This is a genomic window from Nocardia sp. CA-119907, assembly GCF_050955995.1.
GTDB lineage: Bacteria > Actinomycetota > Actinomycetes > Mycobacteriales > Mycobacteriaceae > Nocardia.
Genome location: NZ_CP192091.1, coordinates 1 through 115343, shown reverse-complemented (window position 1 = coordinate 115343; position 115343 = coordinate 1). Strand labels below are relative to the sequence as shown.

The window sequence follows — 115343 nt, the reverse complement described above, 5'->3', positions numbered from 1 at the left end:
CACGATGCGATCGTCTGGGGCCCGGACGGCAAGGCCGAGGGACGGCCGCTGCTGGACAAGCCGATCACCAGCGAACTCGGCGGGGTATCGCCGACCATCGTGGTGCCGGGCGAATGGGACGACGCCGACCTGCGCTTCCAGGCCGAACACGTCGCGACCCAGCGGCTGCACAATGGCGGCTACAACTGCGTCGCCACCCAGGCGGTGGTGGTCAGTTCGGCTTGGCCGCAGAAGGACAGGTTCCTCGCGGAGTTGCGGGATGCACTCGAGCGGGCGCCGCAGCGCCGGGCCTACTACCCGGGCAGTGATGATCGGGTCGCCGCGGCGCTGGATTCGTATCCGGAGGCCGACCGGCTCGGGCCGGATCACGGACGCGTTCTCGTCGAGAATCTGCCGTCGACCGAAACGCCGCTGCTCCGCACCGAGTACTTCTCACCGGTCCTGGGTGTCGTCGAACTGCCGCACACCGGCGGCGAATTCCTACAGCATGCGGTCGATTTCGCGAATGACGAGGTGATCGGGACACTCGGCGTCAATGTGATCGCGCACCCGAGCACCATCAAACGGCTCGGCATCGCCTTCGACCGCGCCATCGAGCGGCTGCGCTACGGGGCCATCGCGGTCAATGCCTGGACCGCACTGGCCTTTTTGGCCCCGCGCGCGTCTTGGGGCGCCTATCCCGGCCACACGCTCGATGACGTGCAGAGCGGAATCGGCGTGGTGCACAACGCTTTTCTGCTCGACGATGTGGAGCGCACGGTGGTGCGCGGACCGTTCCGGCCGTCACCGCGGTCACTGCTGCGCGGGGAAATGGCGCTGTCGCCGAAGCCGCCGTGGTTCGTCACCAATGCCACCGCGGCCGCGACGGGCCGCAAGCTGACCGAGTTCTACGCGACCGCCAATCCGGCGCGGCTGCCGGGTCTGTTCCTGTCCGCATTCCGCGGATGACGCACCTCGCATAGGCCCTACCGGGGCGCTTCGGATCGATCCGACCAGGTCGTGGCACCGGAGATCAGACGCTGACATGATGGATCGCGATGTCTGCTGATGATGTGCCCCAGGACCCGCGTGAACTCGAGCCGCGCTCGGGCGAGTGGTCGCGCGCGGAATCGTTCCCGCAGTCGGTGATCATCGACCGCGACGCGGTCGCCGACGGCAAACTGCATCTGTCCGCGCCGAAGCTGCGCTGGGTGCTGCTCGCCGCGGCCGCGGGCGCCGTCCTCATCTCGCTGGTCGGCCTGTTCATCACCGGCTACGACAATAAAAAGGGCCTGGAGGCGCACACCCCGGGCTCGCCCGGCGAGACGGCGCTGGACCGGGAGTTCGGCACCGCGGCGAGGGGCGATTGCCTCAGCTGGAGCAAACAGGATCGCAGCGATCTGGTGAAGGTCGCCTGTTCGAACAAGCATCTGTTCGAGGTCGCGGCCGATGTCGATATGGCCAAATATCCCGGCGTGGAATTCGGTCCCGGCTCGCGCTTCCCGGACTCGCTGCGGCTGACCGAACTCAAGGAAGAGCACTGCATCCCGGCGGTGGCGCAATATCTGAGCGGCAGGCTCGATCCGCGCGGCCGCTATGTCGTCGGTCTGATGTACCCCAGCCCCGACGGCTGGAAGCACGGCGACCGGACGCTGCGCTGCGGGCTCCAGTTCTCCGGCAGCACCGGCACCCCGCTGCCGACCACCGGCAGCGCCGCCGAACACGACCAGTCGAAGGTCTTCGAGCCGGGTACCTGCCTGGGCATCAACCAGAACCTGCCCACCGATCCGGTGGACTGCGCGCAGGCGCATGCCGTCGAAATCGTCTCCACCGTCGACCTCGGCCAGCGCTTTCCCGGCGGCCCGCCCGCCAAGGACGACCAGGACAAGTTCATGGAGGACGAATGTGGGCGCGCGGCAAACGATTACCTCGGCTCCCCCGACGCGGTGCGCAATAAGACGCTGACACTGTTCTTCGATTACCTCGACGCCCGCAGCTGGCTGTCGGGCAGCCACAAGCTGGACTGCATGATCGGCAAGGGCACCGACCGGGAGGGCTTCGCACCGATCACCGGCTCGGCGAAGGGCGAGATTCTGATCAATGGCCAAGCGCCGGTCCCGCCGCCGAATTCCGGGCGCTCGACCCCGGCACCGCTGCCCGGCGCCGCGCCGCTGCCACCGCAGCCGCAGCCCCGCTGATGTCGGTCACCATGTCCGCGGACCGGTTCGAGGAGCTGGTCGGCGATGCGCTCGATCTCATCCCACCGGAGCTGACCCGTGCCATCGACAATGTGGTCGTGCTGATCGAACCGCGCAATCCGGAGGATCCACATCTGCTGGGCCTGTATCACGGGATCGCGCTGACCGAGCGGGACAGTCACTACGGCGGATCGCTACCGGACACCGTAACCATCTATCGCGAGGCGATTTTGGACATCTGCGGCGACGAGCGTGAGGTCGTCGAGGAGGTCGCGATCACTGTGATCCATGAGATTGCACACTATTTCGGCATTGACGAAGACCGGTTACATGAGCTGGGATGGGGCTAGTCTTTACCCAGCTGTTTGGGACCGGAAACAGCTGCGACAGACCGGGATAGAAATTTGGGGACTCGATGGAACCGATCGCGTGGCTGTCGCGTCCTATCACTCGTAGGGGGAATTCTCGTGGTTCCGCCCAGTAGTTGCCACTAGAAGGAGTCGAGTCATGGTTGGCCTTGTAAACATCTCACCCGAAGCCGTCCTCCTCGCAGCGGGCGAGCTGGATCTGCTCGCCGAACGGCTCGCCGCCGCGTCCGCGCTGAGCGCTCCGGCAACCCATGTGGTCCCCTCCGGTATCGATGAGGTGTCGCTGCTGGCGGCGCAGCACTTCAACAAGGCGGCGATCACCCACGACCAGTCGGTGAGCCAGCTCGTGCTCGAACTGCATCACGCCGCCGCGACGCTGCGCAGTCAGCTCGCCACCCACATCGGCGAAGACATCGTGAAGGCGGGCGTCATGAACGTCCAGGCCTCGACCATCATCTGATCTGCGATCACGGATTAAGGGGAGTTACTGACATGACCGCAGGTGTTACCGGGGTGTTCTGGCTGCCCCGCATGGCAGAAGCAAATTCCATCGCCCTCAACGCGGGTGCACACGGCATTCCGATCTCGGCCGCCGCTACCGCGTGGGGCGCGCTCACCGGTGCATGGGTGGACGCCACCGCGACCGTCGCACGGGTGATGGCCGAACTCGGCGTCGGCATGCAAGGTGTCACCGGTCTCGCCGTGCTGAGCCGGCTCGGCGGCATCACCGCATGGGCCGAACAGCAGAGCGTCATGGCAGCCACGATGGGTGCCAAGGCCGCAGCGAACGCGACTGCGTACACCGTCGCCTCGATCGCCATGCCGAGCCTGCCGGAGATCGCGGCCGTGGACGCCGCGCGGGTCGCCGCGCACTCCACCGGCGGCGTGCTCAACGGCACCTCAGAAGCCGCCGAGGCCGCCAAGGCGGCGCTCGATCTGCGGGCCGCGCTGACCATGGAGACCTACGAGGCCGCGACCAGCGCAATGGTCGTGACGCCCGGCGAGTTCATCAACCCGCCGCCGATCGCCAACGGTGCCGGTACCGCGGACGCGAGCCAATCGTCGGAAGCGGCTTTCGGAGGCGACCCGGTGCAGGGCGCGCTCGCCGCGGCGAGCGCATTCGTGCAGAACCCGGCCGTGGTCAGCGCAGCGACCCAGGCGGCGAATGTGGCGGGCGGTGTGCTCTCCGGCGGTGTCACCACGGCCGGAAATATTGGCGCAAGCGCGATCTCGGCCGTTACCAGTGCGGCGGCACCGTCCGCGGCCACCACGGTCGCGCCGATGGCTGCCATGGGTATCGGCGGTGTGGCCAACGCCGCCACCGCGACCCGTTCCGCATCGTCGGTGCCGGGCGCCACGCTCAACAACGGCTCGCTCAAGATCCCCGCGGGCTGGGGTGCGGGCGCGACCAGCGGCGGTACACCTGCCGCGGCGGCGGCGACCGAGAACGTCTCGGTTCGGCTCGATAGTGCTCCGGTGCGCAGCGCGTCGACGTCCGGCAGCCCGCTGATGGGTCACGGCACTCATTCGGATGAGGACGATGAGTCCGAGCACAAGACCCCGGATTACCTGGTGGCCGATCACTTCGCCGACGGCCGGTACGCCACTGACGGGGTCATCGGTGTCGACGCCTCCGGGACGGCTAAGTGACGGTGCTGGGTGCGGGCCGCGGCCCGTCGATGCTCGCGTCGGTCGTGCTGTCACTCGACGAGATGCAGTATGTCCTGGAGACACTGGAGATCGACGAGCTCCCCGTCGTGCTGCAAGCGATGGGGAGCTACGACAATGTGACCGATCACGATGCCGCGATGGCCGTGGCCGCCCAGTCGCTCACCGATCGAGAACTCCTGATCGATGGCGCCGTCCACCAGGAACTCGAAGACCGGCTGCGCGCGCTGTACCGCCCCCACTGGGTGATCGCGGTGCGGCTGATCGTCGAAGGTCAAGTGAGCCGCATGTGCCTGGCGAAGGGCGATGACCTGGTGACCGTCGCCCTTCGCGGGCCACACTCCTACGTGATCGACCAGATCGAAGAGGATCTGCCCGCGCCGATCCTCGCGGCACTCGGCCCCGCCGAAGCGCTCGAGCTGACCGGTATGAACGCCCCGACCGAACAGCTCGTCCCGATATTCGACGATGCGGGCGATGCCGCGGCAACCGCGGCCCGCCTGACCAAGGTCGGTAATCCGCCACGAGACGCACAGGTCCTGGCCTCGGCGATGGTGCAGATCCACTCGCACACCGAAATCGTCGGCGTCATCTACGGCGACGGCACCAAGGACTACGCCGACAACCACATCGCCGTATTCAATACGCGCGCAGGACGATTCATCGCGACCGCGAGTATGTCCGATGACGGGACCAAGTGGACGTCACTGAGCAGTGGGACAACCGCGCGGCTGCGGACGGCGCTGTTGGATTTGATCAATTCGCTGCCGGAGCGTGAGGAGTTTCCTCGGAGTCCGAAGTTGGCTTAGGTGGGGTTCCGTGAGGCCGGGTTGTCCGGGTGAGATCGGGTCGTCCGGGTGAGATCGGGTCGTCCGGGTGAGATCGGGTCGTCCGGGTGAGATCGGGTCGTCCGGGTGAGATCGGGTCGTCCGGGTGAGGCCGGGTCGTCCGGGTGAGGCCGGGTCGTCCCGGTGAGGCCGGGTCGTTCAGGCGCGATCGGGTCGTTCGAGTGAGTGTCGAGCCCCTGCCCCGCAGTCGCTCGACGATGCCGTCGAGATCGTCGATGACTTAGACGATGGGCCCGAAGCCCCAGTCGGTTCGTCGACCTTTATGCTGCTGCCGGATCGACTGGCCGGTGGTATTTGGTCAGTTCGAGTCGGCCGCTGCCGTCTGGCGCGTTGACGGTCACCATTCCGGCTCTACGCCATCGAGCCCTACGACCCCGTCCACCCACTCGCCCTCGAGTCGCATCGGGCTACTTCGTTCGAAGCCGAGGTCGACGAAGAATGCCGTCCCGAGCTCGAGATCATCGACGACGACGCCGACATGATCGAATCGCAGCACACCGCTCAAGCGACGCCTACTGTCTGCTGCTCGGGTTCGATGAGCGCAACCACGCGCTCATCGCCTCGCGAGTACGGCTGACCGATGTATTTGGTGGCCAGTTGGTCGACGATCGTCCAGGCGGCCTCGCCTTCGAGCCACTCGACAACGCGGCCGCGAATGATGACCGGCTGGAACGGGCTGTCGGCTGGTGTCAGGGAGAGCGCGACTCGAGGGTCGCGGCGCAGGTTGCGGGCTTTGCGCGAGTGCGGGCCGGTGATGATCGCGATGTAGTCGCCGTGCGTGCCGATCCAGACGGGGACGGTATGTGGGGCGCCGTCGGGCAAGATGCTGGCGAGGTGGGCGAGCGAAGTTCCGTCGAGCACGCGGCGCACAGTGGGGTCGAGCATGGTGGTCATCTCCTGGCGTGGGTTGTTGGTGGGCTCGTGGCGGTGGTTGTGGGCGAGCGAGGCAACCGTGCCGGTGTCGAGAGTCATCGCTCGACCTCGTAGCGGAGGTGGGTGACTCCGGGCGCCGGGACGGCTTCGACGAGGCGGAGGCGCACGTGCTCGGGCAGCGATTGGAAGAACGGCCGGCCCACACCGAGCAGGACCGGCACCTGGTGCAGGACCACCTCGTCGACGAGCCCCGCCCTCAGCGCCTCGGTCACGACAGCGCCGCCCATGAGGCCGACATCCTTGCCGCCCGCGCTCTCGCGGGCCGCCGCGACCGCGTCTTGGATGCCGGTGGTGATGAGGGTCTGCCGCTCGGTGATCTCCGGTGCCGGCCGGTGGCTGAGGACGAACAGTCGGGCCGTCGGGTGCGGGCTGCCGCCGCCGAAGTGGTCGGAGTCTTCGTAGGTGTTGCGTCCTGCGACGACGGCACCCACGCGTGCGGCGAGGGCGTCGAAGATCCGAGCGCTCGGCTCGCTCAGCCCGAACCCGTCGAACACCTGGCTGGGGGTGTCGCCGTTGAAATACCAGTCGAACAGCATCGTCGCGTCGCCGAGGCCGCGCCCGGCACCGGGATCGCGGCCGGTGATGTACCCGTCGACCGACACGGCATGGGCGCTGAAGACCTTGCTCATCTCTCTGATCCTCCCTTGGGTTCCTTCAAGAGACTCAACGACCATAACATTCAAAGTTCCCTTAGGGAACTCAAATTGCTATGCTGACCCCATGCAGCGCACGAACTTCAGTGAGATGGCGTGCTCGATCGCACGCACGCTCGACGTCATCGGCGAGCCGTGGTCGCCGCTGATCCTGCGTGACGTGTTCGCCGGATTCACCCGGTTCGAGCAGATCCAGGCAGACCTCGGCATCTCACGCAAGGTGCTGACCGAGCGGCTGAACCACCTCGTCGAGCACGGAGTGCTCGAGCGCCGCCCCTACGACCGGCGACCGCGCTACGAATACGTCCTGACCGAGAAGGGCGCTGAACTCGTCGACCTACTCATGGTCATGGTCGGCTGGGGCGACAAGTGGCTTGCGGGCGAAGCCGGCCCGCCAGTCCTCTACCGCCATCACGCATGCGATCAGATCAGCACCGCGGAACTACGCTGCGCCCGCTGCGGCGAGCCGATGCACGCAAACAACGTCGACCTCCTACCCGGCCCCGGCGCAGCCGCCTGACCGACACCTTCCCGGACAGCTTCGAGGACGGCCGCGACGGCAAGTCGAGCACCCGTCGAACAGTGCAGCACCCGTCGAACAGGCCAGCCGCGAACCGAAATGCGTTCGGAGGTCTATGAACTCGGGGTCGTCGGGTCGAACTACCCGCCCGGAACCGAACAACCGCAGAATCCTGGAGTTCCGGGTGAACGAGGGTTCCCGGAGGCGCTGAGTGGTGGGTGGTGGCGGATTCGGCTTGGTTGTTTGCGTTTTCGACTGAGTCCGTGCGGATCTCTTCAGGGCGGTCCCTGATCAGCGCACTCCCTGGGTCCGCCCCGATGGATCAAGGTCGTCGCCAACAGCACCGGAACCTACTCAGCGACAGGGTTCAGCCCATGGGGTCATCGGCGGTGGGGGCTACTTCGTAGCCGAAGGGTGGGGTGAAGCGGCCCCAGCGGGTGCATTCCCAGCCGCCTATGGCGCGGGGGATCAGTTCGATGGTTTCGGTGTTGTCGAGGTGGTTGTTGGTGGTGAAGGGGGGAGCTACGCCGCTGAGGGTGCGGGAGACGAGGCGCATGGCGGCGCCGTGGCTGACCAGCATGATGTCGCCATCGCTGCCGTTGGTCAGGTATGTGGTGCGGAGGTCTTCGATGATGGGGAGGAAGCGGGCGAGGACGTCGTATCCGGACTCGCCGCCGGGGACTCGTTCAGCCAGATCGCCCTCGTGCCAGGCACGATAGATCCGTTGGAATTGTGCGTGCGCTTGCTCGGTGTGCTGGCCTTCCAGCTCGCCGACCTGCACTTCGTGGACATTGTCGAGGACCTCGACGGGTACACCGGTCGCTGCCTCGATATATCCGGCGGTCTGTCTCGCGCGCAGTGCGGCCGAGCAGAACAGCGCCTTGGGCGGTCTCGGGAGGCTCGAACCGAATGTCTTCGCTTGGGCCGCACCACGTTCGGTCAGCGGCAGGCCGGGCACCCGGGTGTCCAGGATTTTCGCGACATTGCCTTCGGTTTCGCCATGGCGGACGAGAATCAGCTTGCCTGTCATAGGTCGGTCACCCCCTTGCGCAGCTGGGTGAGCCACTCCGCGGCGTGCTCGTCGGAGGGCGGCGGGGTTCCGGTCGCCGAGGTCGCGGGCCAGGAGCCCAGGAAACGGATCCGCGCGGTGCGATGCAGTGCCTTGAGCGCCTCGGCGACGGCCGTGTCGTCGATGTGCCCGACACAGTCCAGATAGAAGCGATAGGTGCCCAAACCCGTTCGGGTGGGCCGGGATTCGATTCTGGTCAGATCGATGCCTCGGGTGGCGAATTCGGCGAACGCGCGCATCAGTGAGCCCGGCTCGTTGGGTAGTTCGAGCACAATCGACGTGCGGTCCGCACCGGTCGCGGGCGGTGCCGCCCTGGGGCTGGTGACCAGTACGAAACGGGTGATCGCCTGTTCGTGGTCGGCGACGCCGGACACCAATGCCGTGAGACCGCGACGCTCACCGGCAAGCGCGGTGGAGACCGCGGCGTCGGCACGACCGTCCGCGACGTCCTCGGCCGCGGCCGCATTCGACGCCGAGGTGTACATCTCGACATTCGGCAGTGTGTGTGCCACCCACTCCCGCACCTGCGCCGCGGCCACCGGATAGGCGGCCAGGGTGCGGACGTCGGCGAGCGTGGTACCCGGCCTGGCCACGATCGTGAAACTCACCTCGAGTTCGGTTTCGGCGATGATCTGCAGCCGCGGGCCGATGGCGAGCGAATCCAGCGTCGCCGAGATGGAGCCCTCGACCGAACTCTCGATCGGCACGACGGCACCCTCGACATCGCCGGACCGGATCAGGTCGAGTGCCGCTCCTTGACTGGGCGCGGCAATCCGCTCGACCGGTCCGTCGAAGGCTTGCGAGGACTCGAGTTTGGCGAGGGCCATCTCGGTGAAGGTTCCGGACGGCCCGAAGTACGCGATACGCGGCACGGTTACGAGATTACTTGCGTGTGCTGAGGATGCTGAGAGTTCGAGTCAGATCGTCGGGCGCAGCGCTTTCGATCGCCAGCAATACGCCCCGCGCCGCCTCGACCGCGGGCGGTTTCAACGAGGTCAGAAAGGCGATATCCGGCTGGGCCAGTGCCGCCCGAATATCCTCACCGCAGAGGGCGGCAACGGTTCCCGCGACGATAGCCAGGGCGCGCTGCCCATCGGCGGTCCGCGCGATGAACCCGCCATCGGAGTGTGCGATCTCGGCTAGAAAATCGGCGACATCGGCATCGGGCACATCCGCGTCGAGAATTCGAACGCCGATCTCCCCGGCCCCGATCCCCCGCACCAACCCTTCGTCCAGACTGCGCCGCGCGGGCGTCGGCGCCGACAACGAAAGCAGCACCGGCTCCCCCGCCACTCCGTGCGCCGCCTGCACTCCATCCGCCATACCCCCACCGTAACCACGGCCGAGCACCGAGCTGCCGGCACGGGTCCGCCGGCACCGCGGTCAGCTCGACCCACCAGGTCCACCTCACCCCGAGAATTCACACCACACCCGGTCGCTGACCAATTGGCACGGATCCGCCCAACGACCGAACCACCGGCACGAATGCGCCCAGCACCTCAGTCAGCCTGACCCACCGATCACCCCGAGTAGTCACACCACCCCCGGCGGCCGGCGCCGATGCGGCCGAAAGGTGCGGGGATTCTCAGGATCCCGGCGACGGGAACGGTTGCGGAAAGATCGGTCGTGACTTAGCTTAGGATAACCTAATTGCGACGCTCGTCCTGGAGGTATGCATGCCGAACCCGACCGTTGCACCGTCCACCGCCGAGCGGGTTCGGAGTGCGTGCGCCCATGCGGAGCAGGCGGTGCTGGCGATGCCGGGCATCGATCCGACGCCGATCTCGGTGCATCATGTGCGGCAGTGCGGTGATGCCGTGATCGCGGTGCCGACCGCGTCCATGGCCGCGGTGCTGGCCGGGAATTCGGGCGAGAGCGGCGCGCCCGCGGTGCTCGAACTCACCGATCACGCACCGCTGCCGCTGCGCGAGCCGGTCCGGGCGCTGGTGTGGCTGCGCGGCTGGGTGCGGGCGGTGCCGACACAGGCGCAGCGGGCGCTGGCCACCGAGGTCGCCAAGGATCATCCGCATCCCGACCTGCTCGATGTCGGGTACACCTCGACCCTGCTGCGCGTGGTGATCAATTCCGCGGTGGTGGCCGACTCCACCGGTGCCGAATCCGTCTGCGTCGACGAACTCCGGCTGGCCCAACCGGATCCGTTCTGCGCCCTGGAATCGGCCTGGCTGCAACATATGGACGCCGACCACGCCGATATCGTCGCCCAACTCGCCCGCCACCTGCCGCCCCGCCTGCAGCGCGGCACCGTGCACCCACTGGCCATCGACCGCTACGGACTGACCCTGCGCGTCGAAGGCCACGACGGCGACCACGACTTCCGCCTCCCCTTCAGCACCCCCGCCGATGACATCGAATCCCTGAGCCGCGCCGTCCGCACCCTCGCAGGCTGCCCCTTCCTCAACGGCCTGCGCCGCATCTGATCCGCCACCCGCCGCCGCACCCGGACCGTTGAAATCGCCGAACAGCAGAGCGTCGGCTGCCCTTCCGCGCACTCACTCTGGGTGACTCGACCCCACTCGACCGGCACAACCAGCGACGCCATCGATAAGCATCAGCAGCACTCCGGCCGGACCAGCACAGCTCGCCACCATGACCGTCCGGTCGGCACGGCCGGCGGCGTGACGCGACACGTGCATCACCCGCGTAGGAGGTATGGGCAATAGATTCGGACGCATGCGTGGTGAGACCGGTCCCGATCGGGACGAGCCGGAGCTGAGCGATCGGGAGCGACTGGGGATACGGCTCGAGATCCTGGTGGTCCTGGTCGTGACCTTTGGGTTGAGTGGGCTCAATGCGGCGCTGTCGCTGCTCGACAGTGCGTTGTCGCCAGGTGGTGTCGGCGGGCGGACCGTTGCGCTGAATCCCACGCGGGCGGCGCAGTCGACCATCGATCTGCTGTTCCAGCTGCTCAGCGCGTTGCGTTTGGGCGGATGGGCCGCGTTGGGGCTGTATCTGCTGTGGCGCAGCGGGCTCGGGCCGCGAATGATCGGGTTGGCCCGCATGCATTGGCGTTCCGATGTGGTGCCGGGGCTGGTGTTGGCGGCCGTGATCGGGTTGCCGGGGCTCGGGTTGTATCTGACCGCGCATGCGCTGGGGTTCAGCGTGACGATCGTGCCGAGTTCGCTCGGTGACCACTGGTGGCGGTTGCCGGCGCTGATTCTGTCCGCGTGTGCGAATGCGGCGGCCGAGGAGATCGTGGTGGTGGCCTATCTCATCACCCAACTAGGCAGGCTGGGTTGGTCGGAGAACCGCTCACTGCTGGCGTCGGCGCTGTTGCGTGGCAGTTATCACCTGTATCAGGGCCTGGGCGGCGGGCTCGGGAACCTGGTGATGGGGTTGATCTTCGGTCGGTTCTGGCAGCGCACCAACCGGCTGTGGCCGCTGGTGCTGGCCCACGCCACCATTGATGCGGTCGCCTATATCGGCTATACATTGCTGCGCGGTCACGTTTCCTGGTTGCCGTAACATACGCGGGTCCGGGCGGCGAATTATCGACGAACGCTCATTCGAGCGAGCGAACCTGCGGCCGCTCGTCAAGCCCCCCGACGGCCCACGATCAGTAAAGTCAGAATGATGAACGGCGACGACCCCCACCGCTACGAGCGGACGCGGCGGGTGCCGCAACCCTTCGGAAACCCGGGTGCGCCGTCCAAGCCACCGCAGCGACGCGAACCGCACAACCCGGCTCCGGGCCGCGATCCGCACAACCAGCCCCCGGGTCGTCGCGAACCGCACCAGCCCGGATACGATCCCGGGCGCATCGAACGCACCAACGTGATCCGACGCGACGGCTCGAACCACGCCCCACCACTGGCATATTCCCAGGTGCCGCCGGAGCCCGCCGCGGCGCGGATGCCACCGCCGACCCGCAGGCCCAGGCCGACGCACGCGCCAACTCAGCAGCCGCAGCCGTATCGCGACCCCCAGCCCCGTGGTGTGCCCGGGTACGCACCGCCGCAGCAGCCGCAGCCGTATCAGGATCGGCAGCAGCTGCACCCGCGCCGCGAGGTACCACCGCCGCCCCCGCCCGCGTTGCCACCGTCGCGTCGGGAGCGCGAACCGCGTCCGCCGCGCCGCCGTCGCAAACGGCACCTGTTCCGCTGGTTCCTCGTGCTGTTGGTGGTGCTGGTGCTCGCGGTGGTCGGCGCGATCGTCAAACTCGACGGTTCGCTCACTCGGATCGACGCGCTGGCGAATTACACCGGCCGCGTCGGCGATACTCCCGGCACCAACTGGCTGCTCGTCGGCTCCGACGGCCGGGCCGGGCTGACCCCCGAAGAGGAACAGGCGCTCGCCACCGGCGGCGAGGTCGGGCCCGAGCGCACCGACACGATCATGCTGGTGCACATCCCGAAATCGGGTGCGACCACTATGGTCAGCCTGCCGCGCGACTCCTACGTCAGTATTCCGGGCCACGGCAAGGACAAGCTCAACGCCGCCTTCGCCTTCGGCGGCGCGCCTCTGCTGGTGCAGACCGTCGAGACCGCGACCGGAGTGCGGATTGATCACTACGCGCAGATCGGCTTCGGCGGATTCGCTGGCATCGTCGATACGCTCGGCGGCATCGATATCTGCGTGCCGAAGCCCATCGACGATCCGCTCGCCGGCATCAATCTGCAAGCCGGGTGCCAGACGCTGGACGGCCCGCAGGCACTGGGTTTCGTGCGCAGTCGCGCGACGGCCCTCGCCGATATCGACCGGATGAACCACCAGCGCCTGTTCATGGCCGCCCTGCTGAAGAAGGTGACCAGCGCTGGCACGCTGGCCAACCCGTTCACACTGTGGCCGCTGGCACGCGATACCGCGAAATCACTGAAGGTCGATAAGGGCGATCACATCTGGAATCTCGGCCAGCTCGGCTGGGCTATGCGCGGCGATACGGTGGCAACCACCGTTCCGATCGGCGGGTTCACCGACACCGACAGCGGAAACGTGCTGCTGTGGGATAAGCAGAAGGCGGGCCAATTCTTCGACGACATCGCCAAGGACCAACCGATTCCGGAAGATCTGCTGACGAGGTAGCGTCGGGTCCATGCCCGACATCGACACCGACGCAGACCAGCCCTTCCCCGCGCTGCTGCGCGACCAGATCCGTCGTGGCCTGACCGCCGCGCAGCAGTATCTGGCCGCGGCCGTCTACTTCGATTCGAATCGCCTGCCGCAGTTGGCAAAACACAGCTACGGCAAGTCCGACGAGCACCGCTCGCACGCGCTGCGCATGGTGCAGCACCTCTTGGACCGCGATCTGGAAGTGCAAGTGGGCGGTCTCGATAACGTGCAACCCAGCTTCGAATCGCCGCGTGGGGCCATCGTGTTCCTGTTGGAATCCGAACGCGCCCGCAACGCGCAGATCTCCGAATTGGCCCGGACCGCCCGCGCCGCGGGCGACTATCTCGGCGAGCAGTTCATCCAGTGGTTCCTCAGGGAGCAGGTGGAGGATGTCGCCGGGATGACCACGTTGCTGACGGTGATCGACCGTGCGGCCGGCGATCTGTTCGACGTCGAGGATTTCATCTCACGCGAGCTGCGCACCACACCGCGCGCCGACCTGACCGCACCCAAAATGGCGGGTGCGCGCCGAAATTAATTAGGCAACACTAGCCTCAATAAGGCTGCACTTGGATGACACGCGGCCTGACCAGCGCTAATGTCGCAACTATGTCCAGCCATCCGGAGTCCCCTCGCAGCAAATTCCACGGCCTGCTCCACGACCAGATCCGGCACGAATTCAATGCCGAACATCAATACATCGCGATCGCGGTGTGGTTCGACAATGCGGATCTGCCGCAGCTGGCCAAGCGTTTCTATGCGCAGGCGGTCGAAGAGCGCAATCACGCAATGATGATCGTGCAGTACTTCCTCGATCGGGATATCAGCGTCGAACTTTCCGGTATCGACTCCGCGAAATCCCATTTCGAGAACGCTCGCGAACCGATCGCGCTGGCCCTCGCACAGGAAAAGAACGTCACCGATCAGATCATCCAATTGGCGAGCACGGCCCGCGAAGAGGGCGATTACCTCGGTGAACAGTTCATGCAGTGGTTCCTGAAGGAGCAGGTGGAGGAGGTCGCCAATATGACGACTCTGCTGACCATTGCCGATCGCGCCGGGTCGAACCTGTTCGACCTGGAGGATTTCATTGCCCGCGAAATGAGCGGTCCGAGCGATACTTCCGGTGCTCCGTCCGCGGCGGGTGGCAGCATCTAGTCCGCGATTTCCGAAAGCGAAATCAGGGTCGGCTCGTCGCGACGAGCCGACCCTGTCGCTGTTATTAGAACGCGGGGCACGCAACCCCTGCAATCAGCAATACGTCTTACTTGGCACTCATGGTGCTGAGCAGCGTCTTGAGCAGCGTGAGAATGGCGTCCATGATGTTCCCTACTTTCCTCATCATTCGGTGAGGCTGTCCCTCACCACCACCAGCTTTCGGTGATGCAGTGAACCTAACCGAGCTTGATTAGAAATGAGGGTGTTTCACAAAATTCTCGGTGATTTTTTTCGAATCACCGAAGGGTGACCTGACGAGACCGCAGTCCGTCGCGGGAGCGACGCTCGTCCGCCGAGAGCGGAGCGGTATCGGCCAGCGCCGCCACCAGTCGCTCCCCGAACTCGATGGCCGGCTTGGTCCACTCGCTGGCATGCGATTCCGGGTCGAGATCGAAAACCGGTACCAGCAGGCCGTGCGTGCGGAACGACCCCGCGAAACGTGAACCTTCGCCGAGATGCAAACCGCCCGCGGCGTGCAGCCGGGCCAGCGCCAGCATCAGATCGTCCTCGTGCTCCGGACGAACCCAGCGCACATGCGCCTTCTCACCCGCATCGACCCACCAGGCGGCACCGATGGCATCCGGGCCGAGATCCAGTCGCGCCGAGGGCATGATCGCCTGTTTCGCCTGTTCGATGGTCGCGGCGACCTGTGGATCGGGCTGTACGCCCTCGGGCACCCACCAGTCGAAGTCCTGGTGCACGGTCAGCTCCAGTGTCGCGTCGGCGTCGATCACATCGGCCAATCGCGGTCCGCCCGCGACACTTTCGGCCGCGGTCAGCGATTCGCCCGGTTCGGCGGACTGCGTCCACAGGATGGCGGCCGCGAGATCGGCGGCCGGATCCGCACCTTGGAACTGCATCTGCGCGGCGACGTATCCGGTCGGCGGCTCACCCGCCCGCACCAGTCCGGCGACCGCGCCCGGCAGCACCGTGGCCAGTACGACGGAACGCTCCGCCGCGATATCGGCCGATAGCTTCAACGTCGCGGTCGCCGACGGCACGAACTCACGCAGCGCCACGAGATCGCATTCGGCGGCCAGCCCTTGGAACGGACGCGTGACGGCCTGCGCCGCCTGCTGTTCTTGGGCGGCCCGCCGCTCGGCGAGACGCTGGGCCCGGTTCCCTCCGGGCTTCGGACTATTGCGCTTGCTTTTACCCACGGCAGGTCAAACTACATGGTGCGGCTCGATATGTGCCGCGCGCCGCTCTGAGTCATTTGCAGTGCTACGCGCTGCGTGTTCGTGGCACGCGATGCCTCGACGACTCGGCTGCCATCGATGGCCGTGACTTCGGGCGACCGAATCGATGGCCGTACGTTCGCTCGGCCGCGAACGGTCGCTCGCAGCCGTCGCCCCGCGGTGGCCGGGTTGCGACGAAAGACTATGCGGCCGAAACAATTCGACTCAGGCGGCCGCCAGAAGCGCCTTGGTGCGGGCCGGGTGGTTGGTGGCGACCCAGCTGACGCCGAGATCGGCGCACAGGCGCACATCGTCGGGGTCGTCGACGGTCCAGCAATAGGTGGCGCGGCCCGCGGCGGCGGCCTTGTCGACCAGGTCCGGATGCTCGCGCAGGGTTTTCACCGAGGGGCCGACGGCGGTGGCGCCGACCGTGGTCGCGGCACCGCCGCCCAGGTAGCGCGATGATTCGCCGAGTAGCACCGTCGGCAGCAGCGGGGCGGAACGGCGGATCCGCCACACCGCGGTCGCCGCGAAGGACATGACGACCGCGCGGGAGTGATCGGCGGAGGCGGGAGTGGCGATGCCGAAGCGTTGGAGTTCGGCGAGCAGTTTGTTCTCCACCAACGCGCCATAGCGCACCGGATGTTTGGTCTCGATGAACAGCTTGGTCGGCCTACTGCGCCAATCGAGGACCAGCTCGATCAACTCGCTGAGGGTGAGCACCGAAGCCGGTTCGCCCGCCGCCCCGAAGTCGAGGTCCCTGAGTTCGTCGAGGGTCAACTCGCTGACCAGGCCGGTGCCCGATGAGGTCCGGTCGACAGTGCGGTCGTGCACGCAGACCAGGTACCCGTCCCTGGTCAACCGGACATCACACTCCACGCCATCGGCGCCCTCCTGAAGCGCCAGCTCGTAAGCGGCGAGCGTATGTTCCGGGCGCGCCGCCGAGGCTCCCCGGTGCGCGACGACGAACGGTGCGCGACTGCCCTGGCTCACTTGGCCAAAACCTCCTCATGCTCACGGTGCGGTGTAGTTGTCTCGGGCGTGTCCACCGGCTCGCTGGCTGGCTCTTTCACGGCGCCACCCGGCTGCACGGGTTCGATCACCGGCACCACGGGGTCGACCGCCATCACCCACCGGCGCGCGATCCTGGTGCGGCCGAACAGATCACGACCGGTGATCGACCGCTGCACCCAGAGGGTGAGCACCGCGACCCCCGCGGCGACGAGATCGGTGAACGCGGTGAACAGCACACCATCCGCCTTGGCCTGTAGGGAATCCGCGGTCCGCCACAGCAGCGCCGCCACCGTACACACCGCGCCGAGCAGCCATCCGAGCCACCAGATGCGCACGGCCCGCAGCGCCCGGGGATCGGCGCGCACGGTGACCAGCTCGGTGAGAAAAACGCCGGGCCACAACAGATTCACCACCGGAATCAGACAGCCGAGCGCGAGCATCCGGACCGACCGCGGGTCACGCCGTCCGGCCTCGGCAAACGCGGTTCGACGCGTCTCGATCAACCAGCCGAGCATGGCGAGCGCGCAGCCCAATCCGAGCACCAGGCCGACCAGCGCGGACAGCCACACCATCACATCGGAGAAGTGCAGCAGCAGCGACGGGATCAAGCGGGTGCGGTTGCGCAGCAGAATCAGGTAGCGCCCGAGTTCGGCGCAGGCGGCGATCGCGAATACCGCCGCGGTGGCGATGAGTAGCGCACCGGCCCGGTTCGTCAACCGGTCCAACGGCCGCTGGACCTCGGTGGCGGGTTCGACCGGCGGATCCAGCAGACCCCAGCGCGGAATCTGCTGATAGCGCGGGGTTTCCGGGGACGGCCGCGGCCGGGTCGAGCTCGACCTGCGGATGCGCTGATCGGGGCGGCGCGCTACCCACCGGTAATTGCGCCGCTCGGCGGGGGCATCGATGGGCGCCGGTGACAACAGCACGCCGCGGCAGCGCGGGCACCAGTGCATCGGGGTCGTCTGCACGGCCCAGCGCGCGCCACAGCGCGCACAAGGTTGTACCACCGTACTCATGGCGCCCCTTAACTCTCTCGCCTCAGTAAATTTTCGCCTGGTGATCGCCGTCCGCGACCAGGGGACGGCCCGCCCGCTGCCAGGCCACCATGCCACCGCTGACGTTGATCGCCTCATATCCGATGTACGTCAAGTACTTGACCACCTCGAAGGACCGGCCACCCTGGCGACAGACCACATACAGCTGGGCGTCGTAATCCAGCTCGTCCACCCGTGCGGGCACATCGACCATCGGGATATGGATCGCTCCCGGTGCGTGTCCGAGGTCCCATTCGTCGTCTTCGCGCACATCGAGCAGAATCACCCGCGGCGCGTCCGCGGCGACACGCTCGGTCTGATCGAATTCGCCCGGTACGGCTTCCACCGGCACCGACGACACTTCGGGGCTCGTCACGCTTCGATCCTGCCATGGGTGGCGCACCGCGGGGGAGTTCCGGGCCCGCTGCGCGGGGGACGGGCTGGTACTTCACGGCCTCGACATCGGCACGTTACCTCAGGTATGTTCTGTGCTTCCGGATCCGGTCCGCTGCCCCGCTCCGGGGTCCGCTTGTGCATATCTCGGTCGAAGTTATCCACATAATCCACAACTTGATCCACAGGGCTCAGCTATCGAGCAGCACACGACTCACAGGCTTTGGCTATCAAGGAAATGCCGGGATAATTCGCTCTACGAGGGCTGATGCGATCTGTCATCGGATCGATGCCGCCATCCATCCAGGTTGCTGCCGATCCGTCGACGAGCCTTCCGAGCGACCCGAAGGCGAGCGCCGGCGGTACGAACGACCGATCCGAGACTCCCCTCCTTGCCATCCCGGAGCGGTCATTCGCCGCAGCTTCGGGAACTGAGGCTGCGCAGGTCCCGATACCTACTTGGACGCCGCTCATCGCCGATCGGTTCCGTCGAAACGAGAACACCGGCGAAAAACTGAAATACCGGGTTCCCCTAGGTGGTGTCGGTAGCCTGGACACATGGACGTGAGCAGGGGGCTTCTCAACGGAATGGATACGACCGAACTCAACACCGCACTCTCCGAGGCGGCGTGCCTAGGCCTGCAGGTCGACACCGAAAACGCGCAGCTGAGTCTGGATCTGGAGGTTTTGACGCTGCCGGTCGAGGGACCCGCACCGCAGGACTATCGCGTGAAGCTGACGTTTACCGGGGTCAGCCGGGTCGCGGCCTCGCTGCGCACCCAGCATTGGGACGATCTGGCCCCCACGGTGCTGCCGCTGCAACTGGACGGCCTGGACAAGGCCATCCGCAGCTTCGGTGGCGGACGGCTGCACGGCTGGGAATTCATTGATCTGGACGACAGCGGCTGGGTGCACTGGAGTGAACTGCTCAGCTTCGACACCAAGATCGACTCGCACACCTCCGCGCACGTGCTGGAGTTCTCCCAGGAGGAAGGCATCGATCCGCGCGAACTCGACGTACGAGTCTGGTTCGACGGCATGACGATTCACGACGCGAACGGCACCGAGATTCCGCTGGCAAAATTCATCGCGGGTGGGTTGCGCTGGTGGCAGGCGCATGACGCGGGCGATCCGCGGACCATGCGCCCCGGAATCGTGCCGCAGATATAAGCATCGTCGAAATCGCCTACCGCACACCCGGTCACCGGGTGTGCGGTCTCTTTTCAGGCGCCCGAACCGACCGGACAGCTGACACCGGTGGCATGCACCGGGCAATAGCCGCCCGGATTCTTCGCGAGGTACTGCTGGTGGTAGCTCTCGGCGTAGTAGAAACCCGGCAGCGCATGCCGCGGATCCGTCGCGCCCTGTCCGGGCAAATCGGTGATCTCGGTGGTGATTTCGCCGTAGCCCACTGCCGCGAGCCGCTCGCCATAGACCTGCGCGGTGCTGTGTGCGAGCTGTGCCTGCGCCGGATCGACGGTGAAGATCGCCGAACGGTACTGGGTGCCGCGGTCATTGCCCTGTCGCATGCCCTGGGTCGGATCGTGGTTCTCCCAGAATTGCCGCAGCACGGCACCATAGTCGATGACGGCCGGATCGAAGACGATCAGCACCGATTCGGTGTGGCCGGTCCGTCCGCTGCACACCTCTTTATAGGTCGGGTTCGGCGTGTACCCGCCGACGTAGCCGACCGCGGTCGTGTACACCCCGTCGAGTTGCCAGAATTGCTGCTCCGCACCCCAGAAACAGCCCATCGCCAACACCGCGACCTGCAGGTCTTCCGGAAATGGCGGATGGATCGGGTGATGGTTCACATAATGGGTATCCGGCACCGAGATTGGGTCGGGGCGTCCTGGCAAGGCCTGCTCCGGCGTAACCATGACCGGCTCGGGCAGACGGAAGCGTCCTACCAGTTCGTCGTACCACGACATGGTTCGATGCTAGTCCGCCTTCCCGAATCTTTTGGCCGACGAGTTTGGTACCCCATCAGGTCGATACCGGACCGCCGGTGGGGTAGATGGCAGAGTTAGCCCATTCCCGACGAGTTACCCGGGTGCTCACGAAAATCGGTTGTTGCGAAGGCAACCGGAATGAGGGGGCACAGGGTGAGGTTGGAACCGTTCGGGTGTACGAATGATGGTTGGATGTGCTCGACGACGAGGGCGCACCCAGCCCGACATTAGGAAGGGACATCGTGGCTGAGTACACGTTGCCAGATCTGGATTACGACTACAGCGCCCTGGAGCCCCATATCTCCGGGCAGATCAACGAGATTCATCATTCCAAGCACCACGCTGCCTACGTCGCGGGCGTCAACGCGGCACTGGAGAAGCTCGAGGCCGCCCGCGAGGCGAGCGACCACGCCGCCATCTTCCTGAACGAGAAGAACCTGGCCTTCCACCTGGGCGGCCACATCAACCACTCGATCTGGTGGAAGAACCTCTCCCCCAACGGTGGCGATAAGCCGGTCGGCGAGCTGGCCGCCGCGATCGACGACCAGTTCGGTTCGTTCGACAAGTTCCGCGCGCAGTTCACCGCCGCGGCCAACGGCCTGCAGGGCTCCGGCTGGGCGGTGCTCGGCTATGACACCCTCGGCCAGAAGCTGCTGACCTTCCAGCTCTACGACCAGCAGGCCAATGTGCCGCTCGGCATCATCCCGCTGCTGCAGGTCGACATGTGGGAGCACGCCTTCTACCTGCAGTACAAGAACGTCAAGGCGGACTACGTCACCGCGTTCTGGAACGTCGTCAACTGGGAAGACGTGCAGGAGCGCTTCGCCCGCGCCATCGGCCAGGCCAAGGGCCTCATCTTCGGCTGAATCAGCTCGCCTTCGGGCCCGCGAACCCGCCTCCGAGGCGACCGGTTCGCGGGCCCGATTGTATTTTGTGGCTCGGCCTCGGCTCAACGCTGAGACGTTCGATGCCTCGTGATCCAGCCCATCGGCGTACCCCAGGTTTCGAGCGAAGCGAGATCGAGCATGCGCCGTTCGCGGCCCGGCTCGGACGCGAGCCACCAGGGGGCCGCGAACACGCAGCGCCGCAGGCGCTGCCGAAAGCTCTAGCACTCTTTGGTACTTGTGTGCCAGGTGAGTTCTGGCGCATTCTCGGGAATCCACAGTTCGAGGACGGGCAACGCCGCCCCCGGTTCCATGACGGGAGGCATCATGCATACAAATGGACCCATCGGCATCACGCCGTTCCATGCCCGCGGATCGCTGCGGGGGTTCGTCATATCCGGCCGGTGGCCCGATACCACGAAGGAATGGGCACAGGTTCTGGTGCTGGCCGTGCGGGTGGCGTCGTTTCCCGGATTGCTGACCACCTCGACCGTTTTCGGCGTGCGCGAGGAGCTACCGGATGATCCGGCGCCCGGCACCGTCGGCCTTGTCCTCGCCGAGGGACCGGTGCTCGGTGAGCAGGCGCTGGCACCCGGCCGTTTCGCCGACCATGTGCCAGCGGCCCTGCTGATGCTGCATCCGCCCTCGGAGACCAGGCCCTCACTGCCGGAATGCGTGGGCGTGGCATCGGGCTGTGTGCTGCTGCCCGGTGTTCCGCACCTGGGACTCGAGCATCGCGCCGCGTGGGCCGAGGCGGAATCCGACGGCACCGTCACCTCCCTGGTCAGCCGGGTCGGGTTGGACCCGATCAGCGATCCCGACACCGCAGTGCTGGCCATGCTGCTCGCCGCATAGGCGCCATTGGCTCCACACTTGTGGAGATCCTGTGGCGGATCTGTCGAGATGTGGTGGGCTGCCACGGATTACCGGTCCACGGCCAACCCCCCGTCGGCGCCGTGGCGGTCGTCTTCGTCGTCACCGCCATCGGACATTTCGTCACCGCGGCGATCGCCGAAGCGGCGGTGGCGCATGCGCGGGATCGGAATGCGCTGGATTCGCGGCGTCGCGGCGGGCGGGGCGTGATGAGGCCAACATCTCGCAATGCGATCCATTGAGCACAATGAACAGTGTGCAGAAAGTGAACGGGCCGGTGATCCGGGCCGCCCGTGCCGATGACTATGACGCTATCGCAACCGTCATCGATGACTGGTGGGGGCGCTCGGTGTTATCGCACCTACCGAGGTTGTTCCTCGACCATTTCCATCGAACCAGCCTGGTCGCGGAGATTCCGGTGACGCGGATGCGGGAACCGACCGATTGGCTGGCCGGATTCCTGATCGGCTTCCTCTCACCGTCCGAACCCGATGAGGCCTACATCCATTTCGTCGGCGTCGATCCGCAGTCGCGCAAGAGCGGCCTGGCGCGCGAACTGTACGAGCGGTTCTTCGCGATCGCCCGGGCGAATGACCGGCACATCGTGAAGGCGATCACCTCGCCCGGCAATGACGCGTCGATCGGCTTCCATCGACACCTCGGATTCACGGTCAGCGGCCCGGTGCGCGACTACAACGGGCCGGGCCATCACCTGATCACCTTCGAACGCAAGATCTGATCCGCCTCGCGCGCAGCGAAATCCGCCCGTGTCGGTGGGTCCGCGGGGTGCGGCACGGTTAGCCTTGGACGGTCGAAAGGATCGTCAGCAGATGTCTGGAAACCCGCTTGCCGCCGCTGAACCCTGGGATCTCGTCGCCGACGGATACGCCGACTTCGGCCCCGCCATCATGGCGCCCTTCTCCGCGCACGCACTCGAACTCGCGGCGCTGTCGGCGGATTCGCATGTGGTGGACGTCGCGGCCGGGCCGGGCACGCTGAGCCTGCCCGCCGCCGAACGGGTGGCGCGGGTGACTGCCATCGACTTCTCCGAGCCGATGCTCCAGCGACTCGCCGAGGACGCGCGGGCTGCGGGGCTGACCAATATCGAGGTGAGCGTCGGCGATGGACAGGCGCTGCCCTTCGACGATGACCGATTCGACGCGGGCTTCTCGATGTTCGGGCTGATGTTCTTCCCGGATCGGGCCAAGGGTTTCGCCGAATTGTTCCGAGTGCTGCGCCCCGGTGCCACCGCCGTGGTATCGAGTTGGGCGCCGGTGGCCGAGTCGCCGCTCATGCGACTGATGTTCAGGGCATTCGCCGCCGCCGACCCATCCATCCAGGAACCCCAGCCCAACTTCCTCAACCTGGAGAATCCAGAGGTCTTCGCCACCGAGATGCAGAGCGCGGGCTTCGCCGGGGTGAGCATCCAACGGCACACCAGCGCACTCGCTTTCGCCAGCTCCGACGAGATGTGGGAAACCATGATGCGCAGCAGCGCGCCGCTGGTGCTGATGCGGCGCACCGTCGGGGAGCGGGTGTGGGCCGAACGAGCCGAGCTGATGCGCGCATACCTCGCCGAGAACTACCGCCCGAATGTGCCCCTGTCCACCACGGCATTCCTGGGCATCGGCCACAAACCCATGCCGTGACATGACAAACGCCCCGTCATCCAGTGGCTGACGGGGCGGGTTGTCTTGCGGCGCAGGCGAATTAGCGGGGGGCCATGCGGAGGGCGCCGTCCATGCGGATGGTCTCGCCGTTCAGGTAGTCGTGCTCGACGATGTACTGCGACAGCTGGGCGTACTCGTCGGGACGGCCGAGGCGGGACGGGAAGGGCACACCGGCCTCGAGGCCCTTGCGGTACTCCTCGGTGACACCGGCGAGCATCGGGGTGTCGATGATGCCGGGGGCGATGGTGTTCACGCGGATGCCGAACTGCGCCAGGTCCCGCGCGGCCGGGACGGTCATGCCGTGGACGCCGCCCTTGGAGGCCGAGTACGCGATCTGGCCGATCTGGCCCTCGAACGCGGCGACCGAGGCGGTGTTGATGATGACGCCACGCTGGCCGTATTCGTCGACGGTGTCGGTCTTGGCGATCGCGTCGGCGGCCAGGCGCATGACATTGAAGGTGCCGAGCAGGTTGACGGTGATGACGGTGCGGAACAGCTCCAGATCGTGCGGGCCGTTCTTGGACAGGATGCGCCCGGCCCAGCCGACACCGGCGCAGTTCACCACGATGCGCAGCGGCACACCGGATTCCACGACCTTCGCGATCGCGGCGGAAACCTCGTCGTTGCTGGTGACGTCGGCCGGGATCAGGGTGACGCCGTCGGGCACATTGTCCCCGGCGCGCTCGATGGATTGCGGTACGTCGAGTCCGAAGACGGTTGCGCCGAGATCGGCGAAACGCTTGGCAGTGGCGGCGCCGAGGCCGGATGCGCCTCCGGTGATGATGGCGGCGGAACCCGAAATCTCCACGATGGTCCTCTCGTTCGTGACAGCCAGTTGGCCCTTCGTCAATTGCACCCTAACGGGTCCTGGGCGAGAGCCCGATCACGACTCCCGGACACCCGGAGCCCACCGCGCACAACGTGGTCGATTGAACAGAAAATTATTTGCGAACATATATGTTCACAGGTGGTATCGTCGCTGGTATGAAGCTGTTTTCCGCCGCGTCCGTGGCCGGGCGCCGGATCCTGATCACCGGAGCGGCGCGCGGTATCGGTGCCGCATTGGCACGCCAGTTGCACGCGAAAGGGGCCAAGGTCGCCCTACTCGGCCTGGAGGCCGACCTGCTCGCCGAGGTGGCGCGCGAATGTGGGGACGCGCCCTGGCGGTATTGCGATATCGCCGATCACCTGCAGGTCGAACGCGTGGTGAGCACACTGGTCAGCGAGCTCGGCGGACTGGATGTGGTGGTGGCCAATGCCGGGGTGGCCAAGCAATTGGCGCTGCTCGGCGGGGATCCGGAGGTCATGGAGGAGACGCTTGCGGTCAATGTGCTCGGCGTCTACTACACGTTGCGCGCGGCGGGACCGCACATCTGCCATCCGAATGGATACGCCCTGGTCGTCTCGTCGCTGGCGGCCGCGGTGAATCTGCCGCTGGTCGGGGCGTACAGCGCGTCGAAGGCCGGGGTGGAGGCGCTCGGCAATACGTTGCGCCATGAGATCAGGCATACCGGCGCCAAGGTCGGGGTCGCGTATTTCGCTGAGCTCGATACCGATATGACCTCGCGCGGTTTCGGCACCGCAGCCGCGCGGGCCATCCTCGGCCGGTCGACGGTCTCGGGGGTGGCGCCGCTCGGTCCCGCGATCGATGCGGTCGAGCGCGCCATCGCGCGACGCAAACGTCAGGTCGTTTCGCCGTGGTGGGTGGCGGTGGCGCTGCCGTTCCGGCCGATCGCCCAGCGCGTCATCGATATCGCGCTGCGCCGCGGGGTCGCACGGGCATTGGAGATCGCGCTGACCGAGGAGGCGCCCTTCACCACCGACCAACCGGCCCGCCCCCGCAAAATGGACCGACCGGCGTAGCCGGACACCGTACAACCGACTATCGGAGCCACCGCATGACCCAGTCCGCCAGCAGCGCCCGCCAACTCCCCCGGGGCAGACACGGCCTGCCGAGGGAGGAAGTGATCGCCTCACAGCGCGAGCGGATCCTGAGCGCGATGGCCGAGGCCATGGTTGAGAACGGATACGTCGGGACCTCGGTCGCGGCCATCCTGAAGCGGGCCGGGGTGTCGCGGGAGACCTTCTACGAGCAGTTCCGTTCCAAGGAGGATTGTTTCGAGGCCGCCTACGAGCGGGCCGTCGAGCTGCTGATCGCCAATATCGCCGATGCCATCGGCGGGCCGGAAGCCGATGCGGAGACCGCGGACCCGGCCGATCCAGATCGGTTGGGCCGGATCATGCAGGCGTATTTCGACGGGTTGATCGCCGAACCCGCGTACGCCCGGCTCTATCTCGTCGAGGTGTACGCGGTGGGTTCGAAGGCCGTCGCCCGGCGCGCTCAACTGCAGGAATCCTTCGTCGCGATGATCGCCGATGTCCTCGGTGCCCGCACCGAACAGCAGCGCTTCGCCTGCCAGACCCTGGCCGCGGCGGTCAGCGCGATGGTCACCGCACGCATCGCCGTCGACGATCTGGCCGGACTCAGAGCTCTCCGGGAGCCACTGTTGGATCTGGTGCGCCGCAGCGGTGATCTGTACGGCGAGGCGATGTTGCGGCACTCCGAGGTGCGCGCCTGAGTGCTCTGCGCGCAGCAGAACTGGCGCCCCGCGATCCAGTGCGGCATGGTCGGAGGCCGCCCAGGGCGCATCGCGGTCAGGTGCGCGCCTGAGCGCTCGGTGCGCACCGCCGTCGATGATCTCTCAGAGCTCGCCGGAAGCCACTGTTGGACCTGGTACGCCGCAGCGGTGATCTGTACGGGCGAGGCGATGTTGCGGCACTCCGAGGTGCGCCTCAGCGCTGTGCGCAAAGCAGAGCTGGCGCCCCGCGATCCAGTGCGGCATGGTCGGAAGCCGCCCGGGGCGCATCGCGGTCAGTGGGTTGCTGGGATAGCGGTCGTTGTACGCATTTGGGCGTGCATCGTCAAGGCGGGCACCTCCGATCGCGCTGTTCGGTGCCCCCGCGCTGACCCAGCGATGCGCTGCGCACGCAATCCGCCCTGACGCATCGCCCAGTCCGCCCGGGCCACCGAACAGCGCTCAGTACATCGGCACTTGCGACTCGACGGCTAGCGGTGGAGCAAATACGGGTGCGGCACCGGGTGGCCGGGCGGCAGCAGACGGGGACGGCCGGTCAGTGCATCTCCTCCGCGGGCTCGGCCGCTGGCCGGTCCGGGACGAGTTCGGTGCGGCGCGCGAGCCGTGCTCGGATCAGCAGGGCCGCGCCCGAGGCGGCCGGGGTGAGGATGGCGAAGGCGCCACCGGTGAGCACGCCGATGCCGGGGATGGCCGCGGCGAGCAGGCTCGCGGTGCCGAAGTAGAGGAACAGCAGGCCGGAGCCGATGCCGATGACATGTTCCGGAAGATGTTTGCCGACCAGGATGCCGACGGCGATGGCGAGGGCGTCGGCGGCGACCATGCCGATGGTCGAGCCGATCCAGACACCGATCCAGCTGTTGTCGGTGGCCAGTGCGGCGGTGGCGAACATGGTTCGGTCGCCGAGTTCGGCGAGCAGGAATGCGGAGAGCACCACGAAGTACGGGGCGGTGTTCGTGCGCGGCGGCTTCGGATCCGCGTCCGGAGCGTCGTCGCCGCCGAAATGCTCGCGCAGGGTCCACAGGCCGACGGCCAGGAAGGTGATGGCGGCCACCAGTGCGATGGCCCGAGTCGGCAATGCGGCACCGAGGAAATATCCGACGCCGACCGAGATCAGATGCACCGCCGCGGTCGCGGTCGCGATACCGCCGAGCACCACCCACCAGCGGTAGCGCAGCGCGAACGTCAATGCCATGAGCTGGGACTTATCACCCAACTCGGCGAGAAAGACGATTCCGACGCTCAGCAGGATGGTGGTGATCATGTGGTGCGCACTCCCGGGTCTCCGGCCTGTCGGCCAGGAGATCGGGTACGCCTCCGGCCGACAACGAAATGGTTGTCTCGGCCGAAGGTCTCGCCCACCGGATCTACGCCGGTTCACGCTGCCGGATCCGCACCCTCATGAGGTGACGGACCAGTATGTCGACAGCGCAATTGCGGGCTACTCCCCTTCGCTGTCACCGACTGTACCCCCGCGGCCGCACCCGCGGCAAACCGTTGTAATCGAAATCGCAATGCGCACAATAAGTTTGGCGCTCCAACCGTTGAGTTTCGGGTGCCCTTATTGATCCGGCAGGAGGTGCTGATCCGAAAATGAGCTAGCCCTTGGCAATCGCATCGGCACTGCAGCACCAGTACGCAAATGGCCGCCTCACACAGGGTGTGAGGCGGCCAGAGTTGAAATCGCTCAGAGCGTGCGGGTGAGCCGCTCGGTGAGGATCTGCGCGAACCGGGCCGGATCCTTCAGCTCCCCGCCCTCAGCGAGAACCGCTGTGCCGTAGAGCAATTCGGCGGTTTCGGTGAGCTCGGGGACCTTACCCGCGTCGGCGTCCTCCTTGCGCGTGTCGTAGGCGTCGCGCAGACCGGTGACCAGCGGATGCGTCGGGTTGAGCTCGAGGATCCGCTTGGTCTCGGGCACCAGCTGCCCGGACGCGCGGTACATGCGCTCCAGCATCGGGGTGAAGTCGAAGACATCACCGACGAGGCAGGCGGGCGAGGTGGTGAGCCGGTTGGTCAGGCGCACCTCCTTGACGCTGTCCAGCGTCTTTCCGAGCCAGGTCAGCACCTCGGCGAAATCCTTGTCCTGCTGTTCGCGCAGCGACTCGGTGGCCTTCTTCTCCTCCTCGGTCTCCAGGTCGACCTCGCCCTTGGCAATGGACTGGAAGGGCTTGCCGTCGAATTCGGTGACCGAGCCGACCCACATCTCGTCGACCGGATCGGTCAGGATCAGCACCTCGCGGCCCTTGGCCTTGAAAGCCTCCATATGCGGGGAGCTTTCGATCTGCTGACGGGTCTCGCCGGTCATGTAGTAGATGGCGTCCTGGCCGTCCTTCATGCGCTCGACGTACTGTGCCAGCGTCGTCAGCTCCTCGTCGGAATCGGTCGAGGCGAACGACGAAACCTGCAGCAGCGTCTCGCGATTGTCGAAGTCCGAGAGCAGCCCCTCCTTGAGGACGCGGCCGAACTCCTTCCAGAACGTCTGGTACTTCTCCTGATCCTCGGCACCCTGCAGATCCTTGACCGTGGACAGCACCTTCTTCACCAGGCGCTTGCGGATCATCTGGATCTGCCGGTCCTGCTGCAGGATCTCCCGCGACACGTTGAGCGACAGGTCCTGCGCATCCACCACCCCCTTGACGAAGCGCAGGTACTCCGGCATCAGCTCCTCGCAGTTGTCCATGATGAACACCCGCTTGACGTAGAGCTGCACACCGCGCTTGTGCTCGCGGGTGAACAGATCGAACGGTGCGTGCGACGGAATGAACAGCAGCGCCTGATATTCGAAGGTGCCCTCGGCCTTCATCGGGATGATCTCCAGCGGATCGTCCCAGCCGTGGCTGACGTGCTTGTAGAACTCCTTGTACTCCTCGTCGCTGACCTCGCTCTTGGGGCGGGTCCACAGCGCCTTCATAGAGTTGAGTGTCTGCTCCTCGAGAATCGTCTTCTCGGTCTTCTCCTCGCCCTCACCCTCGGTGACGGTCCGCTCCACCTGCATGCGGATCGGCCAGGCGATGAAGTCGGAGTACTTCTTGACGATTTCGCGGAGCTTCCACTCCAGCGTGTAGTCGAAGAGGTGATCGTCCTCATCGGCGGGCTTGAGGTGCAGCGATACCGAGGTGCCCTGCGGACCGTCGTCGACGGTTTCGATGGTGTAGGTCGACTGGCCCTCGGACTCCCAGCGGGTGCCCTCGGTCTCCCCCGCCTTGCGGGTGATCAAGGTGACCTTGTCGGCGACCATGAAGGTCGAGTAGAAGCCGATGCCGAACTGGCCGATCAGTTCCTCGGCGGCCGCCTCGGACTTGGCCTCGTTCAACTTCTTGCGCAGCTCGGCGGTACCGGATTTGGCCAGTGTGCCGATCAGATCGACCACCTCGGCGCGGGACATGCCGATGCCGTTATCCCGGACCGTCAGGATCCGGTTGTCCTTGTCGACCTCCAGCTCGATGTGCAGATCGGAGGTGTCGACGTGCAGATCCTTATCGCGGAAGGACTCCAGCCGCAGCTTGTCCAGCGCGTCGGAGGAGTTCGAGATGAGCTCCCGCAGGAACGTGTCTTTATTGGAGTAGACCGAATGGATCATCAGCTCGAGCAGCTGATGGGTTTCTGCCTGAAACTCGAGTTGTTCGACGTGCTCAGTCACGTCGCGATAGTACGACTCTTGAAATCGGCTAGGCCAGGAACCTCGCGATCGGCGCAGTGCGGCCCCGGCTGGCGCGGCCTCATCCATTCACGGAGCACCATGGTGGCGCGGACATCGTCCTCGTTGTATTCGAGCAGCCGGGTGCGCTGGCTCAGGTCGGGTTCGCCCTCGTAGCCGACGGCCAGCCGATACCAACTCATCGACGCCTCGCCACCCGCCTCGGGATCGCGCCAGGAGAATCCGGCCACCGGCGCGATCTTCTTGAGCCCCTTGCCGTTCGGGCAGATGAACTGGTCGGTGACGGCCTGGAACATATCCACCCACTGTGGACCGTCGACGAACGCGCGCACCTGATCGACCGTCGGCACCCCCGGCCGACCCGCGAACCGGCGCGCCGATTCGTAGAGCCATTTGTCCTCGGCGGTGCGCGAATAGCAGTAGGCGGCAAAGGTTTTCCCGGCCGCGATGGCCTCGGCGCGCACGGTCATCAGCCAGGTCCAGAATTCGCCGAAGGACCGGCCCTCGTCCTCGGTCGGCAATGGATCCCAGGTGACGAACGGGCGGTACACGCCGTCGAGCAGCGTGCCCCACAGGTAGGCGCCGTATTCCTGGAAGCTCTCCAGATCGACGTCCACCTCGACATCGGCCCGGCGCACCCAGACCCGCTCGGCCCGGCGCACCAGCGGCGCACCCGCGAGCCAGGCCCGCGCGGTGACGACCGCCTCATCGAACGGGCCGTGCTGCCAGTCGTCCGGATCGTCGCCGACCCAGGCGGCCAGATCGTCGATGGTTTCGACCCCGTGCCCGCGCAGCACATCCGCGCGCGAACCGGGTGCGACCAGGCTGACGTCCCGATGTTCGGTCAGCCAACCCTCGCAGCTCTGCCCGGCGACCTGCGCCTCATCGGCAGGCGCCTGGCGCGTCCACCACGGGCATTGGCGGCATTCGGGCACCTTGGAGGGAACGGTCGGCAATTCGCCGCGCACCACCGCGATGCGATCGGCGTAGCGCCGGTCGTAATCGTCGAGCAGCGCGCCGAGATCGTGCACCAGGATGCGGTCGAAGTGGTAGCCGATCACCCCGCCGACCAGCGCGGGGCTGGCCAGACCGTGCCGCTGCAGCATGCGGTACAGATGCGCGAGGCGCTGTTGGTCGCGCGGCTGCTGGCGCAGTTTGCGATACGGATCCGGTTGCGGATCCCAGTGATACGGGTCCGAGGTGGTCGGGTGGAAGTCGGCCGGTTCGGGCTGGCGCGGGTCGGTCACCTTGTGGTTGACCACGATGACCGGGATATAGCCGCCACGATCGAGATCGCGCAGCAGGATCTCCGAACCGCCCCGGCGCCCGGTATCGGCTTCCTGCGGCAGCAATCCACCCCAGATGTGTTGTGCGCCTTCGGCACACGCGCGCATCGTGGCGGCGGCCCGCTCTCCCGCACGCAGTGTCGGATCGATCACCACCCAGTTGTCCGGATCAGCGGCGATCAGCGCCTCGCGGACCCGCGTGCGGTGCGCCGTCGCGGCCTCGCGGCGCTGGCGGACCCCGGCATCCTCGCTCACCCCGGTCAGCAATTCGGGGTGGTCCGCGTTCAAATGCAATCGGTGACGGCAGCCGATCAACGCCCTGGCATCGACGAATGCGGTCGGCACCGCGGGTGTCGGCACCGCATTCACCTCGGCCTGCCGCTCGTCGGCTCCGCCTTCGTGATTGCGACCGTCGCGGTCACCGATGCCCGAATACACATACGCAGTATGGTCCAGACCCCTGACAACTCCGCGAACCGCATGACATGAGGGTGCGTAGCGGCCTTCTCTGGTAGACAAGCATCGACCGACAAACGATTCGACGCCGACTCGATCACGCTCGGAGCCAGTCCTGCGAGCGAGGAGTTCGCGGCCCGTCTCGGGTCCGAGTCGTCGAAGCGCATGCGACGTAGTCGCGGGTCTCGACGGCCCGGACGCGGGACAAGTGGGGGCCGCGAACACGCCGTGCCGTAGGCCCGGCAAAATGACACAGTGAACCAGCATGACGGAGGGCCTTCGATGGGTTTGTTCACGAAGCGCAAGCGGCGGCCGAGCCGCAGGGCAGAGGCGAAAGCCCTCAAGCACAAGGCCGCCATAGAGGCAAGACTCGGCGCCAGGAACGACCGCAAGGCCCGGCGCGCGGAGGCACGCACCCAGAGCAAGGTCGCCAAGGCGCAGATCGCCACCCTGCAGGCGGAGGAGAAGGCCGCACTCAAGGTGGCGGCCAAGGCCGAGCGGGATCCGTTCAGTGCGAGCCAGGTCCGCAAATACCTCGGAGTCGCCCGGGTGCTCGTACCCGTACTCGCGCCGCTGGCCTACCGCGCCGCGACCTTCATCCGCGGCCAGATCGATACCCGGCGGGCGCATCAGCTCGGCGTCGGCGTCGAGCAGCTCGGTGATTTCAGCGGCCACGGCGGTCGCCTGCAGGCCAGGATCACCAATACCGAAGCCGCCCTTGACAAGATCGGCGCACAGTCCGGCGATAAGACGAGCAAGGGCGAGACCCAGAAGTTCGTCGCAGTCACCCAGGACCGGCTCGGCAATCTGACCGCCGCGATTCGGACCGCCGAGCAGATGCCCGCGCCGCGCCGCCGCGCCGTGCACGCGTCGATCTCGAACGAGCTGTCGGGTATCGAAGCCGACGTGCTGGCGCGCCTCGGCGTCAGCTGAGCCAGCGATGCGTCCCGGTCCGTCCACGGGCAGCCTGCGCGGCTGCCTGGTCGGCGGCACGGTCGGGGCGCTCGCCATCGCGGCACACGGTGTGGCGGGTGGCGGATTTCCGGATTCGGCCGAGTCGGCACTGCTGCTGGTTGTTTCGGCGCTGACCGGCCGGGCCGCGGCCTACAGTGCGGGTGTATTGCGCGGTAGTCGCGCACCTTCGGCCCCGGACGCGGTGGCCGTGCTCGGTCCGCTCGCGATCGGGCAGCTTGCCGGGCATGCGGTGCTGACCGGGCTGATCGACCACTCCCATACCCACGATCCGAGCTCGACCGATCTGCCTCGGTCGTATCTGCCCACCGGCTGGATGCTGGTGGCGCACCTGATCGCGACACTCGGCTGTGTCGCGCTGATCCTGCTCGCCGAGCGGCTGTACGCCTTGGCATCCAGCGTCATTCGCACGGTGTCGACCGCCGGATCACCGCCCGAGATCACCGGCCCGATCCGCTGGCCGAATCCCGGTCTCGGGCACTACAGCTTTCCGCCGAAGGGCGCGATCGGTCCGCGCGCGCCGCCGGTGCCGGCTTGACCCGCCGCACCCAAACCCCTTCGGACAGAAAGCACTTCACGCACATGCGCACGCAGATCTCGCGCGCCTGCACGGCCGCAACCGCCGCGGGCCTGGTCCTCCTCGCGGGCGGTACCGCCTCCGCACACGTCACCGCCGACGCACCGGGCGCCACCCAGGGCCAGTATTCGGTGGTCACCTTCAAGGTCCCGACGGAATCGGAGACCGCGAACACCACCGCACTGACCGTCACCCTGCCCAACCTCAAGAGCGCACGCACCGAACCCATCCCAGGCTGGACCTCCAAGGTCAGCCGCAATGACAAGGCCGAGGCCACCTCGGTCACCTGGACCGCCGATCCCGGCGCACCCGGTGTCGGCCCCGGTCAGTTCCAGCGCTTCGTGCTCTCGGTCGGCCCGCTGCCGACCCAGGACACGCTCAGCTTCCCGGCCACCCAGACCTACAGCGACGGCAAGGTCGTCAAATGGGATCAGCCGATGGGCGCCGATGGCTCCGAACCCGAGCATCCGGCGCCGACGCTCACCCTCGCCGCATCCAAGGGCGGCGAGGGACATGATGGCCACCACGTCGACAGCGAAGCCACCGAGAAGTCGAACGACACCGACGGCACCGCGCGCTGGCTGGGCGGCATCGGCCTCGCCCTCGGCCTGCTCGGCGTCGCGCTCGGTCTCGGCAATGTGATTCGCGGACGACGGGCATGAGCGGCATCGCGACCAGGACCACGCGCCGTCTGATCGCCGGATTCGTCGCCGGTCTGCTCCTGGTGGGCGCTGGCGTGCTCGCCGCCGGAACCGCCGCGGCGCATTCGTCTCCGGTCAGCAGCGTGCCCGCCGATGGGGCGAGTGTCGAAACCGGTCCGGAGCGGGTGAGCATCACCTTCAACGAACCGTTGCAGACGAGCTTTCCAGCGCTGACGGTGGTCGGACCCGACGGCAATTTGTGGTCGAAGGGCGACCCAACGGTGGACGGCCCCACCGTCAGCGTCGCGGTCGGCGAACTCGGCCCCACCGGCGTCTACAAGATCGGGTACCGGGTCACCTCCGCCGATGGACATCCGGTCAAGGGCGAGCTGACCTTCACCCTCACCAAGGCGGGCAATGGCACGCCGGGCCCGAAGGCCAACAGCCAGAACAGTTCCGGCGATAAGGGCGATTCCGACGGAATTCCGTTGTGGGTCTTCATTGTCGGCGCCGTCGTCCTGTTCGGCGGTGGTCTGGCGTTCGCCCTGTTCGGCGGTAGGGGCCGGAAACCGCAGCGGTGAGAAGAGCACACGGGTGAACAAGGCGCAGGGCACGACCGGCGGGCACGCGCAGGCGTTGCTGCTGGTCGTCCCGGCCGGGGTGCTCGGGGTGGCGCTCGCCCTGATCCTGGCCACTCCGGCTCCCGCCCAAAGCGCGAGCATCGTCCGGGTACTCGCGGACTGTGCCGGGGCGACCGTGCTCGGACTGGCCGCGCTGCCCCGGCTGCACGATCGGCTGCGGCCGCCATGGCGGATGCTCGCGATACTGGCCGGGATCTGGTGTGTCACCGAATTCGCGGTGCTGGTCTTCGAGGCGGCCGCGGTCGTCGGCGTGCCGGTCGGCAAGCTCACCGGCGCGCAGTTCGGCAACTTCCTGGTCGAGATCAGCGGCGGTCAGGTCGGCATCGCGGTGCTGATCGGCAGCGGTGCGGTCGCCTGCTACGCGGCGCTGGCGTTTCGGCGACCCGAGACCGCGTCGGCCGATCTGGTGCTGGTCTTCGCCGCGGTAGCGCTGGCGCTGCGGCCGATCACCGGGCATATGTCGCAGCAGCCCTTCGGTTCGGTGCTCGCGGCGGTGCACGCGCTGGCAGCGGCGGCCTGGTTCGGGCTGCTGGTCGCGCTCACGCTGGTGGTGCGCACCCGCGGTGAGTGGGCGGTGACGCTGCCTCGGTATTCGGCGGTGGCATTGCCGCTGGTCGGCATTGTCGCGGTGACCGGCATCGTGAACGGACTGGTGCGCGTCGGCGGGATCACCCCGTTCGTGACGACCGGCTACGGCCGCATTCTGCTCGCGAAAACTCTTGTACTGGTTGGCTTGCTCGCGCTGGGCTGGTGGTGGCGGCGCACCTGGGTGCCGCTCGCGACCAACCATCGGATGCGGGCCGATTCCTCGCTGCGGCGGGCGGTCATCGAGGTCGTGGTGATGTCGGTGGCATTCGGTCTGGCGGCGACACTGGCGGTCACCGCCTGACGCTTGCAAATGCAAGCACGTGCTGCCGCACAGATAGCAACCCGTTACAGTTGGGCCATGACCGAAGTGAAGATCGTCGAGGACTGTGCGGCGTCGGCCGAAACCGCATTCGCGTATGTCAACGACTACCGGAATCTGTCGCGTTTCATCACCGAGGTCCAGGACTTCACCCCGCGCACCGAACAGGTCGAGGGCGTCGGCGCGACCTTCGACGGCGTCATCAAACTCGGTCCAGCCTCGCTGCATTCGCGGCTCGAGGTGGTGCGCTGGGAGGAGAATTTCGCGATCGCGGTGAAGTCGATCAAGGGCTTCGAGATCGAGTCGACCTTCCTGTTCCACGACAAGGGCCCCGATCTGTGCACCGTCGACGCGATCGTCGACTATCGGGTACCCGGCGGCATTGCCGGAAAGGTGCTCGGCAAGACCATCGAGCCGTTCGTGAAGATCGCGGTCAAGCACTCCACGCACAACCTGACCACCCAGATCGCCGAATTCCACACCAGCAGGCAGGGCTGACCGACCGTTTCGAGCCTGCGGAGCATTTGCCAGGGGTCCGGCGGCGGGGTGGGCGAACTTGTCCGCTCGACCCCGGGCGGAGGATGCTGAGCACCATGGCGCAACGCACGACACCAACGCTGCCGCAGCGTATCGGCTATATCTGCGGGCGCACCCTGCCGGAGTCGATGTCGGCGTGGGTGCTCGAGGATCTGACCGGACCGGGGGCGGCACGGCGCTATCTGATGCGGTTCCTCATTCCGATGATTCCGATACTGAGCCTGTTCCTGCTGGTACCGGGTCCGAAATGGATGGGCTTGGCGATGATGGCGCTGCTGTATCTGCCGCTGATCTACTTCACCGCGGCATTGATGTACGTCTACCGCAGGGCACGTCTGGTCAAGCACGGCCTCGATCCGGCGCTGGCCGATGCCACCTCGCGCAGGCGCGCGGAGTCCGAGCGTCTGGCCTACGAGCGCCGTCACGGCCGCGCCTGACTCCCGCTGCGGAATATTTGCCGAAGCTGTCCGTGGCGCGCACCACAGGCATAGCCTGAACATATGAAACGCCCCACGATAGGCCAGCGGATCGCTTACGATCTCGGCCGCCCGCTCCCCGAGGAGCTGCATGAGTGGGTTATCCACGACCTCGTCGGGCACGGGGCCATGGAACGCTATCTCGTCCGCTTCCTCGTACCGTTCATCCCGTTCTTCGCGCTGTGGATGCTGTTCCCCGGCCCGATGGGGTTGAAGATCGGCATGATCGTCATGATGATCGTGCCGCTGATCGTGTTCACGGTATCGCTCAGTTACGTCTGGCGTCGGTTCCGATTGAGCCAGCACGGCATCGACCAGGAGTGGATCAACCACAACAAGATGCGCGAAACCGAGCGGATCAAGTACCAGATGCATTACGGGCACCGCTAGCAACTGCTAGCAGGTCGCTCGGCAGGGTCGGCTGGCAGCAGGACGGGCAGACCGAATGGTCCGTTCGGAGTCGACTGCGGCCCGAACTCTAAGCTGACACCCGTGACCGAATCGCAGAACACCATTGCCACCGCGGATCTCGCCGATGAGATCGGCCCGGGGATCCGCAGCTGTGACACGCAGTTCATTCAGTTCGGCGGGCGCGCCGCGTTCTCCGGGCGCATCACCACCATCCGCTGCTTCCAGGACAACCTGCTGGTCAAGCAAACGCTGAGTGAACCGGGCAATGGCGGCGTGCTAGTGGTGGACGGAGGCGCGAGCGTGCACACCGCACTGGTCGGCGACATCATCGCCGGACGCGGGGTCGCCAACGGCTGGTCCGGCGTCATCGTCAACGGTGCGGTGCGGGATTCGGCGATTCTGCGCACGCTCGATATCGGCGTCAAGGCACTGGGCACCAATCCGCGCAAGAGCACCCAGACCGGCTCCGGCGACCGCGATATCCCGATCGAATTCGGCGGAGTCACCTTCGTCCCCGGCGATATGCTCTACAGCGACCACGATGGCATCGTGGTCCGCGCCGAGGACTGACCTAGATTGCCGCGACCCTGGCCTTGTGACCGGCGATGGCCACAATATCGCCGACGTGCAGTTGGCGTCCGCGACGTAGTTCCACCTCCTCGTTCACTCGGACCAGCCCCGCGGCTATCACGGTCTTGGCCTCCGACCCGGAATCGATCAGATTGGCCAGCTTGAGGAACTGACCGAGTCGAATGACGTCGTCATCGATCGGCACATCGACTGCTTCGGACATGGAATACATCCTTACTCCGTGCGGGAGCGCGGCGAAACGCCAACCCCCGCCCCGACGAAGGACACGCATGAATGAAACGCCGATAACCGACATGCCCGGGTCTTCGAGCGCCACTACCGCGGCACCGTACACACTGGTCCTGTGACAATCACGCACGCCGGGCAACGCACCGACATCGAACCGCCCTCGGGCAGACCGGCACCGCCGGTTCCGCATCGCGGACACGGACGGCTGCGCGAGGTCCCGCACATCGCGGGTCTGATGCTCGGTGTCTTCGCCGTGCTCTGCTTCCTGTGGAGCCTCTCGCCCGGCCTGCGGTACCTGACGCATGTGCCGCGGCGCTACATCGACCTGTACTACTTCGACGCACCGGACACCAGCCTCGTGTGGGCGCTGGTGGTCGGCCTGCTCGCGGGGGCGACGGCCAGCCGCAAGCGGATCGCCTGGTGGTTGCTGCTCGGCTATATCGCGCTCTACGCGCTGGCCAACGTGCTGGAGTTCGCCGACGAGCGCAATATGAACTCGCTGGTGGCCGCGGTGGTGCAGATCGTCGTGATCGGCGTGCTCCTCGCGTCCTGGCGCGAGTTCTATACCAAGGTGCGCCGCGGTGCGGGCTGGAAGGCGCTCGGCGTGCTGGCCGGTGGCCTCGCGGTCGGCTGTCTGCTCGGCTGGGGGTTGGTCGAGCTGTTCCCCGGCTCGCTGCCGCGGGGCGTGCAGCGGCCGCTGTGGTCGGTCTATCGGGTGACCGCCGCGGTACTGGTGGACAACGAACACTTCGACGGCCATCCGCGCCCGATCGTCAACTTCCTGCTCGGACTCTTCGGCGCCATCGCCCTATTGGCCGCGGTGGTCATACTTCTGCGCTCGCAACGGGCGGGCAATGCGATGACCGGCACCGACGAATCGGCGATCCGCGGTCTGCTGGAACGCTCCGATGTCGAGGACTCACTGGGCTACTTCGCGACTCGCCGCGATAAGGCGGTGGTCTTCGCACCGAGCGGTAAGGCGGCGCTGACATATCGCGTCGAATTGGGTGTCTGCCTTGCCAGCGGTGATCCGATCGGCATCCGCGAGGCCTGGCCGCAGGCGATCGATGCCTGGTTGCAACTGGCCGACCAATTCGGCTGGGCACCGGCGGTCATGGGGGCGAGCGAACTCGGTGCGACCGCGTACCGGCGGGCCGGACTCTCGGCCCTGCGCCTCGGTGATGAGGCCATTCTCGACACCAGGACCTTCTCAATGGCCGGTCCGGAAATGAAGCAGGTCCGTCAGGCGGCGAACCGATTGCGCAAGCACGGGATCCACGTTCGGATCCGCCGCCATCGCGATATCCCGGCCGAGGAATTCCGGCAGGTTATCGCCCGCGCGGATGCCTGGCGCGATACCGAAGCCGAACGCGGTTTCTCGATGGCGCTGGGGCGGTTGGGCGATTCGCTGGACGGCGACTGCCTGTTGGTGGAGGCGGTCAACCCGCACGACCGCGTCCTCGGCATGTTGTCGCTGGTCCCGTGGGGTCGCACGGGTGCCTCACTCGAGCTGATGCGCCGCGACCCGCACGGCCCCAATGGCGTGATGGAGCTGATGATCTCCCAGCTCGCGCTGAACTCCGAACAGCACGGCATCACCAAGGTTTCGCTGAACTTCGCGGTATTCCGCTCGGTCTTCGAGGAGGGCGGGCGCATCGGCGCGGGTCCGGTGCTGCGCCTGTGGCGCGGTGTGCTGCTGTTCTTTTCGCGCTGGTGGCAGCTGGAGGCGCTGTACCGGTCGAATGTGAAGTATCAGCCGCACTGGGTGCCCCGGTTCTTCCTGTTCGAGGAGCGCAGGCAACTACCCCGGGTCGCCATGGCCAGTGCGCTCGCCGAGGGCTTCCTGCCGCGCTTCGGCGAGGAACCCGAAACCATCACGCACACCGGTCTGCACAGCGCGGTGCCCGCCAGCATTACCGGACTGCACGCCGACGGCAGCCCGCCGGATCTGCCCGATACCGTTGGTGTGGAACAGCTGCCGCGCCGCCCGGAGCAGGTGCGGGTGCGCATGGACAAGCTGGAACGGCTCGCGACCGCGGGTATCGACGCCTACCCGGTCGCCTATCCCCCGACGCATACCGTTGCGGCGGCGCGCCGTTCACCGCGCGGCACCACGGTCCGGGTCTGCGGTCGGCTCTTGCGCATCCGCGACTACGGCGGCGTGATCTTCGCGGTGCTGCGGGACTGGACCGACGATATCCAGCTGGTCATCGATCGCGATCGGGTCGGCGCCGAGCGCAGCGCCGAATTCGGCGAATTCTTCGATCTCGGTGACCTCATCGAGGTCAGCGGCCAGATCGGCCACAGTCGCCGCGGCGAACTCTCGCTGCTCGCCGCGGACTGGCGGATGATCGGCAAATGCCTGCACCCATTGCCGGACAAGTGGAAGGGCCTGTCCGATCCCGAGGCCAGGGTGCGCCAGCGCTACGTCGATATGGCGATCAATCCCGAGGTCCGCGAGGTGCTGACCAAGCGCACCGCGGTGGTGCGCTCGCTGCGAGATTCGTTGAATACCTGGGGATATCTCGAGGTGGAGACCCCGATCCTGCAGAAGGTGCACGGCGGCGCCAACGCGACCCCGTTCCAGACCCATATCAATGCCTACGACCTGGATCTGTATCTGCGCATCGCACCCGAGCTGTACCTCAAGCGACTGTGTGTCGGCGGCATGGAGAAGGTCTTCGAGATCGGCCGCAACTTCCGCAACGAGGGTGTGGACTTCAGCCACAATCCGGAGTTCACCAGCCTCGAAGCCTACGAGGCGCATGCCGATTACGAGCGGATGATGCACCTGGCCCGCCAGCTCATTCAGAACGCCGCGCTGGCGGCCAATGGTGCGATGGTGGCACTGCGCCCCAATTCGGACGGATCCTTCGAGCAGGTGGACATCTCCGGTGAGTGGCCGGTGAAGACCGTGCACGGCGCGGTATCCGAAGTACTCGGCACCGATATCACGGCGCAGACCACGCTCGAGGAGTTGCGCGAACTCTGCGATAAGGCACATGTGTCCTATCAGCACGGTTGGGACTCCGGACAGGTCGTGCTGGAGATGTACGAGCATCTGGTCGAATCCCAAACGCAGGAGCCGACTTTCTACATCGACTTCCCCACCTCGGTCTCCCCGCTGACCCGCGCGCATCGCAGCATCTCGGGCGTGACCGAGCGCTGGGATCTGGTGGCCTGGGGCGTCGAATTGGGTACGGCCTATAGCGAACTCACCGATCCGATCGAACAGCGGCGCCGGCTCACCGAACAATCGATGCTGGCGGCCAATGGCGATCCGGAGGCGATGGAGCTCGACGAGGACTTCCTGCAGGCGCTCGAACATGCGATGCCACCGACCGGCGGAATGGGCATGGGCGTGGACCGCATCGTCATGCTGATCACCGGCCGCAGCATTCGCGAGACGCTGCCGTTCCCATTGGTGAAGCCGCGCTGAGGATTTCATCGGTGCGGATCGTCAGCGCCGAGGATCTCACTATGAAAGATTGCACGCCGGAAAAGTTTCCTTTGCCGTAATCGCCCGCTAACCTTGGTGATTCGGCCCCGGGAGGAGGCCGATACCTTCAACCATGGGGATGGATATGTACGTTGACCTGCTGACCAATACCGCTCTGCTGGACCCGCAGGTGTGGGCGAGCGCGGACACCTGGACCAACTCGGACACCATGGCCTCGGCGATGGAGTTCGCCGCCAAGAAAAAGAAGAAGAGCAGCAGCGGCCTGATCATCGGCGGCATCTGCTGCCTGGTCGTCATCGGCCTGATCGTCGGCGGCATCTACCTGCTGACCCAGCGCAAGAAGCAGCAGTAGGCGAAACCAGACGAAACGGCCCGGCTCGCATTCGCGAACCGGGCCGTTTCGGTATCTGCGGCCGACGCTAGATGGCGGTGCGTTCGGACGCGACTTCGGCCTCGAGCAGCAATTCGTCGTCGAAGCCGTCCTGCGGCCCGTGCGGCTGCGCCGGTACCGACTTCAGCACCACCAGCGCCGCCACCAATGCGGCCACCACCAATGCGGCACCGATCCAGAACGCCAGGTGGAATCCGCTGGTGAGCGACTCATTCGGCGCCACACCGTCCTTCAGCAGATGTTCGGTCCTGCTCGCCGACAGCGTGGCGAGCACGGCGAGGCCGAGAGCACCGCCGACCTGCATGGTGGTATTTGCCAGACCCGAGGCCAGACCGGCCTCCTGCGGCTCGACACCCGACATCGCCAGGTTCATCAGGGACGGGAACGCCAGCCCGGCGCCGGTGCCGAACAGCACCATCGGTCCGAAGATGTTGAGCCAGTAGTTGCCGTCCACCGGCGCCTGGGTCAGCCAGAGCAGCGCGATGAGGATCAGCGTCAGACCCGGGATCAGCACCTTGCGGGCGCCGAAGCGCATCACCAGATGTTCGGAGTAGCGCACCGAGAGCAGACCCATGATCGCCGCGACCGGGAAGAAGGCCGTGCCGAGCTGGATCGGCGAGTAGCCGAGGACCTGCTTCAGATACAGCGAACCCATGAAGAACATGCCGAACATGCCCGCCACGGTCAGCACCTGGATCACGTTGGCACCGGACAGATTCCGCGAGCGGAAGATCTTCAGCGGCATCAGCGGTGTGGTCGCCGTCGCCTCCCTGGCGATGAATCCGGCCAGCAATACCAGCGCGGCCGCACCGAGTGCCAGCGTGACCGGATCGGTCCAGCCGAATTCGGCCGCCGGCTTGACGATCGTGTAGACGCCGAGCATCAGCGCCGCCGTGATCAGCACGGCACCGGGCACATCCGCGCCGTTCTTCAGTCCGGCGCCCTTGTCCTTGTCCAGGATCTTCAGCGCGCCGAGGCCGACCGTAATGCCGATCGGCACATTGACCAGGAAGATCAGCCGCCAGTCCAGCGCGGTCAGAAATCCGCCGAGCAGCAGGCCGATGGCGCCACCGGCCGAGGCCACGAACGCGTAGCGGCCGATCGCCTTGGCCTGCTCCCGCGGATCCGGGAACATCGCGAAGATCATGCCGAGGATGACCGCCGAGGTCATGGCGCCGCCGATGCCCTGCAGGAATCGGGCCGCGATGAGGGTCACCTCGTTGACGGCCGCACCGCACAGTGCCGAGGCCAGGGTGAACACCACCAGGCCGGACAGGAACATGGTGCGGCGGCCGATGAGGTCACCGAGTCGACCGGCCAGCATGAGCAGGCCGCCGAAGGAGATCAGGTATCCGTTCACCACCCAGGCCAGCCCCGAGGCGGTGAAGCCGAGGTCGGTCTGGATATCCGCGAGCGCGACATTCACGATCGTCGCGTCGAGCACGATCATCAGCATGCCGCCGCACAGCACGTAGAGGGCGAGCCAGCGCTTGCTGTCCGGACCGGCCGCGTCGTCCCCCGCCTGTCTATGTCGTTCTTTTGCTTCCGTCACCACATACGCCTTCCAGCCGAAGATCGTTACCGTGGCACGCTATCAGCGGTTAGTCCTAAAATACAACTAATTAATTCAGTTGAAGTATCGACTGATATGATGTAGTTCATGACTGTTGCCCCGGAGCATCGCGCGAAGCGCAGCTACCACGACGCCTGCGGTGCCGCCCGCGCACTGGACCTGGTCGGCGAGCGATGGACGCTGCTAGTGGTGCGCGAACTACTTCTGGGCCCCAAGCGCTTCACCGATCTGCGCGCCGGGCTGCCCGGCATCAGCCCGAATGTGCTCTCGCAGCGCCTCGAAGAACTCGTCCAGATCGGTGTCGTACACAAGCGCAAGCTGCCGCCACCGGTCAGCGCCGCCGTCTACGACCTCACCGATTGGGGTCGCGAACTCGATGAGGTGATCGTCGCGCTCAATCGCTGGGGCGCCCGCACCCCCAACATCTACAGCTGCTCCGATATGTCGACCGATTCGCTGGTGGTCACCCTGCGCACCTTCTTCCAACCCGAGCGGGCCGCGGGCGTGCACGCCGACTACGACCTGTACTTCACCGGATCCGATTCCGGCACCGATGAATTCCACGCCGTGGTCTCCGACGGCGCTTTCACCATCAGCCGTGGCGCCTCCGGCACCGGCACCACCGCCATCCACACCACCGTCCCGGCCTTTATCGCCGTCACCTTCCACGGCCGCCCTCTCGCCGATACTTTGACATCCGGCGAAACCAAGATCAGCGGCCCGCAGGATGCCCTCGTCCGATTCGTGAGCTTCTTCGAACTCCCCCCTGAATGCAAGGGGACCGCCTGACCACGCGGTGCCGAGTCAGAAAGGGTGGTTACAGTTGATCGATGTCGGTGAGATCGATGTCGATGTCAAACGGCACGCTCAACTTCAGTCGCTCATGATGAATTCCGGTGAGCGCGTATGCCTTTGTGGCGGGGTCGAGCTCGTAGACGTAGACGACCGGTCGGTCGTCGACATTCTCGACACGCCAGAAGTGCGTGATGCCTGCCTGGGCATATAGTTGCGGCTTGCGCTCCCGATCGCGGGTGCGCGATTCGGCTGACACAACCTCCACCGCTAATACGACATCCTCCGCACGATAAGTCGTAGTAGCCCGGCCCTTGATCGCGGCCGCCCGGAGCACGAGAACGTCGGGCTCGGGGCGTTGGTCACGACCGAGCGTCACCGTCATTTCGCGACGCACCCGCATATCAGCGGGCAGTAGCTGCCGCAGCCTACTCTCGAGCAGCGAGATGACGAGCATGTGAAACTCCGCCTGCGGGCTCACGAAGACAAGGCTCCCGTCGATGAGTTCGGTATGCGGGGGCAGGTCGGGCAGGCGGTCCAGATCCTCGGCGACAAAACCGCCCGGCGGCGGGCGCAGCCACTGCGGAAACGGTTCGACAGTCATGACTTCGAGTATGGCACCCATACGTCGCTGATTCCCCCTAGTGCGAATGAACACCGTTGATACGGCAGAGTGGGCGGGGTGCAGTTGATTCTGGTTCGTCATGCTCAGCCGGTGCGGTTGTCGAATACGGTCGGGCCCGCCGATCCCGGGTTGGCGCCGGTGGGCGTCGAGCAGGCCGAACGGGTGCCAGCGGCCTTGAGTCAGCATCGGATCAGTCGGATCGTGAGCAGTCCGCAGCGGCGGGCGCGGGAGACGGCCGAGCCGACGGCGGCCAAACTCGGGCTCGCGGTGGACGTGCTCGACGACCTGGCGGAATACGATCGGGACCTGCCCGCCTACATTCCGATCGAGGACGCCAAGGTCGAATTCCAGGCCGTCTACGAACGGATCAAGTCCGGGCATCTGCCCGAGCAGATCGACGGGCCGGCCTTCATCACCCGGGTGCGCGAAGCGGTCACCTCGATCGCCGCGCATACCGATCCCGCCGATACCGTGGTCGTCTTCGCACACGGCGGGGTGATCAATGTGATCCTGCAGGATGTGCTCGGTCTGGCACGGCCGCTGACCTTCCCGATCGACTACTGCTCGATCACCCGAATCCTGTTCTCTCGCAGCGGCCGCCGCACCGCGGCCACGGTCAATGAGAACGGTCACGTCTGGGATCTGTTGCCGCGCAATATCTCACAGCAACTCTGACGATTGTTCACAGACTCGGGTGTTCACAGCCGACTGCCAGGCACGTCGCATCCCAATCCCAGTCACGCGGCCTTGTATGGGACCGGTGAGCCGACGCAGCGACCATGCCAGGTCGCTCGGAACAACCAGCGACTCACAGTCCGAGGAAAGGAACCCGCTTTGCTCCCCAAGACATCGACCTCCTTCAGGCGTGGCTTCGCTCGCGTTGCGATCGCAGGCGCCCTGGCGGCGGTTCCGCTCAGTGCGCTCGCGGTGACCGCATCCGCGGCCACGGCCGATTCGTCCGTGCCAGTGGTTCAGGACGTATCGGACCAGATTCCGTTGCAAGGCACCGATATCGACGGTCCGCATCGGGGTGACTGGGACGGGCCGCGCGGCGATTGGGACGGCCGCGCTCACCACCATCACCGTGGCCCCGACGATCAGCACGATGGCCCGTGGCAGCCCTGGCAGCCACCGGCCCTGCCGCCGACCGGCTCGGCTGGCTGACCAGTCGAGGTCGTTCGACAAAAGCGCAGGCCACCCCCTCCGTTCGGAAGGGGTGGCCTGCGCTTTTGCTTGGGGACTACCGCCTCGGAATCAGGCCATGCCCGCAATCCAGTTGTGCATCCAGGAGATTGCGGTCTGCCCGCCGCCGACCGGGTAGCTGCCGTAGAGCGTATGCGCCTGCGACTTGTAGAACCGCTCCAGATCCTTGGCCCGCTGCTGGTTCGCCGAATCGGTCAGCTGCGACTGCAGGGTCGGGATGCCACCGCGCGACATCAGGTCGTTCATGATGGCGCCCGCCTCGAGCTGGTAGCGCCAGATGTTCGCCGGGTTCGCCTCCGAGGACTGCGCGAGGAATCCGGCGAACCGGGTGACGAAATCGTCGGTGGCGGTGGCGCAGTAGAGATCGTCGACCGCGCAGATGGTGCGGGTGCGATCGCTGAGCCAGCCGAAGCCGCCGACCCGAGGGCCACCGGCGCCCGCGCCCTGCGCGATCGGACCGACCTGAATGTCGGTGGGGGAACGGCGCGGATCGGAGATCAGACCGACGCCCGCGATCCGGTCCGCCGGAATCGGACTCAGGCCGGTGCCGATCTCGGCGGCGAGATCACCCGCGGCGTCCGCACCCTGGCTGTAGCCGACCAGCGCGATCTTGGTGCCGCCGCAGCGCTGCGCCATCCCGGCCGCCAGATCGCGGGCCCGGTCGGTCGCTTCCTTCTTCGACGCGCCGTAGACATCACCCTCCCAGGGGAATGCGGTCGCGGCGTAGGTCACGTAGTCGACATCCACCGACCCGGGCAGGCCGTTGGTGACGCCGGCCAACATGCCGGGCTGCGGCGTCTTGTCCTTTCCGGTCTCCCAGGTGCCGGGCACCGCCACTACATAGAGGCTCGGGCAGCCCGGGTCGGCCGTTACCGAACCGCTACCAAGGACCAAGCCGGATGCAACAGCCGCGCACGCACCGAGTGCGGCGGCAACTTTCTTCAACTGCATATTGCTCCAGTTCAAAACGATTGCCCCGCACGGAGCAAGCCTCGACGATTGTTCGCCAACATGCTGACCTCGGCGGATGTCGGTCCAGTGCACGTCGGGTGAACGCGAGTCACCGACTGTTATGACGTGCACGGTGCGACCACATCCCAAGATCACGCACCACGCCGAAGATCACAATAAGGCAACACCCCACCCGACGCCATTCAGACCCGTGGCCGTGTCCGATTCCCGTCACCGGCAACAAGACTCGGCGCATACGGAAGGGCGCCTGTGGACTCGAGTCCACAGGCGCCCTTATCCGCTCCGGTAAGAGAGGTTCTAGCGCTGGGCAGCTGCCGTCGGGGCGATCGGCGCAGGGAGCGCGGTCTCGCCTTCCAGGAACTTGTCGACCGCGGAGGCCGCGGCGCGGCCCTCGGCGATGGCCCAGACGATCAGTGACTGGCCGCGGCCCATATCACCCGCGACGAAGACGCCGGGAACGTTGGTCGCCCAGTTCTTATCGCGCTGGACATTGCCGCGCTGGTCGTAGCCGACACCCAAACCTTCGAGCAGGCCCGGCTTTTCGGGGCCGGTGAAGCCCATGGCGAGCAGCACCAGATCGGCCTCGAGGGTGAAGTCGGTGCCTTCGACCTTCTCGAAACGGCCGTTGACCATCTTGACCTCGTGCGCCTCCAGCGCGGTGACCTTGCCGTCCGCGCCGACGAAACGCTCGGTGTTCACGGAGAATACGCGCTCGCCGCCCTCCTCGTGCGCCGAGGAGACCCGGTACATGAGCGGGTAGGTCGGCCACGGGGTGGAGGAGGCACGCTCCTCCGGGGGCCGCGGCATGATCTCGAACTGGTGGATGCTGGCCGCACCCTGCCGGTGCGAGGTGCCCAGGCAGTCGGCGCCGGTGTCACCGCCACCGATGATGACGACCTTCTTGTCTTTCGCGTGGATCGGCGGCAGGCCGTTCTCATCGGTGACATCGTCGCCGAGCTGCACCCGGTTGGCCCAGGGCAGGAACTCCATCGCCTGGTGGATGCCGTCCAGATCACGGCCGGGGATCGGCAGGTCACGGGCCAGCGTGGCGCCACCGGCGAGCACGACCGCGTCGAACCGCGCGCGCAGTTCATCGGCGGTGATGTCGACACCGACGTTCACACCGGTCTTGAAGATGGTGCCCTCGGCCTCCATCTGCGCCAGCCGGCGGTCGATGAAGCGCTTCTCCATCTTGAATTCCGGGATGCCGTAGCGCAGCAGACCGCCGATGCGGTCGGCGCGCTCGAAGACGGTCACGGTGTGACCGGCGCGGGTCAGCTGCTGCGCGGCAGCCAGACCGGCCGGACCGGAACCGACGACGGCGACCTTCTTGCCGGTGAGGCGGGTCGGGTAGACCGGGGTCACCCAGCCCTCGTCGAAGGCGTTCTCGATGAGTTCGACCTCGACCTGCTTGATCGTCACCGGATCCTGGTTGATGCCAAGGACACAGGACGCCTCGCACGGCGCCGGGCACAGCCGCCCGGTGAACTCCGGGAAGTTGTTGGTCGCGTGCAGCCGGTCGATGCCCTCACGCCACTGGCCCTTGAAGACCAGGTCGTTCCACTCGGGGATGAGATTGCCCAGCGGACAGCCGTTGTGACAGAACGGAATACCGCAGTCCATGCACCGGCTGGCCTGGGTCTGCAGGGTCTTGTGCGAGAAATCCTGCTCGTAGACCTCTTTCCAGTCCATCAGGCGCAGCGGAACCGGACGACGCGTCGGCAGTTCCCGTTTGGTGTGCTTCAGAAATCCTTGCGGGTCAGCCACGTGCCGCCTCCATGATCGCCTCGTCTACATCCGTGCCGTTCTTCTCGGCTTCGGAGATCGCGAGCAAAACTTTCTTGTATTCGCGCGGCATAACCTTCACGAAGTGGTTCACCTGCTGGGACCAGTCGCTCAGAATGCGTTCGGCGACAGCCGAACCCGTCTGGTCGCGGTGCTGGGTGACGATGTCGTGCAGCCAGGTGAAGTCGTCACCGGCGAGCTGCTCGACGGCATCGGCCTGCTCCGGGTTGAGCTTGGCCTCGAAGGTGCCGTTCGGGTCGTAGACGAATGCGACACCACCGGACATACCGGCGCCGAAGTTGCGGCCGGTCTCACCGAGGATGACCACCCGGCCACCGGTCATGTACTCGCAGCCATGGTCACCGACGCCCTCGACCACCGCGGTGGCACCCGAGTTGCGCACGGCGAACCGCTCGCCGACCACACCGTTGATGAACGCCTGACCGTTGGTGGCGCCGAACAGGATCACGTTGCCCGCGATGATGTTCTGCTCCGCGACGAAGTCGGCCGGCGCGTTCAGCGACGGACGCACGATCAGGTGGCCGCCGGAAAGGCCCTTGCCCACATAGTCGTTCGCGTCACCCTGCACCCGCAGCGTGATACCGGCGGGCACGAAGGCGCCGAAGCTGTTGCCCGCGGAACCGGTGAAGGTGATGTCGATGGTGTCATCGGGCAGGCCCGCGCCACCGTAGAGCTTGGTCACCTCGTGGCCGAGCATGGTGCCGACGGTGCGGTTCACGTTCGTGATCTTGGTTTCGAACTTCACCGCCTGGCCACGCTCGAGCGCATCGGCGCTCTGCGCGATCAGCTGCACGTCCAGCGCCCTGTCCAGGCCGTGGTCCTGGGTCTTGGTGCAGTACCGGTCCTGGCGCATGAAGGCCGTCTCGACATCGTCGAGGATCGGCGACAGGTCCAGCTTGCTGGCCTTCCAATGTTCCTTGGCCTTGGAGGTATCGAGCATATCGACCCGGCCGATGGCCTCGTCCAGGGTGCGGAAGCCCATTTCCGCCAGCAGTTCCCGAACCTCTTCGGCGACGAACAGCATGAAGTTCTCGACGAATTCCGGCTTACCGGTGAAGCGTTCACGCAGTACCGGATTCTGCGTCGCGACACCGACGGGGCAGGTGTCGAGGTGGCAGACCCGCATCATGATGCAGCCCGAGACCACCAGCGGCGCGGTGGCGAAACCGAATTCCTCGGCGCCGAGCAGCGCGGCGATCATCACGTCGCGACCGGTCTTCATCTGGCCGTCGACCTGCACGACGATGCGGTCGCGAAGTCCATTGAGCAGCAATGTCTGCTGGGTCTCGGCCAGGCCGAGTTCCCACGGACCACCCGCGTGCTTCAGCGAGGTCAGCGGCGAGGCGCCGGTGCCACCGTCGTGGCCGGAGATCAGCACCACGTCCGCATGTGCCTTCGACACACCGGCCGCGACGGTGCCGACGCCGGGCTCCGCGACAAGTTTCACGTGAATCCGCGCCTGCGGGTTCGCATTCTTCAGATCGTGGATCAGCTGCGCCAGATCCTCGATCGAGTAGATGTCGTGGTGCGGCGGCGGCGAGATCAGGCCGACGCCGGGCGTCGAGTGCCGCACCTCGGCGACCCACGGGTACACCTTGTGCGCCGGAAGCTGGCCGCCCTCACCGGGCTTGGCGCCCTGCGCCATCTTGATCTGGATGTCGGTGCAGTTGGTCAGGTAGTGCGCGGTGACACCGAAGCGACCCGAGGCGACCTGCTTGATCGCCGAACGCCGCCAGTCGCCGTTCTCCTCGATCTCGAAGCGCGCCGGATGTTCGCCGCCCTCACCGGAGTTCGAACGACCACCGAGCCGGTTCATCGCGATCGCCAGGGTCTCGTGCGCCTCGGCGGAGATGGAGCCGTAGCTCATCGCACCGGTGGAGAACCGCTTGACGATCGCGCTGGCGGGTTCGACCTCATCGATCGAAATCGGCTTGCGCTCGCCGGTCTTGAACTTGAACAGACCGCGCAGCGAGGCCAGCCGCTCGGACTGGTCGTCGACCAGCTTGGTGTACTCCTTGAAGATCGAGTACTGACCGCTGCGGGTGGCGTGCTGCAGCTTGAAGACGGTGTCCGGGTTGAACAGGTGGTATTCGCCCTCGCGCCGCCACTGGTATTCGCCGCCCACCTCGAGCTCGCGGTGCGCGCGCTCGTTGCGGTTCTCCAGGAATGCCACGGTGTGCCGGGCCGCCACATCGGCGGCGATCTCGTCGAGGCCGATGCCGTCCAGATGCGAACGCAGGCCGGTGAAGTACTCGTTCACCAGTTCCTGCGATAGGCCGATGACCTGGAACAGCTGCGCGCCGGTGTAGGAGGCGATGGTGGAGATGCCCATCTTGGACATCACCTTCAGCACGCCCTTGCTCGCGGCCTTGTTGTAGTTCGCGACGGCCTTGCGGTAGTCGGCGGCCAGATCGCCGGTGCTGCCCGGCATCTGGAGCCCACCGCGCTCGAGCAGATCCTCGATGGTCTCGAAGGCCATGTACGGGTTGATCGCGGCCGCGCCGAAGCCGACCAGCATGGCCATGTGGTGCACCTCGCGGGCGTCACCGGCCTCAACGACCAAGCCGACCATGGTGCGGGTGCGCTCACGCACCAGGTGGTGGTGCACCGACGAGGTCAGCAGCAGCGATGGGATCGGCGCCAGCTTCTCGTTGGACTCGCGGTCGGACAGCACGATGATCCGCGCGCCGCCCTCGATCGCCGCGGAGACCTGGGTGTTGATGGCCTCGAGCGCCTTGCGCAGGCCCTTGCCACCCTTCTTCACCGGGTACAGACCGTGCACGACCACCGAGCGCAGCTCGGGATGCGAACCGTCGTCGTTGATGTGGATGAGCTTGGCCAGCTCGTCGTTGTCCAGGATCGGCTGCGGGATGGTGATCTGGTGGCAGGACTCCGGTCCCGGATGCAGCAGATCGGCCTCCGGGCCGAGGGCCCGGCGCAGGCTGGTGACCACTTCCTCGCGGATCGCGTCCAGCGGCGGGTTGGTCACCTGCGCGAACAGCTGGGAGAAGTAGTCGAAGAGCAGGCGCGGGCGCGCGGAAAGGACCGCGATCGGGGTATCGGTGCCCATCGAGCCGAGTGCCTCGCCGCCGGTCTTGGCCATCGGCGAGATCAGCAGGTTCAGCTCTTCATTGGTGTATCCGAAGATCTGCTGACGGATCAGCACGCGATCGTGCGACATGTGCACGTGCGGGCGATCGGGCAGATCGGCCAGCTTGGTGACACCGGCGTCGAGCCACTCCTGGTACGGGTGCTCGGCGGCGAGCTGGCTCTTGAGCTCCTCGTCGCCGACGATGCGGCCCTGTGAGGTGTCGACCAGGAACATGCGGCCCGGTTGTAGTCGGACCTTCTTGACCACCTTGGCCGGGTCGATATCGAGGACACCGACCTCGGAGGCCATGACGACCAGACCGTCATCGGTGACCCAGATGCGGCTGGGCCGCAGGCCGTTGCGGTCGAGTACGGCGCCGACCACGGTGCCGTCGGTGAAGCACACCGATGCCGGGCCGTCCCACGGCTCCATCAGCATCGAGTGATAGCGGTAGAAGGCCCGCCGCTGCGGGTCCATGTTCTCGTTGCGTTCCCATGCCTCGGGAATCATCATCAGCACCGCGTGGGGCAAGCTGCGGCCGCCGAGATGCAGCAGTTCCAGCACCTCGTCGAAGCGCGCGGTATCGCTCGCCCCCGGGGTACAGACGGGGAAGACCTTCTGCAGACGGTTATTGCCCGCCTCGTCGATGCCGAAGACATCCGAGCGCAGTAGCGCCTCGCGGGCCCGCATCCAGTTCTCGTTACCGGTGACGGTATTGATCTCACCGTTGTGCGCGACCCGGCGGAACGGATGGGCCAGCGGCCACGACGGGAAGGTGTTGGTGGAGAAGCGCGAGTGCACGATGCCGAGTGCGGACTCCACCCGGTCGTCCTGCAGGTCCAGGTAGAACGCGCGCAGCTGCGGCGTGGTGAACATGCCCTTGTAGACGAAGGTCTGACCGGACAGGCTCGGGAAGTACACCGACTCCTTGCCGACCGCGCCCTCACCCGCGCCCGCCTTGCCGAGCTCGTGCTCGACCCGCTTGCGCACGACGTAGGCGCGGCGCTCCAGGTCCATGCCCGACAGCTGTTCGGCCGAACCCTTCGGCGAGCCGATGAAGATCTGCCGGAAGGTCGGCATGGCGTCCCGGGCCAGCGCACCGAGGGTGGACTCGTCGGTGGGCACGTCACGCCAGCCGAGGACGGCGAGGCCCTCGGATTCGACAATGCGCTCCAGGCCGTAGGCGGCCTTGGTCGCCTCGCGACGGGCCTGCGGCAGGAAGGCGATACCGGTGGCGTACGAGCCCTCCGGCGGCAACTCGAAATCGACCACGGCGCGGAAGAACCGGTCCGGGACCTGGATCAGGATGCCCGCGCCGTCACCACTATTGGGTTCAGCGCCCGCGGCACCGCGGTGCTCCAGATTCAACAGAGCCGTAATAGCCTTGTCGACGATGTCGCGGCTGCGGCGGCCGTACATGTCGACGACGAATGCGACACCGCAGGCGTCGTGCTCGTTCGCCGGGTCATAGAGCCCGATGGGTCCGGGGGACCTGTGGCCAGGAAGTTGCGTCATGCCTCTGCCTTCAAGAAAGTCGGCGTCGATGAAATCGGCCTATGGGAAAGGGGCCCTTTCGTCGATTGCCTCCGTCAAGACTGCGCCTGTACGTTGCGAAACCAGCCGCGCTGATGGTTTTCTTCGTGCAGTCACGTCTCCAGTTGTCCACCCGCTGCTGTGACGTAGGGGTGCTCGTCGGTAACGGAACGCTTACGTGTTCCTTACCTCCGCGCGGGTGCTCGCCCGCTACGCTTGGGCACCGGATTCACCGGGCCCGAGCAGGCGATAGTGCCGAACGTTCTGTGTTCGGCGTAAGAGCAAACGATAAGTCAGGTCCGGGACCCAACCAACTTAGGTTGTGCTAATAACCGGGTTTAGCTGGGCTTCTTCAATCGGTCCTCCACGTGTGCGCGTTGTCCAGTGTAAAGCAGCGAACACGCTGGTATCGATCCCCTTGACACCCGGTGCCAACCAGCGACAACGGGCGCACAGGAACCGCGGCGTGGCGCACAGCGCACCCGAGAACCCGCGCTCACCTGCACCGAAGTGGATTTCCCCTGCTTCACACGGCGCAAACCCGATCCGCGGTGGCTAACTGGTCAGCAGGCTGGATGAGAGATTTCCGACAGGGGTGTGACGAGCACACAACCCGATCCGACCGTCCGGACTCTTTTGCATTCTGTGGAATTCAGCACATTTCCAGCAATCGAATTCGAGTGGGATACAACACATTTCCGAACTCCGACACATCGGTACCGGAAAAACATGTGGCCTTCGACACATCGGCCTAAGGGCCGCACAGTGCGGCGGCCGCCCGGACGAGCGCGGCCTGATGCAATGCGTCGGCATGTCCCGAGGTCAGCGCACCGAAAACCGACGGTGCCAGCCGCTCGGCACAGTTCGGTCCGGTGAGCTCGGCGCGGCGCAGGGCGAGTTGGTCGACGATTTCCACGTTGACCCGGTCGATCACCGGGCGCACTGCGGCCAGATCGGGCGGCGTGCTCGGCACCTCGGCGGGATCGAAGCGCCAGCGGGTGATCAGGCCGCGCTGGACGATCTTATTGGCCTCGATCTGTCCGAAGAACACCTGGCGGATCCAGGTTTCCGGCAGTCCGCGCTCGGCTCCCAGGCGCGCCATCGCGTCATATACCTGCGCTTCGCGTACCGGATCGTCGATCGAGGGCTCGCCGCCGTTCTGCGCGGCCGTGGCCCATTTGGCCGCGGCGACGGCGTCGGCGGTATCGAGGCGTTCGGTCACCAGCGCGACTATGCGGTCCAGGGACGGGTCGTCGTCGAGTGGTTGCCCGAGGCTATCGGGGACAGCCACCAGCAGGACCGCCGCCACACAAACCAAAACCCTTGCCGAGCCTCGGAAAAACATGCACAACCCCTCGTCCGCTGGCCCGGTCCGATCCGGTCACCTACGTCAGATTAAGGGTGAGCGCGCGCACAAGTCCGGGTGGCGGACCAATTTCTGTGAGCCTGACCACATCCCCGGTGCCTCATTCGGTGTGTCGCCGCCGCGCCTGTCACGCTGTGACAACGAATCTGTGACAGTTTCGCTGATCGTTTCGAGCGACCTGCAAACAGTCGCTAGCTGTGCAGCCACCATGACTGGGATGTAGAGGATGTGGGATCCCATGACAGTCACCGGCTTGTTCACCTGGCTCGGCGGAGGTCTCGGGCGCGAACAGGATGGGACACAACTCGACTACCCGCATGAGCGGGCCGGATATGCCGTAACCGGGGCGGTCGTACTGCTGTTCGCGACGGTGGCCGGGGTGGTCACCACACTCGCGCTGGCCGCGGCCGATGCCATGCCGCTCTTCGCGATCGTCCTCGGCGCCCTCGTCGTCGCGCTGCTGGCCGGTGCGCTGGCCCGTGCGCTGGCGACCGCACGCCCCGCCAGCGGGCCGGACCGTCGCGGTCTGGCCGGACGGATCGCGGTCGCGGTCCTGGCCGGTGTGCTGATCGCCGAACTCGCCGCCACGGTGCTCTTCGGCGGCAGCATCGACCGGTTGCTGGATGAAAAGGCCCAGCGTGCGGTCGATTCCGTCCCCGCGGTGGTCGCAGCGCGCACCGAACTCGGGCGCAGTACGGCCGATCGCGCCGCGCTGGACCAGACGATCGGCAAGGCGCAGGCCGATATCGACCACGCACTGGTGATCGCCCGCTGCGAATACAACCCGACACCGGAATGCCCGCGGACCAGGATCACCGGTGTGCCGGGCCGCGGACCCGAATCGCAGACCGCCAATGACATGCTCGACGACGCGCGCAAGCAGCTGGCGGCGGCGCAGGGCCGGGTCGCCGGGTTGGATCAGCGGGTCGCCGATGACCAGAAGGCCGTCACCGCGGCGGGTTCCGCCGCCTTCGCACAGGCCGATCGCGGCCTCGGCGCGCGCTGGCTGGCAATGAACGACTACACGACCGGCGCGGCGGGTGCCTTCCTGCTGCGGGTGCTGACCATCATCACCTTCGTCCTGCTCGCGCTGCTGCCGCTGATCCTGCGGTGGTGGCGCGGCGAGACCTCGTTCGATCGGCGACTGGCCTTCCACACCGTGCAGGACCGTGCCGAACGCAGCGCCGACGCCGCCATCGCGGTCAAGCGCGCCGAGGTGCGGGTCGAGGCCGAGAATCTGCGTGCCGAACAGCAATTGACCGCCGCCCGACTCGCCGTCGAGGCCGATGCCGCCATCGACCGGGAGCACCAGCGCACCCGGATCATCGCCGCCATCGGCGGACTGGAGATCGGCATCACCGAGCCCGGGCATCGTGGCGAACTACCAGCCGCAACGGCTGGCGACCGAGAGGAAAGCCCCGTGTCTCAGGAGGGCATCGTGACACCGAACCTACCGGCCACCGTCAGCGCGGGGGCGCCGGCGCCGACCAGCGGAGCCGGCGCGGTGGTGCCGCATGTCGCGTCGACCGCACCCGCCGCGCCCAAGGGCGGCGGACTGGAGCTCCCGCTGATCGGCACCGTGCCGTTCACCGATACCGCGGCGCGCTGGATCCGACCGCTGGTCCCCGCGTTCGTGGCGAACGCGATCGACACCGCCACCCACCCGCTGCGCACCGCCCGGCAGGCCTTCGAGGAGGTCGAGGAAATCACCTTCACCCTGCGCCGCACCCGCAAGGTGACCGTGGACAGCCAGGATTCGCATGCGCCGGCCGTGGGCCACACCGCTGCGGCGGGCTACCAGTTGCCGCCGGGCACACCCGATTCCTGGCATGCCCAGCGCGTGGCCGCCACCGTCGTCGACGCGGACTACCCGCAGTACGCGCACGATCCGCGCTACTCGGCCCTGCCCCCAGCCGCCGCACCCCAGGGCTACGGCCTCCCCCCAACCGACCGCCGCGACGAACTCCCGGCCCGCGAACACAATGAACTCCCGGGCCGCCGGGGCCCGCGAGAACTCCCGCCCGCCAACTGACCAGCCACCGAGACAGTCCGTCGGGGACTCATCTGTCCGGGTGGTCGTCGATCCGCTCCGGCAGACCGACGAACCGCGGGCTGGTTCGATGCCTGCGCACGAGAGCCAAGGTGGGCGGCAGATATAGAGCCGCGCTGCTCATGCGCCTGGCCGGACTGTGTGAGGACGGCGGTTGACGCACCACGCGGTCCAAGGCAGGAGATGACTTCGGATCGGCCAGGCTGCGAACAGTTCCGATGAGCGCTGGTCGGCATCAGCGAGGTTGTGGTACCCGTCCGGCCGGAGCCTCGCGCGAACGCTGGCATCGCGGGCAGCGCTCGGTCGGCACGCCTGGCCGAGACGTGCGGACCGATGCCGGACGCGGCACCACCAACGCCACCCGGTGACAAGACATGATCGCGGTGAGCGTCGACGGCGGGGCGCTTAGTCTGCACGCATGCCCGACAGTGATGTGTGTGTGCCGGATGCGGCGGCGGCCCCGTGGGGGTCGCGGCTGCTCGGATCTGCGGCGGAATCGGCTGGTATGCGGCGGGTCCGGGTGCAGTTGCTGTTGACGGTGCCGTCGCTGATCGCGAATATCACCGGGATCTTCGTTTCGATCGCATTGGTCGGGTTCGTACTGCCGGGTCCGACGGTTTTCACCAGGCGGCTGGTCCTGCTCAATTTCGTGGCCACGCCGCTCTATGGGGCGCTGGCGCTGCTGTTCGGGCTCTGGTGGGCCACGGCGCGCGGGCTCCGGGTGCTGCGCTGGGCCATCGACCCGGATCAGGTGCCGACCGAGGCGGAACAGGTCGCGGCTACGCGGGTGCCGATGCTGCTGATGCTGTGCCAGGCGGTGCTGTGGCTCGGCGGTATGGCGATATTGACCACGCTGTACGGCCTTTCCGATCCGGCGCTCATTCCGAAATTCATCTTCGGCATCGCCTTCAGCGCGATCGTGGTGTGCGCCAATAACTATCTGATCATCGAGTTCGCACTGCGACCGGTGACCGCGCGGGTGCTGGAGGCCGCGGCCTCGCGACGGCGGCGCGGCATCGGTGTATTCGGTCGGTCGATTCTGGCCTGGACGCTCGGCTCGGCGGTACCGGTGGCCGCCTCCATGGTCGTCGCCATCCTGGCGCTGACCATGGACGACGTGAGCAAGGCGCGGCTGGCGGTCTGCGTATTGGCATTCGGCGGCGCCGGACTCTGCTTCGGTCTGCTGCTGATGACGCAGACACTGACGGCAACCGTCGCGCCGATCCGCGGCGTGCGACGCGCACTGCGTCGGGTGGAGGACGGCGATCTCGACGCGGCGGTCACCGTCTACGACGGCACCGAATTGGGCGAGCTGCAAAGCGGATTCAACCGCATGGTCGCGGGTCTGCGCGAGCGCGAACAGATCAGGGACCTGTTCGGCAGACACGTCGGCCACGATGTCGCCGAGGCGGCGCTGGAGGGTGAGCCGAATCTCGGCGGCGTGGAATGCGAAGCGGCCGTGCTGTTCATCGACATCATCGGCTCGACGACCATGACCGCCACCCGCCCCGCCACCGAAATCGTCGCCATCCTGAACAGCTTCTTCGACATCGTGGTCGATGAGGTCGAACGGTGCGGCGGCCTGCTCAACAAGTTCGAGGGCGATGCCGCGCTCGCCGTTTTCGGCACACCGGCACCACTGGCAGACGCACCCGGCGCGGCGCTGTCCTGCGCCCGTGCGATCCGAAACCGCCTGACCGCGCGGGCGCACGACTTCACCGCCGCCATCGGCGTGGCCGCGGGCCGCGTCGTCGCGGGCAATGTCGGCGCGCACCAGCGCTACGAATTCACCGTCATCGGCGACGCGGTCAATGAGGCCGCCCGCCTCTGCGAACTCGCGAAGAACGATCCGCAGCGGCTGCTCACTTCCGAAACCACCATCGCCACCGCCGATCCGGCGGAAGCACGACATTGGCAACTCGGCGAGTCCGTCATGCTGCGCGGCCGCGTCACATCGACCCGATTGGGACGGCCGGAGCCGGATCAGCTGGTCGGTACTGCATAACCGGATCCGCACCTGTTATCCGATACTGGACACACGCATGGAACAGGACGGCTGTTCCGAACCGGACAGCAATACCGGAGAACTGCGTAGCCGCAGGTCAGGCACTATTGTTCAGGAAGGAGACGACACCTTGTCGCACTGGCGTCGAGGCGGAAATTCAGACCAGTCGGCTTGCTATATGACTTCGCCCCCGCTCCCGAATACGGAACGGGGGCGAAATCTCCACCGCGGTAGGCCGATACGCACGAGACGTCCGTCGCCGGAACGCGACCACCGCGACGATCAGGTTCATCACGGCCCTACCAATGGCGGCGATATCGACGCCCACGAACGAAGGCCCATGCGCCGATTCAGTTGGCCCGAACTACACACGAGCCGTGCGCAGCCGAAACGCGACCACCGCGACGATCAGCAACACCACCGCCATACCGATCACAGCGACAAGGACACTCACGAACGAAAGATCCGTGCACCGATTCAGCTGGCCCGACTACGCGCGTGCCGTGCGCAGCCGGAAGGCGACCACGGCGGCGATGAGCAGCACCACGGCCATGCCGATCGCAGCGACATGGACACCCGAGACGAAGGCCTCGTGTGCCGAGGCCAGGAATCCATCCGTCACCGATTCCGGTAGCTGACGAGCGAATTCCGCGGCGCCGCCGAGGGATTCCGAGGCCGCGCCGATCTGGTCGCTCGGTACCTGGGACACGTCGAGTCCGCCGCGGAACACCGCCATTGTCACGCTGCCGAGCACCGCGACACCGAGCGCGATTCCGGTCTCGTAGGCGGTCTCCGATACCGCGGCGGCCGCACCGGCCCGCGCCGCTGGAGCCGAGCTGACGACCAGATCCGACGAAACCGTCAGCGCCACACCGACCCCCGCACCGATGCACAGGAACCCGAGGACGAACGGCACCGTACTGGTCGCCGACTCCGGGCTCAGCCACAGCAACAGCACCGAACCGATCGCGGCGAGCACCAGCGCGCCGCCGAGCACCGCGCCGGGACACAGCACCCGAACCAACCACGCCGCCGCCAGTGAGGTGAACACGCTGGCCGTGAGTCCGGGCAGCAGGAGCAGTCCGGCCCGCATGGGTGAATGGCCGAGTACCAATTGCAGGTACTGCGAGCCGGAGAAGAGCACACCGGCCAGTGCGAATACCGCGAGCAGGTTGGTGAGGACCGCGGTGCGGAACCCGGCCAGTGCGAACAGCTTCAGATCGATCATCGGATGTGCGAGGCCGCGCTGCCTGCGCACGAACAGTGCACCGGCGAGCACACCGACCGCACCGATCACCAATAGCCGCACACTGATTCCGTGCGCTGCGGCTTCCTTGCCCGCGTACACCACCGGCACCAGCGCCAGCATGGACAGCGCCGCGCTCGGCAGATCGAAGCGGCCCGGCCGCGGGTCGCGGGATTCCGGAATGAGCACCGGACCGACCGCGAGCAGCACCAGCATGACCGGCAGGTTCACCAGGAATACCGAACCCCACCAGTAGTGCTCGAGCAGCCAGCCGCCGAGCAGCGGACCCGCCGCCGCGCCACCACCGGCCATCGCGGCCCAGACCGAAATGGCGACGGTGCGCTGCCGCGGATCCAGGAACATCGACCGGATCAGACCCAGTGTCGCCGGCATCAGGGTCGCACCCGCGACACCTTGGAGCACGCGTGCGGCGATGAGCATTTCCGGATTCACCGACCAGGCGGCCAGCGCCGAGGCGAGTCCGAATCCGACCGCACCGACCAGCAGCAGTCTGCGCCGTCCGATCCGGTCGCCCAGATTGCCCATGACGACCAGCAGTCCGGCCAGGACGAAGGAGTACACGTCGATGATCCACAGCAGCTGCGGTGTGGTCGGCGCCAAGTCCGCGCTGATGGCGGGCACCGCGAGGTCGAGCACGGTCGCGTCGACGGCGAGCAGCAGCAGAGCGAGCGCGAGTACGACCAGGCCCGCCCAATCACGCACGGTGGCGCGCGGCGGGACGAGCCCGGCGTCGGTGTCCTTCTCGATCTGTGTGGTCATCGCTTTCTCGATTTCCGTCGCAGGTTTCTTACCGTCCAGACGGTACAGTGAATCGCCCTTACCGTCCAGCCGGTATAGTCACGGACGTGACGGCAAACACTCGCGACCGGATCCTGGACGCGCTCGAAACCCTGCTGCTGGAGAAGGGAATGTCCCAGGTGACCCTGGAGAATGTCGCCGCGTCCGCCGGGGTCTCCAAGGGCGGGCTGCTGTACCACTTCAAGAACAAGGACGCCCTGCTCGCGGGCCTGGTGCGCCGACTGAGCGAACGCGCGGAACACCAACTCGACGCCGCCGTCGCCAAGGGCACGCCGGTCGCCGAGTGGTATCTCCAGACCCCGAATCCGGGCAATGCTGCGGACGCGCTGGAACTGGCGCTCTTCCGATCGATGGTCGCGGCCATGCGCACCGTCGATGCCAAATCCGGGCCGGAGACCGATGAGGTGCAGCAGGCGCTGTCCGACATGATGGACAGCTGGTCGGAGGGGCTGGATAAGGACATCGATGATCCGGTACGGGCCGACATCATCCGGTTGGTCGGCGACGGCGTCTACTTGCGGGCTCTGCTCGGCCTGCCGCAGGTCGCCCCGGCACGCTATCGGAAAGTTGTGGACCGATTGCTCGAGCGTTGACCCGACGCACGATCGGTATGTTGTGGCCCGCCTGGCCGGGCGCCGACGGCTAGACTCGGCCGCGTGTTACCAGCCGCCGAGTCGGCCGGTGCCGTCGGGGCGGGGAACGATCCGGTGCCAGGGTCCCCTGGAACGACGGTGCCGATCCGCCCATTGAGCTTCCGCGAACTCCTCGACGAGCCGTTCGCGCTGATCCAGGCGAATATCGTCGTACTGGCCTCTTCCACCGCGATCGGCCTGGTCCTCGCCGAACTCGTGGTCGTCGGAATCACCGGGGGGATTTCCCACCTGACCGAAGGCTCCGACGCGGGCACCGCATGGGCGGCGATCCTGGCCACGGCGGCATGTGCCTGGGTACTGCGGTTCCTGCTGCGCGGCATGACGGTCGCCGTCGGGCTGGCGACGGTCGCCAAGTCCCCGATCGGCTGGCGCACCGCGCTCGACCGGGTTGGCGCGGTCGCGGGTCCGCTGCTGGCGTTCCAGGTGGTGTACACCCTGGTCGGCGTGGGTGTGCTGGTCGGCGGCAGCATTCTGATCATCACCTATCCGCTCGCGCTGATCTGGCTCGGCTACCTGCGGGCCGGACGGTTCGTCGCGGTGCCGGTCATCTTCGTCGAACGGACCACCCACGCCGGGGCGGTCACACGCTCGAAACTGCTCGTCGAGGGCGCGCAGTCATCGATTACCGGGCTGTGGCTCGCGTGCCGCGCGCTGCTGGTCCTGATTGCCGTGCCGCTGTTGGGCATTCCGTGGTATCTCGCAGATTTCACCGGCACCCATCGTTGGCAGGTCATCGTGCTGGTCACCGCCGCGGCGCTGCTGATCATCGCCTCTGGTGAGGTCGTCGAGTCGGCGATGCGGGTGGTCTCGTATGTGGATCGCCGGTGCCGTCGCGAGGGACTGGATATCCGGGTTCCCGGGACGGAAAAGCGATGAACGAAATATCGCGAGGCGATTCCGTGCGCGGTGGCGGCCGGGCGCCCGACCTCACCGAACGCACGTCGGGCGAAGCCATGGCACCGCCACCGCCACGGCTCGGGCCCGCCGACGACCACCGCGACGCCGCCGAGAACGCCGCACTGCACCGCGATTTCGACACCGCGCTGCGCGAACGTTTCCGTGCGGTGCTGCGTGGACTCGAACAGCGCGGCATGCTCGAGGTGCGCCGCTCGCGGACGGCACGGGAAACCGCCGACGATGCGACAACCGCGCTGCCGCTCGAGGCCGCGAGCGAATTACATCCGGCCGCACACAGTTTCGACGAGGTCGTCTACGGCGGCCGCCGCGCGACCGAGGACGAATACCGCCGACTCGAATACGCCGACCGGTACTCCCGCAGCGCACCACCACCAGCCCCGGAACCGGCCGAGGCGACGATCACCGAAAAGACCAAGACCCGCCGACAACTTCCGCCGCTGCCCGATCTGCTGCGCAATCCGAAATTCTGGGCCGCGCTCCTTGCCGCCATCGCGCTGGTCGTCCTGCTGTACGCCGTGTTGAATTCGTGCGCCGCACCCGCCCCGCACAAGCCGACGCCGCCGGATCTGCCGCCGCCGCCCAAACATCCCGACCACTACCCGGACGACAACCGCGACGATTCGGGCTTCGGCGCTGGCAAGGACTCCATATTCGGCAGGCTGCCCGCACCGGTGGCCTTCGGCGGACTCCAATTCCTCATCGCCGCCGCACTCGTGGTGTGGTGGCGGGCCCGCCGCCGCGGTGCGCTGGTCGGTGAACCGCGGCCGGTCGAGGTGGCGGCGAATGAACTGCTCGGCGGCCAGGCCGCGCTGTATCGCCGGTCGAAGGACCATGACCATGTCGCCGCCCGGCTGCGCGCCGCTACGCTGCGCCGCATCCGCCCGATGCTCGGCGTCGGCACCGATGTCACACCGGATCGACTGATCGCGACCATCGCCGCGCGCACCGGATCCGATCCGGCCATGGTCGGCGCCGCACTGTATGGACCGGTGCCCGATGCGAGCACCCTGCAACTCGTTGCCACACAACTCGAATGGATAGAGGCGGAGGTCGGATGACCAGCACGGACACCAACCACATCCCCACCGCTGAGGAGGCGGGCGCCGCATTCTCCGCGCTGCGTGCCGAAATCGGTAAAGCGGTGATCGGCAACGACAACGCGATCATGTACCTGGTGCTCGCACTGCTCTGCCGCGGCCATGTGCTGCTGGAAGGTGTACCGGGCGTGGCGAAGACGCTGCTGGTGCGGGCACTGGCGACGGCCCTCGATCTGGCACACGCCAGGGTCCAGTTCACCCCCGACCTGATGCCGGGTGATGTGACCGGTTCGCAGATCTACGACCCGCATACCACCGAATTCACCTTCCGACAGGGCCCGGTCTTCACCAATCTGCTGCTCGCCGACGAGATCAACCGCACGCCGCCGAAAACCCAATCGGCGCTGCTGGAATCCATGGAGGAGCGCCAGGTTTCGGTGGACGGCAAGCCGCGGCCACTGCCGGATCCATTTGTGGTGGTGGCGACCCAGAACCCGATCGAACAGGAGGGCACCTACCCACTGCCGGAGGCGCAGCTGGACCGGTTCCTGTTCAAGGTCGATATCCAATTGCCCGGTCGCGATGACGAATTCCGCATTCTGCAGCGACATGCGGGTGGTTTCGATCCGCGTGATCTGGCCGCCGCCGGTCTGCGCCCGGTGGCGGGTCCGTCGCATATCGCGGCGGCGCGTGCGGCGATCACCCGGGTCACCATCAGCCCCGAGGTGCTCGCCTACACCGTGGATATCTGCCGAGCCACCCGCAATTCCCCCGCGGTACAGCACGGTGCGTCCACCCGAGGGGCGACCGCGTTGATGGCGGCCGCGCGCGCCTTCGCCTGGCTGAACGGTCGCGGCTATGTCACCCCGGATGACGTGAAATCGGTCGCGGTGGCGGTTCTTCGGCACCGCCTGCACCTGCGGCCCGAGGCGGAATTGGACGGTGTGACGACCGAGGGCGTCATGTCGTCGCTGCTGCTGTCGGTTCCGGTTCCGGTGTAGCCCGTGGTCGTCACCGGTCGGCTCGCCGCGACGGCGGCGGTGCTCGCACTGTTCGTCGGCTTCGTCATGCCATCCTGGCTCGGCGTTGTCCTCATGACGAGCCTGCTTGCCGCCCTTGTCCTTTCCGATCTGGGCACGGTGGCCCGAGCGGGTGATCTCACGCTGACGAGGGAGCCGCTGACGGTGATCCGGCTCGGCCGCACCGCCGAGGTGGAACTCGCCGTGGTGAACAACGGCACCCGCACCGTGCGCGGGCGGCTGTGGGACGACTGGCCGGGCAGCGCCCGCGCCGAAACCCGCTCGCACCGACTGGATCTGGCGCCGAATACCCGCCTGCGCGTGCGCACCACGCTGACGCCGACCTACCGCGGTGACCGGGTGGCCGGTCCGGTGACGGTGCGGTTGTTCGGCCTGCTGGGCATGGCTGGATGGCAGAGCCGCCACACCGTCCCCGCTCGGGTGCGCGCGCTGCCCGAATTCCGCAGTGAACGCCTGCTGCGCTCGAAAGTGAAGCGGCTGCAACATCTCGAGGGCCGCAATGTCGCGAATCTGCGGGGCCAGGGCACCGAATTCGATTCGTTCCGTGAGTATGTCGCCGGTGATGACGTCCGGGCCATCGACTGGCGCGCCACCGCCCGCGCCGCCGACGTGTTGGTGCGCACCTGGCGTCCGGAGCGCAACCGGCACATGTTGATGGTGCTCGACACCGGTCGTATCAGTGCGGGCCGTGTCGGGGCGGGTACCCGCCTGGACGCGAGCATCGAGGCGGCCCTGCTACTGGGCGGACTCGCCGCCGCCGCTGGCGATTCGGTGGATCTGCTCGCCTTCGACCGCCGGGCCCGCGCCGAGGTGCGCGGTGTCGGCGGTCGCCGCCTGCAACTGAAACTCCTGCATGCCATGGCGGGCGTGACCCCCGCCCTCGTCGACACCGACAGCGCTGGCCTGGTCCGCGCGGCCATCCAGCGCACCCGCCGCCGCAGCCTGGTGGTCTGGTTCACCAGTCTCGACGGCGCCGCGGTGGAAGAGAATCTGCTCCCGGTCCTGCCGACCCTGGCCCAGCGCCACCGTGTCCTGATCGTCTCGGTCACCGACCCTGATGTCGCCGCGGCCGCCGCCAACCGCGCCACCCTCGCCGACCTGTACTCCGCGGCCGCCGCGGAATCCCTGCTCGCCGAACGCGCCCTCGTCCAGGAATCCCTGCGCCGCATGGGTATCGCCGTCGTAGCGGCATCCCCGGAACGCCTGCCCGAGGCCCTGGCCGACGAATACCTCGAACTCAAGCAGTCCGGCACTATGTGACCGCGCCATCGTCGGGTGGTCGGCGCGCCATCACGATCAGCATCACCACGAGCCACGGTGCGGCGCCGAATAGGAAAGCCACGAAGTACGCTCCTGGACCGCCAGCGAGTCGACGTCACCCCCAGCGCGGCGGTCCTGCGCCGACACCGGCCTAACTCGAGTCACGGCCGAATGACCGTGTCGCAGTGGTGAACTCGACGATGCCTAGCTCGCGCGGGCGATCGGCATCGGGCGCGGGCCCGCCATCACCATCGGGGTGATGATGGGGGCGAGGGTGCGGCGCTGGCGTTCGGCGATGACCGCGCCCAGGATCTGGACCGGTGGATAACCGGTGGGTACCGGAATCTGCAGGCGGTCGCAGACCGCGACGAGCAGGGTGTGGCCGAGGTTCGCCTGTGCGGCGGGGGTGAGGGTGTTGACGCGAGACAGGTACTGGCGCACCGCGAGTGCGAGGTCTTCCTGTATACCGGACAGGTCCAGCTGACCGGACCAGGCGACCAGCCAGGGCGGCGCGACGGCCAGCAGCGGGAAGGGCACGCGGCGCTGGCTGTGCACGACAACGGTGTCCGCGAGCACATCGCCGACCCGGCGCGCATTCGGTGAGCACATCGAGGTGACCACCCCGACCGCCCCGAACGCGCCCAACATCCAGAAGTCGACGATCACGCCGGCCAGACCGCGGGTCAGGGCATGGCGGAAATCGATCGGGCCGCCGTCGCCGCGCACCACCCGCAGTCCGAGCGCCAGCTTCCCGATGGTTCGTCCGTCCATGAGGGTTTCGCAGATCACCGGATAGCCGACCAGCGTCGCGACGATCGTGGTGATCATCGCCGCACTGAACCACGCGGTGTCGGCGCTGGTGAAGGCGAGTACCAGGCCGAGAGCGAACAACAGCATGCTGCCCAGCACGATCTGCACCAGCACGTCCAAGAGGAACGCGGTGGCCCTGGTCGGGATCCGCGCGATAGGCAGCTCGAGTGCGACCGCTTCGCCGGTGGTGAATTCAGCCATGTCGATAGCATTCTTCCGACCGGCGGTATGGGAGGCAACCAATGGACGTGGACGCGTACAGCTACGCACAGCGGGGGGCGTGGGATCGCCTGGACTATCTGGCCGGGCGCCGCAAGCTGACCGGCGCCGAGGCCGACGAACTGGTCGCGCTGTACCGGCGCACCTCACAGCAGTTGGCGCGCCTGCAATCGCACAGTCCGGACCCCGAACTCATCGCCGGACTCAGTGCGCTGCTGACCAAGGCGCGCGGCCGGGTGCTCAGCACCAAGGCCGATGCCTGGCGCGAGGTCGGCCGGTTCTTCACGCACCGGTTTCCCGCGACGCTGTACCGCTCGTGGCCGTGGTGGGTGGCGGTGGCCGCGGTCTTCATCATGGTGTCCACCGTTTTGGCCGTCTGGATATCCGGATCCGGTACGGCGCGACATGTGTTCGGCGTCACCGATAACAACGACTGGCTCACCGCGCCCGGCGGGGAATTCGAGACCTACTACTCCGAACATCCGCACGACGCGTTCGCCGCGCAGGTGTGGACCAACAATGCCTGGGTGACGGCCATCGTGCTGTTCACCGGCGTGCTGATCCTGCCGGCGGTGTATCTGCTGTTCGGGAACGCGCTGAATACGGCGGTGACCGGCGGCCTGATGGCCGATGCCGGTCGGCTCGACTCGTTCTTCGGGTTCATCCTGCCGCACGGCACGCTGGAACTGACCGCGATCTTCGTAGCGGGCGGTGTCGGACTGAAACTGGGCTGGACGCTGATCGATCCGGGTCGGTCGAGTCGGTTGGCGGCGGTGGCGCGCCAGGGCCGGGCGACCGCGACGGTGGCGCTGGGTCTGGTCGCGGTGCTGCTGGTCTGCGGTCTGCTCGAGGGTTTCGTGACGCCGAGTTCGCTACCCGTGCCGGTGAAGGTCGGCATCGGATTCCTCGCGGAGACACTGTTTCTCGGCTACGTCTTCGTGGTCGGTCGCCGGGCCGCGCTCGAACAGGACGTCCGGGCCGCAGCCGAATTGGGCCTGCCCGGTGCAGATGTCGCGGAGCGGTGGCAGACAACGCCGAGCACACGATGAGTGGAATGGGGCCGGGCAATCGGTAGCAACGCTGTGTTGCGGATGAGTTTCGAAGTCCCCCAATTGAGTTCCGCTGGCCGCAGCGAGTCCAGCTCAGCTGCGGCCAGCGTTACCGTCAACTCTACACAATCGTTATCCCGATGCAACCCTCCCCGCCGAGGTCAAGCGTATAAAGCAGCACCCCAGCAAACCCATGTGGGCACATGGTTTTTCATACATCCAGCAAACTTATGGCAGTGATCCGGATCACCCATACCGGGCCTCGCGTAGAGCCTTCGGGACGCGATACCAGATCACGATAAGGAAACCTACGGTTAGCACCAGGCATTCTTCGAACGATTAGCTGGATAGCAAACATAGACCACCCAATGTTCAATGAACGCGGTCACGACCTGCGGATTCTTTGGTCGATAATTGCGTTAGCTGACCATTGGATGAACTAAAAGCGACTTCAGGTTTGTTTACTGGGTAATTAACGTGATCAACACCTAGTCGCAACGCTTCAAGATGGACTTACATCCGGTCAAGATCATGATTAACCAGCTGCGGTGATGTGGTTGCTCGACCGTCGGATCGAGCCGCGGTCAGCACCTCGACCGCAACCAAATTGGGTTCTGTGATGTCCGCCACCCTCGCCGTCGAACCTTGCCGAATCGGACGAAAACGACGTTGCGGCAGGCGATCACCCACGCATTGCAGCGGCCCCGCATTTCCCATGCGGGGCCGCCTCGCGAACCGAACTCAGGCTTCGGCCAGACCGATCCGGCGGTGCACCAACTGCAATGGCTTCGGCGCGTACCAGGCCGCCCGGCCGAGCAGTCGCATCGCCACCGGGACCAGCACGCCGCGCACCAGTGTCGCGTCGATCAGAATCGCCAAACCCGCACCGAGCCCGAAGAATTGGATGAACCGGACATCGCTGCTGGTGAAGGCGAGGAAGCTGATCGAAATCAGCGCCGCGGCAGTGGTCACCAAGCGTCCGGTCCGGGCCAGCCCCTCGATGACCGCTTCCTTCGTGGACACCCCGCGATCGTGCAATTCCTTGATCCGGCTGATCACGAAGACCTCGTAGTCCATCGACAGGCCGAAGGTGATGCAGAACAGCAGCAGCAACATCGAGACATCCAGCGGCGCCGGAGTGAAACCGATCACTCCGGACAGGTGTCCCTGCTGGAAGATGAACACCATCAGCCCGAGCGTGGCGGCCAGGCTCAGCACATTCGACAGCAGTGCGCGCAGCGGCTGCACGACGCTGCCGGTGAACAGGAACAGCAGCGCGAAGGTGGTGACCACGATCCACCCGATCGCGATCGGCAGCTTCGCGCCGATCGATGCCAGGCTGTCGCGCAGTTCGGCAACCTGACCGCCGACCAAGGCGCTCGCACCGCCCGGGCCGGGCACCGCGCGCACCCGATCGACCAGATCCCGGGCGGCCGAGGAGTTGCGGTCCAGATCGGTGAGGACCGTCAGCCGCTGCGCGTCCGGACGGGCGAATCGGGCGTCGGCCGGTGTGCTGGCCGCCAGCTCACCGCGCACGAAAGTGCCTGCGCTCGAATCGACCTGGGTGACGTGCTCGACCCGCGACAGTGCGCGCGCGTAGTCCGTGAGCGGGCCCGCGGCGACGCCGGTCTCGGTGATGACCGACAGCGCGTTGACATCGCCGCCGCCGAAGTCCGCACGCATCGCGTCACCGACCTGACGCACCTCCGTGCTCGTCGGCAGCACCCGGTCGTCGGGCGTGCCGAACTGCACATTCAGCAGCGGCGCGGCCGCGAGCAGCAGCACCGCCACCACCGGCACACCGGCCAGCAGCGGCCTGCGCATCGCGAATCCGGCGACGCCGGCCCAGAACGGGGTGGCGTCACCGCGGATCCCGCGGACACCGGGCACCCGCCATGCGTCGGTCCGCACACCGAGCACGGCGAGCAGTGCGGGCAATACCACCACCGCCGCCGTGGCCGCGATGGCGACAACACCGATGCCGCCGTAGGCGAACGAGCGCAGGAAGTACTGCGGGAAGATCACCAGCGCCGACAGCGCGGCGACGACCGTGGCCGCGCTGAAGGCGATGGTCCGTCCGGCCGTGGATACCGCCGAGATCACCGCATCAGCCGGTTCGGCGCCGGCCGCGCGGCGCTCGCGGAATCGGCTCACCATCAGCAGCCCGTAGTCCACCGCGAGCCCGAGCCCGAGCCCGGTGGTCAGATTCACCGCATAGATCGACACATCGGTGACCGAACCGAGAATCGACAGTTCGGTGAAGGTGCCGAGAATGGCGATTCCGCCCACGACCTGGGTGAGCAACGCCGCGACCACATTGCCGAAGGCCAGCACCAGCAGCCCCAGGATCAATGGCACCGCAACGGCCTCCGCGAGGCCGAGATCCTTGCCGATCTGTTGGGTGATCGAGTGGAAGATCGCGGTGCCGCCGCCGACCTTGATCTGCGCGATGGGACCATCGGCGCGGTAGGCGTCGACGATCGCGGCGGCGGACTTCTCCTTATCGGTGGCGTTCTTATCGGCATTGCCCGCCAAGACCACGGCGGCGGTGCCATCCGATGAGCGCATGGCCGGGGATCCGGTATCCCAGTACGAGACGACATTGGTGAGCCGCTGATCGGCCGCGAGCCGCCCGGCCAACTCGCGGCCGACCGTGGCGACCGCATCGCCGTCGACCGTCCCCTGCTTCGCCTCGACCAGGAAGACGTAGTCGGTGTCGGCGCCGAACTTATCGGCCAATCGCGTTACCGCGGCACTGGATTGGGAATTGGGATCCTCCTGGCCACCGGGCTGCATCTTGCTGAAGGCGGTCGCGCCGACCACACCGCCCGCGACGAGGGCGAGCGCGCCGACGACCAGGATCCAGCGCGCGTGGTCGACGACGAATCTGCCGAGTCTTTCGAACATATCGAGTCTCCGATCGTGCATGTTGTCATGCGTAAACTTTATGGGTGTTAACTTGCCATGAGATGTGTGCGGGTGTCAACATCGATGCGATGACAAATTCGGAAGCAGCGACGAAGCGCTCCGCCCGTACCGGCCCGTACCACCACGGCGACCTGCGCAATGCCCTCGTGCTCGCCGCCGCCGAACTCGCGGAAACCGGCGGACCCGAGGCGGTGACCGTGCGCGCCGCCGCCCGCCACGTCGGCGTCACCCCGACCGCGGCCTATCGGCACTTCACCAACCACGAGGAATTGCTCGACGCGGCGCAGCAACAGGCCCAGCGGACGCTGTTCGGCGCAATGGCCGAGACGATGGCCGGTCTCGGGCCGCAAGCGCATCCGATCACCCGACTGGGAGCGGTCGGTCGGGGCTACATCACCTTCGCATTGCGCGAGCCGGGCCTGTTTCGCACAGCCTTCTGCGGCGACCAGCAGAAACCGTCTCCGGCCTTCGAACTGCTCGCCGAAGTCCTCGACGAACTCGTCGCCGTCGGATTCCTCGATCCCGCCGACCGGCCGGACGCCGAATACGCCGCCTGGTCAGCGGTGCACGGCATGGCCTCGCTCATTATCGATGGCGTACTCGACGACCTCGACGACGCGGGCAAGGACCAGGCGATACAGCGCACCCTGGCGGTCATCGAGCGGGGTTTGGCCACCGGCCCGAAGGCCGGTGACCGGCGCGTCAGCTGATGCGCAGGATTCCGGTGACCGTGCCCTGCAGAATCTTGCGGTCGTGGGTGATCAACGGTGAGGTCTGCAACGGGTCGTCGACAATGGTTCCGGCCAGCGGCCGGTTCGACAGCACCGCGCCGGTATCCGGATTCACCACGGTGAACGCGTAGCCGTCGAGCGGGGTGGTGATGTCGAGTCCGACGCGCGTCACGGTGTAGAGCAAGCCGTCGGCGGTGGACAGATGCGGGACGGCCGCGCTGCGAACGGTGTTGTCCCACACCGTGGTGCAACCGCTGTCGTCGACATCGACCCTGGTCATACCCCCGACGAACGGTGCGGAGGCCGGAACGGCCGGACCAGCGCCCTCTGGGACGGCCGGGTACGGATAGCCGTAGGTGCTCGCGACGAAGACGGACCGCCCGATACCGACAGGCGAATTCTCGCTGCCCGCGCCGCCACGGGTGAGCACCGGTTGCGAGCACACCAATTGCCCGCTGCCGGAACGGAAGACCAACGCATGGACCTGTCCGTCGGCATTGTCGACGATGGTCAGATAGTCGGCGCCGGAGTTCGGCCCGAAGTAGGTCGGCGTGGAGCCGGTGCCCCAGCTGAGCTGTCCCGGTTTGCGCGCCGACCCGCGATCGTAGGCGGCCCGCCACAGTATCTCCGGCCGGCCGGCCGCATCCGCGTGCAGCTCGTAGAGCGCGTGCGTGGTGGCGACCGCGACCCGGCCGCTCGGTGCCGATGAAATGCTGTTGGCCACCGACTCACCCGCGGGCAGTGCGATGGTGGCCGCCGCACCGGCGGGCGTCACCAGCCCGACGACACTCTTGCCGGTGGCGAACCAGACATTGCCGGACCAGTCCGGCACCAATCCGGTCACGTTGTCGCCCGCTGGAATCACCGAGCCGAGATCGGTGGACGAGGCGATCGACAACCGCCACTTGCCCGCCGCGTCGCGCGCGTGGCCGACGCGGAGCAGGGTGCGGTTGCCGTCCACGATGACGAGGCGGTCGGCATTGTCGAGGTAGGCGTAGACGCCGCCGAGCAGGCTGCCCTTGGCGATCTCCAGCGAGGCCAGCGACGTGCCGATCGGACCGCCGAAGGACGGATCGAGCAGATGGATGGTCGGGGTCTGGCCGATGACCGGTGTGCACAGTGCGACAACCAGATTGTCCGAAGCCTGCAGCAGCGTCGGACACGCCGATGCCAATGGGTATCCGGCCACCGAAATCCCGCCCGTACCGGGCCCGGCCAGGGGCGTCGCATCCGAGGATCCGGCATCACCGTGCATGGTCGCGGTCCCGAGTGGGCCGAGATACGGATTGGGCGGCGCCAGCGGACCCCAGGATCCCGCCGCGTCGGCCGTGCCGGTCGGCGCGAGTGTCAGCACGGCGGCGGCGAGCAGTACCAAGGGTGAGCGCATCCGGTCAGCTTGCTCCCCCGCCTCCCCGCGCCTCTTGCCGATCTTCGAGAGCCCCGCTCGTACCGTCGCGGACCGGCGGTCGTGTGTGAGTCGAGTTCTGGACGTACCCAACGAGTTACCCATGTTCATAAGCGGTCCATTCGGTCTGTCTTGCCATATCCGATTCGCCGGTGACCGGTCGATACGATGACCGGCATGAGTATTCGGGACCGTGTCCTGTCCACGATCGCGGGTCAGCTCGGCAACCCGCATGGGACGCTCGGCAAGGGCTTCGCCTTCATTCTCAATCGCGGTAACCATCGCGCCATCGCGGGTGCGGTGGCGGCGGCCGGAGTCGCCCCCGGTGCGACAGTCGCCGATATCGGATTCGGCGGCGGCGCAGGTCTTTCCATGCTGCTCGAGCGCGTCGGCGCCACTGGCACGGTGCACGGTTTCGAGATCTCCCCCGACATGCTGGCCCGGGCGCGGACCAAGTTCGCGAGCGAAATCGATTCGGGCCGAATGCGACTCGCGGACGGACCGATGACCGCACTACCACTGGCCGACAATGCACTCGATGCCGCCATCACCGTCAACACCATCTACTTCGTGCCGGACCTGGATGCGGCCTGTCAGGAACTCGTGCGCGTCATCGGTCCCGGCGGCAGTCTCGTCGTCGGCGTCGGCGATCCGGACGCGATGGCGAAAATGCCGTTCACCGCATACGGTTTCACGCTGCGGCCGGTGGCCGAGGTGATCGCCGCACTGGAACGCGCCGGCTGCACCGTCGACCATCAGCAGCTGGCCGATCCGCCGATTCCGCATCACCTGCTCGTCGCCCGACCCGCCTGACCACCGCCCGGCCCGACTACATCAGGGCGCCGCCGTCGATGCGGATCTCGGTACCGGTCATGTACCGGCCGTCATCGGAGGCGACCATCGCGACCACACCCGCGATATCTTCCGGATTGCCCAGCGCACCGCCGTTGAGCCAGCCGGTCAACCGGGAGAACAGCTTCGGATCGAAGCCCTCCGGCTGATCGAGGATGGATTTGGTGGTGATCCCACTGGTGATGCCCGCGGGCACGATATTCACCGCACGCAGGCCCTGCTTGGCGTACTCCAGCGCGATGGCGTGGGTGAAGGCGTTTACCCCGCCCTTGGATGCCGCATAGGCCGCCAGATAGGGCGCGGCACTGAAGGCCGCGGTCGAGGACAGGTTCACCACAACGCCGTGTCCGGACTCCAACAGCGCGGGCAGCGCGCTCTGGGTCATCAGGAAGGTGCCGGTGAGGTTGACCGTGATCACCTGGTTCCACACCTCGAGCGGCATCTCGTCGGTGCGCGCCGGACGCAAGATGCCCGCCGCGTTGACCAGCACATCCAGACCGCCGAGGAATTCGACCGCCTGACCCGTCGCGGCACGCACCGATTCGATATCGGCGATATTCACCTCGACGGTCCGCAGCCGATCGGCCGCGTCACCCGCCTTCGCCGCGGTGGTCTCCAGCCCCGCCGCATCGATATCGGCGGCGACCAATGTCGCCCCCTCGTCGAGTAGCCGCAGGGCGATGCCCTGCCCGATGCCCGATCCCGCTCCGGTGACCAATACCCGGCGACCCTCATATCTACGCATGCCAAAAATTAGAACAGGTTCTCGTTAGGAGTCAACAGGTTCGCCGAGTCATCGGAACGGCGACTTCACGGTGACGCCGCGCGAGCCGCGATCAGGACCTGGCGTTTTCCCTGACCGTCTCGAGGTATTCGGCGATGGCGTCGCGGTTGCGGGACAGGCAGCGGATGCGGTCGGACATGCGATCACGCTCGCGTTCCAAGGTCGCCAGCATTTCCGGAGTCGCGTCCGGAAAGTAGATGGTGCGGGGCTTGTCCAGGCAGGGCAGGATCTGTTTGATGATGCGGGTCGGCAGGCCGGCGTCGAGCAGGCCGCGGATCTGCAGCACCCGGTCGACGAATCGGTCGTCATAGGTGCGATAGCCGTTGGCGCAGCGGTCGGCGACGATCAGGCCCTGTTCCTCGTAGTAGCGCAGCAGCCGCCGCGAGGTGCCGGTGCGCTCCGCCAGCTCTCCGATTCGCATGTTCCACCTCGCATTTGACCCTCACATGTATGTGAGGGTTCCAGCATAGGCGGCATGGACAACGCACTGTTCGACTACAGCCCGATCGTCGATCGCACACCCATCCGCTGGCCGGGCGCTGCCCGCGTCGCGTTCTACGTGGGGCTCAATATCGAGCACTACCAGGTCGACCGGCCCTCGACCAGCATCTTCCCCGGCACCGCGGCCCTCGCTCCGGATCCGCTGAACTACGGCTGGCGTGACTACGGTCCCCGGGTGGGCGTCTGGCGGGTGATGCAGGCGCTGGACAAATACGGTATCCGCGCCAGTGCACTGCTCAACTCCGATGTCACCCACCACAATCCGCAGATCATCGCGGCCGGGCGAGAACGGAACTGGACCTGGTTGGCGCACGGTAAGAACAACTCGATCTTCCAGGCCGATATGTCGATCGATGACGAGCGCGCCCATCTGACCGAGATCGTCGAAACCATCGAACGCGCGACCGGCCGCCGCCCCCGCGGCTGGATGGGCCCGGCACTCACCGAAACCTTCAACACGCCGGCACTGCTCGCCGAACTCGGTCTCGACTACGTGCTGGACTGGACCAATGACGACCAGCCGTATCGGCTCAATGTTCCCGGCGTGCTGAGCGTTCCGTACTCGGTCGAACTCAATGACAACAGCCTGTTCCTCGGAACCGGTTTGCGCGGCCCGGATTTCGTCCAGATCGTCAAGGACCAACTGGACCGGCTCTACGAAGAGTCCGCCGACAGTGGCCGCGTCATGGCCTTGGCCCTGCATCCCTTCGTCATCGGCCAGGCCTTCCGCATCAAATATCTGGAGCAGGCACTGGACTATGTGGCGAACCATCCCGGCATATGGCTCACCACCAGTGATGAGATCGCCGAACACTACGCAACCAGCTCGACGTCCTGCCCCATCACCGAATCCCGCTGCCGCTACACCGATGAAATAGAAATCGAAACGGCCTGCGCGGCATCGGCACCCGCATCTTCGTCCACCTGATGTTGCGCCCCCGGGTCACCGCCGCTGGCGGCAGCACGCGACCGTCCTCGCCAGCGGCGGTATCGAGTTCGGAGCGAAGGACTGCCAGCCGAAGCTTCTACACCGTCTCGCCGTTTCGCGGCTGAACACTGGTGTGCACCAGTGCCGCGGTCAGGAACGCCGCACCTGCCCACCCGGTCGGCGTCAGCCGTTCACCGAGTATCACCGCGGCCAATACCGTGCCGGTCAGCGGCTCGAGCAGGGCCAATACCGCGGCCGTGCCCGCACCGGCCTGGGACAGCCCACGCAAGTACAGGGTGTATGCCAACGCGGTGGGTAACCCGAGCGCGGCGATCAGGGCAATGCTGTGCGGAGTCGGAGCGAATGTGAATCCGGATATCGCCGCGGCCGGTATCAGCAGCACCGCACCGCCGGTGATGCCGAAACCCGTTGTGGTCATTACGTCGAGCCCGGGCACCGGTCGGGCGCTGATCACCGTGATCGTCGCGAAGGCACAGGCGGATACCAATGCCATTGCCGCACCGGCGAATATGCCGCCCGCATCCGCGCGGTCCGGCGGCGCGCCGACCAGCAGGATCAACCCGAACAGTGCGATCGCGATGGTCGCGGCACGCCGACGATCCAGGACGCGCCTGCCGGTCACCTGTTCCAGCAGTGCGACGACCACGGGTGACATCCCGATGGTGATCAAGGTCGCCAGACTCACCGACGATGCCGCGACGGCACCGAAGAAGCTCGCCTGGACGGTCGCGGCGAGCATCGCGATCACACCGATCCTTCGCCACGCCACGATATCTCGCGGCCAGGGCCGTCGGGTCACGGTGAGTACGGCGATCAGCAAGAGCCCGCCGACGGTGAGCCGACAGGTGGCGACGGCGACCGGCGAAAGGCCGGTCGCGCGATGGAGGAGGCTGCCGAGCAGTCCGCCGGTGCCCGCTAAGAGCCCGGCGCCGACAAGGCAGGCGAGCCCGGACCGACCGGCGGTAGGGACAGATGTGGACATGAAGAGTTCGCGCTCCTGCGACAGAAGGGATTGAGGTCGCGGAAGCGAGGTGCACAACCATGCCCGAGCGGCGCACTCACTTACGAGGCGGTACGCGCGGTCCTACACCCCGCTCAGGCAGCGGGCGGCGGGGTGATCGGTACGCATCGGTACATAGACCGAATATTAGGGACCGCGGAACGCGGCTGTCATCCGGTTTTCCGGGCGGCGGTGCGCACTCCGGACGGAGGCGAATCAGCGGGCCGCGGCGGGTGCGCGGTGTAGTTCCTTGCGGTCGTAGTAGCGGGTGACGATCGCGCCGAGCGACAGTCCGATGGCCAGTCCGAGCAGGGTCATCCAGCTCGCGCGGCTGAGTCCGGCGGCGCCGTCGGCATTGAAGTACAGGATGGCGCGGATGCCGAGGTACACCTGGTGCATCGGTTCGAAATCGGCGAGCCGGGCAACGGATTTCGGCAGCGCTTCGACCGGAATGGTGCCGCCGGAGGAGGGCAGGCCGAGCACGATGAACAGGATGAGGTTGATCAGCATGCCAGCGGTGCCGAGCGCGGACACGATGGATAGTGCGGTCACGCCGACGGCGATGATCGCGAAGGTGCTGTAGAGGAACAGAATCAGTGGCCGGTCGATGGGCATCCCCAGCCAATGCGCGATGCCCATGAAGATGGCCGCGACCACCGGCGCGGTGCCGGTAATGATGCCCCACTTCAGCAGAAGTGTGTGCAGCCGGGAGATCGGTGTCGGTGGATAGTGCACGTACCAGGGGCCGAATTCGGTGGGCGCGAAGCCGAGCGAGGAATCGACCATGCCATTGATCACCATGGCGCCGGTGAACCCGGCCAGCAGCACCATCATGGTGTAGAAGAAGGCGGTGAGCCCGCCGCCGGTGCCCGCGGGCAGCGGATGGAACGGCGTGACGACCACATCGATCGGTCTGGCCAACATCAACCGGCTCAGGCCGACCAACTCGGGTGCCTGCCCGCCCCCGGAGGATTGCAGTTGGGTCCGCACGGTCTCGGTCAGCTGTTTGCCGACCGTCTGATCGGCTCGAGCCAGGGCGCTCCCGGCGACGGTCTGCACGACCTGCGGTGAAAAGGACCCGGTCCGCGGATTGGTGTACACGGTGATGATCGGCTGGCTGACGTCTCCGGGGACCACGCTGGCGGTCGCGAAGATCCCCAGTCGCTTGGTGAAATCGCTCGGAATGACGATCGCCCCGTACACATTCCCCGAATTCAATTCGTGCTGGGCCTCGTTGATACCGAGTACCCGCAGGTCGATCTTGTCGCTGGGAATCTGCTGTACGAGTGCGTCGCTGATCTGCTTGCCCACATTGGTCGGCTGCCCGCCGAGCACATCGCCGGTGTCCTGATCGACCAGGGCGATCGGGAAGTCGTGCAGATGCTTCGACGGGTCGACCACATAGGCCAGGTACATGGTGGCCAGCAGGGCCATGAGCAGCGAAACCACCACGGCGGGCACGAGCCACACCCGCACATGCGAACGCCGACCGGTCGTGTGATCGCCCTCTTCCGGGTTCGTCATGACAGCACCGTAATTCCTGCGTCATGACCGATGGGGGTGATTGCTCGAGTGTGTCGGACCGCCTCGGCGGCGTCCGGACTTCAGCGGCGCAGTGCGGTCTCGCGCCACATATGCGACAACTTCTGGGGATTCCGCACGGCATAGAGCCCGGTGATGACGCCGTCGTCGATCCGCACGGCGATAACGGTGTCGATCTCGCCGTCCATCCGGACGATCAGCGCCGGGTAGCCATTGACCTGTGCCCGCTGCAGTGATGCGACGGCGGCGATGCGGCCGAGCACAGGGACCACGCTATCGGCCCCTACGACCGGCGATAGAGCGGCCTGTTTGACTCCGCCACCGTCACCCAGGAGAACGACATCGGGCGCGAGGATATCGAACAGGGTTTGCAGATCGCCGGTTTCGATCGCCCGTTGGAATGCCTCGAGGGCGTTTCGGGTTTGGGCCGGGGATACGGGTCCGCGTGGTCGTCGCGCGGCGACGTGGGTGCGTGCGCGGTGGGCGATCTGGCGGACCGCGGCGGGGGTTTTGTCGACGGCTTCGGCGATGTCGTCGTAGGCGATGTCGAAGACTTCACGGAGTACGAATACCGCGCGCTCGGTGGGGGTGAGCGTTTCCAGTACGAGCAGCATCGCCATGGAGACGCTGTCGGCCAGTTCGATGTCCTCGGCGACATCGGGGGCGGTGAGCAGTGGTTCGGGCAACCACGGGCCGATATAGGACTCTCTGCGGCGACCGAGTGTGCGCAGCCGGGTGAGTGCTTGGCGGGTGGTGATCCGGACCAGGTAGGCGCGTTGGTCTCGCACCGTGGTGAGGTCGACGTTCACCCAGCGCAGCCAAGTCTCCTGCAGGACGTCCTCGGCGTCGGCGGCCGAGCCGAGCATCTCGTAGGCGACGGTGAAGAGCAGGTTGCGGTGGGCGAGGAAGGCCTCGGTGGCGGGGTCCGGGCGGTCATCGCGCGGCGTATCGGCCATGGGGGTCCTCTTCACTCTCGACTGTGTCCCCACCAGACACCGGTCGCCATCGTTCTGTGACGCCGAGATGTTGTGCCGCACGTCACATTTGGCCGCGTCACAGGGATCGGGTCGTCGGCATCTTGTGTGCGTTCAGTCATCCGAAGAAGGAAGCCTCTATCATGCAACCCCGTATCAATCTGTCCGCAAACGAGATCGGCGCCAAGTTCGCCAAGCGGTTCGGCAATGCCAGCCTGGTCATCCTCCAGTCGACACTGCCCAAGGTCACCCAGGATTTGATGATGTTGCGCGTCAGTCAGATCAACGGCTGCGGTTGGTGCACCGACGTGCACAGCAAGGACCTCGCACACGCCGGGGAATCCACGGTGCGCGTCAACCTGGTCGCGGCCTGGCGCGAGTCCACCGTGTTCACCGAGGCCGAGCGGGCGGCACTCGCGCTGGCCGAGGAGGGCACCCGCCTCGCCGACGCCCATCGCGGTGTCTCCGACGAGACCTGGGCCGAAGTGCGCAAGCACTACGACGACGATCAGATCGCCGCAATGGTCGCGCTGGTCGCCCAGATCAATGCGGCCAACCGACTCGGCGTGATCGTGCGCCAGCAGGGCGGCTCCTACGAGCCCGGAATGTTCGCCGGCACCGCGGACTGATCGTCGGGCAAATCCCGGCCCGGCCCAGGATCCCTCGATCCGGGCCGGGCTCGCGCATACCGCGTCGAGGTGACCGCTATCGACCGGTCAGAGCTCCGCTAGCTGCGGTTTTGTGCTCGAAATCGATGCGGTTGCGGGTCGGATCCGCCGGGTCGTAGAGCACGCGGACGCGCCCGCGCGAGCGCACGAGTTCACTCGGATCCGCGCGCAACATATCGCTGTCCGCGTGAATGGTGCGCCGCGATATCGGGTCGACCCAGGTTGCCCGCAGAACGAACACCAATGGCCGCTGGCTGTCATGGTGGGTCACTCGCACCCGGGTGTCTTCGGCCGGAACCCAGATTTCCCGACCGCACTGATCGAGCCATTCCCGCAGTTTCATCTTTCGTCGCCCGCAGACGTACCCGACGGTGCCAGCGGCGATGACCAGGACGCCGAATCCACCCGCGAACAGCGGTCCGCCGTAGGTCGAATGCAGATCCGCCACCTCCGCGTGGGCGGGATCCTTCGGGTTGTAGGCGACGGGCACCCGCTCACCGGTCGAGTAGGTGTGCAGCACGCTATATGCCGAGGTACTGGTCGTATACCGCGTTCCGTCGACGACGAAATCGACCATCCGGCCATCGCCCGAACTCGCGAACAAGACGGTTCCATCGGTACGTGCGGTGCCCTCGAGCGCCCGCATGCTCAGCACACCCCACACCACCGCCGCCAACGCGATGGCGATCCCGATCGCGCCGGCAATGAGCGCACCCCGCGTCGCATGAAACGTCATGGGGCTGGTGGTTCCAAGATCCGTCATATCCTCGAGTCCGATCGCCGTCGTTCACCTAGACGGTTATCGACTCAGACCCGCCCGGCGTAGCACCGCGGCGAATCTGCCGCCCGATCGCGCCCTATCCGCGCCGTGCTCATCAGACGACCAATAGCGCCAAAGCCACTGACGGAGAAGAGGAACCACTTGTATAAGGCGACGGTAAAGCCATCCCCCAGGGGACCATAACGGTCAACACCAACGCACGCCTACACACGTCGACAAATCCCGTCGACGAAAAAAGCCGCAGGCCAGAGGATAACTCTCTGACCTGCGGCCCCTACCATCTCTGTGGGCGAAGGGGGACTTGAACCCCCACGTCCCGAAGGACACTGGCACCTGAAGCCAGCGCGTCTGCCATTCCGCCACTCGCCCGAGCGACTGGGAGACAGTATCACGGGGGTCGGTGAGACACGAAATCGCCTGCTGACGGCCCTGCGGCGCTGGCTGGACAGCCGCGGGAACCCGCCGGGCTTTCCAGGAGTTACAGGTGTGGACGATCGTGGATATCATGCAATGAACGTGGTCGATACGCGACACGCCACATACGTGTGTCGTTGTTATGAATCAGTAGAGACGCTCACCGAAGGGAGGCCGAGATGGGCATCGTTTCGCGATTCGAGCGTCGCCTGCAAGGCGCCGTCGGTGACGTGTTCGCCAGGGCTTTCGGGGGCAGTGTCGTACCCCAGGAGGTGGAGGCGGCACTCAAGCAGGAAGCCGCCGACAACATCCAGGATCTGGGCGGCGGACATCTGTTGGCGCCCAACAGCTATGTGATCACCATAAACAGCTCTGATCACCAGCAACTCGAGGCCGACCACGACCTCACTACCCGCGCATTCGCCAAACACCTACAGGACTACATCCGCGAACAAGGCTGGCAGACCTACGGCGAAGTACACGTGGCATTCGAGGCATCACCTACGCTGCACACCGGACAGTTCAGGGCGAGCGGTCGGGTCGATCCCGACATCGGCCGCAGAGCCACCCCGGCTCGCAGCCCCGAACCCCCGCCACAACGACCTGCAAACCCGCAACCAGGAGCTGGCCCCATGACGCAGAACTCAGGCTACGACCCAAGCCGTGAGCCCGCGGAGTCCGATCCACGCAACCGCGGGTACGCACCGCCGCCCACGGGGCGGCCCGGGCCGCCGAACGGTGCGTACCGCGACGACTACGGCCGGGGCGGCGCGCCCTATGGCGGTGGCTCCGACTACCAGGCACCGGACTCGCAGCAGGGTTACGGCGACTACCAGAACGGCTACGACTACCAGCAGGGTGGCCAGGGCTACGGTCAGCAGGGCTACCAGGAACCGGGCTACGGCGGCGGCCAGCAGGGCTACGGCGAGCGCGGCGGCTACGGCCAGCAGCAGGGTGGCTACGCCGATCAGGACTACGGGCAGCAGGGCTACCAGGAGCCGGGCTACGGCCAGCAGGGCTATGGCGAACAAGGCTACGGACAGCAGGGCTACGGACAGTCCGGCTACGGCGAGCAGGGCTACGCCGACCAGGGTGGTTACGGTCAGCAGCCGGGCTACGGACAGCAGGGCTACGCGCAGTCCGGCTACGGCGACCAGGGCTATGCGGAACCGGGTTACAGCGAGCCGGGCTACGGCGCGCAGGACGAGCAGGGCGGCTACGGCCAGGCCTATTCGCAACAGCCCGGCTACGGCGGGCAGGGCGGCGGCTATGCGGCCCCCGCGTATGGCGGTGGCGCACAAGCCGGTTCGGGCTACTCCGCGACGCTGCAGCTCGACGACGGCAGCGGCCGCACCTACCAGCTCCGCGAGGGCAGCAACATCATCGGCCGCGGTCAGGACGCGCACTTCCGACTGCCGGATACCGGAGTGTCGCGCCGTCACATCGAGGTTCGCTGGGACGGACAGACCGCGATGCTCTCGGATCTCGGTTCGACCAACGGCACCCTCGTCAACGGCTCACCCGTTCAGGACTGGCAGCTCGCCGACGGTGACGTGATCCGCGCCGGGCATTCCGAGATCCTGATCCGTATCGTCTGATCCCGTAAGCTCGCGGTGCAGGTCACGACATGGCGTACAGGGATTCTGCGGCCGTATCGTGATCGAACTCGACCCACGGCCCTATGATGCTGCCAACACACGCGCGTCGCCAGGACCGGGGCTCGCGAAACCAGCAAGCCGGTGGGGGCGAACTCGCACCTACGGGCACCGACGTACACGGTCGAACAGGAGGTGGAGCGCCGTGCAGGGACTGATCCTGCAACTGACCCGTGCGGGGTTCCTGCTGCTGTTGTGGTTATTCGTGTGGGCGGTGTTGCGCACCCTGCGCAGCGACATCTACGCGGCATCCGGCATCCGGATCCAGCCCAGGGCCGCTCGCGGTTCCGCGGTGCTGCCGTCTTTCAGCCGAGGCCAGAAGGGCGCCAAATTTCTTGTGGTGACTCAAGGTTCACTCGCCGGCACTCGCATAACGCTCGGCACCCAACCGGTGCTGATCGGACGTGCGGACGACTCAACGCTGGTACTCACCGATGATTACGCCTCTACCAGGCATGCGCGGCTCTCACCGCGCGGTGACGACTGGTACGTCGAAGACCTCGGCTCGACGAACGGCACTTACCTCGACCGTGCGAAAGTCACCACCGCAGTCCGAGTTCCACTCGGCACCCCCGTCCGTGTCGGCAAAACAGTGATCGAGCTGCGATCGTGACACTTGTTCTCCGCTACGCAGCGCGCAGCGACCGCGGTCTTGTCCGAGGCAACAACGAGGACTCCGTCTATGCGGGCGCACGGCTGCTCGCACTAGCCGACGGTATGGGCGGCCACGCCGCTGGCGAGGTGGCATCGCAGTTGATGATCGCCGCCCTGGCCCATCTCGATGACGACGAGCCGGGTGACGATCTGCTCGGCAAGCTCAATACCGCCGTCCACGAGGGCAATGCCGCCATTGCCGATCACGTCGAGGAAGAGCCCGAACTCGACGGCATGGGCACCACGCTCACCGCAATCCTGTTCGCGGGCAAGAAGCTCGGCCTGGTCCACATCGGTGACTCCCGCGCCTATCTGCTGCGCGGCGGCGAGCTGGCCCAGATCACCCGCGACGACACCTTCGTCCAGTCACTGGTCGACGAGGGCCGGATCACCCCCGAGCAGGCGCATACCCACCCGCAGCGTTCGCTGATCATGCGCGCACTCACCGGTAACGAGATCGAGCCGACGCTGATCATGCGCGAGGCCCGCGCGGGCGATCGCTATCTGCTGTGCTCCGACGGACTCTCCGATGTGGTCAGCGACGAGACCATCGCCAACACCATGCGCGAGGGCGGCACCGACGAATGCGCCGACCGGCTCATCGAGCTCGCGCTACGCAGCGGTGGCCCGGACAACGTCACCGTGGTCGTCGCCGATGTCATCGATCTGGACTACGGGCAGAGCCATCCGATCGTCGCGGGTGCGGCCTCCGGTCAGGACGAGGACACCCCGCCTCCGAATACCGCCGCCGGTCGCGCCGCCGCGATGCGCCCGCCGCGGGCGGAGCCGCGCCGCGCCGCCGCCACGCCCGAGACGCCCCCGCCGGGTAAATCCCATAGGCTGCGCTGGATCCTGCTCGCGGTCGCCCTGGTGGTGGCCGCGGCTGTCGGATTACTGGTCGGCTACAAGATGATTCGCAGCAACTACTACGTCGGTGCGGACAACGGCCAGGTCGTCATCCTGCGCGGACTCCCGGGTTCGGTGCTCGGCTATTCGATCCACGAGGTCGAATCCGTCGGCTGTGTCGACGCCACCGGCGCTCTCACGCTGAAGCAGCCCGATGAGGGTCTGCCGGCGAAGTGCAAGGCGCTCAAGGTGTCCGATCTCAAGCAGACCGGGCGCGATCAGGTGGACAAGGGTCTGCCGCCGGGTTCGCTGGACGACGCACGCAAGCAGATGCAGACGCTGGCGCAGAAGGAACTGCTGCCCGTCTGCCCGCCCAAGGAGGCGGTGCCGCAGCCCGGCGTCGTTCCATCCGCCGAACCGCCGGCAGCGCCCGGTGCGCCCGCGCCCACGACTGTCGCTCCGACCAGCGAGAACCATCAGCCGCCTGCACCGCAGCAGCCGGGTGAGACCAAGATCCCCGACGTCAAGACCCCGACGGCGACGGCGTCGTCGAACCCCCAGACGGCGGGGGAGCCTTGCCGGGTGACGGACTGATGTCCGCTCCGGCACCGCCGTCCGCTGGGGCCTTTCCCAGTCCCCCTGGCGGATTCGCGCCCGCGCCGCCGCCGTCGACCAGACGCAACGCCGAACTCTTATTGCTCGCCGGTGCGACAGTGATCGTCACCGTCTCACTGTTCCTGGTGGAGGCGAGCCAGGAACAGTCGGTCACCTTGGACATAGCCAAGTACGGACTCGCCTATCTCGGCCTGTTCGCGGTGGCGCATCTGGCGGTGCGGCGCTTCGCTCCATTCGCCGATCCACTCCTACTTCCGATCGCGGCGCTCCTCAACGGACTCGGCCTGGTATTGATCCATCGGCTCGATCTCGCCGATGCGCAGACCGCCGTGTACAACTCGTGGCCGATCCCCTCCCCCGATGCCAATCAACAGATCCTGTGGACCGGCCTGGGGATGATCATCTTCATCGCGATCCTGGTCGTGCTGCGCGATTACCGCACGCTGGCGCGCTACAGCTACACCCTAGGCCTCATCGGCCTTGTCGCGCTGGCGATTCCGGCATTGCTGCCGGGCGCGTATTCGGAGACCAACGGCTCCAAGATCTGGATCCGGCTGCCCGGATTGAGTGTGCAGCCGGGTGAATTCGCGAAGATCCTGCTGATCATCTTCTTCGCCTCGGTACTGGTTGCCAAGCGCGATCTGTTCACCGCGGCCGGGCGGCACTTCCTCGGCATGGAGTTCCCGCGCGCCCGCGACCTCGGGCCGATCCTGGTGGTCTGGATCGTCTGCATCGGCGTGCTTGTCTTCGAAAAAGACCTCGGCACTTCGCTGTTGATCTTCAGCACGGTGCTGGTGATGCTCTACATCGCGACCGAACGGGTCGGCTGGCTCGTCATCGGCGGCGCGCTGCTGACCATCGGATTCTTCTTCGCCTACCAGGCCTTCAGCCATGTGCGGGTGCGCACGCAGACCTGGCTGCACCCGTTCGCCGATTACAACAACACCGGCTACCAGATCTCGCAGTCGCTGTTCGGACTGGCCACCGGCGGCCTTGCGGGCACCGGCTTGGGTAGCGGGCGGCCCTCGCAGGTGCCGTTCGCCAAGACCGACTTCATCATCACCACCATCGGCGAGGAACTCGGCCTGTTCGGACTCGCCGCGGTGCTGCTGCTGTTCCTGGTGTTCGTGGTGCGCGGACTGCGGACCGCGCTGGCCGTGCGCGACAGTTTCGGCAAACTGCTGGCGGCGGGGCTGGCCTTCACCATCGCGATCCAGTTGTTCGTGGTGGTCGGCGGCGTCACCAAACTGATTCCGCTGACCGGCCTCACCACCCCGTTCATGTCCTACGGCGGTTCGTCGCTGCTGGCCAACTACGCACTGCTGGCCCTGCTGATCAAGGTGTCCGACGCGGCCCGCGCCCCGGCGCCGGTGCGCAAGAAGGATCCGGTGGCCCCGATCGCGGAGGCGTCGACCGAACTCCTGCGCAAACCGGAAGCGAGGCCGCAGGAATGAACACACCGCTACGACGGGTCGCGGTCGCGGTGATGCTCATGATCGTCGCGCTCCTGATCAACGCCACCTACGTGCAGGTGATCAAGGCCGACGACTACCGCACCGATCCACGCAACTCCCGCGTGCTACTCGACGAGTACGCGCGCCAGCGCGGGCAGATCTCCGCGGGCGGCACCGTATTGGCCAGTTCGGTCGCCACCGAGGACCGCTACAAGTACCTGCGCACCTATCCGACAGATCCGGAGGCGTACGCGCCGGTCACCGGCTTCTACTCGATGCAGTACGGCAGCACCGGTTTGGAGCGCGCCGAGGATACGGTGCTCAACGGCTCGGACAACGCACTGTTCGGGCGCCGCCTGATCGATATGATCTCCGGTCGGGATCCGCGCGGCGGCAATGTGCTCACCACGCTGGATCCGATGATGCAGCAGGTCGCCTACGAGCAGTTGACCGCCAAGGGCTTCACCGGTTCCGTGGTGGCGATCGAGCCGAGCACCGGCAAGATTCTCACCATGGTCTCCACCCCCAGCTACGATCCCAACCTGCTGTCCGGCCACGACGGCGCCCAAGGCACCAAGTCTTGGGAAGAGCTGAGTGCGGACCAGCGCCAACCCATGTTGAATCGTGCTGTGTCGCAGACCTATCCGCCGGGTTCCACCTTCAAGGTGGTCGTCACCGCCGCCGCGTTGGCCAACGGCACCGCCACCCCGGATGACCAATTCACCGCCGCACCCAACATCACCCTGCCCGGCACCAGCACGACGCTGGAGAATTACAACGGCGCCACCTGCGGTAACGGCCCGACCGCGACGCTCACCGAGGCCTTCCGCAGATCCTGCAATACCGCTTTCGTCGAACTCGGCCTCAAGGTCGGCGCCTCGAATCTGAAGGATGAGGCCGCCGCATTCGGCATCGGCGCGCACCGCGGCATCCCGATTCCGGTGGCCGAGAGCACCGTCGGCCCGATTCCGGACAACGCCGCACTGGCCCAGAGCAGCATCGGCCAGCGCGACGTCGCGCTCACCCCACTGGACAACGCGGTCATCGCCGCGACCGTCGCGAACGGCGGCGTCCGCATGGAGCCGTACCTGGTCGACCAGCTGCAGGGGCCCGATCTGAGCGAGCTCTCGAAAAATAAACCCGTCTCAGTCGGACAAGCCGTCAGCGCCCAGGTAGCGTCGACGCTGACCAACCTGATGATCGCGTCGGAGGACAACACCGTCGGACACGGCCAAACCCGGTACCAAATTGCCTCGAAGACCGGAACCGCCGAGCACGGCAGCAATCCGCGCAATACGCCACCACATGCCTGGTACATCGCCTTCGCCCCCGCACAGAACCCCAAGATCGCCATCGCGGTGATCGTGGAGAACGGCGGCGATCGGGCGCTGGCCGCTACCGGTGGCTCGGTGGCCGCGCCGATCGCCCGCGCGGTGCTCGATGCCGGTTTGCGAGGGCGCTGAGAGATATGAACGTGCGAGTGGATGTACGGGGGCCGGGATGCTGAACAACGGCGCGATGATCGCCGACCGATATCGCCTGCAACGCCTGATCGCCACGGGCGGTATGGGCCAGGTCTGGGAGGCGCTCGACACCCGGCTTGACCGCCGGGTGGCGGTGAAGGTGCTCAAGTCGGAGTTCTCGGCCGACCCCACGTTCCGGCACCGGTTCCGCAGCGAGGCCAAGACCACGGCCCAGCTGAATCACCCCGGCATCGCCGGTATCTACGACTATGGTGAGACCCTCGATCCGAGCGGTGGCGAAACTGCCTACCTGGTCATGGAACTGGTGCAGGGCGAACCGCTCAATACGGTGCTGAACCGGCTCGGCCGACTCTCGGTGGCCCAGGGGCTGGACATGCTGGAGCAGACCGGCCGCGCGCTCGAGGTCGCACACGCCGCGGGCGTCGTGCACCGTGACGTGAAGCCGGGCAATATCCTGGTCACCCCGCACGGTCAGGTGAAGATCACCGACTTCGGCATCGCGAAGGCCGTCGACGCATCCCCGGTGACCAAGACCGGCATGGTGATGGGCACCGCCCAGTACATCGCGCCGGAGCAGGCGGTCGGCGAGGACGCGACCTCGGCCAGCGATGTTTACGCACTCGGTGTAGTCGGCTATGAGGCGCTGGCCGGACAACGGCCGTTCACCGGCGATGGTGCGATCACCGTCGCGATGAAACATGTGCGCGAGGCCCCGCCGCCGATGCCGTCCGATCTGCCGCCCAATGTGCGCGAGCTCATCGAGATCACCATGGGCAAGGATCCGGCCCTGCGCTATGCCAGCGGCGGCGAATTCGCCGACGCGGTCGCCGCCGTGCGTGCCGGACGCCGCCCACCACCGCCGGTCGCCACCGGCGCACCGATGGCGACCGGTGCGACCCGGGTGCTGCCGCCCGGTCCGACGGTGATCCTGCCGTCGCAGGACCATGAGGGTCCGACGGTCCGGTACAACACCCCGGCCACCCCGATGGGTGTGGCGGGCGCAGGTTCGACCAGACAAACGCCCGCCGGCGCCCCCAGGACCGTGATGGGTTCCGGTGCCACACGTGCCAACCCGGTGCCAGGTCCGGAGACTTCGAGGTTCACCACCGGCCAGAAGGTCGGCGCGGGCGTCGCCGTCGGCGCGGTGCTGCTCGTCGGTCTCGTGCTCTGGCTGCTCTTCGGCGGCGATACCAATCCGGATACCGTGCGCCCGACCACCACCACGAAGGTTGTGCCGCCGCCGGTCGTCGCGCCAACGACAACGACAACAACCGAGCCGCCGACGACCATCGTCACTACGACAAGACCGGCCCCGCCACCGCCGACGACAACAGAAGCGCCGCCGACGACAACACAGCCGCCGACGACGATACCGAGCACCACGGCGCCGACTACGACGAAGTCGTCGAGAACAACGAGTCCGTCCACCACCACCAGAGGCTCGTGGTTCCCTACGCTCGACTTACCATTTCCGGATAGTCCCGGTGCCCGAGGACCCTCGGCCACCCCCGGCGCTGCTACTCCGCAAGGACAACCATGACGACCCCGAAGAATCTCTCCTCCCGCTACGAGCTGGGTGAGATCATCGGGTTCGGCGGCATGTCCGAAGTCCACAAGGCGCGTGATCTGCGGCTCAGCCGGGACGTGGCGATCAAGGTGCTGCGCGCCGACCTCGCCCGCGATCCAACGTTCTATCTGCGCTTCAAGCGCGAGGCGCAGAACGCCGCCGCCCTGAACCATCCGGCCATCGTCGCGGTCTACGACACCGGTGAGGCGGAGGTGGACGGCGGCCCGCTGCCGTACATCGTGATGGAGTACGTCGACGGTGAGACGCTGCGCGACATCGTGCGCGGTAAGGGGCCGATACCACCGCGCCGGGCCATGGAGGTCGTCGCCGACGTCTGCGCCGCACTGGATTTCAGCCATAAGGCCGGGATCGTGCACCGCGATATGAAGCCGGCCAACATCATGATCAACCGGGCCGGTGCGGTGAAGGTGATGGACTTCGGCATCGCGCGGGCGATCGCCGACAGCTCCAATCCGATGACCCAGACCGCGGCCGTGATCGGTACCGCGCAATATCTTTCGCCCGAGCAGGCGCGCGGTGAGACCGTCGACGCCCGCTCGGATGTCTACTCCGTCGGCTGTGTGCTGTTCGAAATCCTGACCGGCGAACCGCCTTTCACCGGTGACTCCCCGATCGCCGTGGCCTACCAGCACGTCCGGGAGGACCCGCGGCTGCCCTCGCATGTCCATAACGGGGTGCCGCGCGAGCTTGACTCCGTCGTGCTCAAGGCGATGAGCAAGAATCCGGCCAATCGGTACCAGTCGGCGGCCGAGATGCGTGCCGATCTGATCCGGGTGCTCGGCGGACAGAAGCCGAGCGCGCCGATGGTGATGACCGACGAGGACCGCACCACCATCCTCGGCTCGAACGAACCGCCGCCGCGCAACTTCCGGACCGTCGAACGCAATGACGACACCGCCGAGCAGGAACGCGCCGAGCCGGCGAATCCGCGCCGCAATCTCTACATCGCACTCGGTGCCGCGGCCGCGGTCATCGTGGCATTCGCCCTGTTCTGGGTATTGATCGGGCCGGGTGCGCGCCCGGATCAGGTTGCCGTGCCCGACCTTTCGAACAGGACGGCGCAGCAGGCCCAGGATGCGCTGCAGAAGGCCGGCTTCACGGTGGCCATCCAGCAGAAGCCGGATGGCAAGGTGGCCACCGGCAATGTCATCTCGACCCAGCCGCTCGGCGGTTCCCGGGTCGATAAGGGCAGCACCATCACCGTGCAGGTCTCCAGCGGACCGGCGCAGGTCCCGGTGCCTCGACTGGACGGCATGACCCAGCAGCAGGCCGAGCAGCAGCTCAACGCCAGCGGCCTGCGAATGGATCCGACCGTGCAGCGCAAACCGTCGAGTGCGCAGGAAACCGACAAGGTGATCGGCACCGAGCCGGCGGCGGGCAACCGGGTCGATGTCGACCGGGCCGTGGTTGTGATCCTCGGCTCCGGACCGGAACAGATCCGGGTGCCGAATGTGGTCGGGCAGGACATCAGCGTCGCGCAGCCGAATCTGGTGGACAGCGCCGGATTCAAGATCACCGTCCAGGAGGTGCCCTCCTCGAAGCCCAAGGGCGAGGTGATCGCTACGAATCCGGCTGGCGGCACCACCGCCGACAAGGGATCGACGGTGACCGTGCAGGTCTCCACCGGTGACCAGATCACCATGCCGTCACTGATCGGGCTGACCACTGCGCAGGCCGTGGACAAACTGCGTCAGGCCGGGTGGACCGGCTCGACGGCACAGATCAGCCAGTCGGCTCAGGGCACCTTCGATACCAGTAGCGTCGGGCGGGTCGTCAGCCAGCAGCCCGCGGCGGGGTCGTCGATCGCGAAGACCGGAACGGTATCGGTCACCGTCTACGTCCTCGGTCCGCCGTAATACCGGCACCCAGGTCAAGCCCCTAAATACGCGGAGAGACGGACCGCACGGTCTGATCGGCGCGAGAATGGGGCTGCTCATCCCAACCCACCGTGGAACAGGAGGCAGCCCCATGACCACTGCCAGGGACATCATGAAGCCAGGGGCCGAGTGGATTTCCAAGGACGAGAGTGTCGGCCAGGCCGCGCGGATAATGGCCGAACGCGGCGTCGGCGCACTGGTCATCGCCGATGAGAACGAACGGATGTGCGGGATCATCACCGACCGCGACATCGTGGTCAAATGCGTCGCCCAGGGTCGGGCGCCATCGACCACCCGCGCCGAGGAGCTCTGTGCGGCGACCCCGTGGTGGGTCGACGCCGACGCCGATGTCAACGAAGTGCTGGATCAGATGGAAAGTCATCGGATCAAGCGGATGCCGGTGATCGAAGCCAAGCGGCTGGTCGGGATGATCAGCGAGGCCGATCTCGCACGGCACCTCGACGACAACCAGCTCAGCGAGTTCGTCACGGCGATCTACGGCAGGCCGTAGCTCGCGTCACGACGGATTCGGCACCCGTCACGAAAGATCCAGGTGGCGATTCATCGACATCGCCTCCTCGGCCAGCTCCGCGAGTTCGACAACCTCCACGCCGTGTTGGCGCAGCTTCTCCACGCCGACGCAATTGGTCACGAAGGTGGCCGGTTCGCGCCAGGCGATGACCACTCGCGCGATCCCGGCCCGCAGGATCCGGTCGGTGCACGGCAGCCGCGTCGCGGTGGCGCGCTGTGAACACGGTTCCAGGGTGGAGTAGATCGTCGCTGCGGCGAGCCGCGAATCGTTCGCGTCGAGTTTGTTCAGCGCGGACTCCTCGGCGTGGACCTTCGCATCGGTCTCGCGCGAGTAGCCCGTCGAGATTTCCACGCCGTCGGCCACAATGACCGCACCGACCGAGAATGCCGTCGGACTGGTCGGGCACAGCCACGCCAGCTCGATTGCCCGGCGCATGAATTGGATATCAGCCGACATCGAAAGACCTCCGCGGTTGGGGACACTCAGCGCTCATGCGCGCCGGACTGTCGCGGCAGATAGCGCAGCAGCGCGATATCACCGATCTGCGTGACATCGGCCAAGTGCATTCTGCGGGCCGGGTAGGCGGCAGGGCCGAGGAAGCGGGGTGCCGCCGCGTGTCCGACGACGATCGGCGCGACCGCCATCTGCAATTCGTCGGCCAGGTCCCGCGAGAGGAATTCCGTGTGGACGCGCGTGCCGCCTTCGACCATCAGCCGGGCGATGCCGCGGCGACCGAGATCGTCGAGCAATGCACCGAGCTGGATTTCGGCACCAAGGGAGACCACCTCGGCGAGACCGGCCAGCCGAGTGCCGAGCTTCGCCGCACCCGCGGTGGTGGTGTAAACGAGTTTGCCGCCACCGTGGTGCCAGAACCGCAGTTCGGGATCCAGATCACCGCGCGCGCTGACGGCGATCTTCAGTGGGTACTCCGACTTACCCGCCGCGATGCGCGCCGCCCGCCGCTGCGCGCTGTTGACCAGCAATCGAGGATTGTCGCGACGTAGCGTCTCCGCGCCGATCAAGATCGCGTCGGAATCCGCGCGCACCTGATCGACCCGATCGAAATCCGCCGCATTCGATAGCTTCAGCCGGTGCGGACTCGCGTCGTCGATATATCCGTCGACGCTGACCGCGACCGACAGCAGGACATGGGGCCGGATCCCAGGCGTCACTGGGTCACCAGTGCCGCAACCTCCGCCTCCAGCATCTCCACCAAACTCTCCGACGGACGCTCGCCGCACACCTCGAGCCAGTTCGCCAACATCCGGTGCCCGCCCTGGGTCAGCACCGATTCGGGATGGAACTGCACACCGTGGATAGGCAGCGCGCGGTGCCGCATGGCCATGACGATTCCGGTCTCGGTGCGGCCGATCACCTCGATATCGGCTGGCAAGGTGTCCTCGAGCACGGTGAGCGAGTGGTATCGGGTCGCGGTGAACGGGTCGGGCAGACCGGAGAGCACGCCGGTACCCAGGTGGAACACCGAACTGGTCTTGCCGTGCAGCAGTTCCGGCGCGCGGGTGACGGTGCCGCCGAACGCCTCGCCGATGGCCTGATGACCGAGACACACCCCGAGCAGCGGAATGCTGTGCCGGGCGCAGGCGTGTACGAGGTCGATGCTCGCGCCGGCCCGATCCGGGGTGCCCGGGCCGGGGCTGATCAGGATGCCGTCGTATTCGGTGACAACGGCATCGAGGTCGGCCAGCTTCGGATCGTCATTGCGCCAGACCACGGCCTCGGCACCCAACTGGCCGAGGTACTGCACCAGGTTGAACACGAAACTGTCGTAGTTGTCGACGACCAGAACACGCATGCTGTCGAGATTACGTGGCGACCCGGCGGGCCGTCGCATCCATTACCAGTTGGGATAGCCTAGAGGCAGACCGGAGGGGACCTGAGCCCTCGCCCGGCCCCTTCGGCGTATTCGCCGGATCGGGGACCGCCGTGAGCGAGCCGGGCACCATAATTCAACCGAAGCCCGCCCGCCGGTACCCGACCTGAACGCCGAACACGAGGACGACATGCCCAAGTCGAAGGTCCGTAAGAAGACCGACTACACGATCAATCCCGCCAGCCGCACGCCGGTGAAGGTGAAGGTAGGGCCATCTCCGGTCTGGTACGTCGTGATCATGCTCGGCTTCATGCTGGCCGGGCTGCTCTGGTTGCTCGTCTACTACCTGGCCAATGACCGCATCACCTGGATGGCGGATCTGGGCGCGTGGAACTTCCTGATCGGCTTCGGCTTGATGGTCATCGGCCTGATCATGACCATGCGGTGGCGCTGACCAGCCAGAGCTGATCCTTTCGAGCGACCTGCAAGCAATCACTACGGCTGAGATTACAGACGTGTCATTCATGCACACCTGTGGATAACCGTGTGGACAACTCGAGGAACGATTGGGGAAAGTGACGCGTGGATCCCGAATCCGATTCGCCTGATCCGCTGCCGCCCGAACCACGTACCACCTGGACTACGCCGATGGCCGCACTCATCGCGGTCACCATCGGCGGCGTGGTGCTGGCCGGTGCCGCGATCCTCGCCAAGGATGGACCGAGTCGCCTGCTCATCGGGTTGGCCGCGGTCGGCCTGCTGGCATTGGCCGGACTCGGGTTCCGGCAGCGCCCGCGACTGAGCATCGCTTCCGGACCCGAGCCGCGCCTGGTGGTTCGCACCCTGACCGGGCCGACCGAATACCGGCGCGATCAGATTTTGCGCGCGCGGGTCGTCGGCTACCGTCGCCTGGGCCGCAAGAATCCCATGCTCGAGATCGACGTCGAGCACGAAGGCGATGAACGGCTGCTCATCTTCGGCCGCTGGGATCTCGGCACCAGTCCCGACGAAGTCTTCGAAACCCTTGTCGCGCATGGCCTGGCGCAGTAGCCGACGCTGAATCCGTCCGGCGACAACGTTTCACGTGAAGCATCTACCGCAGTGACATCGCCGCGGCAACGATGACGGCAAGTGCCGCGACCGCGACCACGGCAACCGCCGCCCAGCCGATCATTCGTGCGTTCTCTTGGGATTTCGCGCGCAACCACTCGGGCAGGAACAGAATGCCGAGCGCGGCGAGCGTACCGGCGGCCAGCCCGCCGAGGTGTCCGGCCAGCGAGATGCCGGGCAGCGAGAAACTGATGAAGACATTGATGCCGATGAGGATCAACATCTGATTCGGATTCTGCCGCACCCGGATCAGCACCACCGTGATCGCGCCGAACAAGCCGTACACCGCACACGACGCACCGGCGGTGAGACTGTCCTTGGCGAAGACCATGACGGCGGCCGAACCGCCGAGCAGTGACACCAGATAGACCACCAGATAGCGCGCACGCCCGAGTACCGGCTCCATACTCCGGCCAACCACGTACAGCGCGAACATATTGAGCAGCAGGTGGATCGGACCGTAGTGCAGGAAGCCGGATCCGATCAGCCGCACATACTGGCCGTGCGCCACCGCGGGCGGGTACAGCACCCAGTCGACGTACAGCGCGGAATGAGAGGTGTTCTCGACCAGGCTGCGCGATTGGCCAGCGGTGATCGTGAAGACAATCGTGTTCAGCGCGATCAGCGCATAGGTGACATACGGAATCGGGGTCCGCGCGGTCTGCGCACCGGCCACGGTACGCACCGGGCGGACCTCACGCTGACCTTGGCGGATGCAGTCGACACAATGCTGACCCACCGCGGCGGGTCGCAGGCAGTCCGGACAAGCGGGCCGCCCGCAACGCGTGCAGGCCAAGCCCGTCGGTCGATTGGGGTGGCGGACGCACATCGGTGCGGGCGGCTGAGCGTTCATCGGATTATTCGATAGTGATCGTGGAGATGGTCACAGCTTCCTTGGGACGGTCGTTGCGATCGGTGGCCGTGGTCGCGATGGCATCGACGACCTTGCGCGAATCGGGGTCGACGACCTCCCCGAAGATGGTGTGCTTGCGGTTCAGGTGTGGCTGCGGGCCGACGGTGATGAAGAACTGCGAACCATTGGTTCCCGGTCCCGCATTCGCCATCGCCAGCAGGTAGCCGCGGTCGAAGCGCAGCTCTGGATGGAATTCGTCGCCGAATTCGTAACCCGGTCCACCACGTCCGGTGCCGGTCGGGTCACCACCTTGAATCATGAACCCGTCCATCACCCGGTGGAAGACCGCGCCGTCGTAGAACGGCCCGGAGTTTCCTCCGCTCGCGTTCTCCGTCGTGTACGGCGCCGATCCATCGGCCAGGCCGACGAAGTTCCGCACCGTCTTCGGGGCGTGGTTACCGAAGAGCGAGATCTTGATATCGCCGTAGTTGGTGTGCACCGTCGCCACGGCGGTCTGATTCGGTGAGGTCACGCCGCCCATCGTGCCACGATCGCCGAATTCTTCGCCGAACCGGGCCGGATGCGGCTGTGAACTGGTACTACTGCACGATACGCGGGTATATGCCACAGTTGTCGAATGACCTTGGGGCGACTGTTTGTATCCGCACGTTCTCGTAACCGACTGATCGCCGCGGTCGTTGTCGCGCTGGCCGGTGGCGTCGCCTGGCTGATACGCAGTAAGCGCCCGCAACCGCCGGAGCCCGCACCGGCGCCGCCGCGAATCGGGTACTCCCGCAATGGCTCCGCGCCGACGCCGCTGGCGGGCGCCGGCGCGGACAACGGTCGCTGACGAACGGTCATGAGGACCGGGTCCCGGCCCGGTCACCGGCTGACGGTGCGCTTGTACTGCCGCAGCGCGAGCGGGATGAACACCAGCAGGATGATCACCACCCACGCCAGCGTCGTCACCACCGGGTGCTGCATGGACCAGGCATCCGATTTCGGGGCCAGCGGGCTGGTATTGCCGAACAGGTCGCGGGTGGCCTGGGTAACCGCCGAGACCGGATTCCATTCGGCGAATATCCGCAGCGCTGTCGGCAGATTCTCCAGCGGAACGAAGGTATTGGCCAGGAAGGTCAGCGGGAAGATCACCATGAAGCTGGCGTTGTTGAACACCTCGGGCGCGCGGACCAGCAGCCCGACCACGGCCATGATCCACGAGATCGCGTAGGCGAACAGCAGCAACAGCACAAAGGCGAGCACCGCGTCGAGCAAGGATCCGCGGATCCGCCAGCCGACGACATATCCGGTCAGTGACATCACCACCAGGCTGACCACATTGATCACCACATCGCTGATGGTGCGCCCGACCAGTACCGCCGACGGCGCCATCGGCAGCGAGCGGAACCGGTCGATAATGCCCTTCTGCATATCCTCGGCCAGGCCCAATCCGGTGAACGTCGCGCCGAACACCACCGACTGCGCGAAAATGCCCGCGATCAGGAATTCCCGGTAGCCGCCCGACATGCCGGGCACCTCGATCGCCGAGCCGAAGATGTAGGCGAACAGCAGTACGAACATGATCGGCGACAGTGTCGAGAAGATCAGCACATCGGGCACGCGCTTGATCTTGATGACATTTCGCTTCGCGATCGTCACGCTGTCGCTGACGACGATGGCCAGTCGTTCACCGAGTGACATGGTGGTTCTGTTTTCCAGGGTGGCCACGGTCATCGCCTGTGTCCTTCCGTTGCCTCTAGCCGATCCGCGGTCTTGCCGCCATTGCGCCCGTCGCCGTTGATCAGCTCCTCGGCCTCGTGTCCGGTGAGGCTGAGGAAGACGTCGTCCAGCGACGGACGACGCAGGCCGACATCGTGGATCTGTACGTTGTGCGTGCTCAGCCTGCCGATGGCATCGACGAGCGCCTGGGATCCATCGCTGACCGGAACGGTGATCCGGCGCAGCCCCGGCTCCAGGTGGATCTCCCCGTCCGCCAAGCCCCGCAGCGCCTCCTCGGCGGTCGCGAGATTGTCGGCATGGTCGACGGTGAGTTCGATGCGGTCGCCGCCGACCAGCGTCTTGAGCTCGTCCGCGGTACCGCGGGCGATCACCCTGCCGTGGTCGATCACCGCGATGGAATCGGCCAGCCGGTCGGCCTCCTCCATGTACTGCGTGGTGAGCAGTAGGGTGGTGCCGCCCGCGACGAGCTCCTCGATGACATCCCAGAGGTCGAGGCGCGCACGCGGATCGAGTCCGGTGGTCGGCTCGTCGAGGAAGAGCACCGGCGGATTCGCCACCAGCGCACCGGCCAGGTCGAGGCGGCGGCGCATGCCTCCGGAATAGCCCTTGACCGGTCGGTCGGCGGCGTCGCTGAGCCGGAATCGCTCCAGCAATTCCCTGGCGCGCTCCTTACTTCGCTGCACGCCCATGTGATAGAGCCGCCCGACCATTTCCAGGTTTTCGAATCCGGTGAGATATTCGTCGACGGCGGCGTACTGTCCCGACGCGCCGATGCGCGAGCGCAGCGCCTGTGGATTGCGGAGCACATCTATACCCGCGACCGTCGCGTGACCCGCGTCCGGAATCAGCAGGGTGGTGAGCACCCGCACGGTGGTGGTCTTGCCCGCACCATTGGGTCCGAGCAGTGCGGTGACGGTACCCTCTGGCACCGATAGGTCGAGTCCATCAAGGGCGACCAACTGGCCGTATCGTTTGACCAGACCCTCGGCGACTATTGCGTCGGGCATGATTCTCCTGGGGTTCGAGGCCGTTACTCGAGCCAGTATTGCCCGGGGCACCGACAATTTCCTGTGATTATTCGCCCACCAGGGCTTATCACCCGCCGACACGGCAGTGCCGGACATAGAACGGTCGCATCCCGTTCCGGGCGGTGCTCGGGGGTGCCGGATCGGGATGCGACCGGTTTCGATCATCCCGCCCCGGTACTCGGCCATCGCGCGTAGCGCACTACCCGATTCGGGCCAGGCCGATACTCGGCGTCCGCGTACACGACATGCCCGCCCCCGAACGACACGCGGCAAATCCGGCCAAATCCGCAGCCGGGGAGACGAAACCGCGGCGCGATTCCGGACCGACAGCAATCGGTCGGCATGGTTTTCACATTTCCCTCGGCCGGTAGCTGGATCACGATTGCTTCGTAAAACCCTGCGCGACAACATTTTTGACAACAGTCACGGATTTGCCCAGCGAACCGGCTATCGACCGGTCCGGCTATCCGGGCAACAGCAAAGCACCTAGCAGGTAAGCCGACCCAAAAAAATCTTGGAAAGTGGCGATCCCCACGCACACACAATCCAGGATCATCGCGTAGGATCGTTCACGTCGGCCCCTCCCCCCCGGGCCGACCTTACGCGGGCCTCGGCTAACTCCCCCCCTTCGCCGAGGCCCGCTCCCCATTTCTGGGGCAGGTCGAAATCCGGCTCAGCTATCCGTCGGCACCGCAGGAATCTCGTCGATGCCCACCGATTGCCAGGCCGCCGTCAACCGTTGCGCCCGTACCTTTCCCGCCGTCGCCAGTAGCCGACGGTCCCGATCCCACCGCTCGCGAGTGACCGGATCGGCCCGAGCCCAGAGCGGCTCCAGCTCCGCCAGCACCGACTCGAAGAACTCGTACGCCCCGCCCAGGGCGATATGTCCGCCGGGCGCGGTTGGGCGCGCCATATCCAGTCCCCGCACGAAGGCCACCGCCGCGAGCAACCGCTGCAGCACCGCCCGCGGCCAGCCGGACTCGCGCCCGACCCGCACCAGCCAGCCGAGCGTTGCCGCGAGCACGTGCACGTCCTCGATGGTGCGGAATGGCTTGAGGTAGTCCGTGTACCCGTCCCCGGGCAGCACTTGGGCCACGGCGTCGGCGAATGTCACCGTGGCATGTGGGATTTCGGGTGCGAACGGTATCGCGGGCAGATTCGTCACGTGCACACCGGGCTGTCCCGCGTCGACGAGTACGGCGCGCAGCTGATTGCGCCCGTCCGCCGCCACACCGGCGCTGGCGATCACCAAGAGCCGCCGCGCCAGGATCCCCAATGTGGTGAAGGTCTTCGTCCCGTCCACCCGCCAGCCGCCATCGGTTTCGGTCAGCCTGGTCTGGATCGCGGACGGATGCGCGCCGCCCGCCTCGGTCGCGGAGACCGCGACCAGCTCATCGGCCGCGAGATCGGGCATTAGGGCGCGCAGCGCCTCCTGATATCCGGACAGGAATGCGAAACCCAGTCGGTCCGCACCGAATCCACCGGCGATCGCGATATCGACCGTCGTATCGAATCGCCCGGCGGCCGCCCGATGCCGGAGCCAGGCATCGGCAATCGTCTCGAGCGGTGCCGGATCGAGCACCTCGGTCAGCAGATAGTCGAACACAGAGTCCACCCGTGCACGCTAACCGAGAATCGCCAAGCGATCGCGCCGGAACCCCAGCACCCGTGCCGCTATCATCCGGCAATCCTTATCCAACACCTCGGCGATGCGTCAGCGGAATCTCAGAAACACCGGGTATCACTGAGTCGTCATCCGCCAAGAGGAGCCCGACCAGTGCCAAAACCGGATCCAGAGCGCCGAAAGAAGCTGTTCGACGCCGAGGCACGGCTGTCGTGGGTACTCGCGGCATTGGCCGGTCTGATCGGAGCCGCGGCCTTCATGCATACCGCTGGCTACTTCGTCACCTTCATGACCGGCAATACCGAGCGCGCCGTCCTCGGCTACTTCCACGACGAACCGGACCTGGCCGTCGCCGCGGCCCTGCTGCTGGTGTCGTTCCTCGCCGGGGTGGTGGTCGCCTCCTTGTGCCGCAGGCATTTCTGGTCCGGACATCCGCACGGCCCGACCCTGCTCACCACTCTCAGCCTGGCCGCGGCATCACTACTGGACAGCATCATGTCCTGGATAACCAGCGCCGCCAATATCGACCTCATCCCCATCCTGCTGGTGGCCTTCGGCGTCGGCGCCCTCAATACCTCCTTCGTCAAGGACGGCGAGGTCTCGGTGCCGCTCAGCTACGTCACCGGAACTCTGGTCAAATTGGCCCAGGGCATCGAACGCCATATCAGCGGCGGCGATTACGCCGACTGGCTCGGTTATTTCCTGCTCTACGCCGCCTTCTCCGCCGGCGCCCTGCTCGGCGGTCTGCTGAGCCTGCTGGTGGCAGGCTGGGCCATGCTCATCACCGCCACCGTGGTGTGTCTGCTCACCACCTGCTACACCTACCTGCACCTGGATCGCCACGGCCCACCAGCGACCAGCTGACCCCCGTGCGCGCCGCCGAGTCGACGGATACGGTTGTCCGGTGGGGAGTTTCGATGACCTGACACCGGATCACTTTGCGACACTTGTGCTGCGGCATCTCGCCGATGTCGGCAAAGAGGTCGCCGAATACGACGCCGAGGCTTTCCGTATCGATCTGATCGACGGATCCGAGATCGGTCTCGGCAATGTGTATCACGACGCTGTTCGCCTTTCCGGTCCGAAGCGCGCAGCGCGGATCGCGCGGTTTCTCACATGGGTCGGCGGCGACGAAACCGAACACATGCACACTTGGGAGGAAGCTCGCCCGCTACTGCGCCCGATTCTGCGTTCTGCCACCTACAAGCAGGCGTGGTCCGACGATCTGCTGTACCGAAGGCCCGGGTTGGTCACCTACGAAGAAGCGCGGTTCGTCAGCCGCCCAGCCTTTCCGTTCGTCGACGAGTTGGTCGCGATCGATCTGCCGGACTCCCGAAACATCGTCAACAACTCGATGCTGGCGAGTTGGCCGGTTGGAGCCGAAGAGGTCTTCGCGACGGCCCGCGAAAACCTGGAAACTATTGCACAGCCCCATAATCCACGCGGCAATGCGATCCTCAGCCTGAACGACGACGAGGGCAGCGGCTACATCACCTCATGGCCACTGGCACCCGGCTGGCTGGCGAGTTTCGGTCAGCGCTACAGCGGCCGCCGCCCGGTGGCCTTCATGCCCGATATCAATAATCTCATCGTGGTCCCCGACATCCCACACCTGCTCGCGCGCATCTATCGCCAGGTCGAGGAACAGTACGTCAACGCACGCCACCGGCTCTCACCGCAGGGCTACACCCTCGATGAAGACGGCACCGTGGTGCCCTTCGACCGGGCGGGCCCGCACGAGCAGCACCAGGCCGCCGTACGCGCCGGATACCACTTGGCGGTCTGGGAATACGCGGCCCAGGCCGACTGGCTCAACAGGGCACTGGAGCGCGATTTCGAATTCGCCTGCTACGGCCTGGAGATGGCCATTGTCGGCGATATCAAGATCGCGGGCACCGACACCTGGCCCTACACCTACACCGTATGGGGCAAGGGCGTCGACTACCTGGTCCCTGCCGCCGACTACATCACGTTCGCCAGCACCGACGCCGATAACAACGCGGTCCCCGTCTGCACCGTCCCATTCACCGCAGCCCTCGAAATAACCGGCCTCACACCAATTCCGGCCATGTCCCCCATCCGCTTCGAGGCCCGGTTCTGGCCCGACGCAAAGATGCTCACCCAGCTGAAGCAGGCCTCGGTCGCCCTGTGAACTGAACGCCTCCGAACCCCGCCCGGAATTGAGGGTCCGGAAGGTGGCATCGACCGGTCGCCGGACGGTCCGTAACGGACGGTAAGTGTCGGTCGATCTACCCCGAGGGTCCGCGCTTGTGGACCGAAATCCTCTGAGGCTGAGCAGGTTTGAGTTGAATAGAGCTATCCGCAGTGCCGTTGCCGTGTACTGCTGACAGGTGCGATACTGACCCCCTTTGCCCCGGCGCAGGCCGAGACGGGACCAACGCTCGCCGCTGAAACCCCGTCCCTCTCCCAGGTGGACGACAGTGGTTCGTCCTCCGGTTCGGCTGGCGAAGCGCTCAAATCCTTGGCCGCACAGATCTTGTGCGCCATCATGACGGGGCATTGCGCCGCGGGACCGGGCTAATCCACCCAACCCGCGTGCTGCGGCCGGGTGCCGACTGCGTGGATCGTGATGTCCGGGCCGTCGGCCATCGTGCGGTTCGCATGATGGCCGTCAGGGCCACTCGTTTCGCGTGTTTTTTGGGGCGAAGTCCCAAGAAGGATTGTTGACCGAAATGGCAACTCGGATGCACGACAGCGAGGGCTACGGTCGCCCCCGTGCGCATGTGACCGTAGCCCATCTCGATCACGTGGCCGAAGGCATAACCATAGCCCCGTGCCGCCTTCGCACGATGTACCAATGCGGGCCCACCACCGAAACCACGGGTCATTCGGGCATAAAAAACCCCTCACCCGGCGTACAAGTGAGGGGCCTCGAGTGGAGCCTAGGGGAATCGAACCCCTAACCCCTGCCTTGCAAAGGCAGTGCTCTGCCAATTGAGCTAAGGCCCCGAATCCCTGCTGTCCGAGGACAGAATCAGCGGGTGGTGACTTCGTGCCACAGGTCCGCGTCGTCGCGCTTGCGCAGCTTGGTGATTCCGATGAGAACCGCGACTACGACACCGACCGTGAGAAGAATTTTCATGATTCCCACCCTACTGTGATGTTCGGGAGTGGGCCTAGGAGGACTTGAACCTCCGACCTCTTCGTTATCAGCGAAGCGCTCTAACCGCCTGAGCTATAGGCCCTCATCTCGTTCGGATACCCGCCGAAGCTGCTAACCGAACCGAGGCACGAGATTACCTTACCCGCCCGCCGATGACCAAAACGGCCGGTCACCGCCCTGCGCGAGGGCAGTGACCGGCCGTTCGGCAACCGTTCTAATCGGGGTCGGCCAGGGTGATCTGAATGCCGCCGACAAGGTCACAGCACTGGTTGTAGATGAAGACGCCGACGGTCGCCAAGGCTGTGAAAAGCACCACATTGATCAGCCCGATGACGCCCGCGTACCCGAAGACCGAGCCGGCGTCGACCAGTCCGACCGATCCGCTGTCCGAGGAGACCATATCGGTGAAGGTGCTGTTGAGCCGCTCCCAGACACCCATGCCCTCGAGCACGATGTAGAGCAGACCGACCGCCAGCATCCACACGAAGAACATGGCCACACTGATCACCAGCGAGATCTTCAGGGTCGACCATGGGTCGATCCGGCGGATCTGCACCGTCGCCCGCAACGGCTCACCCGTGGCGACCGCCGCCGCAACGGCGACCGGAACCGCGGGCGAGACCGGGGTGGCCTGTGGTCCCGGTGTTTCGACCGGCAGCGGATGCCGGATCTCCGAGAGGTCCGGCATGTCCTTGATCAGTTCCGGGCGCGCGATGCTGCGGGTCGGTCCGTCGATGCCGACGGACTTCACCATCGCCGCTTCCTTGCGCGCCGCCTTGGCAGCCAGATCCGCGGTGGTGCGGGCATTGCCACCACCGAGGCCGCCACCACCACCGAGGCCGCCGCCGCCGCTGTTGAGACCACCGCCGAGCCCGCCGCCGGTGGAATTCGGCCGACCGGTCACTGGCGACTGTCCGGGCCGATACAGGTTCGACTGCGGCTCCCGCTGCGGCAACTGCGACCAACCCTCTTGGAAGTGCGACTGGCCGTTGCCCGCGGAATCACCGCCATCCTTTTTCGATTCGGACCCGTCGGCAGCGCCCGCTTCCGGCGCCTTGAACGCGACTTCGCCTTGCGGGTTGCGGTTTTCATGCGGCTGGGCACCTCCCGGCGCGCCAACCGGCTGACCGTTCTCGGCCGAGGCGACGGGCCGTGGGATCGGCCGAGGCGGAATCGGTGACGGTGCGATACGTTCGGTTACACCGTTCGTCTGGTGCCGCTCGTCGTTCGGCTGATTCGGAGTGGTCAATGGGAATCCTTAGATCCGTTCGTTGCCGCCGCTGTGGGGTTACTGCTCAGAGGAACCGGTGTCGCCGTCTCCGCCGACGATCGCATCAGGATCGGGTTCGTCGGCATTGCGCGCGATAGCAAGCAAGGTATCGCCATCGGCCAGGTTCATCAATCGCACGCCCTTGGTCTGCCGTCCAGCCTTACGAACCTGCTTCGCCGCCGTCCGGATAACGCCACCGCCCGACGTGATCGCATACAACTCATCCTCGTCGTCGACGATGAGCGCACCGACCAGGGTGCCACGCTTGGTGTCGTATTGGATAGTCAATACGCCTTTACCGCCGCGCCCCTGCGGGGTGTACTCCTCGATCGCGGTCCGCTTGGCATAGCCGCCGGAGGTCGCGACGAGCAGGTAGGTATCGGCGCGAACCACGTTGAGCGACAACAGTTCATCGTCGGCGTTGAACCGCATGCCCTGCACACCGGAGGTGGCGCGGCCCATCGGACGCAGCGCCTCGTCGGTGGCCGAGAACCGGATCGACTGGCCCTGCGCCGACACCAGCAGCAGATCGTCGTCGGCCGAGCACAGCACGGCGCCGACCAGTTCGTCCTCGTCGCGCAGGTTCACCGCGACGATGCCGCCGCTGCGGTTGGAGTCGAAATCGGAGAGCTTCGACTTCTTCACGAGGCCGTTCCTGGTGGCGAGCACCAGATACGGGGCGTCCTCATAACCCTTGATCTGAATGATCTGGGCGATCTTCTCGTCCGGCTGGAACGCCAGCAGGTTCGCCACATGCTGACCGCGCGCGGTCCGGCTGGCCTCGGGCAGTTCGTAGGCCTTGGCGCGGTACACCCGGCCCTTATTGGTGAAGAACAGCAGCCAGTCGTGCGTGGAGCTGACGAAGAAGTGCTTGACGATGTCGTCCTGCTTGAGACCCGCACCCTGCACGCCCTTACCGCCGCGCTTCTGGCTGCGGTACAGGTCGGTCTTGGTGCGCTTGGCGTAGCCGGTCTCGGTAACGGTGACGACCACATCCTCGCGGGCGATGAGATCCTCATCGGCCATATCGCCGTCATTGGCCACGATCTTGGTGCGCCGCTCATCGCCGTACTTGTCGACGATCTCGGCCAGTTCGTCGCGCACGATCGCGCGCTGGCGCTCGGGCTTTTCGAGAATGTCCTTGAGGTCGGCGATCTCGGCCTCGATCTTGGCCAGATCGTCGATGATCTTCTGTCGTTCCAGGGCCGACAGCCTGCGCAGCTGCATATCGAGGATGGCGGTGGCCTGGATCTCGTCGATATCCAGCAACTGCATCAGGCCGGTGCGCGCGGTGTCGGTATTGGCCGAACGCCGGATCAGCGCGATGACCTCGTCGAGTGCGTCGAGTGCCTTCACCAGGCCGCGCAGGATGTGGGCCCGCTCCTCGGCCTTGCGCAACAGGTAGCGGGTGCGCCGCACGATGACTTCCAACTGGTGTTCGACGTAGAGCCGGATCATCTGATCCAGGCGCAGCGTGCGCGGCACGCCGTCCACGATCGAGAGCATGTTGGCGCCGAAGCTGGTCTGCAGCTGGGTGTGCTTGTAGAGGTTGTTCAGCACGACCTTGGCCACGGCATCGCGCTTGATGGTGACCACGATCCGCATACCGGCACGGTCGGAGGACTCGTCGTGGATATCGGAGATGCCCGCGATCTTGCCGTCCTTCACCTGCTCCGCGATGGAGTTGATGAAGTTGTCGGTGTTGACCTGGTACGGCAGCTCGGTGATGACGATGGTGGTGCGACCGCGGTTGTCCTCTTCGATCTCGACGACACCGCGCATGCGGATCGAGCCGCGGCCGGTGGTGTAGGCGTCGTGGATGCCCTGACCACCGACGATGAGGCCGTAGGTCGGGAAGTCCGGACCCTTGACCCGCTCCATACAGGCGGCGAGGGTGGTCTCCTCATCGGCCTCGTAGTTCTCCAGCGCCCAGTAGACCGCCTCGGCCAACTCATTGAGGTTGTGTGGCGGGATATTGGTCGCCATACCGACCGCGATGCCGTTGCTGCCGTTCATCAACAGGTTGGGCACACGGCTGGGGAGAACCGTCGGCTCCTGTGAGCGGCCGTCGTAGTTCGGCGTGAAATCGACCGTCTCGTGGTCGATTTCACGCAGCAGCTCCATGGCCAGCGGAGTCAGGCGGCATTCGGTGTACCGCATGGCGGCCGCGCCGTCATTGCCGCGGGAGCCGAAGTTGCCCTGGCCGTCGACCAGCGGATAGCGCAGCGACCACGGCTGGGCCATGCGGACCAGGGTGTCGTAGATCGAGGCGTCACCGTGCGGGTGGTAGTTACCCATGGTCTCGGCGACCGGACGGGCGGACTTCACATAGCCGCGGTCGGGACGGTAGCCGTTGTCGTACATCGCGTAGAGCACCCGGCGGTGCACCGGCTTGAGGCCGTCGCGGACGTCGGGCAGCGCGCGGCCGACGATCACGCTCATCGCGTAATCGATATAGCTGCTCTGCATTTCGTTCTGGATATCGACCGGCTCGATCCGGTCACCCGCTCCGCCGTTGGGTGGCAGGGTGGTTTCAGTCATCTAAAAGTCTCCTTTGGCACCGGACGTGGAATTACGCGTCACGCCGGCTACACGTCGAGGAAGCGAACGTCCTTGGCATTGCGGGTGATGAAGCTGCGGCGGGCCTCGACGTCCTCACCCATCAGGATGGAGAACAGCTCGTCGGCCGCGGCGGCATCATCGAGGGTGACCTGACGCAGTACCCGCACCGCGGGATCCATGGTGGTCTCCCAGAGTTCCTTGGCGTTCATCTCGCCGAGACCCTTGTAGCGCTGGACACCGTCGTCCTTGTTGATCTTCTTGCCCGCGGCGAGACCCGCCTCCAGCAGGCCGTCGCGCTCGCGATCGGAGTAGGCGAACTCCGGATCGGACCGCTGCCACTTGAGCTTGTACAGCGGTGGCTGCGCGAGGTACACGTGCCCGTGCTCGACCAGCGGCCGCATGAAGCGGAACAGCAGGGTGAGCAGCAGGGTCGAGATGTGCTGGCCGTCCACATCGGCGTCGGCCATCAGCACGATCTTGTGATAGCGCAGCTTGGCGATATCGAATTCGTCGTGGATGCCGGTGCCGAAGGCGGTGATGATCGACTGCACCTCGTTGTTCTTGAGGACGCGGTCAATGCGGGCCTTCTCGACATTGATGATCTTGCCGCGCAGCGGCAGGATCGCCTGGTACATCGAATCGCGGCCGGATTTGGCCGAGCCACCGGCGGAGTCACCCTCCACGATGTAGATCTCGGACTTGCTCGGATCCTTGGACCGGCAGTCGGCCAGCTTGCCGGGCAGGCCGCCGATATCTGTGGCGGACTTGCGCCGCACCAACTCCCGGGCCTTCCGCGCCGCCACCCGGGCCTGCGCGGACGAAACCGCCTTCTGAACAATGGTCTTCGCATCGGCCGGATTGGCCTCGAACCAGTGTGAGATGTGCTCGTTGCAGGTGCGCTGGACGAACGACTTCACCTCGGTATTACCGAGCTTGGTCTTGGTCTGCCCCTCGAACTGTGGGTCGGCGATCTTCACGCTCACGATGGCGGCCAGCCCCTCCCGGATGTCGTCACCGGTGAGGTTGCCCTCCTTCTCCTTGAGCAGCTTCTTGTCCTTCGCGTACTTGTTCACCACCGTGGTGAGCGCCGCGCGGAAACCCTCCTCGTGCGTACCACCCTCATGGGTGTTGATGGTGTTGGCGAAGGTGTGGACGGACTCGGAATAGCCCGAGTTCCATTGCATCGCAACCTCGACCTCATGACCGGTGCCCTTACCGGTGAAGGAGACGAGTGAGTTGTGGATCGGCTGCTTGGTGCGGTTGATGTGCTTGACGAAGTCCTCGAGGCCACCCGGATAGTGGTAGGTCCGGGCCTTCACCTTCGGCTCGGCGGCTGGGGCGCCCTCATCGAGGTGCTTGGGCGCCTCGGCGGTTTCGCTGACGACCTCATCGGTGACATCACCTTCATGTACCCGCTGATCTGTGAGGGTGATGGTAAGTCCCTTGTTCAGGAACGCCATCTCCTGCAAGCGACGCGAGACTGTCTCGAAACTGAAGGTGGTGGTTTCGAAGATGTCCGGGTCCGGGAAGAACCGGATCGTGGTACCGGTGCGCTTGGTCGGTTCGCCCTGGATGAGCTTGCCGGGCTTCGCGTCCTTGTACTCCTGCGTCCAGTGGTAACCGCCGTAGTTCACCTCGGCCTCGAGGCGGGTGGACAGCGCGTTCACCACCGAGATGCCGACACCGTGCAGACCGCCGGACACCGCATAGGATTCTCCGTCGAACTTGCCACCGGCGTGCAACTGGGTCATGACGACCTCGATGGTGGGCACCCCCTGCGCGTGCATATCGGTCGGGATACCGCGTCCGTCGTCGACCACCTCGACACCGCCGTCGGCGAGCAGGGTCACCTCGACCTTGCTCGCAAAGCCGGCCATCGCCTCGTCGACGGAGTTGTCGACGACTTCCCAGATCAGGTGATGCAGGCCACGCTCGCCGGTGGAGCCGATGTACATGCCCGGGCGTTTGCGGACCGCCTCCAGGCCTTCCAGAACCGTGATCGAGGAGGCACCGTAGTCCTGCTTGCCCGATGTCGCGTTGGTCGAGCCCGATGCGTTGGAGTCCATGGCAGCCACTGGTCGGTAGCTCTCCTTACTTGCTGATCCTTGGCGCAGCGGTCGGACAGCACACGTGGGGCCCCGGTTCAGATTTCTGGTCGTGAAATACGGGTCCACGCGCGGGCTGTGCGGAACGCGCCGAAGGTTCGCCGCTAGTTACCCCACCATCCTACTGGTAGACCCAAGCCACAGTGCACCTACGACACCCCTGACGGCTCCGTGGATGCGAGAAATCGGTCGGCGACGGGTCGGTTCCGCCTTCAACCGCTTTGCGTCCGCCATTCCGCCTCCCCGAGCCCTTTCCCGAGCGGTGGGCAGATCGCACGTTTCCCCATGCACCAACATGTCGAACATATGTCCGACTGTCAGGGTTTCACGTGGAACGACCTCGGACTATGACAGTGCAATGCTATCCGTAGGTGTCACGAGGGCCGCGACCCTTGATATGACGTTCGCCCTTGCGCCAGCTCGGGGCCGCCGGACCGGTGATCTTCAGCGAGGTGACCACGCCCTGCCCGACCGCCGCGTTGATCTTCGCCAGAAGCTGTCCCTGCAGCATGCGCAGCTGGGTGGCCCATGCAGTCGACTCGGCGGTGATGCTCAGCACGCCGTCCTTCAGCGTCACCGGAGTCGCGTGCGAGGCGATATCCTCGCCGACCACACCAGCCCAGCGGCCGAAGACCATGCCCTCGGCGACCTTGGCCGACCAGCCCCGATTCTTCGCGATGGCACCAGCCAGGCTCGAAAGCAGCTGTGGGTCACGGTCATCGGGCCGCGCGCCGGACCAACCGGTGCGGCGCCGGGCTCCGGTACGCAGCCGACGCGGCGAGGCCCGACCCTGTCCCACCGATTTACCGCTGGCCTTGGCGGCGGCCCGCGCCTCTTCCAGCGCGCGGCGCGCCAGATCGATGCCGCGCAGTTCCGGTTCCGGTTCCGATGGAGATGCGCTCGATGCTGCTCGATCGCTCACGGGTCCGCCTCTCCCTCCACGAACCTCTTGCCGGTCGTCGAACCCTCATCGCCGAACCGGCGGTCGGATGCGCGACAGTTCTGGACGTACCCGGCGAATTACGAAATCAGTTGGTGCGTTGGTAGCCACGGCTTTGCAACGCATTCGCGGGTGATCTTACCGATGAACCACGCGGGCAGATGTCCTGGCGTCGATACGAATTGACGTCGCGGATCAGGCGGTGGGGGTTTCGACATCGGCGATTCGGGAGATCCGGCCGTCCGCGCCGCCGTTGGTCTCCACCCGCAGCGGTACCGCGGACAATTCCGCTGGCACGTCCTCGGGAACCGCTGCGGTGATCAGCACCTGCTCGGCCCCCGCCGCGACCTGCGCGAGTGCCGCACGCCGACGGCGGTCGAGTTCGGCGAAGACATCGTCGAGCAGCAGCACGGGTTCGGCGCCGGTGGCGCGCAGCAGTTCGAAGGCCGCGAGCCGCAGGGCCAGCGCGAACGACCACGATTCACCGTGACTGGCAAAGCCTTTCGCGGGTGCGGTGCCGAGCATCAACTCCAGATCGTCACGGTGCGGACCGACCAGGCAGACGCCGCGCTCTAATTCCTTCGAGCGCGCCGCCGCCAATTCCCGCAGCATGATCGCCTCCAGCGCCTCGGTGTCATCGGTCAGCGGTGCGCGCGCCGGATCCAGGAACTCCGCTGGCAGGCTCGCGCTGCGATAGCCGATTGCGGCCGGACGGGATTCGGGTGCGATCGATGAGTACGCCTGTGCGAGATATGGATACAGATCGTGCACCAACCGCAGCCGCTGGGCGAGCAGTACGGCGGCATGGGTCGCCAGATGTCCGTCCCATACGTCGAGGGTGCTCAGTTCCGCCTTCGAGCGGGCGTGTCGCCCAGCGGATTTCAAGAGGGCCGAACGCTGTCGCAGCACCCGGTCGTAGTCGGATCGGACCGCGGCCAACCGCGGTAACCGGGCTGTGCACAACTCGTCGAGGAAGCGCCGACGTTCGCCTGGATCGCCCCTGACCAAGGCCAGATCCTCCGGCGCGAACAGCACCGTCTGCAGAATGCCGAGGATCTCCCGTGGTCTGCGCACCGGCGATCGGTTGATCTGCGCGCGATTCGCGGCGCCCTGGTTCAGTTCGATATCGACGCGCAACTCGCGGCCCATATTTACAACGGTTGCCCCGATCCTGGCGCGATTCGCGCCGATGCGGATCAGCGGCGCATCGGCGGCGACCCGATGCGAGCCCAAGGTGGCGAGGTAGCCGACCGCTTCGAGCAGGTTCGTCTTACCGTTGCCATTCGAGCCTAGAAAAACCGTTCGGCCTGGGGATAATTCGAGCTCGGCATGCTCCCAGGAGCGGAAGTCGCGCAGTGACAGCGTCCGGATGAACACCCGTCTACTCCGCTCCGGCCGTCGTCATCGCCGTTTTTCCCCGTTGCTCGGGACGAATCGGCCGCAGACCACAACATCTTGTGGTCCATCCACCGTCTGTGGACGAACTGTGGATAAAACGCATCGCCGCCGATGCTCAGCCCGGCAGCCGGACCGGCATCAACAGGTAGATGTAGGGGCTTTCCAGTGCGGCGAAGGCACCCGACTCCGTCACCTTCGGCTCCTCGTCGCTGGCGGGCAGCAGCACCGCGGGACGACTAGGTGTGGTGAAGCCGAAGGTGACCCGGTCGGCATGCAGAGCGGAAAGTCCGTCGATCAAATAGCCCGGGTTGAACGCGATGGTCAGTGACTCACCGCGGAATTCGGCCTCGAGCCATTCCTCGGCGCGTCCGGCGTCGTCACCCCCCGCCGAGAGCAGCAGGCCCTCATCGGTGAACTCCAGGCGCACCTGGGCGCCGCGCTCGGCAACCAAGGCGACGCGCTTGATGGCATCGGTCAGTGCCGAGACCTGCAGGGTGGCGATCGAGGTGTGCTCCTTGGGGAGCAACTGGCGGAACTTGGGGAATTCCGCGTCGAGCAGTCGGGTGGTGGTCCGGCGGCCCGCGTTCACGATGCCGAGCAGACCATCGGAGCCGGCACCGCTGCCGGTGCCGAGCGACAGCTGCACAGGAGCATCCGACGGACCGAGCGTCTTCGCGGCCTCCGACAGCGTGCGGGCCGGAATCAGCACCGAGGTCTCGATATCGGTGCGGGTCGGCTGCCATTCGATGTGCCGGACCGCCAACCGGAATCGGTCGGTGGCCGCGAGCACGACCTGCGGACCCTCGATCTCGACCCGAATGCCAGTGAGCATCGGCAGGGTGTCGTCGCGTCCGGCGGCGACCGCGACCTGACCGACCGCTTCGGCGAAGACATCGACGCTCAGCTCACCGGTCTGCTCGGGCACCTCGGGCAACTGGGGATAGTCCTCGACCGGCATGGTCGGCAGCGAGAATTTCGCACTGCCACAGGTGATCAGCACCCGGGTGCCGTCGATGGCGACATCGACGGGCTTATTGGACAGCGCCTTGGTGATATCGGCGAGCAGTCGGCCGGAGACGAGCACCTCACCGGGACCGGCGACCTCGGCCGCGACGCGCATCTGCGCGGAGACCTCGTAGTCGAAGCCGGAGACGGTCAGTCCGTCCTCACCCGCCACGAGTAGTACGCCGCCGAGTACGGGAACCGGAGGCCGCGACGGGAGGCTGCGTGCCACCCATGCAACGGACTCGGCGAAATCCTCCCGGGCGACCCGAAACTTCATACTCGCCAGCTCCATCGCCCGATCTGTCCTCTCCCGGTTCCGTGATCTGTGTCGGCTCTCAGCGTTGATTCTCGAAAAAGGGGTGCTGTGTCGGCCACCCAGAAGTGTGGCATAGGCGACCGACATCAAACCGTACCCGCGCGGACCATATGAACCTAGCCCGACCCTCCGGTCACTGTTCGTAGCGATCCCGACTCTTGTATCGATGAGAAGTCATGGCGAAGGAGTTCGGACGATCCGGTCGTCCCCGCCCTTTCCTTGCGCGGGTGCGGTGACCGATTCGGATGCCGATGCGCATCGACCGACTTTCCACACACCCTGTTTTGAAGAGACATTTCTAAGAAGAAGAACTGAAGTAGTAGTAGGCACTGTGGAATCTGTGGACTGCGGCCGAATCCGCAGGTCCGAGGGTGTGGTGCCGTGGGGATGGCCGCAGGGTGACTCGAGGATGAACGCGAGGGGTCTGTGGAGGTTCGCCAGTTGTCCCCCGTTCATCCTCGAGCGCTCCTCGAGTTGTTCCACCGGATACCCCGAGTTGTTCACAGATGTGCATCGAATCGTGGACAACTCGAGGAATCCTCGAGGACTCCACACGGACTCCTCGAGGATTCCACAGCCCTGTGACCGAACCCTTTGCTGGTCAAGGGGTGTGGGTAGCCCGGGCTGTGGAAGCTGTTGAATCCACCCCTGTTAGCCGAGTCGCCGAACCCGTGCCGCGAGGCTGTGGACGAACCGGTGGACAACTCGGAGTTTCCTCGAGGACTCCACAAGAATTCCTCGAGGACTCCACAGGGCATAAAAAAGCACCGCCCCAGGTCAGGGGCGGTGCACAGGGTGTGAGGGGTGGTCAGCGCGAACGCTGTTTAATCCGGGCTGTTAGTTCTTGCACCTGGTCGTAGACCCGCCGCCGTTCGGTCATCTCTTTGCGAACCTTCTTCTCCGCGTACATCACCGTGGTGTGGTCGCGACCGAAGGCCTGACCGATCTTGGGCAGCGATAGGTCGGTCAGTTCGCGGCATAGGTACATCGCGATCTGCCGGGCCTGGGCCAACGGGCGGGCCTTACCCGGCCCGGTCAGCTCCTCCAGGGTGGTGTTGAAGTATTCGGCGGTGACGGCCATGATCGTCGCCGCGTTGATCTCCAGCGTCGCGGTATCGGGCATGAGATCGCGCAGGACGACCTCGGCCAGCGGCAGATCCAGCGGCTGACCGTTCAGTGACGCGAAGGCCGTCACCCGGATCAGCGCACCCTCCAACTCGCGGATATTGCGTTCGACCCGGCTGGCGATCAGCTCGAGCACGTCGTGCGGTACGTCGAGCCGGTCCATCCGCGCCTTCTTGCGCAGAATCGCGATGCGGGTCTCCAGCTCCGGCGGCTGCACATCGGTGATCAGCCCCCATTCGAACCGGGTCCGCAGCCGCTCTTCCAGGGTGGCGAGCTGCTTGGGCGGCCGGTCCGAGGACACCACGATCTGTTTGTTCGCGTTGTGCAGGGTGTTGAAGGTGTGGAAGAACTCCTCCTGGATGCCTTCCTTGCCCTCGATGAACTGGATGTCGTCGACCAGCAGGATGTCGGTTTCGCGATAGCGGCGCTTGAACGCCACCTTCCGGTCGTCGCGCAGGCTGTTGATGAAGTCGTTGGTGAACTCTTCGGTCGAGACGTACTTCACCCGCATGCCGGGGAACAGTCGCTGGGCATAGTGGCCCGCCGCGTGCAGCAGATGGGTCTTGCCCAAACCTGAAGCGCCCCAGACGAACAGCGGATTATAGGCGCGTGCTGGCGCCTCCGCGATGGCCACGGCCGCCGCGTGCGCGAAGCGGTTGGATGCGCCGATGACGAACGTCTCGAAGGTGTACTTCGCGTTCAAGCTCGCCGAGGAGTTGGACGGCGCCGGGTTCTCCTGCGACTTGGTGAAATAGGTGGGCCACGAGTTGCGGACATTGACGACCGGTTCGTCATCGTGGGAGTTGTCCGACATCGGCTCGCGGACCGATTCGTGCGCGGCCGCGATCGCCGAATCGCCGTTCGGCCGTGCTTCCCGCACGGGAGCCGCTTCCCGCATCGGCGCGCGACCCTGGCCACGTCCCGGCTCGGGCGCCGGCTCAGGGTTGAACAGCGATTCCTGTCCGGGCGGCACCGAATCACGCCGGGGCGGCAGTCCGGATTCCCGGCGGGACACGGGCGGCACGTCCTGTCGTTCGCCATTGACCGGTCCGGAGTAGTCGCCGCGGGGCGAGTATTCGTCGGTCCGGAACTCACCGGCGGTTTCGTATCCGGGCACCGGCAGATACTCCGGCGCCCCCGCGTACTCGGATGCGGACTCGTAGTCCGGCGCGGCCGAGTATTCGGGTCCGCCCGAGTATTCCGGCGCTGCCGGGTAGTCGTTGGGCTGTGCATAACGCGGCGGTGAATAGTCGGAGCGTCCCGGATAGTCCGGGGCGGGATATCCGGCCGGGCCGCGGCCGCTGTCCCGGCCGCGCTCCGGCCGACTCGTCATCCTGGCGTGGCGCGGATTATTGCCGGGGCGTTCTGTTGGCTGGGTGGCTGGTGCGGCGATCCGCACCCCGAGGCCCTCGACCTGGGGACCGAGGCGACGGCCGAGGGAACGCAGAATTGGTTCGCGCAGATCGCGTTCGATAGCCTCCTGGGCCAAGGAAGACGGCACCGAGAGCAAGGCGAAGCCCTGCGCCACGGTCAGCGGCTTGACCAGTTTGAGCCAGGCCTGCTGTGCCCGTGACACCGGCGAGATGGCACCATCGGGCGAGCCGGTGGTGAGTTCGGCGACCACCTCCGGCCACACTGTGGCCAACACGTTCTGCTCGTCGTCCAT

The 115343-nt window shown here is 66.2% G+C and carries 107 protein-coding genes, 3 tRNA genes and 1 pseudogene (1 of these 111 running past the window's edge); 59 read left to right on the top strand and 52 right to left on the bottom strand.

What is annotated here, in order from left to right; genetic code table 11:
• From ACQP2D_RS00555 to ACQP2D_RS00530, 6 genes are all read left to right on the top strand, one after another.
• Nucleotides 1–948, top strand: partial view of an aldehyde dehydrogenase family protein gene (locus tag ACQP2D_RS00555; protein ID WP_433681780.1) — the 3' portion only. The gene continues 744 nt to the left of window position 1, outside the view; the window shows 948 of its 1692 coding nt (coding positions 745–1692); its start codon lies off the left edge, out of view; the stop codon is at nt 946–948.
• An 89-nt stretch (nt 949–1037) separates the two neighbouring features.
• Nucleotides 1038–2177 carry a septum formation family protein gene (locus tag ACQP2D_RS00550; protein ID WP_433681779.1) on the top strand — a complete coding sequence of 380 codons (1140 nt, stop codon included), beginning with the start codon at nt 1038–1040 and terminating at the stop codon, nt 2175–2177.
• Complete coding sequence (locus ACQP2D_RS00545; RefSeq protein ID WP_433681778.1) at nt 2177–2527, top strand: metallopeptidase family protein; 351 nt, start codon at nt 2177–2179, stop codon at nt 2525–2527. Before ACQP2D_RS00550 ends, ACQP2D_RS00545 begins: the two co-directional genes overlap by 1 nt.
• Nucleotides 2528–2684: 157 nt before the next feature.
• Nucleotides 2685–3005, top strand: coding sequence for a PE family protein (locus ACQP2D_RS00540; protein ID WP_433681777.1), 321 nt, complete (start codon nt 2685–2687; stop codon nt 3003–3005).
• Nucleotides 3006–3037: 32 nt separating this feature from the next.
• Entirely contained in the window at nt 3038–4195 is a 1158-nt protein-coding gene (locus ACQP2D_RS00535) for a PPE domain-containing protein (RefSeq protein WP_433681776.1), read from the top strand.
• Nucleotides 4192–5022, top strand: a complete 831-nt coding sequence (locus ACQP2D_RS00530) for an ESX secretion-associated protein EspG (RefSeq protein ID WP_433681775.1) — start codon at nt 4192–4194, stop codon at nt 5020–5022. The genes ACQP2D_RS00535 and ACQP2D_RS00530 overlap by 4 nt, the downstream gene beginning before the upstream one ends.
• A gap of 376 nt (nt 5023–5398) precedes the next feature.
• On the opposite strand, the gene ACQP2D_RS00525 is transcribed toward ACQP2D_RS00530, so the two are convergent.
• The 3 genes from ACQP2D_RS00525 to ACQP2D_RS00515 are packed head-to-tail and all read right to left on the bottom strand — an operon-like array spanning nt 5399 to nt 6623.
• Nucleotides 5399–5557, bottom strand: a complete 159-nt coding sequence (locus ACQP2D_RS00525; RefSeq protein ID WP_433681774.1) for a hypothetical protein — start codon at nt 5555–5557, stop codon at nt 5399–5401.
• 5 nt (nt 5558–5562) lie between these two features.
• Nucleotides 5563–6033 carry a PPOX class F420-dependent oxidoreductase gene (locus ACQP2D_RS00520; protein WP_433681773.1) on the bottom strand — a complete coding sequence of 157 codons (471 nt, stop codon included), beginning with the start codon at nt 6031–6033 and terminating at the stop codon, nt 5563–5565.
• Complete coding sequence (locus tag ACQP2D_RS00515) at nt 6030–6623, bottom strand: dihydrofolate reductase family protein (protein WP_433681772.1); 594 nt, start codon at nt 6621–6623, stop codon at nt 6030–6032. Before ACQP2D_RS00515 ends, ACQP2D_RS00520 begins: the two co-directional genes overlap by 4 nt.
• Before the next feature lie 91 nt (nt 6624–6714).
• Between ACQP2D_RS00515 and ACQP2D_RS00510 the strand changes: the two genes are divergently transcribed.
• Entirely contained in the window at nt 6715–7167 is a 453-nt protein-coding gene (locus tag ACQP2D_RS00510) for a winged helix-turn-helix transcriptional regulator (RefSeq protein WP_433681771.1), read from the top strand.
• An 81-nt stretch (nt 7168–7248) separates the two neighbouring features.
• Here ACQP2D_RS00510 and ACQP2D_RS00505 read toward each other — a convergent pair.
• The 4 genes and pseudogenes from ACQP2D_RS00505 to ACQP2D_RS00490 all read right to left on the bottom strand — a co-directional run.
• Nucleotides 7249–7359, bottom strand: a pseudogene (locus tag ACQP2D_RS00505) (pyridoxamine 5'-phosphate oxidase family protein); the annotation flags it as partial.
• 175 nt (nt 7360–7534) lie between these two features.
• Nucleotides 7535–8197 (bottom strand): histidine phosphatase family protein, encoded by a 663-nt coding sequence (locus ACQP2D_RS00500; RefSeq protein ID WP_433681770.1) that lies wholly within the window; start codon nt 8195–8197, stop codon nt 7535–7537.
• Entirely contained in the window at nt 8194–9108 is a 915-nt protein-coding gene (gene pheA, locus ACQP2D_RS00495) for a prephenate dehydratase (RefSeq protein WP_433681769.1), read from the bottom strand. The genes ACQP2D_RS00500 and pheA overlap by 4 nt, the downstream gene beginning before the upstream one ends.
• 10 nt (nt 9109–9118) lie before the next feature.
• On the bottom strand, nt 9119–9559 hold the full coding sequence (locus ACQP2D_RS00490) for a hypothetical protein (protein WP_433681768.1): 441 nt from the start codon (nt 9557–9559) through the stop codon (nt 9119–9121).
• Nucleotides 9560–9912: 353 nt separating this feature from the next.
• Here ACQP2D_RS00490 and ACQP2D_RS00485 point away from each other — a divergent pair, with 353 nt between their 5' ends.
• The 5 genes from ACQP2D_RS00485 to ACQP2D_RS00465 all read left to right on the top strand — a co-directional run bounded on the left by ACQP2D_RS00485 (nt 9913) and on the right by ACQP2D_RS00465 (nt 14461).
• The gene (locus tag ACQP2D_RS00485; protein WP_433681767.1) at nt 9913–10674 is read left to right on the top strand and encodes a DUF2470 domain-containing protein; all 762 of its coding nucleotides are present in this window, start codon (nt 9913–9915) and stop codon (nt 10672–10674) included.
• A 253-nt stretch (nt 10675–10927) separates the two neighbouring features.
• Entirely contained in the window at nt 10928–11719 is a 792-nt protein-coding gene (locus tag ACQP2D_RS00480) for a CPBP family intramembrane glutamic endopeptidase (protein ID WP_433681766.1), read from the top strand.
• A gap of 105 nt (nt 11720–11824) precedes the next feature.
• The gene (locus tag ACQP2D_RS00475) at nt 11825–13276 is read left to right on the top strand and encodes an LCP family protein (protein WP_433681765.1); all 1452 of its coding nucleotides are present in this window, start codon (nt 11825–11827) and stop codon (nt 13274–13276) included.
• Between the two features lie 10 nt (nt 13277–13286).
• Nucleotides 13287–13841, top strand: coding sequence for a ferritin (locus ACQP2D_RS00470; protein ID WP_433681764.1), 555 nt, complete (start codon nt 13287–13289; stop codon nt 13839–13841).
• Nucleotides 13842–13912: 71 nt separating this feature from the next.
• Complete coding sequence (locus tag ACQP2D_RS00465; protein ID WP_433681763.1) at nt 13913–14461, top strand: ferritin; 549 nt, start codon at nt 13913–13915, stop codon at nt 14459–14461.
• A gap of 296 nt (nt 14462–14757) precedes the next feature.
• On the opposite strand, the gene ACQP2D_RS00460 is transcribed toward ACQP2D_RS00465, so the two are convergent.
• The 4 genes from ACQP2D_RS00460 to ACQP2D_RS00445 form a co-directional block, all read right to left on the bottom strand.
• Nucleotides 14758–15681 (bottom strand): DUF5926 family protein, encoded by a 924-nt coding sequence (locus tag ACQP2D_RS00460; protein WP_433681762.1) that lies wholly within the window; start codon nt 15679–15681, stop codon nt 14758–14760.
• A gap of 243 nt (nt 15682–15924) precedes the next feature.
• Entirely contained in the window at nt 15925–16692 is a 768-nt protein-coding gene (locus ACQP2D_RS00455) for a glycerophosphodiester phosphodiesterase (protein ID WP_433681761.1), read from the bottom strand.
• Nucleotides 16689–17729: a DUF4328 domain-containing protein gene (locus ACQP2D_RS00450; RefSeq protein ID WP_433681760.1), complete on the bottom strand. Its 1041-nt coding sequence runs from the start codon at nt 17727–17729 to the stop codon at nt 16689–16691. The genes ACQP2D_RS00455 and ACQP2D_RS00450 overlap by 4 nt, the downstream gene beginning before the upstream one ends.
• 22 nt (nt 17730–17751) lie before the next feature.
• Complete coding sequence (locus tag ACQP2D_RS00445; protein ID WP_433681759.1) at nt 17752–18123, bottom strand: rhodanese-like domain-containing protein; 372 nt, start codon at nt 18121–18123, stop codon at nt 17752–17754.
• A 575-nt stretch (nt 18124–18698) separates the two neighbouring features.
• Here ACQP2D_RS00445 and ACQP2D_RS00440 point away from each other — a divergent pair.
• On the top strand, nt 18699–19310 hold the full coding sequence (locus ACQP2D_RS00440; RefSeq protein ID WP_433681758.1) for a hypothetical protein: 612 nt from the start codon (nt 18699–18701) through the stop codon (nt 19308–19310).
• A 53-nt stretch (nt 19311–19363) separates the two neighbouring features.
• Here the strand turns inward: ACQP2D_RS00440 and msrA are convergent, their stop codons facing one another.
• Complete coding sequence (gene msrA / locus ACQP2D_RS00435) at nt 19364–20071, bottom strand: peptide-methionine (S)-S-oxide reductase MsrA (RefSeq protein WP_433681757.1); 708 nt, start codon at nt 20069–20071, stop codon at nt 19364–19366.
• A gap of 263 nt (nt 20072–20334) precedes the next feature.
• On the opposite strand from msrA, the gene ACQP2D_RS00430 reads away from it, so the two are divergent.
• The 5 genes from ACQP2D_RS00430 (at nt 20335) to ACQP2D_RS00410 (ending at nt 23498) form a co-directional block, all read left to right on the top strand.
• The gene (locus ACQP2D_RS00430) at nt 20335–20958 is read left to right on the top strand and encodes a superoxide dismutase (protein ID WP_433685957.1); all 624 of its coding nucleotides are present in this window, start codon (nt 20335–20337) and stop codon (nt 20956–20958) included.
• 345 nt (nt 20959–21303) lie between these two features.
• Entirely contained in the window at nt 21304–21831 is a 528-nt protein-coding gene (locus ACQP2D_RS00425) for a peptidase (RefSeq protein WP_433681756.1), read from the top strand.
• Between the two features lie 101 nt (nt 21832–21932).
• Nucleotides 21933–22091 (top strand): hypothetical protein, encoded by a 159-nt coding sequence (locus ACQP2D_RS00420; protein WP_433681755.1) that lies wholly within the window; start codon nt 21933–21935, stop codon nt 22089–22091.
• A gap of 23 nt (nt 22092–22114) precedes the next feature.
• Complete coding sequence (locus tag ACQP2D_RS00415; protein ID WP_433685956.1) at nt 22115–22588, top strand: N-acetyltransferase family protein; 474 nt, start codon at nt 22115–22117, stop codon at nt 22586–22588.
• A 91-nt stretch (nt 22589–22679) separates the two neighbouring features.
• A complete protein-coding gene (locus ACQP2D_RS00410) occupies nt 22680–23498 on the top strand; it encodes a methyltransferase domain-containing protein (protein WP_433681754.1) in 819 nt (272 codons plus the stop codon).
• 61 nt (nt 23499–23559) lie between these two features.
• Here ACQP2D_RS00410 and ACQP2D_RS00405 read toward each other — a convergent pair whose 3' ends face one another.
• A complete protein-coding gene (locus ACQP2D_RS00405; RefSeq protein WP_433681753.1) occupies nt 23560–24327 on the bottom strand; it encodes an SDR family NAD(P)-dependent oxidoreductase in 768 nt (255 codons plus the stop codon).
• Nucleotides 24328–24503: 176 nt separating this feature from the next.
• Between ACQP2D_RS00405 and ACQP2D_RS00400 the strand changes: the two genes are divergently transcribed.
• Together ACQP2D_RS00400 and ACQP2D_RS00395 are read left to right on the top strand one after the other, a co-directional pair.
• On the top strand, nt 24504–25382 hold the full coding sequence (locus ACQP2D_RS00400) for an SDR family NAD(P)-dependent oxidoreductase (protein ID WP_433681752.1): 879 nt from the start codon (nt 24504–24506) through the stop codon (nt 25380–25382).
• A gap of 35 nt (nt 25383–25417) precedes the next feature.
• On the top strand, nt 25418–26098 hold the full coding sequence (locus ACQP2D_RS00395) for a TetR/AcrR family transcriptional regulator (protein WP_433681751.1): 681 nt from the start codon (nt 25418–25420) through the stop codon (nt 26096–26098).
• Between the two features lie 553 nt (nt 26099–26651).
• Here ACQP2D_RS00395 and ACQP2D_RS00390 read toward each other — a convergent pair.
• The 3 genes from ACQP2D_RS00390 to ACQP2D_RS00380 all read right to left on the bottom strand — a co-directional run bounded on the left by ACQP2D_RS00390 (nt 26652) and on the right by ACQP2D_RS00380 (nt 31495).
• Nucleotides 26652–27377 carry a TMEM165/GDT1 family protein gene (locus tag ACQP2D_RS00390; protein WP_433681750.1) on the bottom strand — a complete coding sequence of 242 codons (726 nt, stop codon included), beginning with the start codon at nt 27375–27377 and terminating at the stop codon, nt 26652–26654.
• A gap of 423 nt (nt 27378–27800) precedes the next feature.
• On the bottom strand, nt 27801–29753 hold the full coding sequence (gene htpG / locus ACQP2D_RS00385; RefSeq protein ID WP_433681749.1) for a molecular chaperone HtpG: 1953 nt from the start codon (nt 29751–29753) through the stop codon (nt 27801–27803).
• Complete coding sequence (locus ACQP2D_RS00380) at nt 29750–31495, bottom strand: TM0106 family RecB-like putative nuclease (protein WP_433681748.1); 1746 nt, start codon at nt 31493–31495, stop codon at nt 29750–29752. Before ACQP2D_RS00380 ends, htpG begins: the two co-directional genes overlap by 4 nt.
• 300 nt (nt 31496–31795) lie before the next feature.
• Here ACQP2D_RS00380 and ACQP2D_RS00375 point away from each other — a divergent pair, with 300 nt between their 5' ends.
• The 9 genes from ACQP2D_RS00375 (at nt 31796) to rraA (ending at nt 37245) form a co-directional block, all read left to right on the top strand.
• The gene (locus tag ACQP2D_RS00375) at nt 31796–32446 is read left to right on the top strand and encodes a DUF6474 family protein (protein ID WP_433681747.1); all 651 of its coding nucleotides are present in this window, start codon (nt 31796–31798) and stop codon (nt 32444–32446) included.
• A gap of 7 nt (nt 32447–32453) precedes the next feature.
• Nucleotides 32454–33023, top strand: coding sequence for a hypothetical protein (locus ACQP2D_RS00370; RefSeq protein ID WP_433681746.1), 570 nt, complete (start codon nt 32454–32456; stop codon nt 33021–33023).
• Between the two features lie 44 nt (nt 33024–33067).
• The gene (locus ACQP2D_RS00365; RefSeq protein WP_433681745.1) at nt 33068–33724 is read left to right on the top strand and encodes a YcnI family copper-binding membrane protein; all 657 of its coding nucleotides are present in this window, start codon (nt 33068–33070) and stop codon (nt 33722–33724) included.
• Complete coding sequence (locus tag ACQP2D_RS00360) at nt 33721–34284, top strand: copper resistance CopC family protein (protein ID WP_433681744.1); 564 nt, start codon at nt 33721–33723, stop codon at nt 34282–34284. The genes ACQP2D_RS00365 and ACQP2D_RS00360 overlap by 4 nt, the downstream gene beginning before the upstream one ends.
• A gap of 13 nt (nt 34285–34297) precedes the next feature.
• Nucleotides 34298–35233: a CopD family protein gene (locus ACQP2D_RS00355; RefSeq protein ID WP_433681743.1), complete on the top strand. Its 936-nt coding sequence runs from the start codon at nt 34298–34300 to the stop codon at nt 35231–35233.
• Nucleotides 35234–35290: 57 nt separating this feature from the next.
• Complete coding sequence (locus ACQP2D_RS00350; protein WP_433681742.1) at nt 35291–35749, top strand: SRPBCC family protein; 459 nt, start codon at nt 35291–35293, stop codon at nt 35747–35749.
• A gap of 95 nt (nt 35750–35844) precedes the next feature.
• On the top strand, nt 35845–36225 hold the full coding sequence (locus ACQP2D_RS00345) for a DUF5313 family protein (protein WP_433681741.1): 381 nt from the start codon (nt 35845–35847) through the stop codon (nt 36223–36225).
• 63 nt (nt 36226–36288) lie between these two features.
• On the top strand, nt 36289–36654 hold the full coding sequence (locus ACQP2D_RS00340; RefSeq protein ID WP_433681740.1) for a DUF5313 family protein: 366 nt from the start codon (nt 36289–36291) through the stop codon (nt 36652–36654).
• Between the two features lie 102 nt (nt 36655–36756).
• On the top strand, nt 36757–37245 hold the full coding sequence (rraA, locus tag ACQP2D_RS00335; RefSeq protein WP_433681739.1) for a ribonuclease E activity regulator RraA: 489 nt from the start codon (nt 36757–36759) through the stop codon (nt 37243–37245).
• A 1-nt stretch (nt 37246) separates the two neighbouring features.
• On the opposite strand, the gene ACQP2D_RS00330 is transcribed toward rraA, so the two are convergent.
• Nucleotides 37247–37468 (bottom strand): RNA-binding S4 domain-containing protein, encoded by a 222-nt coding sequence (locus tag ACQP2D_RS00330; RefSeq protein ID WP_354958631.1) that lies wholly within the window; start codon nt 37466–37468, stop codon nt 37247–37249.
• Between the two features lie 141 nt (nt 37469–37609).
• On the opposite strand from ACQP2D_RS00330, the gene lysX reads away from it, so the two are divergent.
• Entirely contained in the window at nt 37610–40933 is a 3324-nt protein-coding gene (lysX, locus tag ACQP2D_RS00325; RefSeq protein ID WP_433681738.1) for a bifunctional lysylphosphatidylglycerol synthetase/lysine--tRNA ligase LysX, read from the top strand.
• 145 nt (nt 40934–41078) lie between these two features.
• On the top strand, nt 41079–41306 hold the full coding sequence (locus tag ACQP2D_RS00320) for a hypothetical protein (protein ID WP_433681737.1): 228 nt from the start codon (nt 41079–41081) through the stop codon (nt 41304–41306).
• 67 nt (nt 41307–41373) lie between these two features.
• Here ACQP2D_RS00320 and ACQP2D_RS00315 read toward each other — a convergent pair whose 3' ends face one another.
• Nucleotides 41374–42897, bottom strand: a complete 1524-nt coding sequence (locus ACQP2D_RS00315) for an MFS transporter (RefSeq protein ID WP_433681736.1) — start codon at nt 42895–42897, stop codon at nt 41374–41376.
• Between the two features lie 108 nt (nt 42898–43005).
• On the opposite strand from ACQP2D_RS00315, the gene ACQP2D_RS00310 reads away from it, so the two are divergent.
• On the top strand, nt 43006–43707 hold the full coding sequence (locus tag ACQP2D_RS00310) for a winged helix-turn-helix transcriptional regulator (RefSeq protein ID WP_433681735.1): 702 nt from the start codon (nt 43006–43008) through the stop codon (nt 43705–43707).
• Between the two features lie 28 nt (nt 43708–43735).
• On the opposite strand, the gene ACQP2D_RS00305 is transcribed toward ACQP2D_RS00310, so the two are convergent.
• Nucleotides 43736–44416, bottom strand: a complete 681-nt coding sequence (locus ACQP2D_RS00305; RefSeq protein WP_433681734.1) for a Uma2 family endonuclease — start codon at nt 44414–44416, stop codon at nt 43736–43738.
• Here ACQP2D_RS00305 and ACQP2D_RS00300 point away from each other — a divergent pair.
• Together ACQP2D_RS00300 and ACQP2D_RS00295 are read left to right on the top strand one after the other, a co-directional pair.
• Entirely contained in the window at nt 44393–45010 is a 618-nt protein-coding gene (locus ACQP2D_RS00300; RefSeq protein WP_433681733.1) for a histidine phosphatase family protein, read from the top strand. The two genes, ACQP2D_RS00305 and ACQP2D_RS00300, sit on opposite strands and share 24 nt — an antisense overlap.
• Nucleotides 45011–45295: 285 nt before the next feature.
• The gene (locus ACQP2D_RS00295) at nt 45296–45499 is read left to right on the top strand and encodes a hypothetical protein (protein WP_433681732.1); all 204 of its coding nucleotides are present in this window, start codon (nt 45296–45298) and stop codon (nt 45497–45499) included.
• Between the two features lie 90 nt (nt 45500–45589).
• Here ACQP2D_RS00295 and ACQP2D_RS00290 read toward each other — a convergent pair whose 3' ends face one another.
• The 4 genes from ACQP2D_RS00290 to aroQ all read right to left on the bottom strand — a co-directional run bounded on the left by ACQP2D_RS00290 (nt 45590) and on the right by aroQ (nt 54231).
• Nucleotides 45590–46489: a cutinase family protein gene (locus tag ACQP2D_RS00290; RefSeq protein WP_433681731.1), complete on the bottom strand. Its 900-nt coding sequence runs from the start codon at nt 46487–46489 to the stop codon at nt 45590–45592.
• Between the two features lie 318 nt (nt 46490–46807).
• Entirely contained in the window at nt 46808–48277 is a 1470-nt protein-coding gene (locus tag ACQP2D_RS00285) for a glutamate synthase subunit beta (RefSeq protein WP_433681730.1), read from the bottom strand.
• Complete coding sequence (gltB, locus tag ACQP2D_RS00280; RefSeq protein ID WP_433681729.1) at nt 48270–52922, bottom strand: glutamate synthase large subunit; 4653 nt, start codon at nt 52920–52922, stop codon at nt 48270–48272. Before gltB ends, ACQP2D_RS00285 begins: the two co-directional genes overlap by 8 nt.
• A 769-nt stretch (nt 52923–53691) precedes the next feature.
• On the bottom strand, nt 53692–54231 hold the full coding sequence (aroQ, locus tag ACQP2D_RS00275) for a gamma subclass chorismate mutase AroQ (protein ID WP_433681728.1): 540 nt from the start codon (nt 54229–54231) through the stop codon (nt 53692–53694).
• Between the two features lie 313 nt (nt 54232–54544).
• Between aroQ and ACQP2D_RS00270 the strand changes: the two genes are divergently transcribed.
• A complete protein-coding gene (locus tag ACQP2D_RS00270) occupies nt 54545–56338 on the top strand; it encodes a DUF4407 domain-containing protein (RefSeq protein ID WP_433681727.1) in 1794 nt (597 codons plus the stop codon).
• A 436-nt stretch (nt 56339–56774) separates the two neighbouring features.
• A complete protein-coding gene (locus tag ACQP2D_RS00265; RefSeq protein WP_433681726.1) occupies nt 56775–58361 on the top strand; it encodes an adenylate/guanylate cyclase domain-containing protein in 1587 nt (528 codons plus the stop codon).
• Between the two features lie 490 nt (nt 58362–58851).
• Here the strand turns inward: ACQP2D_RS00265 and ACQP2D_RS00260 are convergent, their stop codons facing one another.
• Nucleotides 58852–60387 (bottom strand): MFS transporter, encoded by a 1536-nt coding sequence (locus ACQP2D_RS00260; protein ID WP_433681725.1) that lies wholly within the window; start codon nt 60385–60387, stop codon nt 58852–58854.
• 86 nt (nt 60388–60473) lie between these two features.
• Here ACQP2D_RS00260 and ACQP2D_RS00255 point away from each other — a divergent pair, with 86 nt between their 5' ends.
• The 5 genes from ACQP2D_RS00255 to ACQP2D_RS00235 all read left to right on the top strand — a co-directional run bounded on the left by ACQP2D_RS00255 (nt 60474) and on the right by ACQP2D_RS00235 (nt 65334).
• A complete protein-coding gene (locus ACQP2D_RS00255; protein ID WP_433681724.1) occupies nt 60474–61019 on the top strand; it encodes a TetR/AcrR family transcriptional regulator in 546 nt (181 codons plus the stop codon).
• A 63-nt stretch (nt 61020–61082) separates the two neighbouring features.
• The gene (locus ACQP2D_RS00250; protein ID WP_433681723.1) at nt 61083–61955 is read left to right on the top strand and encodes a hypothetical protein; all 873 of its coding nucleotides are present in this window, start codon (nt 61083–61085) and stop codon (nt 61953–61955) included.
• A complete protein-coding gene (locus ACQP2D_RS00245; protein WP_433681722.1) occupies nt 61952–63055 on the top strand; it encodes a DUF4129 domain-containing protein in 1104 nt (367 codons plus the stop codon). Before ACQP2D_RS00250 ends, ACQP2D_RS00245 begins: the two co-directional genes overlap by 4 nt.
• Nucleotides 63031–64035: an AAA family ATPase gene (locus tag ACQP2D_RS00240; RefSeq protein ID WP_433681721.1), complete on the top strand. Its 1005-nt coding sequence runs from the start codon at nt 63031–63033 to the stop codon at nt 64033–64035. The genes ACQP2D_RS00245 and ACQP2D_RS00240 overlap by 25 nt, the downstream gene beginning before the upstream one ends.
• Nucleotides 64036–64038: 3 nt before the next feature.
• Entirely contained in the window at nt 64039–65334 is a 1296-nt protein-coding gene (locus ACQP2D_RS00235) for a DUF58 domain-containing protein (protein ID WP_433681720.1), read from the top strand.
• Nucleotides 65335–65538: 204 nt separating this feature from the next.
• Here the strand turns inward: ACQP2D_RS00235 and ACQP2D_RS00230 are convergent, their stop codons facing one another.
• The gene (locus tag ACQP2D_RS00230) at nt 65539–66345 is read right to left on the bottom strand and encodes an RDD family protein (protein WP_433681719.1); all 807 of its coding nucleotides are present in this window, start codon (nt 66343–66345) and stop codon (nt 65539–65541) included.
• A gap of 41 nt (nt 66346–66386) precedes the next feature.
• Here ACQP2D_RS00230 and ACQP2D_RS00225 point away from each other — a divergent pair, with 41 nt between their 5' ends.
• Nucleotides 66387–67412, top strand: coding sequence for a stage II sporulation protein M (locus ACQP2D_RS00225; RefSeq protein ID WP_433681718.1), 1026 nt, complete (start codon nt 66387–66389; stop codon nt 67410–67412).
• 741 nt (nt 67413–68153) lie between these two features.
• Here the strand turns inward: ACQP2D_RS00225 and ACQP2D_RS00220 are convergent.
• A complete protein-coding gene (locus ACQP2D_RS00220; protein WP_433681717.1) occupies nt 68154–70319 on the bottom strand; it encodes an MMPL family transporter in 2166 nt (721 codons plus the stop codon).
• 89 nt (nt 70320–70408) lie between these two features.
• On the opposite strand from ACQP2D_RS00220, the gene ACQP2D_RS00215 reads away from it, so the two are divergent.
• Nucleotides 70409–71050, top strand: a complete 642-nt coding sequence (locus tag ACQP2D_RS00215) for a TetR/AcrR family transcriptional regulator (RefSeq protein ID WP_433681716.1) — start codon at nt 70409–70411, stop codon at nt 71048–71050.
• Here ACQP2D_RS00215 and ACQP2D_RS00210 read toward each other — a convergent pair.
• Complete coding sequence (locus tag ACQP2D_RS00210; protein WP_433681715.1) at nt 71043–72458, bottom strand: hypothetical protein; 1416 nt, start codon at nt 72456–72458, stop codon at nt 71043–71045. The two genes, ACQP2D_RS00215 and ACQP2D_RS00210, sit on opposite strands and share 8 nt — an antisense overlap.
• 195 nt (nt 72459–72653) lie before the next feature.
• Between ACQP2D_RS00210 and ACQP2D_RS00205 the strand changes: the two genes are divergently transcribed.
• Nucleotides 72654–73289, top strand: coding sequence for a class I SAM-dependent methyltransferase (locus ACQP2D_RS00205; protein ID WP_433681714.1), 636 nt, complete (start codon nt 72654–72656; stop codon nt 73287–73289).
• A gap of 16 nt (nt 73290–73305) precedes the next feature.
• Here the strand turns inward: ACQP2D_RS00205 and ACQP2D_RS00200 are convergent, their stop codons facing one another.
• Nucleotides 73306–74073 carry an SDR family NAD(P)-dependent oxidoreductase gene (locus ACQP2D_RS00200; protein ID WP_433681713.1) on the bottom strand — a complete coding sequence of 256 codons (768 nt, stop codon included), beginning with the start codon at nt 74071–74073 and terminating at the stop codon, nt 73306–73308.
• Nucleotides 74074–74164: 91 nt separating this feature from the next.
• Nucleotides 74165–74533, bottom strand: coding sequence for a MerR family transcriptional regulator (locus ACQP2D_RS00195; RefSeq protein ID WP_433681712.1), 369 nt, complete (start codon nt 74531–74533; stop codon nt 74165–74167).
• 54 nt (nt 74534–74587) lie between these two features.
• Between ACQP2D_RS00195 and ACQP2D_RS00190 the strand changes: the two genes are divergently transcribed.
• Nucleotides 74588–75541, top strand: coding sequence for a polysaccharide deacetylase family protein (locus tag ACQP2D_RS00190; RefSeq protein ID WP_433681711.1), 954 nt, complete (start codon nt 74588–74590; stop codon nt 75539–75541).
• Nucleotides 75542–75638: 97 nt separating this feature from the next.
• Here the strand turns inward: ACQP2D_RS00190 and ACQP2D_RS00185 are convergent, their stop codons facing one another.
• From ACQP2D_RS00185 to ACQP2D_RS00175, 3 genes are all read right to left on the bottom strand, one after another.
• Nucleotides 75639–76544 carry a DMT family transporter gene (locus ACQP2D_RS00185; protein WP_433681710.1) on the bottom strand — a complete coding sequence of 302 codons (906 nt, stop codon included), beginning with the start codon at nt 76542–76544 and terminating at the stop codon, nt 75639–75641.
• A gap of 234 nt (nt 76545–76778) precedes the next feature.
• Nucleotides 76779–78086 carry a YhgE/Pip domain-containing protein gene (locus ACQP2D_RS00180; RefSeq protein WP_433681709.1) on the bottom strand — a complete coding sequence of 436 codons (1308 nt, stop codon included), beginning with the start codon at nt 78084–78086 and terminating at the stop codon, nt 76779–76781.
• An 80-nt stretch (nt 78087–78166) separates the two neighbouring features.
• Nucleotides 78167–79060 (bottom strand): RNA polymerase sigma-70 factor, encoded by an 894-nt coding sequence (locus ACQP2D_RS00175; RefSeq protein ID WP_433681708.1) that lies wholly within the window; start codon nt 79058–79060, stop codon nt 78167–78169.
• 161 nt (nt 79061–79221) lie between these two features.
• Between ACQP2D_RS00175 and ACQP2D_RS00170 the strand changes: the two genes are divergently transcribed.
• Complete coding sequence (locus tag ACQP2D_RS00170) at nt 79222–79707, top strand: carboxymuconolactone decarboxylase family protein (RefSeq protein ID WP_433681707.1); 486 nt, start codon at nt 79222–79224, stop codon at nt 79705–79707.
• Nucleotides 79708–79783: 76 nt separating this feature from the next.
• Here ACQP2D_RS00170 and ACQP2D_RS00165 read toward each other — a convergent pair whose 3' ends face one another.
• Both ACQP2D_RS00165 and ACQP2D_RS00160 read right to left on the bottom strand, forming a co-directional pair.
• Nucleotides 79784–80509, bottom strand: a complete 726-nt coding sequence (locus tag ACQP2D_RS00165; protein WP_433681706.1) for a DUF3592 domain-containing protein — start codon at nt 80507–80509, stop codon at nt 79784–79786.
• A gap of 304 nt (nt 80510–80813) precedes the next feature.
• Nucleotides 80814–80896: transfer RNA gene (locus ACQP2D_RS00160), tRNA-Leu, on the bottom strand.
• A 224-nt stretch (nt 80897–81120) separates the two neighbouring features.
• On the opposite strand from ACQP2D_RS00160, the gene ACQP2D_RS00155 reads away from it, so the two are divergent.
• The 8 genes from ACQP2D_RS00155 to ACQP2D_RS00120 all read left to right on the top strand — a co-directional run bounded on the left by ACQP2D_RS00155 (nt 81121) and on the right by ACQP2D_RS00120 (nt 91625).
• The gene (locus tag ACQP2D_RS00155) at nt 81121–82539 is read left to right on the top strand and encodes a DUF3662 and FHA domain-containing protein (RefSeq protein WP_433681705.1); all 1419 of its coding nucleotides are present in this window, start codon (nt 81121–81123) and stop codon (nt 82537–82539) included.
• A 202-nt stretch (nt 82540–82741) separates the two neighbouring features.
• Complete coding sequence (locus ACQP2D_RS00150) at nt 82742–83209, top strand: FHA domain-containing protein FhaB/FipA (RefSeq protein WP_069165345.1); 468 nt, start codon at nt 82742–82744, stop codon at nt 83207–83209.
• On the top strand, nt 83206–84690 hold the full coding sequence (locus ACQP2D_RS00145; protein WP_433681704.1) for a PP2C family protein-serine/threonine phosphatase: 1485 nt from the start codon (nt 83206–83208) through the stop codon (nt 84688–84690). The genes ACQP2D_RS00150 and ACQP2D_RS00145 overlap by 4 nt, the downstream gene beginning before the upstream one ends.
• Nucleotides 84690–86165, top strand: a complete 1476-nt coding sequence (locus ACQP2D_RS00140; RefSeq protein ID WP_433681703.1) for an FtsW/RodA/SpoVE family cell cycle protein — start codon at nt 84690–84692, stop codon at nt 86163–86165. Before ACQP2D_RS00145 ends, ACQP2D_RS00140 begins: the two co-directional genes overlap by 1 nt.
• Nucleotides 86162–87628, top strand: coding sequence for a peptidoglycan D,D-transpeptidase FtsI family protein (locus ACQP2D_RS00135; protein ID WP_433681702.1), 1467 nt, complete (start codon nt 86162–86164; stop codon nt 87626–87628). The genes ACQP2D_RS00140 and ACQP2D_RS00135 overlap by 4 nt, the downstream gene beginning before the upstream one ends.
• Before the next feature lie 37 nt (nt 87629–87665).
• Nucleotides 87666–89189, top strand: a complete 1524-nt coding sequence (locus ACQP2D_RS00130; protein WP_433681701.1) for a protein kinase domain-containing protein — start codon at nt 87666–87668, stop codon at nt 89187–89189.
• Nucleotides 89186–91093 (top strand): Stk1 family PASTA domain-containing Ser/Thr kinase, encoded by a 1908-nt coding sequence (pknB, locus tag ACQP2D_RS00125; protein WP_433681700.1) that lies wholly within the window; start codon nt 89186–89188, stop codon nt 91091–91093. Before ACQP2D_RS00130 ends, pknB begins: the two co-directional genes overlap by 4 nt.
• Nucleotides 91094–91205: 112 nt before the next feature.
• Nucleotides 91206–91625 carry a CBS domain-containing protein gene (locus ACQP2D_RS00120; RefSeq protein WP_433681699.1) on the top strand — a complete coding sequence of 140 codons (420 nt, stop codon included), beginning with the start codon at nt 91206–91208 and terminating at the stop codon, nt 91623–91625.
• A gap of 27 nt (nt 91626–91652) precedes the next feature.
• Here ACQP2D_RS00120 and ACQP2D_RS00115 read toward each other — a convergent pair whose 3' ends face one another.
• The 3 genes from ACQP2D_RS00115 to ACQP2D_RS00105 are packed head-to-tail and all read right to left on the bottom strand — an operon-like array spanning nt 91653 to nt 93459.
• The gene (locus ACQP2D_RS00115; protein ID WP_433681698.1) at nt 91653–92102 is read right to left on the bottom strand and encodes a deaminase; all 450 of its coding nucleotides are present in this window, start codon (nt 92100–92102) and stop codon (nt 91653–91655) included.
• Nucleotides 92103–92128: 26 nt separating this feature from the next.
• Complete coding sequence (locus ACQP2D_RS00110; RefSeq protein ID WP_433681697.1) at nt 92129–92818, bottom strand: RibD family protein; 690 nt, start codon at nt 92816–92818, stop codon at nt 92129–92131.
• Nucleotides 92815–93459 (bottom strand): aminodeoxychorismate/anthranilate synthase component II, encoded by a 645-nt coding sequence (locus ACQP2D_RS00105; protein ID WP_433681696.1) that lies wholly within the window; start codon nt 93457–93459, stop codon nt 92815–92817. The genes ACQP2D_RS00110 and ACQP2D_RS00105 overlap by 4 nt, the downstream gene beginning before the upstream one ends.
• Before the next feature lie 208 nt (nt 93460–93667).
• Here ACQP2D_RS00105 and crgA point away from each other — a divergent pair, with 208 nt between their 5' ends.
• Both crgA and ACQP2D_RS00095 read left to right on the top strand, forming a co-directional pair.
• Entirely contained in the window at nt 93668–93931 is a 264-nt protein-coding gene (gene crgA / locus ACQP2D_RS00100; RefSeq protein ID WP_420770008.1) for a cell division protein CrgA, read from the top strand.
• Nucleotides 93932–94125: 194 nt separating this feature from the next.
• Entirely contained in the window at nt 94126–94527 is a 402-nt protein-coding gene (locus tag ACQP2D_RS00095) for a PH domain-containing protein (RefSeq protein ID WP_433685955.1), read from the top strand.
• 43 nt (nt 94528–94570) lie between these two features.
• On the opposite strand, the gene ACQP2D_RS00090 is transcribed toward ACQP2D_RS00095, so the two are convergent.
• Nucleotides 94571–95440: a rhomboid family intramembrane serine protease gene (locus ACQP2D_RS00090; RefSeq protein WP_433681695.1), complete on the bottom strand. Its 870-nt coding sequence runs from the start codon at nt 95438–95440 to the stop codon at nt 94571–94573.
• A 4-nt stretch (nt 95441–95444) separates the two neighbouring features.
• Entirely contained in the window at nt 95445–95972 is a 528-nt protein-coding gene (locus ACQP2D_RS00085; protein WP_433681694.1) for a peptidylprolyl isomerase, read from the bottom strand.
• A 105-nt stretch (nt 95973–96077) separates the two neighbouring features.
• Here ACQP2D_RS00085 and ACQP2D_RS00080 point away from each other — a divergent pair, with 105 nt between their 5' ends.
• The gene (locus tag ACQP2D_RS00080; protein ID WP_433681693.1) at nt 96078–96290 is read left to right on the top strand and encodes a hypothetical protein; all 213 of its coding nucleotides are present in this window, start codon (nt 96078–96080) and stop codon (nt 96288–96290) included.
• A gap of 32 nt (nt 96291–96322) precedes the next feature.
• On the opposite strand, the gene ACQP2D_RS00075 is transcribed toward ACQP2D_RS00080, so the two are convergent.
• The 3 genes from ACQP2D_RS00075 to ACQP2D_RS00065 all read right to left on the bottom strand — a co-directional run bounded on the left by ACQP2D_RS00075 (nt 96323) and on the right by ACQP2D_RS00065 (nt 99823).
• Entirely contained in the window at nt 96323–97141 is an 819-nt protein-coding gene (locus tag ACQP2D_RS00075; RefSeq protein WP_433685954.1) for an ABC transporter permease, read from the bottom strand.
• Nucleotides 97142–97170: 29 nt separating this feature from the next.
• Nucleotides 97171–98187, bottom strand: a complete 1017-nt coding sequence (locus ACQP2D_RS00070) for an ATP-binding cassette domain-containing protein (protein WP_433681692.1) — start codon at nt 98185–98187, stop codon at nt 97171–97173.
• A gap of 694 nt (nt 98188–98881) precedes the next feature.
• Nucleotides 98882–99823, bottom strand: a complete 942-nt coding sequence (locus ACQP2D_RS00065) for an acyl-CoA dehydrogenase family protein (RefSeq protein WP_433681691.1) — start codon at nt 99821–99823, stop codon at nt 98882–98884.
• Between the two features lie 162 nt (nt 99824–99985).
• Between ACQP2D_RS00065 and ACQP2D_RS00060 the strand changes: the two genes are divergently transcribed.
• Both ACQP2D_RS00060 and ACQP2D_RS00055 read left to right on the top strand, forming a co-directional pair.
• Nucleotides 99986–100696 carry a YoaK family protein gene (locus ACQP2D_RS00060; RefSeq protein ID WP_433681690.1) on the top strand — a complete coding sequence of 237 codons (711 nt, stop codon included), beginning with the start codon at nt 99986–99988 and terminating at the stop codon, nt 100694–100696.
• 40 nt (nt 100697–100736) lie between these two features.
• A complete protein-coding gene (locus tag ACQP2D_RS00055) occupies nt 100737–101984 on the top strand; it encodes a hypothetical protein (RefSeq protein ID WP_433681689.1) in 1248 nt (415 codons plus the stop codon).
• A gap of 745 nt (nt 101985–102729) precedes the next feature.
• Here the strand turns inward: ACQP2D_RS00055 and ACQP2D_RS00050 are convergent.
• From ACQP2D_RS00050 to dnaA, 10 genes are all read right to left on the bottom strand, one after another.
• Nucleotides 102730–102802 (bottom strand) — tRNA-Ala (locus ACQP2D_RS00050).
• Nucleotides 102803–102827: 25 nt separating this feature from the next.
• Nucleotides 102828–102935 carry a DLW-39 family protein gene (locus ACQP2D_RS00045; RefSeq protein WP_218007666.1) on the bottom strand — a complete coding sequence of 36 codons (108 nt, stop codon included), beginning with the start codon at nt 102933–102935 and terminating at the stop codon, nt 102828–102830.
• 29 nt (nt 102936–102964) lie between these two features.
• Nucleotides 102965–103038 (bottom strand) — tRNA-Ile (locus tag ACQP2D_RS00040).
• A 132-nt stretch (nt 103039–103170) separates the two neighbouring features.
• Entirely contained in the window at nt 103171–104205 is a 1035-nt protein-coding gene (locus tag ACQP2D_RS00035; protein ID WP_433681688.1) for a DUF3566 domain-containing protein, read from the bottom strand.
• Nucleotides 104206–104244: 39 nt separating this feature from the next.
• The gene (gene gyrA / locus ACQP2D_RS00030) at nt 104245–106767 is read right to left on the bottom strand and encodes a DNA gyrase subunit A (RefSeq protein ID WP_433681687.1); all 2523 of its coding nucleotides are present in this window, start codon (nt 106765–106767) and stop codon (nt 104245–104247) included.
• A 47-nt stretch (nt 106768–106814) separates the two neighbouring features.
• On the bottom strand, nt 106815–108854 hold the full coding sequence (gene gyrB, locus ACQP2D_RS00025) for a DNA topoisomerase (ATP-hydrolyzing) subunit B (RefSeq protein WP_433685953.1): 2040 nt from the start codon (nt 108852–108854) through the stop codon (nt 106815–106817).
• A 400-nt stretch (nt 108855–109254) separates the two neighbouring features.
• On the bottom strand, nt 109255–109815 hold the full coding sequence (locus ACQP2D_RS00020; RefSeq protein WP_433681686.1) for a DUF721 family protein: 561 nt from the start codon (nt 109813–109815) through the stop codon (nt 109255–109257).
• Nucleotides 109816–110028: 213 nt separating this feature from the next.
• Entirely contained in the window at nt 110029–111210 is a 1182-nt protein-coding gene (gene recF / locus ACQP2D_RS00015; protein ID WP_433681685.1) for a DNA replication/repair protein RecF, read from the bottom strand.
• A gap of 136 nt (nt 111211–111346) precedes the next feature.
• Complete coding sequence (gene dnaN, locus ACQP2D_RS00010; RefSeq protein ID WP_433681684.1) at nt 111347–112528, bottom strand: DNA polymerase III subunit beta; 1182 nt, start codon at nt 112526–112528, stop codon at nt 111347–111349.
• 832 nt (nt 112529–113360) lie between these two features.
• Nucleotides 113361–115343, bottom strand: a complete 1983-nt coding sequence (dnaA, locus tag ACQP2D_RS00005) for a chromosomal replication initiator protein DnaA (RefSeq protein ID WP_433681683.1) — start codon at nt 115341–115343, stop codon at nt 113361–113363.

Excerpts from the sequence above, each read along its gene's own strand:
- ACQP2D_RS00360 (WP_433681744.1), top strand. The coding sequence starts at position 33,721 with ATGAGCGGCATCGCGACCAGGACCACGCGCCGTCTGATCGCCGGATTC.
- ACQP2D_RS00520 (WP_433681773.1), bottom strand. The coding sequence starts at position 6,033 with ATGACTCTCGACACCGGCACGGTTGCCTCGCTCGCCCACAACCACCGC.
- ACQP2D_RS00330 (WP_354958631.1), bottom strand. The coding sequence starts at position 37,468 with ATGTCCGAAGCAGTCGATGTGCCGATCGATGACGACGTCATTCGACTC.
- ACQP2D_RS00155 (WP_433681705.1), top strand. The coding sequence starts at position 81,121 with ATGGGCATCGTTTCGCGATTCGAGCGTCGCCTGCAAGGCGCCGTCGGT.
- ACQP2D_RS00095 (WP_433685955.1), top strand. The coding sequence starts at position 94,126 with ATGGCCGCACTCATCGCGGTCACCATCGGCGGCGTGGTGCTGGCCGGT.
- ACQP2D_RS00550 (WP_433681779.1), top strand. The coding sequence starts at position 1,038 with ATGTCTGCTGATGATGTGCCCCAGGACCCGCGTGAACTCGAGCCGCGC.
- ACQP2D_RS00290 (WP_433681731.1), bottom strand. The coding sequence starts at position 46,489 with ATGCAGTTGAAGAAAGTTGCCGCCGCACTCGGTGCGTGCGCGGCTGTT.
- ACQP2D_RS00400 (WP_433681752.1), top strand. The coding sequence starts at position 24,504 with ATGAAGCTGTTTTCCGCCGCGTCCGTGGCCGGGCGCCGGATCCTGATC.
- ACQP2D_RS00220 (WP_433681717.1), bottom strand. The coding sequence starts at position 70,319 with ATGTTCGAAAGACTCGGCAGATTCGTCGTCGACCACGCGCGCTGGATC.
- ACQP2D_RS00210 (WP_433681715.1), bottom strand. The coding sequence starts at position 72,458 with ATGCGCTCACCCTTGGTACTGCTCGCCGCCGCCGTGCTGACACTCGCG.
- ACQP2D_RS00480 (WP_433681766.1), top strand. The coding sequence starts at position 10,928 with ATGCGTGGTGAGACCGGTCCCGATCGGGACGAGCCGGAGCTGAGCGAT.
- ACQP2D_RS00270 (WP_433681727.1), top strand. The coding sequence starts at position 54,545 with ATGACAGTCACCGGCTTGTTCACCTGGCTCGGCGGAGGTCTCGGGCGC.
- ACQP2D_RS00320 (WP_433681737.1), top strand. The coding sequence starts at position 41,079 with ATGTACGTTGACCTGCTGACCAATACCGCTCTGCTGGACCCGCAGGTG.
- ACQP2D_RS00090 (WP_433681695.1), bottom strand. The coding sequence starts at position 95,440 with ATGAACGCTCAGCCGCCCGCACCGATGTGCGTCCGCCACCCCAATCGA.
- ACQP2D_RS00375 (WP_433681747.1), top strand. The coding sequence starts at position 31,796 with ATGGGTTTGTTCACGAAGCGCAAGCGGCGGCCGAGCCGCAGGGCAGAG.
- ACQP2D_RS00080 (WP_433681693.1), top strand. The coding sequence starts at position 96,078 with ATGACCTTGGGGCGACTGTTTGTATCCGCACGTTCTCGTAACCGACTG.
- ACQP2D_RS00545 (WP_433681778.1), top strand. The coding sequence starts at position 2,177 with ATGTCGGTCACCATGTCCGCGGACCGGTTCGAGGAGCTGGTCGGCGAT.
- ACQP2D_RS00305 (WP_433681734.1), bottom strand. The coding sequence starts at position 44,416 with ATGACGAACCAGAATCAACTGCACCCCGCCCACTCTGCCGTATCAACG.
- ACQP2D_RS00540 (WP_433681777.1), top strand. The coding sequence starts at position 2,685 with ATGGTTGGCCTTGTAAACATCTCACCCGAAGCCGTCCTCCTCGCAGCG.
- ACQP2D_RS00470 (WP_433681764.1), top strand. The coding sequence starts at position 13,287 with ATGCCCGACATCGACACCGACGCAGACCAGCCCTTCCCCGCGCTGCTG.
- ACQP2D_RS00365 (WP_433681745.1), top strand. The coding sequence starts at position 33,068 with ATGCGCACGCAGATCTCGCGCGCCTGCACGGCCGCAACCGCCGCGGGC.
- ACQP2D_RS00245 (WP_433681722.1), top strand. The coding sequence starts at position 61,952 with ATGAACGAAATATCGCGAGGCGATTCCGTGCGCGGTGGCGGCCGGGCG.
- gltB (WP_433681729.1), bottom strand. The coding sequence starts at position 52,922 with ATGACGCAACTTCCTGGCCACAGGTCCCCCGGACCCATCGGGCTCTAT.
- ACQP2D_RS00205 (WP_433681714.1), top strand. The coding sequence starts at position 72,654 with ATGAGTATTCGGGACCGTGTCCTGTCCACGATCGCGGGTCAGCTCGGC.
- ACQP2D_RS00370 (WP_433681746.1), top strand. The coding sequence starts at position 32,454 with ATGCGTCCCGGTCCGTCCACGGGCAGCCTGCGCGGCTGCCTGGTCGGC.
- ACQP2D_RS00260 (WP_433681725.1), bottom strand. The coding sequence starts at position 60,387 with ATGACCACACAGATCGAGAAGGACACCGACGCCGGGCTCGTCCCGCCG.
- ACQP2D_RS00225 (WP_433681718.1), top strand. The coding sequence starts at position 66,387 with ATGGACGTGGACGCGTACAGCTACGCACAGCGGGGGGCGTGGGATCGC.
- gyrA (WP_433681687.1), bottom strand. The coding sequence starts at position 106,767 with ATGACTGAAACCACCCTGCCACCCAACGGCGGAGCGGGTGACCGGATC.
- ACQP2D_RS00230 (WP_433681719.1), bottom strand. The coding sequence starts at position 66,345 with ATGGCTGAATTCACCACCGGCGAAGCGGTCGCACTCGAGCTGCCTATC.
- ACQP2D_RS00195 (WP_433681712.1), bottom strand. The coding sequence starts at position 74,533 with ATGCGAATCGGAGAGCTGGCGGAGCGCACCGGCACCTCGCGGCGGCTG.
- ACQP2D_RS00165 (WP_433681706.1), bottom strand. The coding sequence starts at position 80,509 with ATGACGGATCTTGGAACCACCAGCCCCATGACGTTTCATGCGACGCGG.
- ACQP2D_RS00410 (WP_433681754.1), top strand. The coding sequence starts at position 22,680 with ATGTCTGGAAACCCGCTTGCCGCCGCTGAACCCTGGGATCTCGTCGCC.
- ACQP2D_RS00240 (WP_433681721.1), top strand. The coding sequence starts at position 63,031 with ATGGATAGAGGCGGAGGTCGGATGACCAGCACGGACACCAACCACATC.
- ACQP2D_RS00180 (WP_433681709.1), bottom strand. The coding sequence starts at position 78,086 with ATGACGAACCCGGAAGAGGGCGATCACACGACCGGTCGGCGTTCGCAT.
- ACQP2D_RS00425 (WP_433681756.1), top strand. The coding sequence starts at position 21,304 with ATGCATACAAATGGACCCATCGGCATCACGCCGTTCCATGCCCGCGGA.
- ACQP2D_RS00490 (WP_433681768.1), bottom strand. The coding sequence starts at position 9,559 with ATGGCGGATGGAGTGCAGGCGGCGCACGGAGTGGCGGGGGAGCCGGTG.
- dnaN (WP_433681684.1), bottom strand. The coding sequence starts at position 112,528 with ATGGAGCTGGCGAGTATGAAGTTTCGGGTCGCCCGGGAGGATTTCGCC.
- ACQP2D_RS00310 (WP_433681735.1), top strand. The coding sequence starts at position 43,006 with ATGACTGTTGCCCCGGAGCATCGCGCGAAGCGCAGCTACCACGACGCC.
- ACQP2D_RS00350 (WP_433681742.1), top strand. The coding sequence starts at position 35,291 with ATGACCGAAGTGAAGATCGTCGAGGACTGTGCGGCGTCGGCCGAAACC.
- ACQP2D_RS00485 (WP_433681767.1), top strand. The coding sequence starts at position 9,913 with ATGCCGAACCCGACCGTTGCACCGTCCACCGCCGAGCGGGTTCGGAGT.
- dnaA (WP_433681683.1), bottom strand. The coding sequence starts at position 115,343 with ATGGACGACGAGCAGAACGTGTTGGCCACAGTGTGGCCGGAGGTGGTC.
- ACQP2D_RS00175 (WP_433681708.1), bottom strand. The coding sequence starts at position 79,060 with ATGGCCGATACGCCGCGCGATGACCGCCCGGACCCCGCCACCGAGGCC.
- ACQP2D_RS00440 (WP_433681758.1), top strand. The coding sequence starts at position 18,699 with ATGGACGTGAGCAGGGGGCTTCTCAACGGAATGGATACGACCGAACTC.
- ACQP2D_RS00515 (WP_433681772.1), bottom strand. The coding sequence starts at position 6,623 with ATGAGCAAGGTCTTCAGCGCCCATGCCGTGTCGGTCGACGGGTACATC.
- ACQP2D_RS00450 (WP_433681760.1), bottom strand. The coding sequence starts at position 17,729 with ATGAGTACGGTGGTACAACCTTGTGCGCGCTGTGGCGCGCGCTGGGCC.
- gyrB (WP_433685953.1), bottom strand. The coding sequence starts at position 108,854 with ATGGACTCCAACGCATCGGGCTCGACCAACGCGACATCGGGCAAGCAG.
- ACQP2D_RS00475 (WP_433681765.1), top strand. The coding sequence starts at position 11,825 with ATGATGAACGGCGACGACCCCCACCGCTACGAGCGGACGCGGCGGGTG.
- ACQP2D_RS00135 (WP_433681702.1), top strand. The coding sequence starts at position 86,162 with ATGAACACACCGCTACGACGGGTCGCGGTCGCGGTGATGCTCATGATC.
- ACQP2D_RS00185 (WP_433681710.1), bottom strand. The coding sequence starts at position 76,544 with ATGTCCACATCTGTCCCTACCGCCGGTCGGTCCGGGCTCGCCTGCCTT.
- ACQP2D_RS00500 (WP_433681770.1), bottom strand. The coding sequence starts at position 8,197 with ATGACAGGCAAGCTGATTCTCGTCCGCCATGGCGAAACCGAAGGCAAT.
- ACQP2D_RS00395 (WP_433681751.1), top strand. The coding sequence starts at position 25,418 with ATGACCCAGTCCGCCAGCAGCGCCCGCCAACTCCCCCGGGGCAGACAC.
- ACQP2D_RS00535 (WP_433681776.1), top strand. The coding sequence starts at position 3,038 with ATGACCGCAGGTGTTACCGGGGTGTTCTGGCTGCCCCGCATGGCAGAA.
- ACQP2D_RS00170 (WP_433681707.1), top strand. The coding sequence starts at position 79,222 with ATGCAACCCCGTATCAATCTGTCCGCAAACGAGATCGGCGCCAAGTTC.
- ACQP2D_RS00045 (WP_218007666.1), bottom strand. The coding sequence starts at position 102,935 with ATGAAAATTCTTCTCACGGTCGGTGTCGTAGTCGCGGTTCTCATCGGA.
- pknB (WP_433681700.1), top strand. The coding sequence starts at position 89,186 with ATGACGACCCCGAAGAATCTCTCCTCCCGCTACGAGCTGGGTGAGATC.
- ACQP2D_RS00200 (WP_433681713.1), bottom strand. The coding sequence starts at position 74,073 with ATGCGTAGATATGAGGGTCGCCGGGTATTGGTCACCGGAGCGGGATCG.
- ACQP2D_RS00105 (WP_433681696.1), bottom strand. The coding sequence starts at position 93,459 with ATGCGTGTTCTGGTCGTCGACAACTACGACAGTTTCGTGTTCAACCTG.
- ACQP2D_RS00390 (WP_433681750.1), bottom strand. The coding sequence starts at position 27,377 with ATGATCACCACCATCCTGCTGAGCGTCGGAATCGTCTTTCTCGCCGAG.
- msrA (WP_433681757.1), bottom strand. The coding sequence starts at position 20,071 with ATGTCGTGGTACGACGAACTGGTAGGACGCTTCCGTCTGCCCGAGCCG.
- ACQP2D_RS00265 (WP_433681726.1), top strand. The coding sequence starts at position 56,775 with ATGCCCGACAGTGATGTGTGTGTGCCGGATGCGGCGGCGGCCCCGTGG.
- ACQP2D_RS00120 (WP_433681699.1), top strand. The coding sequence starts at position 91,206 with ATGACCACTGCCAGGGACATCATGAAGCCAGGGGCCGAGTGGATTTCC.
- crgA (WP_420770008.1), top strand. The coding sequence starts at position 93,668 with ATGCCCAAGTCGAAGGTCCGTAAGAAGACCGACTACACGATCAATCCC.
- ACQP2D_RS00140 (WP_433681703.1), top strand. The coding sequence starts at position 84,690 with ATGTCCGCTCCGGCACCGCCGTCCGCTGGGGCCTTTCCCAGTCCCCCT.
- ACQP2D_RS00345 (WP_433681741.1), top strand. The coding sequence starts at position 35,845 with ATGGCGCAACGCACGACACCAACGCTGCCGCAGCGTATCGGCTATATC.
- ACQP2D_RS00070 (WP_433681692.1), bottom strand. The coding sequence starts at position 98,187 with ATGCCCGACGCAATAGTCGCCGAGGGTCTGGTCAAACGATACGGCCAG.
- ACQP2D_RS00075 (WP_433685954.1), bottom strand. The coding sequence starts at position 97,141 with ATGTCACTCGGTGAACGACTGGCCATCGTCGTCAGCGACAGCGTGACG.
- ACQP2D_RS00130 (WP_433681701.1), top strand. The coding sequence starts at position 87,666 with ATGCTGAACAACGGCGCGATGATCGCCGACCGATATCGCCTGCAACGC.
- ACQP2D_RS00465 (WP_433681763.1), top strand. The coding sequence starts at position 13,913 with ATGTCCAGCCATCCGGAGTCCCCTCGCAGCAAATTCCACGGCCTGCTC.
- ACQP2D_RS00340 (WP_433681740.1), top strand. The coding sequence starts at position 36,289 with ATGAAACGCCCCACGATAGGCCAGCGGATCGCTTACGATCTCGGCCGC.
- ACQP2D_RS00510 (WP_433681771.1), top strand. The coding sequence starts at position 6,715 with ATGCAGCGCACGAACTTCAGTGAGATGGCGTGCTCGATCGCACGCACG.
- ACQP2D_RS00190 (WP_433681711.1), top strand. The coding sequence starts at position 74,588 with ATGGACAACGCACTGTTCGACTACAGCCCGATCGTCGATCGCACACCC.
- ACQP2D_RS00115 (WP_433681698.1), bottom strand. The coding sequence starts at position 92,102 with ATGTCGGCTGATATCCAATTCATGCGCCGGGCAATCGAGCTGGCGTGG.
- ACQP2D_RS00215 (WP_433681716.1), top strand. The coding sequence starts at position 70,409 with ATGACAAATTCGGAAGCAGCGACGAAGCGCTCCGCCCGTACCGGCCCG.